The following is a 101960-nucleotide window of genomic DNA, read 5'->3' as shown; positions in this document are numbered from 1 at the left end:
CAACAACGATCTCTGTATCATTTCCAACCTTTTTTCTGATTCCCTTGCAGTAGCTGATGATGTTAGCAACAGCAGGGGAATAGGTATTTGTGTTCACAGGTGCTGCTGATCCTTCAAGATAAGTCGAGAGCGTGTAGTTTGTAGTGTGTGCATCAATTCCAACGTATGCTATCATGTAAAGGCCTTCCTTTCTTGGATGAGGCAACTTCCCCCATCTTTTTTATTAAGCCAATAACAAGTATGCGGGATGATCCTCGAACACACAAGTTAATGGAGGGCTTTTACATATTGTCTAAGTATAAGACAGAGATTACTTTTACAGAGTACAACTTTGATGTCGATGGATACAGTGTCAAGTCAACAGCAAATGGATCCGAAGGCACAAGTAACAAGCTGACAGTCACAGCAGATTCTGCAAAGAATGTCATGGCATTCAACAATGTCTATACTGCAAATACCTACGATGTCACTGTGACAAAGGGATTCACTGGTATTGATGCACTGCCGGATACCTTCAAGATTACAGGTGTTGGCAATGAAGTATTCACAACTGGAAATGCAGTCAGTGGAACAGGCACACTGGATGATCCGTATGTCTGGACAGCAAAGGCTGTATATGGAACAAAGCTGAAGATTCAGGAAAGCGGGTATCAGGTTAGTGGCTATCAGACAATTGCTGCAGTGAATGGTAAAGCAGTTGACAGAACAGAGATTACTGTTGGTACAAAGAATAATCTTGCTGCATTCACGAACAGCTATGTCATGAACTTCAGCGAAACAGATGATGTGACAAAGCCTGGATTCATCCTGCATAAAGTGGACCAGAATGGCAGAGCACTCGCCGGAGCAGGTTTCACACTGTACGATCAGAACAACAATGTTGTATGGTCTGGCACAACAGCAGCCGACGGTGTACTGAGCGTTAACTCTGACAGCTTCGACTTCGGTGAGAATGCAAAAGCAGTTCATACATTCACACTGCGTGAAACATCTGTTCCAGAAGGGTATACAGGTGCTGCAGATCTTACTCTTACTGTCAAAGAAGATGATGGCAAGGTTGACCTCGTTAAGAAAGATGGTGAGGATTACTACCACAAGGTTTATCACTGGGTCATTACGGATGGACTTGGCAAGAACTATGATGCAGCAAGCGATATTCTGACAGTTACAAATACTGCCATTGTATATCCGTTCACAATCGTCAAGACATTCTCTGGCGTAGACGCACTGCCGGACACATTCGTGATCACCGATCAAAATGGCAGGCGGTACACTTTGAAAGATGCTGCAAAGCAGGGTAATACCTACACCTGGACTGGTAATGCAGACTATGGTACTGAATTCCGGCTTACAGAAAGCGGCATGGCTGTTCATGGCTATTATCTTGCTTCAACAGTCAATGGTCAGATTGAAACATCTGGAACTCTGAAGGTAACAGCCGAGGAAAAGAATAACGTCATTACCTTCAGCAATACCTATACAGCACAGCCACGTACCATCACTGTCACAAAGCAGTTCAATGGTCTGACAGATGAAGAAGTTCCGACAGGCTTTGCAATCACAGGTCTGGGTGAAAATCTCACACTGGCCAATGCTAAAAAGACTGGTGACTTCACATACCAGTGGACAAGAGATGTTGCTTACGGAACAAATCTGACACTGAGTGAAACAGGATATGCAGTATCCGGTTATCAGGTGGCTGCAGCAGTCAATGGAAATCCTGGAACTGGCATCGAACTGACAGTGGGTGATGACAACAACATCAGCTTCGTCAACAGCTATTCCAAGAAGTATTCCGAAGATGATGATGTTAATAGACCTTCCTTCACAATCCACAAGGTTGATCAGGATGGCAAGCTGCTGGCAGGTGCAGTATTCACACTGACAGACAGCAATAACAAAGTTGTTTGGACCAGAACCACAGATGGTGAAAATGATCTGACTGCAGACTTTGCAAACTTCGACTTTGGCACAGATCCAAGTGCTAAGTTCAGCTTCACGCTGCATGAAGCTGCACCAATTGGCTATACAGGTGCAGAAGACTGGACAATCACAGTCAGTGAAGATGATGGTGTTGTTTCTCTGAGAAAAGAATCAGATGAAGACTTCTTCCACAAGATCTTCAACTGGCTGATTAAGGACAACTTCGATAAAGCCTATGATCAGACAAGCAAAGTTCTGACTGTTACCAATACGGTTAACAGCTATGAATTCACAGTTACCAAGAGCTTCACTGGTGTTGAAGCACTGCCGGAGGACTTCCAGATTACAGATTCTCTTGGCAATGTCTACACACTGGATGATGCAAAGAGTACAAATGGAACCTACACATGGACAGGCAAGGCGGATTATGGCACAAAGGTAACCTTCACAGAGAACGGCTATCAGGTCAACGGATATGATGTAACAACATCCGTTAATGGCAAGGATGGCACATCTGCTGAGATTACAATCGGAACGTCTAATAACAATGTCGACTTTGTTAACAGCTATGAGGCAGGCACTTACATGGTAAGAGTCACAAAGAGCTTCACAGGCGTTGATGAACTGCCGGATACCTTTGCAATCACTGGTGCTGGTGAAAATGTACTGACTGCTGCGGATGCTGTATCTGGTACAGGTACTGCTGATGATCCGTATGTCTGGAATGTTGAAGCAAAGTTTGGAACGATCCTGAACATTGCTGAAACAGGCTATGAGACAGAAGGGTATGATGTGACAGCCACAGTCAATGGAAATGCAGGCACAAGCATGCAGATCCAGGTAGGCACTGGCAGTAACAATGTCACATTCAACAATGCCTACAGTCTGAAGAAGACAGATGTTGTTCTGAGTGCTGAGAAGAACCTGATTGGCCGTGATCTGAAAGCAGGCGAGTTCAACTTTGAAGCTTATGAAGGTGATCAGCTTGCTGCAACAGGAACCAATGATGCAGATGGAAACATCACATTCAGTACGATTCACGATGTCACCTATGGCACACACACCTATACTCTGAAAGAAGTTGATCAGGGTCTTGGCGGTATGACATATGATGACAACGCATATGAAGTAACCGTTGAAGTGATTGATCAGGATGGTACTGCAAAGGCTGTGCTGCCTGAAACGAAGCCTGTGTTCACAAATACTTACAGTGCTCAGGATGGCTCCGCTGTCATTGAAGCACGTAAGAATCTGACGGGACGTGATGCTCAGAATGGTGAGTTCAGCTTCGAGCTTGTGCAGGATGGCAGGACCATTGCTACTGCTGTCAATGAAGATGGCAAAGTTGTCTTCGGCCCGATCAGCTGGACGATGGATGAAATTGGAACCTACACTTACACAATCCGTGAAGTTGCCGGTACTGATGCAAACATCGTATACGACTCTCATGAAGAGACAGTGACGGTAACAGTAAGCGACAATGGTGATGGCACACTTCATATAGAAGTGGCTTATGATGAAGATAGCGCTGTGTTCAACAACACATATGAACCAACAGTTCCGCATACCGATGACGACAATCCGAAACCGTCACCGACACCTTCATCTGATCCAACACCGCTTCCAGCTGTTCCAAGCACAAGCGACAACGGCAAGCCAACATCCAACTCTTCGAAGACACCACAGACTGGAGTGAATTCGGATGTTACTACATGGGTATGGCTTGGTTCATCCAGTCTCCTGGCACTGTTCATTGCGCTGATTCTTCGCCGCAGAAAAGAAGAATCAAAGTGATGATATCCCAAACTGCAATACCCGGCAGTAAGGGCTTCCCACAAAAAATGTTCCCCTGGGAAGTGAAGAGGCAGAGCGAAATGCTCTGCCTTTTTTTGGCAGTGCTGTCTGCAAGGTGCAGTCCGAGCATTTGCCCTGTGATATAATTTGAGTGGGTGAGATTCAATGGCAGACACTGAAAAACTTTTTCTTGGTATCTGTGAGAATGAAAAACCGGAGTATGACGCATTGGCTGCATTGCTTCATAACAGCAAGATCGAATGCGATATCTCCGCTTTTCAGGATGGCGTATCTTTTCTGCAGTCTTATTGGCCTGGCAAATATGATTTGATCCTGATGGATATTTACATGAACGGTATGACCGGTGTGGATGTCCTGAAGAAGGTCCGACAGAAAGACCCTGATACGCCTGCTGCCTTTATCACTACATCTCTTGATCATGCCCTGGATGGTTACCAGCTTCATGTGGGACGCTATCTGCATAAACCATTACAGCAGAAAGATATTGATGAAGTGCTGGACTTTGCCTTGAAACAAAAACAGCTGCGTCCAGCCATTGATGTCAAAGGCCGCAATGGTACAGAACATGTGTTTCTCAATGAAATTCTGTATATCGAACATCAAAACCGTATGACGGTCATTTATCTGACATCTGGCAATACCATTGAAACCTCTTCAAAACTGGATGATCTGATGACATCTTTGCCAACATCACTTTTCCTGCGCTGCCACCAGAGCTATATCGTGAATCTTTCACAGGTAAAGCGCATTGATGAAGAAATGAATGTATTCATCATGGCCAATGACGCTACCGTATATATCCGCCGTACAAGCATGAAACAGGCAAAAACTGCCTGGAAAAACTTCATGTTTGGCAGTCTGGAGAATTGATTATGAAATCTCTTGGCAGAATTGTTTCCCTGGTCCTTGCCGTTTTGCTTATTCTTGGGCTGGCATCAGAAATCGTTGTCTGGAATATCACGGACAGCTTCTCTGATCATACGGCACAGAGTATCGAAATCTCTTCTGTGCAGATGGAGAGAAATGGAGAACTTCTGGAAATCAAACTGCCGGAAGCCCTCCAGAAGCTGAAAGCAGGGGAACAGGTGGTATTGTATTTTGATGTACCTGTTGCTCAGAATCAGTATCTGTATGTCAGTCTGGATGGCGCATTTATGGATGTGTATGCGGACGGTCAGCTGGTTTATGATAGTTCTGAAGATACATCCCTCCATAATATTCCATGTACTTCCTTTTCCCTGGCGCTTCCTGAATCGGAAAATGACTCTATTCATATTGAAATGGTTTATACTGTCGGCTCATCTGCCCAGCCAATGCAGATCCGGCCATTTCTTGTCGGCAGTCAGAATACAATTCTTCATGCACTCCTGCACCGCTATCTTTTATCTGCGCTTCTGTCTTTTGCGTTTGTTACCATTGGTCTTTTCCTGCTGAATATTTCCTTCTTCTTTCTCAAGGTGGCAGAACAGGGAAAAATGGTCAGATGGCCAGGCATTCTGCTTATTCTGAGCGGTTTGTTCTGCCTTGCGGCAAATCCCATGGTTTGTTATGTGGCTTCTCAGCCATCCTTTATGTATATTCTGAAAATAAGCTGCTTTTATCTGATCATTGTGCCGATTCTGATCATCAGTACATTCATGGTTAAAACGGAAAGACAGAAATGGATTCAGCTGCTGGTTATTGTGTCAGAAGCCTGGATCATTGGCTGTGCCTGCCTTTCTGCTTCAGGCAGGATAGAGCTGTCCGCGGTGATGATTCCGTGTCAATGGCTGTATATTGCCCTTCTTAGCATTGATGTGTGTTTTCTGGTGGAGACTGCATGTACCGAAAAGAGAACTGAACAGATTCTGTTTTCAACTGCATTGTTGGTGCTGGTTGGCGCAGAGATTGCCCAGGCAGTACTTTATATCGATGGCAAAACGGATCTGTCCCGCACTTTTTTTGAAATTGCCATTTCAATCTTTGGCATTGCGATCTCTTTGATCACTCTGATGCGCACAAGAAATGCCTTTTTCATGCAGACAAAAGCAGGCGAGCTTGCCGATGAGGTAACACTTGTCAACAATGCCATCGCGGCGCAGAAAGAGAAGGCAGATCTGATGCTGAAGAATCAGGAAGAACTGCGCCGGCAGCGCCATGATCTACGCCATCATGTCACCGTCATGCAGCAGATGATGCAGGTGAAGGATTATGATGCTTTGGAAAACTATCTGCAGAAAATCTCTAATGAGCTTCCTTCTCCCCAGATCTCACATTATTGCGACAACCATGCTGTTAGTGCACTGCTGCTGCATTATGACTCTCTGTGTCAGCAGGAACGTATCGCGTTGGATATTCAGGGAAATATTCCTGCATCTTGCGGGGAGATTGCGGATTCTGATCTGATTGTCGTTGTTGGCAACATGCTGGAAAATGCCGTTGAGGCCTGCCGCCATGTAAAAGGAAAGAAAGAGATTTCCCTGCATGCTGGCATTCATGGCAGTATGTTAATGATGAAATGCACCAATACTTACAATCAGTCACTTGTTCATCTGCGCAACGGGCAGTTCCTTTCCAGCAAGCATGCGTCCTACGGCATCGGCACACGCTCCATCCGTTCAATGGCAGAGAAGTACCATGGCGATGTGGACTTTTCACCTGTGCAGAAATTCTCTGTTCGCATCTATCTGGATATGGAACAGAAATAAAGAGCAGCTTTCGCTGCTCATGCGTGCGGTTCAATACCGCATTCCTTCAGATAACTGTCAGGATAATACTGCAGATACGGGTAACTGCTAGGCACATAGAACTCTTTCATATCATCCAGGCGGAGGCATCCCAGGGTCCTGCCGTAGACACAGCCGCAGTCAATGTGGATGGTGCGGTTATCATCACTGTGGATGATTTTGCCATCATATTTAGGATGATACATGAAGGTTGGCACATGGCCCAGTATCATGGTGCAGTCCGGGAATGGATTGGCATCAATCTCTGCATGCGTCCAGACCAGGATCTGCGCAGGAACTTCTGAGAGTCTTGTGTCCGGGTGCATGTATTCTTCCGAAAGACCGGCATGCAACAGCAGAAACTTTCTGCCATGAACATCAAGATACTTGTACAGCAGTCTGTCTTCCAGATACAGCTTGATGTCATAGCATTCTGGAAAAGACAGATCCATGAATTCATCTGCCGTGCGGTAGCCGCCATTATAGTGCAGCCAGCACAGCAGATCATTGGTCATATCTACGGATGCTGAATCCTTTTTGGCATCAATGAGCTCCTGGGTATAGCGTGCCAGCCACACATCATGATTGCCAAAAATCATGTGCATGTTGTCATGATGCATGATTTCCTGCAGCAGGGCAATGGAATGCCTGCCGCGGTCACATACATCGCCATCAATCCACAGCTCATCATATTCTGTGAAGTCAATGATCTTCAGCATCTGATCAAATTCATCCTTACAGCCATGAAGATCACTCATTACATATACTGACATACAATTCGTGTCCTCTATGTCTGTATTGTAGCACAAAGGAATCAGGAAGCCGGATTGATGACTGCAATGACGGTCAGCTCACCATCTGTATACGTACACAGCAGCACATCGTTCATTTGGATCTGGGAAGGCGGGATGGTGTCATCATTTTCATAAATCACAACAGAACTGTCCAGAGACACTGTGAAGTCCTGTCCGTTCTGCGTGTTCTGCAGGGTCAGGTCATTGCCACTGATAGATGTCACCGTGCCATAGACACTTTTGGTCGTATAGCGTTCCTGTACATCAGCCGCCTGTGCAGAGGCACAGCCTGCCAGCAGAATCACTGCCAGAGCGGCAGACAGTTTATATGACATAGGCTTCTCCTTTCCAGGTAACTGTTACTATGATAGAAGAAAAGATGAGAAGATATGTGGATACAGGCTGAACATTGGGTGAACAAGCAATTATACTTCCCATATAAAAAGTGCGTGATATAATGGTTCGGTAAAAAATAACAGGAGGAAAGTATACATGGGAAGAGCACATGAAGTACGCGCTGCCTCAATGGCTAAAACGGCAGCGATCAAGTCCAAGCTGTATTCCAGGTTTGGCAAAGAGCTGTATATTGCAGCTAAGAGTGGTGTTCCTGACCCGGATATGAACCTCACACTGAAAAGAAAGATTGCTGAAGCAAAGTCCAATCAGGTTCCGGCTGACGTTATCAAGAGAGCCATTGAAAAGGCAAAGGGCGGCAGTGATGAGAACTATGATGAGGCACGCTATGAAGGATTTGGCCCTGGTGGAAGCACGGTGATCATTGATTGCCTGACTGACAACACAAACCGTTCCTACACCAACGTCAAGACATGTTTCAACAGATGCCGCGGTGCCAAGCTTGTCAATGCCGGCGGCGTATCTTACAACTATGAGAACGACGGTATCTTCGAGTTTCCTTATACCGATGAGGATAAGATGCTGGAAGCACTGATGGAAGCAGATGTTGATGTTCAGGATGTGAGCGTAAATGACGGCGTCATGACAGTCAAGACAACATTCGCAGATTTCGGCAAAGCACAGGATGCAATTGAAAAACTGATCCCGGGTGTGGAATTCTCCAGATGCGAGACAGCAATGCTGCCGAATGAGTATGTGGATCTGACTGATCCGGAAGACATTGAGTCTTATCATAAGCTGATGGATATGCTCAATGATGTTGAGGATGTCAACAAGGTTTATTCCAACGTCAGAATTCCAAGTGAGGAAGAGTAAGCAGGGTGAAAGCTCTGCTTTTTCTTATGTCAAGAAATGTAAACGCTTAAATGTAAGAAATGTAAATAGTTTCTGAAGACGATGAAAATAATTCAAAAAGTTACTGAAAATCAGTTGACTTAAATGACTTGCAAAGCTAATATCTTCGCATAGGAAATGAGATGCAGTGATCAGAACATACTGCAGACTCAACGAGTACCTACAGCGAGCTGCCGTTGGTGGAAGGGCAGCAGGGAAAGCGTCTGTCAGCCTCATCTGTGAGCAGCCCCCTGAAAGCGAAAGTGAGTAGGCAAGGGTCGGCACCCGCCGTTATCCGGGGGTCCAATGGTAGTTGGACACGAAGAGCAGCCGCACAAGTGCGGAACGCAAAGTGGTACCGCGGAAGTTCAGACTTTCGTCTTTGCTTAATATGCTGAGGCGAAAGTCTTTTTTGCGCCTTCTCATTTTCTAGTGCAGAAAGGGGAGATCCGTAACACACACGGATCACGTAGAGGGTATGAACAGTTTATTCATTTTGTTGTTTGCAGTTGTCGTACTTGCCTGTGGCTATTTGGTTTATGGCCGATGGCTTGCCAAAACATGGGGTGTTGATCCCAAAGCGGACACACCTGCCGTTGTTCACAATGATGGTGAAGACTATGTCCCATCCAGCAGACTGACAGTATTTGCGCACCAGTTCTCATCTATTGCCGGTGCAGGACCGGTACAGGGACCCATTCTGGCAGCCGTCTTCGGCTGGGTTCCGGTACTGCTGTGGCTGTTGATCGGCGGCGTCTTCTTCGGTGCTGTACAGGACTTCGGTGCCCTGTATGCCTCCGTCAAGAATGATGGCAAATCCATTGGCATGGTCATTGAAAAGTACATTGGACGCAAAGGCCGTCAGTTCTTCACACTGTTCTGCTGGCTGTTCAGCTGCCTGGTTATCGCTGCCTTCACTTCTATGACATCGTCAACCTTCAATGGCTACGTGACAGGATCTGACGGCGCTGTGACAAAGAACTTCAACGGTGCAGCTGCCGCTACCATCTCCATTCTGTTCGTTGTCTGCGCAATTGTCTTCGGCCTGATTGAAAAAGCAGCCGGAAGCAGGATGAAGGAATGGCACAGATTCGTACTTGCCATTGCCCTTATTGTCTTCATGTTTGCAGCAGGCATGAAAATGCCAGCTTATCTCACTGCGCATCAGTGGAATCTTGTGATTATGGTCTATCTGTTCATTGCAGCTGTCATGCCGATGTGGATTCTCATGCAGCCGCGTGATTATATGACAACCTTCATGCTGCTGGGTATGATCCTTGGCGGTGTCCTTGGTGTCATCGTTGGTCATCCGACCATGAAGCTCAATGCCTTCAATGGTTTTGTCCTCACAACATCCACCGGTGCAAAGTCCTATATGTTCCCGACTCTGTTTGTCACCATTGCCTGCGGCGCTGTCTCTGGATTCCATTCCCTGGTTTCCTCCGGAACAAGCTCCAAGACCATCAGTAATGAAAAGGATATGCTCCCGGTTGGCTATGGCGCCATGGTCACAGAAACACTGCTTGGTGTTGTTTCCCTGATCGTTGTTGGTGCTGTTGCTGTCAACGGCACTGTACCTGCTGACATGACACCATTCCAGATCTTCTCTGCTGGTGTTGCCGGATTCCTCGAAAAGTTCGGTATCCCGACAAGCGTTGCCAACGTCTTTATGACTATGTGCATCTCGGCACTGGCTCTGTCCACATTGGACTCCGTCGGCAGAATCGGCCGTCTCAGCTTCCAGGAACTCTTCTCTGGCGATGAAGAAAAGATGCCGGCATGGCGCAAGCTGCTTACCAACCGCTATGTTGCCACAACAGTCACACTTGTCCTTGGCTACGTTCTCTGCCTGGGCGGCTATCAGAATATCTGGGCACTGTTCGGTGCTGCCAACCAGATGCTCGCTGCACTTGTGCTGATCGGTATCGCTGTCTTCCTGAAGGCAACCAACCGCAAAGGCTGGATGCTCTATGCACCGATGGCAACGATGCTTGCTGTTACATTTACTGCGATCGTTCTTAACGTCATCAACAACGTCAAGGCATACATGGTTGGCACCGCTGTATTCCTTGTCAATGGCATGCAGCTGATCATGGCCGTATTCCTGATTGTACTTGGCCTTGTTGTCGCGGTAACATGTATCAAGACGCTTGTTGAAACAGGCCGCAGACCTGCAGAGCGTAAATATCCTGACAGCAATAAAGAGGCTGCCTGATAGAAAGAAGGAATATGCATGGCAAAGAAAGATCTTGACTGGAAAAACATTGGTTTCAATTACCGGGTGACAGATGCCCGCTATGTATCCAACTGGAAAGATGGCAAATGGGATGATGGCGCTCTGACAAGCGACCCCAATGTTGTCCTGAATGAATCCGCTGGCATGCTGCAGTACTGCCAGCAGGTATTCGAAGGACTGAAGGCATACACATGGAAAGATGGATCCGTCGTATGCTTCCGTCCGGATCTCAATGCCGAGCGTATTTACAACTCGGCAAAGCGGATTGAAATGCCGCCATTCCCCAAGGATAGATTCCTGGATGCTATTGATCAGGTTGTAAAGGCAAATGCTGACTGGGTACCGCCTTATGGCTCCGGTGCATCTCTGTATATCCGTCCTTATGAATTCGCTACTGGTGTTGTCATTGGCGTCAAACCTGCTGATACCTATCAATTCAGAATCTTTACCACACCAGTAGGACCGTACTATAAAGGCGGTGCAACACCGATTGCCCTGCAGGTATCTGACTTTGACAGAGCTGCGCCAAGAGGCACCGGTGCTGTCAAGGCAGGCCTGAACTACGCCATGAGTCTGCATGCAAGCGTCATGGCACACGCAGCCGGCTTTGCTGAGAACCTCTACCTGGATCCGGCAACCCGCACCTATGTTGAAGAAACCGGCGGCTCCAACGTGATCTTCGTTGACAAAGACGGCAAGCTTGTCGTACCAAAGTCTGACTCCATCCTGCCTTCCATCACCAGAAGATCTGTTGTCTATATCGCAGAGCATTATCTGCATATGCAGGTCGATGAAAGACCGGTCAAATTCGAGGAAGTCAAGGGCTTTGCTGAATGCGGCCTGTGCGGCACAGCAGCCGTCATCTCTCCGGTCGGCAGAATCGTCGATCATGATGACGTCATTGAATTCCCGTCCGGCATGGAACATGCAGGCAAGCATATCGCAGCTCTGTATGACACCATCACCGGCATCCAGAATGGTACCGTTGAAGCACCTGAGGGATGGATTCACAAAGTCATGTAAGCAAAGAAAAACCAACTTCATTGAAGTTGGTCTTTTTTATGCGCTGGTTTTCACATAATGCGCACCACGGATCTCATTGTCCAGAATTTCTTTCCGTTTTTCCTTGGAAAGCACACTGGTATACAGCAGGGAGGTGCGGTATTCAATCACCCGCCATGGATATGGCACATCCGCAAAGCGGGATGCCACACGCACATCTTTTTTGCGCATATCATGCAGCCACTGCCTGCCATTGTCATTAAAGCCAAGAATGCGCAGAGTATCCATCTTTGGCAGTCTCTTTACTTCCTCTTTGGTTACCTGATTCACAGCCTGTAAGCAAGATCTTCTGATTCGGCCGCTTGTATACCGATAATTTGTGCACGCATCCAGGAAGTCATCGTAATTTTCACAATCCTTGGCATGGCTGACAAGATGATTCTCAATGCCTTCGGAAAACAGAAACAGCCGTTCCAGATCTTCTTTGTGGCTGGTCAAAAGGAATGTACGCAGATAAGGATAATATTTCTCAGGCCAGGGGATCTCTGCGTCCAGAAGCGTTTGTTCCATCGGCGTGGAATCGGAAAGATCTTTATGATCATGCAGGGCTTTGCGGATTGCATAAGCACTGGCGATGTGTCCCATGGCATCATCCAGATAACCGGTTGTGCGCTGTACAGGAATCGGTTTGATGCCAGTATCTTTCAATGCTTTCAGATAGGAAACAGCAAGAATATCATTGGGTGCCATGGAACTGGTTAACAAAGAATATGCCCGCGGGAAGGAGAGACCATTTCCCATAGCTGCATGAAGATGGTCCGGATTGACAGGGGTATCGGCTATTTCCTGCAGATTTTCCAGATTGCCGCACTCACTGCCAAAGCAGATGGCATCTGCACCTGCCAGCTTCAGCAGTTCTACGGCACCGCGGGCAAAGTGAGAAGCACTCTGGGTGGCATATATATAGGGCAGCTCGATGACAACATCCACACCATTGCGCAGTGCGCATTCTGCCCGCTTCCACTTATCCAGTACCGCTGGTTCTCCACGCTGCACAAAGTTGCCGCTCATCACGGCAATGATCAGATCTGCCCCAGACAGTTTCCTTGCCTGTTCAATCTGCCACTTGTGGCCATAATGAAACGGATTGTACTCCGCCACGATCCCGCATGTTTTCATCTTCGCTGCTCCTTTTTGTAGAATTTGATCCTGATGTGATGATACCGTCTTTTGACAATTGTGCAACTGGTTCCCGATTCAGACAAACATGCCTGAATGACAATTGTAACCGGTTACATCATTACTACAATAATATCTAAGAAGTGATTTCTGAGGTGAAAAATAATGGCGCAAGAATTGGATTCAACAATGTACCGGCCGCAGGGACCGGTGAAAGGAACCGTGCTGGTAGTGCATGGCATGCAGGAGCATCACGGCCGCTACGATGGCTTTGCCCGTTATCTGCAGCAGGGCGGCTATGCCGTACTGACCTATGATCTGCCGGGCCATGGCCCAAAGGCACGTCAGAATGGAACATATGGCTACTTTGGTGATGATCATGGCTGGGATACGCTGATTAACAGCAGCGTGGAAGGCATCCGCAGACTGAAACAGGAATATCCGGATGTACCGGTGTATTACTTTGGCCATTCCATGGGAACAATGATCGGCAGATGCTTTTTGATTGATCATGATGACATGATTGATGGAATGGTGCTGACCGGTGTGCCTAACTATAACAGTGCAGTCGGTGTGGCAAAGGCCATTGGTGCGATCATCCGGCTGAACAAAGGAAAGAAGGGCCATTCGAAGACCTTGGATAAACTGATGACCGGCGGCTTTAACAAAGGCATTGAAAATCCAAAGACACCAGTGGACTGGCTCAGCCGGAACCAGGACAATGTACAGGCATATGTCAATGATCCTGACTGCGGCAAACCGTTTACCATCCAGGGCTATATGGACCTGATGGATGGCATGCAGCGGATGGGCAATGCGAAAAACTATCATGTCAGGAATCAGGATCTGCCGATTTTCCTGTTTGCAGGTGAGGATGACCCGTGCATTGGCGGCAAAGAGGGATTTGCATCTACGGTAAGCACATTGAAGCAGGCGGGGTATACGCAGATCAGCACAAAGCTCTATCCGCATATGCGCCATGAAATCCTGCACGAAACAGATGCCGGAAAAGTCTATGCAGATATTCTTGCGGCGCTGGATTCCATGCATTCCAAGGGCATTTCTGGTGTCAAGTAAATTCCGTTGACATTGAAAAACGCTTTGCTATAATGGATGAGCGTTAACGATAGAGGAGAACTGCCGTGAAGTGGACAAGGGAAGAACTGGAACGGAATGATAGTCCTGTTTCGTTTGATGAAGATGTAGAAATAGATGATTCTGCATTTGCTGAGAACAAGCTGATCAATGCCGTCCGCAATGTTCACATTGGCGGGACTGGCTGGCTGGATGATGAAACAGGATTGTTTGAATGCGATATTCATCTGACTGGCGAAATGCTTCTGCCGGATGCCATTACCGGTGCACAGATTGCGGTTCCCCTGGAGACAGACAGTCATGAAGTCTACTCCTTCGAGGAGACTGATGAAGAAGATGTCCGGGTCGTTACGGATGAAGTCATAGATCTTCTTCCGGCAGTGATTGATGCAATCATGCTGGAAGTGCCGATTTCTGTGACGGAAGTGGAAGAGGATGCCTACCCATCTGGTGATGGCTGGCGGGTAATCTCGGAAGCCGAGTATCAGGAAAGCCGGAAGAATCGGATCGATCCGCGTCTGGCCAAACTGAAAGAATTCAAGAGTGAATAAACAGGAGGTAACGGACGATGGCTGTACAGCAGAGAAGAAATTCCAAGACAAGAAAAAATAAGAGAAGAACTCACTATGTACTGAACAGACCGACACTGGTAAAGTGCCCGGTATGCGGTGCCATGAAGCGTCCTCATCATGCCTGCCCGTCCTGCGGCAAGGTTGGCAAGGATGAAGAGACAGCTTCTGCTGCTGAGTAAATCATTCTGAAAACAGGAAGAGCAATCTTCCTTTTTTTGCGCTCTGTACAGGGCGCGCTTTTTTTCTTTCCTGAGCAGATGTATTGACAATTTTCAGTCAAAACAGTGTGAAATTTCCCTGTCTGTCTTGTTGCAAAGGGTAAAAGTGGTATACTGGTGTCAGAAAGTGGAGCGAAGTGGATGAAAGTGGGGAGAAAGGCATCGTTCCTCGGTGAATACAGGCACTGTCTCGATGCCAAAAACAGATTGATTATTCCCGCAAAGTTCAGGGATTCACTAAGCGACACTTTTTATGTTACGAAGGGATTAGATGGCTGTCTGGCGGTTTATACGCAGGAAAGCTGGGACGATCAGATCGCCCAGCTTTCAAAGCTTCCCCGGACAAACCTGAAAGCCCGCCGCTACATCCGGAGTATTACCTCCCAGGCGATTGAAGGCAGTCTTGACAGTCAGGGAAGACTGCAGCTGCCGCAGTATCTGATCGACGGTGCAGGCATTGAAAAGGCCTGCGTCATCGTTGGCGTTTCAGACTACTTTGAGATCTGGTCTGAAGAAAACTGGGACAAGCAGAATGCTGAGGCATCCGCTTCCTTCGAGGAAGATGCCGAAGAACTGACCCAGTTCCTGGAGAAAGACGCATGAAACACGTATCCGTACTTCTTCATGAGACCGTTGATCTTCTCAATGTGAAACCAGATGGCATCTATGTTGACGGTACATTGGGAAGGGGCGGCCATGCCGGTCTTCTGATCTCAAAACTGACAACCGGACACCTGTATGCATTTGACAAGGATGAGCAGGCCATTGCTGAATCCAGAGAAAACCTGAAAGATTCTCTGGATAAAGTGACATTCATCCACAATGATTTCCGCTATATGCAGGAAGAACTTTCCAGATATGGCGTTGAACATGTGGACGGGGTCATGATGGATCTTGGTGTCAGCTCACCGCAGTTCGATGATCCCAAGCGTGGATTCAGCTACCGCTATGATGCAAGGCTGGATATGCGGATGGACCAGGAACAGTCCAAAGATGCATGGCAGGTTGTCAACACATATCCATACCAGGATCTTGTCCGTATTCTGCGTGAATATGGCGAGGATCGGTATGCCGTACAGATTGCCCGTGCGATTGAGCATCGCCGGCAGGAAGGCCCGATTGATACAACCTTCCAGCTGGTGGATGTCATCCGCAGTGCACTTCCTGAAAAAGAACTGCACAAGAAGGGCCATCCCGCCAAGCAGACATTCCAGGCGCTGCGGATTGAAGTCAATGACGAACTGGATTCCCTGGAAAGGGGCCTGCGCGAAGCATGCGGTCTGCTGGACCTGCATGGCCGCTGCGCTGTCATTACCTTCCACTCCCTGGAAGACCGGCTGGTGAAAACGACCTTTAAAGATTTGTCCTCTGCTCCATTTGTGGCACCGAAAATTCCACTGAAGGCTGATCAAATGGAGCAGGCCTCCTTCCTTCTGGTAAACAAAAAACCAGTGATGGCAGATGAACAGGAACTAGCAGAAAATCATCGCAGCCACAGTGCAAAGCTGCGGGTGATTGAAAGAATACGAGGTGTTTGAGAGATGCAGAAGATCAGAAAGACAAGAAAAACCGCAAGACGCAGAAGAAAGCTGAACCTGTTCAACTTTTCAATGGTACTATTGGTGGCGGCCGGTCTTGCATATCTGTGTTCCTCTCTGTTTCTGCGTTCATATAACAACGAACTGAGCACGCGAATCCAGCAGCGGAATTCTGAAACTGCTGTTCTGCAGACACAGAATGATGCCGTGGCAGTAGATATCCAGACACTGGAAAAGAAAGAGCGGGTCGATCAGATTGCGTCCAGCGATGGCATGACCAGCGATTCCAACAGTGTCATTACCATTTCTGCCAGCACGGATCAGGCAGCGTCTGGAGATTAGTTGTACATGGCAAGAAGGAAAAGAAACAGACATAACAGAAGAATCCCCAATACGATCGGGCATATTGCCGCAGTGACATCGGTAGCATTTGCAGTGCTTGTTTCCGATGTTTTTTTGGTATCTGTGCGCAAAGTCCATTTTCGTTCCGGCACCGACCTTTCTGTATACTCTGATACAAGCAACGTCGTCACAGAGACCGTAATGGCCACCCGCGGCGATATCTATGACAAGGACGGTGTTACGCTGGCAGAAGACAACCATACCTACAACATCGTCTGTATTCTTGACTCATCCCGTCCATCCACAGACGAGGATCATCCCGCCTATGTCAAAGACAAAGAGGGCACGGCAAAGCAGCTCTCTGAAATTCTTGGCATGGATTATGACAAGGTACTGGGGTATCTGAGCCAGGATGGTGTCTATCAGACAGAACTTGGCAATGATGGCAGAAACCTGTCCAAGGATACAAAGGATGCTATTGAAGCATTGAATCTTCCCGGCATTGAATTTACCGACTCCATCCAGCGTGTTTATCCGATGGGGGCGTTTGCACCATATATCATCGGCTATGTCACTCAGGATGATGACGGCACCTACAGCGGCAAGATGGGTTTTGAGCAGATTCTCAATTCTTACCTCGCCGGCCATGATGGATCCCGCACCTATCAGACTGACCAGTATGGCTATGTTCTGCCGGGCATGAAAGAAAGCATTGTTTCCGCAACCAATGGTGATAATGTCACGCTGACACTTGATGCAGATATCCAGCAGACCTTGGAACAATCCTTCCAGATCACCAAGAGTGAATTCAATCCGGATCAGATCTGGGGTGCGGTCATGGAAGCAGATACCGGCCGTATCGTGGCGTGGGGGCAGTATCCGGAATTTGATCCCAATACACTGGATATCACCGAATATCAGAACTACGGTTCCCAGGTTGCCTATGAACCGGGTTCTACTTTAAAGACATTCACATGGGCAGCCGCCGTTAATGAAGGTACCTACAACAGTGACAATACTGCCGAGGGTTATAAGTACTGCTATGTCTCCAATGAGAACAATGATCCGGTGCGCACCTATGATGAAGCCAGTGCCAAAGCCGCAGGATATAGCTGCGTCATGAACTATCATGATGAAAGCTACTCCAATCCAACACTGGATGACGGCCTGAAATATTCATTGAACACAGTTGCGGCAACTATTCAGAATGAGTACATTACACCGGAAATACATCTGCAGTACCTCAAGAACTTCGGTTTCTTTGATAACGTGAATACAGATGGCATTCCGGAAGTCTCCGGAACTCTGAACTTCACGTGGCCGGCGGACAAGATCAACCTGTCATTCGGACAGGGTTCTACCGTGACCATGCTGCAGCTGTTACAGGCCTACAGTGCGATTATGACCGATGGCACTATGAAGAAGCCATACTTCATTGACTCGATCCGTGATCCCTATGATGCAAGCAAGGTCCTGTATCAAGGAGAAACAACCGTGGCCGGCACACCGATTACTGCCGATACGGCTGCCAAAGTCAGAAGTATCCTCTATAAGGTCGTCAACGAAGAAGGCGGTACGGGTTATTACTATCAGATCCCGGAATGCAAGGTCATTGGCAAAACCGGTACAACCGAAGTTGCAAAGAACAATTCCTACGATACCGACTATGTGATTTCTTCCATCATGCTTGGCCTGCCGGCTGACAATCCCAAGTACATCATCTACTATGCCTTTGCGATGGATTTCCAGACGATCGGTACCAAGACCGAAGCTGTGACAAATCTGGAACGCAAGGTTGCCCAGGTATATGGACTGTCAGATAACAGTGACAGCAGTGATACCACCCAGGAGAGTACATCTGCTGCTGTGGCCAGCAGTGATCAGATTGTTACCAGCAGTATGCCATCGCTGATCAATCATTCTCTGGATTATGCAGACAATGCACTGTCATCTCTTGGCGTGGATACCATTGTGCTTGGCAGCGGCGATACGGTCATTGACCAATATCCAAGTGCCGCCAGCAGTGTTGATACCGGCCAGCGGGTATTCCTGCTGACCGATACGCAGAGCTTTACCATGCCAGATCTGACCGGATGGACAAGAAAGGATGTGGCTGCCTTGTGGGCAGTAACCGGCTTTGGCTTCCAGCTGAGTGGTGATGGGGTTGTTACCTCACAGTCGGTGCCGGCTGGTACAACCGTCAGTAAGGGGACCGAAATCCAGGTTGTCTTCGGATAGGGCGGCCCATATAATAAAAAGAACAAAAGCATTGTGAAAAAGGAGATTTCATCATGATGAAACTGATATTGTGCTATTTGATCAGCCTGATTGCCGTGCTGATCCTGATGCCATGGTTTATCGATTTTATGAAGAAACAAAGTATCAGGCAGAGTATATCCCAATACAGCACAAAGGAAGATCAGGCCAAGGCTGGCACACCAATCATGGGAGGCATTCTGTTCATTGTTGTACCGATTGTCATGACATTGCTTTCTTCAGGACAGGCATTGAAAGACATGGACACATGGATTGCCATTCTTGCCTTTGCCGGCTATGGACTGATCGGCTTCATCGATGATTTCCTGATTGCTGTGAAAAAGAACAACGACGGTTTGAAGCCGTGGCAGAAGCTGCTGATGCAGCTGGTGCTGGCTATTGCGTTCTATCTGCTGTACCGCTCCCATGCAAGACTGGAAATCATCTGGCCGTTCACACATCATGTATGGTATCTGGGCTGGGGATATTTCATTCTGATTCTGCTGATGTTTACCGGCAGCTCAAATGCAGTCAACCTGACCGACGGCATGGATGGCCTCGCTGCAGGCTGCTCCATCATTGCATTATGCGCATTCCTGGTGGTTGCCCTTGTTCAACACAGAATCGGCCTGTCAGTTTTGATCTGCTCACTGCTTGGCGCCCTGTGCGGGTATCTGTATTACAACAAAAAACCTGCAAGAGTCTTTATGGGAGATACCGGCTCCCTGGCTTTGGGCGGCATCATGGCAGCTATGGCGATGACCATGAAGATCGAAGTGGCGTTTATTGTCATCGCCGGCATCTTTGTCATGGATACACTCAGTGTCATCATTCAGATCACATCAGTCAAAACACGCCACAAGAAAGTCTTCGTCTATACACCGATCCATTTTGCCTTCCGGATCAAGGGCATGCCTGAAAATTCAGTTGTCCATATGTTCTGGCTCATTGAAGCCTGCTTTGCAGCACTTGGATTGTTCATTGCCCTGCATTGATATAACAGAATCCATGGGATGTTCTTGCATTGCACAGTTTGAATCGCTACACTTTTCTCGTGCATTGGAAGGAGAAGTTCCATGTTGTTTGGAAAAGTAAAAAAGCTGACGGAGAAACGTGATGGCAGGCCAGGCACAATATCTTTGTATCTGCAGGATGCCTCACAGAAACAATTGCGGAAATGGAGCCTGTCACTGCTTTCCAGAAGAGAGCCGAAAAATCTGCTGGAAATCGGACTGGGTGCCGGTGCTTCGCTGCAGGCGATGATGAAAGAATGGCCTGCAAGCCGTGCCATTGCCATTGATCACACATCGCAGACTGTTACCATGGCTGCCCGCAGCAATGCGGATGCCATCAAGCAGGGCAGGTGTATTGTCATGGAAGGCGAGGCATGCCATCTGCCATTCCCGGATGATACATTTGATCTGATCGTTGCCTTTGATTCCATCTCTTCCTGGAAAAACCTGAATGACAGTGTCCTGGATATCTATGCAGAACTTGTTACGGGCGGCTGTTTTGCCATCATCAATGCGGATGACAAAGGACCTGGATTTGATGAGAGCAGCCTGCGTCCCCTGTTGTATGATGCCGGCTTTTCCAGAGTCAAGGCATACCGTCATGAAGCAGATCCATGGCTGATGCTGGTTGCCGAGAAAGAAAGATAATTGAGAAATATGATTGCTGAACAGGCCTGGCTGACAGACCTGTTTTTTCTTTTTTTGTACCTGTATACGATTCTGGTTTCATCTGTTTGCCATGTTTTGGTATAATACTGTAATCGTCGGGAGGAAAGTTCATGCATCAGGAGACTTTTGATGTGCATAATACATCGGTGCAGATGCTGATGGTTGTGCATATTCAGCAGCTGCAGCGGACCAGTCTTTCCAGCCTTACTTATACAGACCTTGAGGACTACCTCAATGATTTTCTCTGGAAGAGAGACTGTCCGCATACACTGCATGAAGCGGCTGACGATGTACTTCATGTAACAGCCAATGATCTGGTTCGTTTTATGTCTAAGCAGGCTGTAACGCAGGGGGCAAGCGGAAATCTTGCTGACTTTGCAGATTTGATAGGAGGATTGAAATAAACCAATGGAAAAGACTAAAAAGGTAAGAAAAGGGCCACTGGCGGCCATCGTCGTGGTGATTGTTCTTCTGGGGGTGCTGGTTGCCTCTACCTTCAGTCTGATCAAGAGTCATCTGAATCTTGGCCTTGATCTGAAAGGAGGTTTTGAAATCCTGTATCAGGTCGACCCTCTGAATGATGGCGATACGGTTGATATGAATGCGGTTGTCAACAGCATCTCCAAGCGTGTCAATGTACTTGGCGTATCAGAACCTTCCATTACGGTTGAAGGCAATGACCGCATCCGTGTACAGCTGGCAGGCGTAACGGATCAGGAAAGTGCCCGTGAGATGCTGGGTACAACTGCCAATCTGACATTCCGCGATGTGGATGACAATGAACTGGCAGATGCCAGCATTCTGACCCAGGGCGGTGCATCGCTTGGCTATCAGGATGGCAAGCCGGTTGTATCCCTCAAGATTGCGGACACAAGTAAGTTTGCTGAGATTACAAGCACGATTGCAGCCAAGAGCAGCGGTGAAAATATTCTGGTCATCTGGCTGGATTATGAAGATGGTGATTCCTACAAGACCGAAGCTGCCAAGGAAGCCAAAGGGGAAGAGCCGAAGTATATCAGTGCTGCCACTGTTTCTTCATCCATCAGCGGTGACTGCATCATTTCCGGCAATTTCACTGAAACACAGGCTAAGACACTGGCCAACCTGATCAACTCCGGTTCTCTGCCAGTCAAGCTGACAGAAATATCTTCCAATGTTGTCTCTGCACAATACGGAGAAGATGCTCTGCATGTCACAGCTATTGCCGGAGCCGTTGGCATTGCCCTGGTCATGCTGTTCATGATCATCGCTTACCGTCTGCCTGGTATTCTTTCCAGCATCATGCTGGTGCTCTATATCTGGGCAGTATTCGGTATTTATGCGCTGATGGGGGCAACCTTCACACTTTCCGGCATCGGTGCACTGGTGCTTGGTGTTGGTATGACCGTCGATGTCAATATCATCAACTATGAACGCATTCGTCAGGAACTGTATAAAGGACACAGTATCCGCAACTCGATTGCCAGAGGCCAGCAGCTTTCCTTCAGTGCCATCTTTGACTCTCAGTTCACAACGCTGATCTCTGCATTGATCATGTATATCTGGGGCAATGGTGCCGTTAAGGGATTTGCAACAATGCTGATTATTACCGTCATCATGACCCTGGCGATAAACGTCGGCTTCTCCAAGTGGCTGCTGGATTCCGTATCAAAGAGCGGTATCGCAGATGGCCATCCGGAATGGTTCCATGTCAAAAAGAACCAGATCCCCGATGTCTCCAAGGGTGAAAAACAGTTCTATACAGGTGTTAAGAAATTCGATTATGTCGGCAAAGGCAAGTATATCATCCGCACAGCGATTGTGCTGCTGCTGATCGGTCTGTGCTTCGGCATTGGCCATACGGCAAAAGGTGATGGCTTCATGAACCTCGGTATTGACTTCTCTTCCGGAACAAAGCTGACCGTTACGAGTGACAATCCGATCACTGTCGATGAAGTTTCCAGTGCTATGGAAAAGCTTGGCTATACGGACTTCAGCTATCAGGCAGCAGGTGATACAACCGTCTATGCCACAACCAAGCAGTCCATTGCTTCTGATGAACTGATCACCCTGAAAGAGAATCTGGCAGATGAATTCGGCCAGGAACCGGGCGACAATGTCGTCACGCCGGTCGTCGGCAGAGAACTTGTACGCAATGCTGTTATTCTGACTGTGGTCGCATGGATTGCCATGATGGCATACATCACCATCCGCTATGAATGGGAATACGCGCTGGGCTGTATCATTGCCCTGATGCACGATGTATGCATGGTGCTGGCAGTATTTGCCGTCTTCCGCATGGAAGTCAATACAGAAGTCATTTCTGTGCTGCTGACCATCATCGGTTATTCCATCAATAACTCCATCATCGTCTTCGACCGGATCCGTGAACATGTGCGTGATCTCAAGACAAAGCCGGATCAGGATACGCTGACAAAGATTGTCAATGAGTCTGAAAGCGAAACAATCAAGATGTCTCTGTATGGTTCCATTACAACCATCATTCCGGTTGTCGTGATCATCGGCTTTGGTGCAAAGTCCATCTTCACCTTCATGTTTGCCATGCTGGTTGGTCTGATTGCCGGTACATTCTCTTCAATCTTCATTGCACCTGCGGTCTGGAAGCACTTCTATATTAAGTTCGGAGGCCGTCATAAGAAGGCAAAAAAGAAGAAGGAATACAAAGAAGAGCTGGATGAGTATACATTCAAAGGCATAAACGCATAAAATAAAAGCGGCTCAGCAGAGCCGCTTTTTCTCACAAAACGGAAAGGACATACTTCATGCAATACGAAGAACTGAGACAGAAATATACAGACTTTTACTATCACAGCTTTTCCATCGAAGAAGATGAAAAGCAACTGAGGGTGACATACGATTTTGAGATCAACAATCTATCCCATTTCCATCCAACCTTTACACTTGCAAAACCGGATGCGGAATCGATTGCTCATGATCCCCTCATCCGCGGCTGTGCATTTTCACTCGGCATGGTGGAATTGATCAGCTATTGGAAAATCTCCTGCCCGCCGCATGTGCATGTGTGCTGTGCCCTAGACGAAGATCAGGTCAGATGGTGGAAGAAACTGTACTTCAATGGCCTTGGTGAGTTCTTCTATAAAAACGGCATTCAGACAAATGAAGATGATTTCATGGATCTTGCCGGCGGTAAGGAAGTGCTGCCTGCCATCACTGCGCAAAAACAGACCACTGGCAATCTGATTGCTGTCGGCGGCGGCAAGGATTCCTTTGTAACGATGGATCTGTTAAAAGAAGAGAAAGCGCACAACCATGCCTTTGTCATCAATAGAGTCATGAGTGCCATCCACTCTGCTCAGGCAGCAGGCTATACCGGTGAAAGATTGATCAATCCGACAAGAACCCTGGATCCAGCGATGCTTGCTTTAAACAAGCAGGGCTATCTCAACGGCCATACACCGTTCTCTGCCATGGCGGCTTTCGCCGGGTACCTGACTGCGGCTGTCTGGCACAAGAAATACATTGTGCTTTCCAATGAGAGCAGTGCCAATGAGAGCACCGTTAAAGGTTCCAAAGTCAACCACCAGTATTCCAAGACATTTGAATTCGAGCAGGATTTTAATGCCTATGTAAAGAAGTATCTGCCGGCAGATATCCATTACTTCTCCATGTTAAGACCGCTGTCAGAACTGCAGATTGCCGGCATCTTTGCAACATTGAAGCCATATCATTCCGTTTTTCGTTCCTGTAATGTCGGCCAGAAAGAAGAAAAGTGGTGCGGGCACTGTGCCAAGTGTCTGTTTGTATGCATCATGATGACTGCCTTCCTGGATGAGGAAGAAGTTGTTTCCATCTTTGGCAGAAATATGCTGGCAGATCCGGAAATGAAGGAACTGTTTGAGGAGTTGACCGGCATGCAGGATAATAAGCCGTTTGAGTGTGTTGGTACCCGTGATGAGGTAAACATTGCCGTTGCCATGGGCATCCGCAGATACAGCAGAAACGGAAAACAGCTGCCGGCATTATATGACTTCTATACAAAGACACCGTACTATCATTTCTATCAGAGCAGAAGTGTTGACTGGCACAGCTATAACGAGCAGAATTTACTGCCAGAGCATTTTGCCGCAATTGTGAAAACAAAACTGAAGGAGATGTCAGATGAGTCTGGAAAACTGGAAGACTGAATTTGAAAATAAGAAGATCGTGATCTGGGGTTTTGGCATGGAAGGCCGCTCTACGCTTGCTTTCATCCGTCGTTTACTGCCGGATCAGGATATTGTCATTGCCGAAAGCAGAAAAGCAGATCTGAAAAAGATCATGGCAGAAAACCCGCATGTCAAAGCCGTCTATGATGATGAGACAGACTTTACAAAGTTTGATCTTGTCATGAAGTCACCCGGAATCGTTGCCCCCAAATCGATTCCTTCTGACAACTTCACCGGCCAGACAGAACTGTTTTTAAAGCATTACCGCAGTCAGGTGATCGGCATTACCGGCACCAAAGGCAAAAGTACAACAACATCACTGCTGTATGCCTTACTCAAAGAGAAGAGGGCAGTCAACCTGGTCGGCAATATCGGCATTCCGGCTTTTTCTGCCATTGACCACATGGAACAGGGAGAACTGGCTGCCTATGAGCTCAGCTGTCATCAGCTGGAATACTGCCGCCAGTCACCGCATATGGCTGCTTTCCTCAACCTGTATGAAGAGCATCTGGATCACTATGGCACTTTTGAAGCCTATGGTGCTGCCAAAGCCAATATTTTCCGCCATCAGAAACCAGGCGATATCATCGTCATGGATGAGAATCTGACTGCTTTTATCAAAGAAAGCATCAATACATCGGTACTGATTGGCAAAGATATCAATGCAAAGGGACATACACTGATCATCCCCGGCCATACACTGACAATTGAAAAATGTGCCCTGATCGGAGAACACAATTACCGCAATCTTGCTGTGGCATGGTATCTGGCAAGACAGTATGGCGTTACAGATGAAATGGTGCAGGATGCCATGGCAAAGTTTCAGCCGCTGCATCACCGCCTGGAAGATCTGGGCGAGTTTGATGGCATCCGCTATGTCAACGACTCGATCAGCACGATCGGACCTGCGGCTATTCAGGCATTGAAGGCACTGCAGAATGTGGATACGGTATTAATCGGCGGAAATGACCGCGGCATTGAATATGATGAGCTGGAAGACTACCTCCATGAGCGCACTGATGTCAAAGTGATTTTCATGTACGCAACCGGTAAACGTGTTCATAAGGAAATGAAAGAAAAAGGACTGAACCGTGAGGGACTGTATGATACCGAAGATCTGGCACAGGCAGTTGCCCTGGCAAAGAAGCTGACCCGGCCGCATCATATCTGCCTGCTTTCTCCGGCAGCTTCGTCCTATGATCATTTCCGCAATTTTGAAGAAAGGGGAGACGTCTTTGCAAAACTGGCGTCGGGCAGAGAATGAACTGCCGGCTTGTTGCAGTAGATGGCTCAGCCTATGCCAGTGCCTATGGCTTAGGCCCGCTTGCGGCAAAGCTTTGTGCCCACAGCCAGCTGGATGATGCCCAGATGAAGGATCTGCTTGGAGATGATGCACTTACAACATCAAAGGCAGAATGTGTCAAAGCCGCATGTGACCGCCTGCTGAAAGCAAAAGACCAGAATGAAAAGGTATTTGTCGGTGGTGATTATGATGCCGACGGCATCTGTGCCACCACGATCATGAAAAAGACACTGGATCTTCTTGGCATCACCAACGGCTACTACATCCCAGACCGTCTCAAGGAAGGCTATGGCCTGTCTGCCCATACCGTGCAGCTTGCTAAGCAAAAGGGCTATTCCCTGATTATCACAGTTGATAATGGTGTCAAGGCACATGAAGCCATCCAGGCAGCCCATGATCTTGGCATGGAGATCATTATCACCGATCATCATACGATTGCTGAAGAGGTTGGGGCGGATATCCTTGTCCATCCAACCCTGATGGAAGAGCAGTACAGGACGCTGTCCGGAGCAGGCGTAGCCCTGGAAATTTCCCGCAATTTGATTGGCAATGATGAAAGACTGACAAGCATTGCCTGTGTCGCTGCGATTGGTGACGTGATGCCCTTATGGCATGAGACAAGACGCATCGTCAAGCGTGGAATTCACAATCTGTCCCAAGGCATTCCAGCCTCTGTCTGTGCTTTGTTCAATGGCAGGGGCAGGGTGGATGAAACCGCCATTGCGTTTCAGATTGTACCTAAGCTCAATGCCGTCGGCCGTATGAATGATGATTCCAATGTCAATACGGTAGTGCCGTTTCTGCTCAGTGAAAACAGGGCAGTGATTGCGGACTATGCCAGACAGCTCAATGATGTCAACCGGGCCAGACAGAACATCTCGGCTAGAATGCTGACAAAGGCAAAGACGATCCTGCAGGATGATGATTTCCTGCTGGTCTATGATCCCACCTTTGAAACAGGAATCAGCGGCCTTGTTGCAGGAAGGCTGGCTCATGAATACCATAAGCCGGCCCTGGTCATGGCAGACCATAACGATCTGATCACGGGCAGTGCCCGCAGCGTGGAAGGCTTCAATATCTACGATTTCTTTTCTCAGTTTGACTGCCTGAAAGCTTTTGGCGGCCATCCGATGGCAGCCGGTCTTTCCATTGCAAAGGAAGACTATGATGCCTTCTGCCATCAGCTGAAAGATCATATGGCAGCCTCTCACTTTGTCTATCATGAGCCAATCCAGGATGCCATCATTGTCAACAGTCAGGATATCGAGATTTCTGCCATTCAGGACCAGGAACGGCTGTTCCCATGGCCAAAGCAGCTCAAGGATCCACTGTTTGCCATCCGAAACCCGCAGGTTGTCAATGTCATGCACAGACCCAAGGTTGTCCGCTACCATCTTGCCAATCAGATGGAAGGTTATGATGCCATCTCATTTGATATGAATAAAGAGTATCCGGATGCACCGCAGCTGCTGATCGGCACAATCGGACTCAATGAATTCCGCTCTCACATCAGTGCGCAGATGATGCTGCAGGAGATTAAGTAATCGTCCCTGCAGCGCCGAAAGCAGTTATTGTGTTTGCGTCTTGGCTTTGCAACAAGTTTTATGATCAAGGTAAGGTTTTCTTCAATGCCTTATCTTTTTTCTTTTTTGGATCAATTCCCGCGACGATCCGTGCTCCTGTATCGTATTATTATTGAAGAATTCTTCGGGTAAAACAATGAGAGAAAAATTGGAAATGCTGGCTTCGAAATACCATAAAGATCTATTCCGTGCCGCTTTTGGTATCACACACCATATCAGTGATGCTGAGGATGCAGTACAGAATACGTATATCAAGTACCTGGAAGATCAGACGGATTTTCAAAATGAGAGACATTTGAAAGCATGGCTGTTAAGAACCGTGATGAATCAGGCAAAAGACATGGTGAAAACATTCTGGCACCGGAATCGTGTGTCTCTGGAAGATTACATGCAGTATTTTGAATTTTCAAGCAAAGAGGAATGCAATCTGGCCGAAGAGGTCCTGACGCTGCCTTCCCGATATCGTATTGCCATTTCTCTGTATTATTATGAGGATTTCAGTGTCGCGGAAATTGCGAATGCTCTGCATTTGTCAGAAAGCGCTGTGAAAAGTCGTTTATCCAGAGGAAGAGGATTATTGAAGAAAAAGCTCGATATCAGAAACCGTTCCCAAAGCAGGAAACGTTCCGAATATACATGAAAAACACAAGAAAAAAAGGAGATGAAGATGAAAAAAATTATTACTTGCTTTCTTGCATTGACGATGCTGGTATCGATCAGCACCACAAAGATTCAGGCAAAAGAAAATCCGCAGCAGGATAGTGCAATGACAGAAACAGAAAATGATGGATTCGTTACTGGTGCGGTTACAGCAGCCTTGATTTTCTTTATGACATATTACCCCACGATATATCCACAAATAGCACGCTGGATCAGTACATATGGCAGCCATCTTACCTTTTCCCAAATCATCCAGACTGTTAAAAAAATGATCAGCGAAGGAAAGTTTGGGGTGTCAATGGCATAATAAACAATGAAGCTTATATTATTTACAGCAGCACTTATTCTGGACTTTTTCATGAGTGTTATTCTCTATTCAGGATATAAATTAAAATCAAAGACTGTTTTTATCCTGTTTGTTATTGTAAATGCTTCGATATTCCTTGCAATCATATTCATGATTCTTACGAAGGAAGTTTGAAATTCTGACGGTTTCAGTAGTTCGAAGCATTTGCTGTTTTGCTTGTTTGCACAATATTATTGGCGGGATACCAATATGTTCCTTAAGAGATCGGATTTTTCTTGTCTGATCTTTTTTTGTGGTGAATTTCTAAGATGAGGTGCTATGTCTGCAGATTGCATCAAAATGAACTTTATCGTGTATAATAAATCTGTGTTTTTTCAATTCGGAGGAAAGTAAATATGGCACTTAATCTGGAAGATTATATCGCTTCCATCCGTGATTTCCCAACCAAGGGAATTCTGTTCCGTGATGTGACGCCGCTTGTACAGGATGGTCAGGCATTCCATGAAGCAATTGACCGTCTGGCTGACTTTGCCCGCTCTGTTCATACGGATGTGGTTGTAGGGCCGGAGAGCAGAGGCTTCATCTTCGGTGCACCGGTTGCCTATGCACTGGGCATTGGCTTTGTACCGGTACGCAAGCCGGGCAAGCTGCCCCGTGAAACAGTCTCTGTCAAGTATGATCTGGAATATGGATCCAATGAGCTGTTCATGCACAAGGATTCCATCAAGAAGGGGCAGAGAGTTCTGATCGTGGATGATCTGCTGGCTACCGGCGGTACAGCCGTCGCTACAGCCCGCATGATCGAGCAGCTTGGCGGTGTGGTTGCCGGAGTTGCCTTTGTCATCAATCTGACTGGCATCAAGCAGGACGAAGCTCTGAAAAAGTACGATGTCTTCAGACTGATGGATCTCAGCGATCAATAATCATACGAATCGAAGAGCTTCTCTTCGATTTTTTGCAAAAAGGGGAGGTGGACGATATGGCTGAACATCAGAATGTTGGTGTTGAGGATGTCATGAACAATGCAAAGACCTACATTACCAATCCGCAGGATCTTGCTTTGATTGCGCATGCAGCAAACTATGCCACGGAACATCATGCCGGACAGTTCCGCAAATCCGGCGAGCCGTATATTATCCATCTGATTAACGTTGCCTATATTCTGACGACACTGCATGCTGGTCCTCAGACCATCGCTGCCGGCTTTCTGCACGATACGATCGAGGATACCGGTGTCACAAAGGAAGAACTTGCAAAGGAATTTGATGAAGAAATTGCCGACCTTGTGGAAGCTGTTACCAAGGTTGGCACCCTGAAATACAAGGGAAAGGATGATCCGGAATATCAGGCAAGCAATCACCGCAAGATCTTTATTGCGATGGCAAAGGACATCCGGGTAATTATTATCAAGCTGGCTGACCGCCTTCATAATATGCGTACTCTGCAGTATCAGCCGGAGGCAGCCCAGAAGCGGATTGCGGCTGAAACGCTGGATGTCTATGCCCCAATTGCCCACCGTCTTGGCATCAGTGCCATCAAGAATGAACTGGAAGATCTTTCTTTCTATTATCTGAACCGGGAAGAGTACTACCGAATTGCAAAGCTCGTTGAGGTGAAGAAGGCAGAGCGTGATCAGGCTGTCCATCATATGATTGAGGAAATCTCGGCCATGCTGAAGGAAAAGAACCTGGAATTCCGTATTTTCGGCCGTTCGAAACACCTGTACTCCATCTATAACAAGATGATTAAGAAGCACAAGCGCTTCGATGAGATTTTAGATCTGCTGGCAATCCGTATCGTGACCAAGACCGAGCTCAACTGCTATGAGATTCTTGGCTACATCCATGCAAAATACAAGCCGATTCCCGGCCGTCTGAAAGATTATATTGCGGTTCCGAAGACCAACATGTACCAGTCTCTGCACACAACCATCATTGGCGATGATGGCAAGATCTTTGAAGTGCAGATCCGCACGGAAGAGATGGATGAAGTGGCAGAGCGTGGTGTTGCGGCACACTGGCGCTATAAGGAAGGCACCAAGTACGATGCCAAGAAGGAACAGAAGGAGATTGAGGAAAAGCTCTCCTGGTTCAAGAACTTTGCGACATATTCCGAAGAGGAAAGCAATGCGGATGCCTCAGAGTACATGGCAACTCTTCAGCATGATGTCTTTGAAGCCAGTGTTTATGTCATGACGCCAAAGGGCAGGGTCATCGATCTGCCCAATGGGGCAACCCCGATTGATTTTGCTTACCGCATTCACACAGATGTCGGCCATACAGCCGTTGGTGCCATCGTCAATGATGTCATGGTGCCGCTGAATACGCCGCTGCATACCGGTGATGTTGTCCAGATCAAAACGCTCAAGGGAACTGGTCCAAGTGAGGACTGGCTGAAGTTTGTCAAAACCAATCAGGCGAAAAACAAGATTCGTGCCTATCTGACCCGTAAGGAGACTGAGCGCAAGCAGGAGAAGGTGCCGGATGGTGAGAAACTCCTGTCTGAAGAACTGCGCAAACGCGGTTTTGATACAAAGGAATACATGGACCGCAAGAAGATTGAGGCTATCGTCAAGAGCTTCAATGTCTCCAACTATGCGGACCTGATGTATGGCATTGCCGTTCACTCCATCAATGTGACCGATGTCTGTCAGAAGCTGACCAACCAGAAACGGCCGATGATGACGGATGAAGCCATCTCCCACATGATGAACCGGGAACCTTCCAGGGAGAAGACTTCCAGCCGCACCGGTGTCTTGATTCCAGGCATTGAGTCGATGAAGATGTCACTGGCTGGATGCTGTCAGCCGGTCTATGGCGATCCGATCATCGGCTATATCACCAAAGGTGCCGGTGTCAAAGTACATCGGGCTGACTGTCCCAACATTGCCAATCTGAAGGAACGCAAGATCGATGTCCAGTGGGCCGCAAAAGATCCCGAGCGCACCTATATCTCAGATCTGCTCATTCAGGCCTATGACCGCTCCTTCCTTTTGACAGATATTGTCACGGCTGTATCTTCCTGCAAGACGCCCATGAACTCGATTAATGCGGTGGTCAACCGGGAAACGCTGATTTCTACCGTCAAGCTGCAGATCCAGGTCCATGATCTGGATCAGCTCAATCTGGTCATTGCCAATCTGCGTAAAGTTGAATCCGTGATTTCGGTGGAAAGACATACACACTGAAGTGATTTCTGCTATAATGACCCCGTAAATTCGCTGAAAGAGAAAGAATCTGTTGTTTGGCAGACCAGAGAGGGCGGCATGGTGAAAACGCCTCTGCAGGAAAACAGAAAAGACACTCTGGAGAATTCCTTCTGAATCAAGTAGGGAGGAACGTATGCCGCGTTAAGGCAAGAGCGCAGGACAGCATTTGTCCTGAACTGAGGTGGTACCGCGCATCAAGCGTCCTTGGAACAGGACGCTTTTTATGTATCAGGAGGAGAGAAATGAAATATCAGACACCCCGCGGCACATATGACATTCTGCCGGATGAGATCGGCAAATGGCATGATGTGGAACGTGTAATCCGCGAAAAGACAGAATTGTACAGATACCGGGAGATCCGGACGCCATTCTTTGAGAGCACATCGGTGTTTTCCAGAGAGAATGACAGCTCTGACATGGTCAACAAAGAGATGTATACCTTTTCGGTCGGCGGTGATTCCTACACACTGCGTCCGGAAGGCACAGCCGGTGTGATCCGTGCCTTTGACCAGCACAAGCTGTATGGCTCCATGGAACTGCCGGCCAAGTTCTATTACATGGGCGCGATGTTCCGGCATGAACGTCCCCAGAAAAACAGACAGAGACAGTTCCACCAGTTCGGCGTTGAAAACATTGGTGTGAAATCGCCGGAGATTGATGCTGAGACGATTGCCCTTGGGTATGACATCGTTAAAGCCATGGATATCAGCTCTGTCAAAGTATGCATCAACACACTTGGCGATGATGAAAGCCGGGCTGCATACCGCAAGGCACTGAAGGAATACTTCACACCGCATCTGGATGAGCTGTGCTCTGACTGCCACCGCCGTCTGGAACAGAATCCGCTGCGGATTCTGGACTGCAAAGTGGATCATGATGCACCATTCATGAAGGATGCACCAAAGCTTTCTGACTACCTTAATGAAGAAAGCAAGGCGTATTTCCAGCGTGTATTGAAGGCACTGGACTGCCTTGGCATTCCATATGAGATCGATGAGCGCCTGGTCAGAGGCCTGGATTACTATACACATACCGTCTTTGAAGTCATGTCTACAAGACCGGATTCCGGTGCCCAGGCAACCATCTTCGGCGGCGGCCGGTATGATCACTTTGTCGAGTACTATGGCGGCCCGCAGATGAGCGGCATCGGCTTTGCGATCGGTCTGGAACGGCTGATCTCTCTGGCTGAGGAAGAAGGCCATGACTTTGGAAAAGAGCGTGGCTGTGATGTGTATGTCCTTGGTCTGGGCGATGTGCAGGATCAGGTGCTGCAGGTATTGAGCGATCTGCGCCACAGTGGTTTCAGTGCGGATGGCAGCCTGTATGGCCGCAGCCTCAAGGCACAGTTCAAGAGTGCTGACCGTGCCCAGGCAAAGTATGTTGTGATCCTTGGCGAGGATGAAGTACGCCAGGGTACGGTAAATCTGAAACGCAGTGGTGAGAAAGACCAGATTTCTGTGAAGAGGGAAGAACTTGTCAGCAGACTGCGTGACATGGAAGGAAGCGAAAGGTAAGAATGAAGAGAACATGTGGATGTGGAACCCTGCGGGCAGAAAATGCCGGCAGTGAAGTGACCCTGATCGGCTGGGTCAACAAACGCCGCAATTTTGGCTCACTGGTGTTTATTGATCTGCGTGACCGCAGCGGTCTGGCCCAGATTGTCTTTGATGAAAAGATCAGTGAAAAGATCAAGGACGTACGTAATGAGTACATTCTGCAGGTGACTGGTAAAGTACAGATGCGCCAGGAAGCCAATCCGAAGATGGCAACTGGTGAGGTGGAAGTGGCTGCCAGTGATGTCAATATCGTCAATAGTGCTGAGACACTGCCGATTGATATCAGTGATGATACCCGCACCAATGAGGATACCCGCCTGAAGTACCGCTATCTGGATCTGCGCCGTCCGGTTCTGCAGAAGAATCTGATGCTGAGGCACAAGATCTGCATGATTGCCCGCAACTATCTGGATGAAAACGGCTTCGTGGAAGTGGAAACACCAATTCTGGCCCGTTCTACACCAGAGGGTGCCCGTGACTATCTGGTGCCGTCCAGAATCTACAAGGGAAACTTCTGGGCTCTGCCGCAGTCTCCGCAGATTTTCAAGCAGCTGCTGATGATTGCCGGTATGGAGAAGTATTTCCAGATTGCCAGATGTTTCCGTGATGAGGATCTGCGTGCTGACCGTCAGCCGGAATTCACCCAGATCGATATTGAGATGTCCTTCGGTGATGAAGAGACAATCTTCAAGACGGTTGAGGAACTCATGCAGAGAATCTTCAAGGGTGTTAAGAATGTGGATCTTGAGGATCATTTCATCCGGATCCCGTGGCAGGCGTGCATGCGCCGCTTTGGTTCTGATAAACCGGATCTGCGCTTTGGCAATGAAATTGTCTGCCTCAATGACCTGTTTGCCAATACATCCTTTGGCGTCTTTGCCAATGTGCTGAAAGACGGCGGTGAGATTGATGGCATCAAGTTTGAACATGCGGCGGATCAGTACAGCCGCAAGCATCTCGATCAGCTGCAGGAATTTGTCCGCCACGGCTTTGGTGCCAAGGCACTTGCCTATCTCAAGATGGGCAGGGATGGCCTGAGCGGATCGATCGTCAAGCCGCTGTCTGACGAGGAAAAGCAGGCTTTAATCAAGAAGTTTGATCTTAAGGAAGATGACCTTGTCCTGATTGTCGCGGATAAGCCGCTGACAGCTGAGACATCATTAGGTGCACTGCGTGTGCGTCTTGCGCACGAGCTTGGCCTGATTCCAGCAGAACCGGTATACCGTTTCCTGTGGGTAACAGACTTCCCGATGTTTGAATACAGTGAAGAAGAGCATCGCTGGGTCGCAGCTCACCATCCTTTCACAGCCCCGAAGGAAGAGGATGTTGACAAACTGTTCTCTGATCCAGCACATGTTTCCAGCCGTGCGTATGATCTTGTCCTGAATGGCTATGAGCTGCTGTCCGGATCGATCCGTATCCACGATCAGGATCTGCAGGAAAAGGTCTTTGAAGCGATCGGATTGAGCATGGAAGAGGCAAGAAAGAAGTTTGGCTTCTTCCTGGATGCCTTCAAGTATGGTACGCCGCCGCACGGGGGTGTCGGTATTGGTCTGGAAAGACTGACGATGGTACTGGCAGGCACTGACAATATCCGTGATGTTGTCGCATTCCCGACAACCAACAGTTCCATGGATCTGATGAGTGAATCACCGAACCAGGTTGATCCGGCCCAGCTGGAAGTACTCGGCATTGAAGTCTCTGACAAAATCAAAGAGGGCTAAAGATTCAGAGTGTCAAGACTGCATTTGCAAAAAGACACTGCTATAATGAAGTTGGCTGGAGGAATTCGTATTTTTCCTACATTTTGATATCAGGGAGTTCTGACTGGAGAGTTCTGTGTTGAATACCCGATGCGTTCGGGGATCCTGATGGATGACCAAGGACACCCACCTCTACATAAGAGGGAACATATCACCCCTTCAGCCCGTATCGTAAATTTGCTGTCCCGTTTGGGACAGCTTTTTATATACTTTAGGTATGGAAAAAACAATTGGGGAACAATTCCGCAGCTATCTGCTGAAACAGGAGGATCCGTCCTACACGATCCGTGAAGCCAGTGATGAAGAAGGCCGCCATATCTTCTTTGAAACGCAGGAAGCCAGTGCCTCTGTGACCATGCATACAATCAATGGCACAGAGATCTGTGAACTGCGCATTGTCAGCACAAAGACAGGACGCACGCCGTTTTATCTGCATTTTGAACTCAACGATCTGTCCCATGCGATTGACCTGTTTCATGAGATGACGGCGTCTTTGAAAAAGCAGTCTGAAACAAGGGTGATTCATGTGCTGCTGTGCTGTACCAGCGGCATCACGACATCATACTTCACAGCCAGAATGAAAGATGCTGCCAGGATGATGGAACTGCCATATGCATTTGAAGCAGTATCCTATGACCATCTGTTTCAAAAGGGGACAGGCGCAGATGTGATTCTGCTGGCACCGCAGATTTCATGGCGTCTGCAGCAGGTGCAGGAAGCCTTTGGCGACAAGCCGGTGGCAGCGATTCCGGTATCTGTTTTTGCAGCATATGATGTCAATGGCATGTTCCGGCTGATTGAGGCATCACTGCCTTCCATTCATTCCGATGCGGGTGCTCTGCAGGGAAATGACGAGTGGCATGGGTTGAATCATGCACTGTGTGTCTGCGTCCTGATTGAATCCCATGCCGTAAGAATTGCCTGGCGGCTGTATGAGCAAGGCAGGCTGGCTGATTTCGGACAGACCCGCAAAGATCTGTACCGTCTGCGTGATCTTGAGGATATGCTGGATTTTGTCACGACAAGACATCCGGATATTGCCCGTGTCATGGTTGTAACGCCCGGCATCATTGATCATGGCCGTCTGACATTCCGGCAGCCTGGTATCTACAACGAAGAAGTCAGCTGCCGGTTTTCATCACGCTATCAGTGCGAAGTGCTGTTTCTCAATGATGCCAATGCCATGGCTCTTGGCTATCATTACCGCCATCCGTCCCTGCATGATTTCTGTTTCTATTTCCAGCCGATGGCAGGAAGATCAGCCGGGGTCGGCATGATTGTCCATGATCATCTGATGGCTGGGACGCACAGCATCGCAGGTGAAATGCAGTTTGTCATCAAGACTGTACTTTGCGGCAGCCAGATGGAGAGCCTGGCAAAAACCGTGAGCGGCAATCTGGAAATTGCGTCTGAAATGCTGGTGAATGTCATTGCCTGCGTGGATCCGGAGGCAGTGGTGATCGCCGCCGGCATGATCAGTGATCTGTCTGCTTTGAAACAGCAGCTGTCCACGTATATTCCGGCCCAGTATCTGCCCAGATTGATCGAAGCAGACGGGAGTCTGAACTATATGTTTGACGGCGGGCTGCTGTATCTGTCTGCACGCTGAGACAGCTTGCAAAGAAGACGTACAGCAGGTAAAATGAGCAGGTATATTGATTGCAAAAGTAAGGTGGTGTCAAATATGTCAGTATTCTGGTCAAGTTTGTTGTGGTTTCTGGCCGGCGGTATCGTCGGTGCAGCGATTTCTTTTTACTTCACGAAGAGATCGTTTGAAAAACAGCTGCGTGACAATCCTCCGATCAATGAAAAGATGATCCGGGCAATGTACATGCAGATGGGAAGAAAGCCAACCGAAGCGCAGATCAATCAGGTCATGCGGGCAATGAATGCAGCGGCTGGTCCTTCCGGAAAATCCAAGTCCAAGAAATAAGCGGCAGAAATGCCGCTTTTTTGAAGGCTTTGCCGATACTGGCGAAATAATACCAGAATTGGCAGAAAAGCATGAGAAATGCCTGTCTTATGCAGTTATTCAATGGCAATATAGCAAATGAAAATTGAATGCATTTACATGTAAGCAGACAAGCGCTTTCATTTTCTCCTTGAACTCGTATTTTTTGCAAAAATATTACCAAATATAGATTTTTGGAAAGTGGAAATGCAAAAAAGCATGGAGTATAATGACTTAGAGTTTAGGAGGATATATGAGTACAGAAAACAAAAAGGTTTTCGAAGCTATGGATGGCAATACTGCTACCGCTTACAGCGCATATGCGTTTACAGAAGTAGCTGGTATCTATCCGATTACACCATCATCTCCGATGGCGGAACACATTGACGACTGGGCTACAGCCGGCAAGAAGAACATTTTCGGAGACAAGGTAAAGGTTGTTGAAATGCAGGCTGAGGGCGGCGCCGCTGGTGCTGTTCATGGTGCTCTGCAGGCTGGTGCTCTGGCTGCAACATTTACTGCTTCGCAGGGTCTGCTGCTGATGATCCCGAACCTGTACAAGTGGAAGGGTGAAATGCTGCCGGCAGTCATTCATGTTGCTGCAAGATCTCTTGCTACACATACTCTGTCTATCTTCGGTGATCACCAGGATGTTTATGCCTGCCGTCAGACAGGTGTCGTCATGATGTGCTCTCATTCCGTTCAGGACTGCATGGATCTGGCTGGCGTTGCCCACCTGATCGCAATTGATGGTTCTGTTCCGGTGATGCACTTCTTCGATGGTTTCCGTACTTCTCATGAAATCGACAAGATCGAAGTCATGGACTATGACTTCCTGAAGAGTCTGCTGCCGAAGGACAAGCTGGAAGCATTCCGCGCTCATGCTCTGAATCCGCATGGAAATGCAGTGACAAGAGGCGGTTCTCAGAATGATGATATCTACTTCCAAGCTGCCGAAGCTCAGAATCTGCATTATGATGCTGTGGCTGATATCGCTGCCAAGTACTTCAAGGCTGTCAGTGAGCATACAGGCCGCAACTATGCACCGTTCACATATGTTGGTGCTCCGGATGCTGAGAGAGTCATCGTTGCTATGGGTTCTGTGACAGATACAATCACAGAGACAATCAATACTCTGGTCAAGAGAGGCGAGAAGGTCGGCCTGATCAAGGTTTATCTGTATCGTCCGTTCTCCCAGAAGTATCTGGAAGCTGTTCTGCCTAAGACAGTTAAGAAGATTGCTGTTCTTGACAGAGCCAAGGAAGTCGGCACACGTGAGCCGCTGTTCCTGGATGTTGAGTATGCTCTGCGCAATCACAAGGACATCAAGCTGATCGGCGGCCGTTATGGTCTGTCCTCCAAGGATACCAACCCGTCTGATATCAACGCTGTTTATGAGGAACTCAAGAAGGATGATCCGAAGGAAGAGTTCACAATCGGTATCGTCGATGATGTCACACATCTGTCCCTGGATCCGGTTGACATCCATGTTGATGCAGATTATACATCCTGCCTGTTCTATGGTCTTGGTTCTGATGGTACTGTCGGTGCTAACAAGTCTACCGTTAAGATCATTGGCAACAACACAGATCTGTATTCTCAGGCATACTTCGCATACGACTCCAAGAAGTCCGGCGGTGTTACAAGATCTCATCTGCGTTTTGGCAAGAGCCCGATTCATTCTCCGTACTACATTGATAAGGCAGACTTCATTTCCTGCTCTCTGGAATCCTATGCATTCAAGTTTGATATGGTCCGTGATCTGAAGGATGGCGGCACATTCCTGCTGAATACAACAATGGATGCCAGCGAGGTTGAAGACAGACTGCCTAACAGAATGCTGAAGGGTCTGGCTGATCATCATGCCAAGTTCTACATCATCAATGCTAACAAGCTGGCTATGGAGACTCATATGGGCCGTCATACCAACACAATCCTGCAGTCTGCATTCTTCAAGCTCAATGAGCAGATCATGCCGTTCAGCAAGTCTCTCGAGCTCATGAAGGATTCTGCCCGCAAGACATATGCAAAGAAGGGCCAGGATGTTGTTAACAACAACTGTGCAGCTATTGATAAGGGTGCTTCCGGACTGGTTGAAGTCGAGGTTAAGCCTGAGTGGAGCAATCTGCCTGTCAAGAAGCAGCTGTTTGAGCTGACTGGCGATGAGCATTTCGATACAAATGTTCAGGTCATCAACGCTCTGGGCGGCTATGATATGCCGGTATCTGAATTCACAAAGCCGGATGTCATCGATGGTTCCATCCCTGAAAATGTTGCCTTCCGTGAGAAGAGAAACATTGCAGCAATGGTTCCGGTATGGGATGCACAGAAGTGCATCGAGTGCGGTCAGTGTGCATTCTCCTGCCCGCATGCAACAATCCGTCCGTTCCTGCTGACAAAGGATGAGGCTGCCAAGGCTGCTGAAATCTCTGAGAAGTGCGGCTTCAAGTTTGATACAAAGGAGCCGAGTGCTGCTTACAAGAACGCTAAGGCTGACGGCCTGGTATACAGAATCGAAGTTTCTCCGATGAACTGCGTAGGCTGCGGCGTATGTATCAATGTCTGCCCGACCAAGGCTCTGTCTGCTGTTGACATTGTTGAGGCTGAGGGTGAAGAGCCTGTTTCTGACTACCTGTACAAGGAGACAGAATACAAGCCTCAGTATGGCAACCCGAACACTGTAACAGGTGTATCTCTGATGATGCCTTACTTCGAGGTTTCCGGTTCCTGCCCTGGCTGCGGCGAGGCTCCGTACTACAGACTCGCTTCCCAGCTGTTTGGCAAGGATATGCTGGTTGCCAATGCAACAGGCTGCTCTATGATTTACTGCTCCGCTACTCCTTCTACACCGTTCGTTGTTGATAACGATGGCAATGGTGTTGCATGGGCTAACTCCCTGTTCGAGGATAACGCTGAGTATGGCTTCGGTATGGCTGTTGCACAGTCCTACAGATCTGCCAAGATCCTGAAGATCATGGAAGACAACCTGGATAAGGTTGAACCTGCTCTGAAGGCTGACTTTGACGCTTACATGGCTGCTGGTGATGACCGTGACAAGCAGAGAGCTGTTGTTGATTCTCTGGTGAAGAATGTGGAAGCTTCTGCTAACCAGGATGTCAAGGCTCTGCTTGAGATGAAGAGAGATCTTGTTTCCAAGTCTGTCTGGATCGTCGGCGGCGATGGCTGGGCATACGATATCGGTTACGGTGGACTTGATCATGTCATGGCCAACGATCTGAATGTCAATGTCCTTGTTCTGGATACTGAGGTTTACTCCAACACTGGTGGACAGTCCTCCAAGTCTTCTCAGGCTGCATCTATTGCGAAGTTTGCAGCAGGCGGCAAGAAGATGGCTAAGAAGGATCTGGGCCAGATCATCATGGAATATGGTCATGTCTATGTTGCATCCGTTGCTATGGGTGCTAATCAGGCACAGTGCATCAAGGCCTTCAAGGAAGCTGAATCCTATAATGGACCTTCTCTGATCATTGCTTACTGCCCGTGCATTGAGCAGGGTATCAAGGGCGGCCTTGGCCATATGCCTCAGGTTGAAAAGGATGCTGTAGATTGCGGCTATGTCGCTCTGTACCGCTATGATCCTAGACTTGAAAAGCCGCTGCAGCTTGACTCCAAGGAGCCGAACTGGGATAAGTTCCATGACTTCCTGATGAGTGAGGCTCGTTACTTCAACCTGCCGAAGCTGAGAGGCCAGGAAGCTGCTGAAGCTGCTTTTGCCAAGACAAAGCATGACGCTCAGATTCGTTATGAGAAGCTGGTCAAGAAGGTTAACGATCAGAACTGATCATCAATCTTAAGCGTTTGTAAAAGACGATGGGTTTCCATCGTCTTTTTTTGCGTTATGGGCAGATGTATAATATGTATGGTGATTGCATGAAGATTTTACTGTATTTCGAGAATCAGAATATGATCAAGATCTCAGGCATGGGACGGGCTTTCGAGCACCAGAAGCTTGCTCTGACATCACAGCATATTGCTTATACAACGGATCCATGGGATACGGATTACGATATTCTGCATATCAATACCTATATGGCTAACAGTGATGCCATCATCCGCAGTGCAAGAGAAAACGGCAAATGTGTCATCTACCATGCCCATTCGACAGAAGAAGATTTCAAAAACAGTTTTCTCTTCAGCAATCAGATTGCACCATATTACAAGACATGGCTTGTCAACCGGTACAGCCAGGCAGATGCCATCATCACACCGACACCATACTCACGTTCTCTGCTGATAAAGTATGGGATCACACTGCCGATTTATGCTGTGTCTAATGGTATCGTGCTGGAGCGCTATGCCTATGACTATGAGAAGGTGAAGGCATTCCGGAAATATTTTTCACTGGCTGATGATGCCAAAACGGTGATTGGTGTTGGACTGCTGTTTCAGCGCAAGGGGCTGCTTGATTTTATTGAAGTCGCAAAAATGCTGCCACAGTATCAGTTCATCTGGTTTGGTGATATCAATAAACTGATTATTCCACGTGAGATTACGGAGGCGATGGAAAATGCACCGGAGAATGTAATATTCCCGGGATATGTCAAAGGTGCAATCATAGAAGGGGCCTATGCGAGCGCCAAGTGTTTCTTCTTCCCATCTTATGAGGAGACAGAGGGGATTGTTGTATTGGAGGCACTGGCGGCCAGATGTCCGATGCTTGTGCGTGATATCGGTGCCTATGATCCGTGGCTGCAGAATGGTAAAAATTGCTGGATGGGACATAACAATGCCGAGTTTGCAGATCTGATTGCCAAAATCGTGGAACATCAGGTTCCTGATCTGACAGATGCAGGCTATGAAACGGCAAAGGAACGCAGTATTGACCGCATTGGTGTTCAGCTGAAGCAGGTCTATACCAGGGTTCTGCAGGCGGCTGGCAAACCAGTACACTGAAAGGTTAGCAGATAAGACATATGAAAACTAACTTGAAAAAGGTTCTCAAAAGTCCTGTTTTCAATTTTGCATTAATCATCGGCCTGACTGTCCTTGTCCTGTGGTTTTCTCTGAAAGACAACGGCCGTGAAATTCTCAGCATGATCCGCGGTGCCAATAAATGGCTGCTGGTTTTCATGCTTGTTCTGATGGTCCTGGAACGCTGGATTGATGGCTGGGGCCTGTCTCTTGAAGCAAGAATTTTCAAGAAGGACTACAAGGTCAGGCAGGGCTTCGTGGATGCCTATACAGCATCTTTGTTCAATAACATTACGCCAAGTGCATCCGGCGGTCAGTTTGCCCAGATCTATATCTTCCGCAAGCAGGGGCTCGATGTCTCCAGTGCCATCAGTGTGCTCTGGATGGATTTCATCAATTACCAGACAACCATGAGCGTGTTTGTCCTGGTTCTGATACTGCTGCGGTTTCCATACTTCTATGGACACTATTCCCAGTTCTTCCTTATTGTCATCTTTGGCTTTATTGTGAACAGTGCATTGATCTTTGCTCTGTGGGCATCCGTCAAATTTCCACGGTTTTACCGCTGGCTGACAACCACAGGGTTTAACATCGGCATACGCATGCATCTGATCAAAAACCGCGATAAAGCAAAGCAGAAACTGGATGAACAGCTGGAACGGTTTGAAAAGCAGATTGACATGATCAGCTGTGACAAGAAGATGATCTTTCTTGTTGCACTGAGCAATCTGATCCGTCTGCTCATGTATTACAGCATTGCTTTTATTGCGGCCAGAGCACTGCATTTCCAGCTCAGCTGGAAGCTGTATATTGATACGATTGCACTGAGTTCCTTTGTTGCCATGGTCAACGCCTTCATGCCTATGCCGGGCTCTGCCGGCGGTACTGAGGCAACCTTTGTCCTGATGTTTTCCACGATTTTCGGCACTACCAAGGCAAAGGCAATCATGATTCTCTGGCGTGTAATTACCTATTACTTTCAGACACTGGTTGGGGCTGGTATTTATCTGTGGGCAAGGATGCAGCCGGTCGTGATTCATGATAATATGCAGGAAATACCGGCGGAAACTGAAACCAATGGTAAAATAGAGCAGAAATCCAAGGAGGAAGAGCGATGAGAATCGGTCTGTTTACAGATACCTATCCGCCCGAGATCAACGGTGTTGCCAACAGTACATACATCCTGCGCACACAGCTTGAAAAGATGGGCCATGAAGTTTATGTCATCACAACCAATTCCTCTGGCAAAGTAGCATCTCACTGGGAAGATGACGGCCATACACTGCGGCTGAAAGGAGCAGAACTCAAGTTCCTCTACGGCTATGTGGCAACGTCACCTTTTCATTTTCTTGCCCTGCAGGAAATACGCAAACTGAATCTGGATATCATCCATGACCAGACCGAATTCGGGGTAGGCATCTTTGCCCATATCTGCGCCATGCAGTTAGGTATTCCGCTTGTGTCCACATACCATACAACCTATGAAGACTACACGCATTATGTCAATTTCATCCATTCCAGAACGGTAGATTCCTATGCCAAAAAAGGTGTTGCCAAAGTATCACGCCTGTATGGCGATGCTTCCATCTCCGTCATTGCGCCATCCCAGAAGACAAAGGACATGCTGATTGGGTATCATATCCGCCGTGATATTGATGTGATTCCTACCGGTCTGGATCTGGATGAATTTCATCCATCTCTCCATGATGCTCGCAAAACAGCTGAAATCCGGGCAAAATTTGGCTTTTCTGCTGATGATACCGTAATTGTATCAGTTGGCCGCATCGCCCAGGAGAAATCTCTGGATGTCGTCATTCAGGGATTTGCCAATGCAGTCAAAGCAGGATTGTCTGTCAAAATGCTGATTGCAGGGGATGGCCCTGACTTTGGCCGCATGAAACAGATGGCTGCAGATCTTGATCTGGAGAAGGATATCGTCCTGGCTGGTGCTGTACCCAGAAAAGACATTCCGTCACTGTACCGCGCCTGTGATCTGTTTGCGTCTGCTTCACTGAGTGAGACACAGGGCATGACATTTATTGAAGCCCTTGCATCTGGTCTGCCATTGCTGGTGCGCTATGATGAAGTGCTGCAGGATCTTGTCAGCGAAGGGGAAGACGGCTGGTTTTTCAAAGATCCGGATGACTTTGTGACCAAGCTGAAAGTGTTCCTTTCTTTGTCAAAAGAACAGAAAGCGAAGATGACCGTTTCTTCCCTGAAACATGTGGAGCCTTACAGTGCCCGGATTTTTGGCGAAAAAGTGTATGCTGTCTATGAAAAAGCCATTGAAATGTATCATGATGTCAGCACAATCGATGATGTACAGGTAAAAGATTCCTTTGTGCAGCTGTATCTGATCAATGGCCGCAAGGAAGAGCTGCGTCTGCAGGTGACAATGGATGACTATGCCAACCTTGGTCTGCGCAAAGGCGGTACAATTGCCAATACGACCGTAAAACACCTGCAGGAAAAAGAAGCTGGTGTCAGGGCATACCAGGGCTGTGTGCGCCGGATTGCGATCAAAGACCGCACCCGCAAGGAAGTGTATGACTGGCTGAGTCAGGAAACGCCATGTGATATTACGACGATTAATAAGATCGTTGAGAAGCTGGAGAGCAGGGGCTATATCGATGATGAGCGCTACTGCCGTGATGCGGTTCACAGCATGCGTGCTTCGTTAATGGGTACAGACCGGATTGTGCGCAGTTTGATGAATAAGGGACTGCCTGCCGCCCTGGTCCACCAGGTGATCGGGGAAGAACCGGATACATCCATGGAAGACTGCATGCTGGCAGCACAGAAAATGGCTGGCTCGATGAAACATGACTCGATCCGGAAGATGAAATATACGCTGTCTGGCAAGCTGGTCCAGCGCGGCTTTACCCGTGAGCAGGCAGAAAGAGCGATTGCATCGCTGGATCTGGGCCGTCAGGAAGAACGGGAAATGGACAATCTCAAGCACTGTGCAGCCAAAGCAAAGCGCCGCTATCAGAGCAAATACAGCGGCACAATGCTGCGCAACCGGGTATTCCGGTACTGTGCTGCCCAAGGCTATGACGGTGATGATATTTATGCCGTCATGGATGGAATGGAGTGGAATCAGGATGACTAAAATCAAGGATTTTAAACCGCAGGAGCGCTATGCAATTCCCCTGCTGATCAAAGATGTTAAAAATGGAACAACGAATAAAGGCGCAGCGTATCTTACCATTACAGTGGCAGATAATACCGGCATGATCGATGGTAAATTCTGGGATGTCAAGCCAGAGGATACAGCTGTTATCCATGTCGGTCATGTAGAAGAAATCTCCTTTGAAGTGCTGGATTACAAGAACAGCCTGCAGCTGCGTATCAATCATGTGCAGGATCTGGACCAGTCAGCAGTGGATCTGGAGTCATTTGTGGCCGCAAGTACCAGGCCGCTTGCAGACCGGCAGGCAGAGGTCAAAAAGTTTGTTTACAGTATTCAAAATGAAAACCTGCGCAAACTTGTGGTCGGTGTTCTGCGGATGACAGCAGACAAATACTTTACATACCCGGCTGCTTCTAAAATTCATCACAACTTTCTGGGCGGTCTGTCTGAGCATTCTTTGTCCATTGCCGAAATGTGCGAGGGAGTATGCAAACACTATCCCCAGCTGAATCGGGATCTTCTGATTGCCGGGGCATTGATTCATGATGTTGGCAAGACCATCGAAATGAGCGGACCGATCACAACAGAATATACACTGCAGGGACGCCTGGAAGGCCACATTTCCATTGCCAATGGGATTCTCAGTGAAGTAGCAGACTCTCTTGGCCTGGAAGGCAGTGAGGAAGCTGCGCTGCTGCACCATATGATCCTGAGCCACCACGGTCACTATGAATACGGTTCACCGGTACTGCCGATGGTGCAGGAAGCGGAAGTATTGTCTTTGATGGACAATCTCGATGCCCGTATGAACACACTGAAGCAGGCACTGGATTCTACCGCTGCAGGAAACTGGACGGGCAAACTGTTTGCCCTGGATAACAGGCAGTTCTATAAACCAACACTGAAAAAGGAGTGATGCATATGGATATGCGGCTTGCACTTGTGAAAGGTGTCTCCTCGCTGCTGAAAAAGGCAGGCAGGGGAGGTTCTTTTCCCGGCACCCTGGCACTCAGGATGGATCCGGATTTCATTGCCCGTTTCCAGATGCCGGAAATTGTCATTCTGGTAACCGGCACCAATGGTAAAACAACAACCCAGAATCTGATTGCCCAGTCACTGCGCGCAGCCGGCCTGAAGGTCATCAACAATGCCCGCGGTGACAATCTGAATGTGGGAATTGCCTCTTTGCTGGCAGCCAACAGTGATATGCATTACCGCATCAAAGCAGATGCTGCGGTCATTGAAGTCGATGAGCTGACCCTGTACCGGCAGTTTTCCCATCTGCATCCCACTGCACTTGTCGTGACTAATTTCTTCCGGGATCAGTTGGACAGAGCAGGAGAAATGGAAACGATCATCCGGAAAATCATGGCTGTCACAAAGGACTTTACCGGGGATCTCATCCTCAATGGCAATGATCCCAATGTTCTGCGAATCGGCCTGCATGCAGAAAAAGCCAGAAAACATTACTTTGCCGTAGACCGCTGCTCCATTTCACAGCAACAGACCAATGAGGCAAGTGAAGGCAAATTCTGCCCGGTCTGTGGAAATCGTCTGCACTATGAATACTATCAGTATTCCCATATTGGAAAATTCTGGTGTGAACATGATGGGTTTGGCAAAGTGCCATATGATATTGAAGTTACGGATATTGACTTCCAGCATGGCACCTTTACTGCAGACGGCAATTCCTACAAGTCGTTTGTCAATACGATTTACGGTGTGTATAACTGTGCTGCTGTATTAACGGCGCTGAAGGTGTATCATATTGATCCTGCCTGTGCCAACAAGGTTTTTGGCAGCTTTGTGATGAAAGAAGGCCGCAATGAGCTGTTCAAGCTGTCTAAGCCATGCATCATCAATCTGGCCAAGAATCCGACGGGTACCAATGAAGTACTGAAGTATATTCTCAGCCGCCCCGGTGACAAGAACATTCTGATTCTGCTCAATGACAATGACCAGGATGGACATGATGTGAGCTGGATCTGGGATGCTCATTTTGAACGGCTGAATGTGCCGGAGGTAAAGATGATTGTCTGCAGCGGTACACGTGCCTATGATATGGCTCTGCGGCTGAAGTATGAAGGTCTTGAGGACCGCATACATGTGGAAGAAAATGCCGAAAAAGCTGTGAAATGGCTGGATGATGCCAATCTGGACAGCTATGTGATCTCTACGTATACCGCTCTGCACAGTACCAGGGCACTGCTTGCAAAGGAGGCACAGAAATGGAACTGAGAATTTTGTGGATGTACCATGATCTGATGGACCTCTATGGTGATAAAGGCAATGCTGAAGTACTGCGTGTAAGAACGGAGAAAAGAGGTATTCAGTGTACGATTGATACGTGCACAATCGGTGAGAAAAGAAATATTCCGGATTATGATATCTTCTTCATGGGCGGCGGTGCTGACCATGAGCAGGAATTGATCTATCACGATCTTGTCCAGCGCAGGGATCAGATTGCCGCTGCCATGGATGCGCATACGGCATTTCTGCTGATCTGCGGCGGATATCAGCTGTTTGGAAAGTATTACCGCGATCAGGATGGCGGTATGATCCAAGGCCTTGGCTTCTTTGACTACTACACGGAGGCGAGTGACCGTGACCACCGCTGCATCGGCAACATTGCCATCCAGGCAGCGATGGATGGTGAAACCTTTGATGCCGTTGGTTTTGAAAACCATGGCGGCCAGACCATGCAGGTATCCACCCCGTTTGGAAAAGTATTAAAAGGCCATGGCAATACATATGACGGCGGCTGGGAAGGCTTTGTCAATGATGATGTCCTGGCTACATATATGCATGGGCCGCTGCTGCCAAAGAATCCTAAGATCGCGGATCATATCATTGCCAGAGGCTTAAGAAAACGGTATGGCAGCGTGAAGCTGGCTCCGCTGGATGATACACTGGAAAACAAGGCAAGAGATGTGATGCTGGAACGGCTTGGCGTCAAAGAGAAGGAAGACAAATGAAAAGAGGACGATGGTCCTCTTTTTCTATTGCAGGAATGATGGCTGCGGCAGCGTAATTTGCAGGTTCTTCTTCAGCAGGTAATATTCCAGAATCTCCTGGTGGGTAATTGCAAACTGATAATCAGGCAGATCCTGAGGATCAACCCATCGCAGCTCAATGGAGCCTTTTCCTACTGTTGTTTCTGGGATTTCATCCAGATCTGCGAAGAAGGCAAACGAAACAATACGGTAAATATTGCCATCCAGGAAGGAAACGATACGGCTCGGATCATCAAATACCTTCAGCTCATTGAGCTGATCATGGTACAGATGAATGCCGGTCTCTTTGATTGCCTGGCGGATGGCACAGTCACGGAAGGTTTCAGTGTCATGCAGATCACCGGAGACAATACCCCAGCGGAAATTGTCTGCCCGCTGTTCCAGAAGAATCTTGCCTTTGGCACAGATCACCAGAGCAGAACCAAAGCGGGTAGGGCAGTTGGGATCCGGAGCAAAGGGATCATGCAGGTAATAGAGTGCCGTTGGCATTACCCCTTGACCTCTTTGAGTACTTCATCCAGATCCTGCGGTGCACTCTTGCCGAACGTGAAATGGCACGCATCATCCTTGCCATAGCGCGGAATGATATGCACGTGCATATGATCAACCGACTGACCGGCAGCCTCACCAGTGTTATTCAGAATGTTCACACCAATAGCGCCTGTATTTTTCACAATCTGGCGGGCTAATTTTGCCGTTACAGCCATGACACTGGCAACGGTCTTGTCATCTGCCTCCAGAATATTTCTGACATGCTTTTTCGGCATGACAATTGTATGCCCTCTGGTAACCTGAGAAATATCCAGAATCGCAATCACATTCTCATCTTCGTATACAACTTTTGATGGAATCTTATGGGCAATGATATCGCAGAATACACACATAATTCATTTCCTCCTGCCTTTTATTATAACATTCTGCCTGCGTGTTGATATGCATTCATGGCATATGAATGCCATCCGCGCAACAAAAAAACAGGAAGCGAAAACACTTCCTGTTAGATCATGCTCAATTGCTGGAAGATGCGGAAGCAGAAGCACTTGCACTGGCAGAGGAGGAAGCCTCCGCAGAAGCAGTAGATTCTGCCATATCCTGAACCAGATTATCAGGGTAGGATGCCTTGATCGCATTGTACAGCGTAATGTCATAGACATGGAACTTATACTTGCGGAAGTAGTATGTGGTCGCATCAGAGCTGACATTACTGATGGAAGACAGAGCAGAGACGATGTCATCATGCATGCTGTCTGTATCATTGCTGTCTACCTTGACCAGGTAATAGGTACTTCCATCAGAGCCTGTGACTTCATTCCAGCCGTCATCCGGCGTCAGGGAAGACAGAATCGCTCTGACCATGGAATCAAGGGAAGAAGACTGGGTTGTATAAATCTCTGATGTACCATCAGAAGAACTGTTGTGGTTGGAAGCCGCAGTAGCCGCATCGGATGTACCAGCCTTGAGCTCATCCAGAGCCGCATTGGCATCATCAAGACTTGTAAAAGACAGCACCGTTGCCTTGCAAGGCTTGTACATGCTGATCAGATCGTCCCACTTGGCTTCAATGTACTTGTCAGTCAGCTGGGAAGCGAGCAGAGAAGGAATCAGATAGTCATTCAGGTAATCATCCTCGCTCATGTTGGACTGTTCCAGATAAGAAGTGAAGGTGTCACCATACATGGACTTATATGTATTCAGTGTAGACTCGGCCTGGGCTTTGATGTCATCTGTAATTTCAACTTCCTGGGATGCAATGGTATTGGTCGCATTGTTGATGGCAGTGGAAGCACCGGCCATGTTGACCATCGTCTCATACACATTGCCTTTGGTAACTTTCTTTTTGCCAACCGTAAACAGGACGGTAGAACTGTCCTTCAGCTTTGCACTTGCATCTTTGCAGCCGGCAAGTGTCAGGGCCATTGCCACAGCGGCACTGGCAAGGATTGCTTTTCTCATTTTCAGCATCAGTTTGTACCTCCTGCACTGGCAGATGCCGATGCACTCGCAGATGCAGAAGCTTCAGGGGAAGCAGTTGCACTTGCATCAGAAGAATCATCTTCTACACCATAGGCAGCCTTGATCTCTTTCTCCAGATCATCGTTGCCATTGAAATCAATGCCAAGCTCCTGTGCCTTTGCCCAGATGGCAGTATTCTGCAGGGTTGTATCGTATGTTGAAACAAGAGATTCATACGGAGAGTCAACCTTGCCATTTGACTCGAGTGTATCTGCTGTAGAAGCATCACAGTAAATCTTGAAGTAGCCAAAGCTGCTGGACTTGACCCAGTCAGATGTCTCGCCCTCGTTCAGTGCAAGGGCAGCTGACAGGAATGCAGAATCAAGCGATGTTGTGTTCTTGTCGATGACACCAAGCAGGCCGCCGTTGCTGGCAGTGGAAGTATCTTCGGAATACTGGGTTGCCGCATCAGAGAAACTTGTGCCGCTGGACAGAGCCTGATCGACTGCATCCATGCGGGATTGCTCATCATCGGTTGGCGTATCCGTGACATTGCTGGAATCCGTGAACTTGATCAGGATATAGGATACTTCCCGGATCTGCAGATCATCGAAATGATTGGCAGCATATTCACCGGATACTTTGTTCAGCTTGATCTGGGTAATCAGATAGTCAGTCAGATCAGTGTAGCCGGTGGAAGCCAGATCGCTGGCCAGCTGGGTTTCTGAACTGGAACCATAGCTGGAACTGTAATTGGACTTGATGGATTCAGCCTGCGACTCTGCCTTTTTCTTGATCTCCTTGGTTGTCTTATAGGAACTGTCTGCCACAGCCTTCTGGAACAGTGACAGGGCAGCGTTGTTGCCGCTTGACTTGTACAGATCATCATAGAACTGAGAAGCCGTCTCATCGGTATCATTTACCGAATACACAACGTCTTCACCATCGGATGTCTTTCCTTTCAGTTTTCCCTTGTTCGTATCGTAAATGTAATACACACTGATGCATGCAAAAATCACAATGATCAGTGCTACGAACCAGTTCTTTTTCAAGAATTTGCCCATAGAGCCTCCTTTAATTCATTATGAAAAAAACGCTAGATCATTATAAAATAGCGTATATCTTTTTGCAATTTTGCCTGTCTGAATTTTCTTTCACATAACACGTTGCAGAATGTATGAAAAAGCAGGACAAAATGCCTGAAAAAGGGCATAAAGCGTCTGCCAACATTTCCTAGTAAATTGATGTTATAATCATGCACGGTTGAAAACAGGAGGAATTATGAGAACTCTCGAGATAAAAGATCTTCATGTTTACGTTGAAGATAAGGAGATTCTGAAAGGAATCGATCTGACGGTAAATGAAAAAGAAGTACATGCACTGATGGGCCCGAACGGCAATGGCAAGTCCACGCTTCTTGCCGCGATCATGGGCCATCCGAAATACAAAGTGACACAGGGATCCATTACATATGATGGTAAGGATGTACTGGCAATGCCGGTGGATGAAAGATCCAAGGCAGGCCTGTTCCTGGCCATGCAGTATCCACAGGAAATCCCCGGTGTTACCAACAGCGACTTTTTGAGAGCGGCCATGAATGTACGCCGTGACAGGCCGGTCCCTCTGTTCACATTTATCAAAGAAATGGAGAAGACCATCAATGATCTGCAGATGAAGCCGGATCTTGCCCATCGTTTCCTGAATGAAGGCTTCTCCGGCGGTGAAAAGAAGCGCAATGAGATTGTCCAGATGGAAATGCTCAAGCCAAGCTTTGCCATGCTGGATGAGCTGGATTCCGGCCTGGATGTTGACGCATTGCGGATTGTTTCCGATGCCATCAACCGGATGCACAAGGAAACAGGCATGTCGCTGCTGGTTGTTTCCCACTATGAAAGATTCTATGAGCAGATTCAGCCGCATTTCACCCATGTCCTGGTGGATGGACGCATTGTCATGAATGGTGAAGGCGACCTGGCTGGAAAGATTGACCAGGAAGGCTATGACTGGATCTATGCTGAGACAGGTGCCCAGCCTGCAGCTGAGGTTGAAGAAAAGAAAGTACAGCCTGTATCACTTGGTACATGTGCGGTTCGTCAGGCCGCCGAAGGAGCTGCGCGCAAATGACGCCGATCCATGTCAATATGGATATCGCCCTGCAGCCTGGCTACAGTGCTTATGAGATTGATTCAGACCGTGATCTGCAGATTACGTTCCGCGGCAGTGAGCAGAGTGATGTCTTTGTGTCTGTGAAAAAATGCGGTGCTCTGCGCATCCGCACTTATGCTGCAGCCGGTGCAAAAATCTCCTATCTCTTCTGGAACAATACAGATCAGAAACTGAGCGTCGATGAATCACACGAAGTCATGGGCAATGGAGATCTGACGGTTGCCTATGGCGAGTGCAATCAGGCTGAAACAGACCGCAATGTGTATGTTGCCCTGCGGCAGAATCATGCCAGGGCACTGCTCTCCAGTGCAACCCTGGTCAACTGCCGCAAGAATTACAACATGCAGGTTGTCAACTATGCACCGGATACCTATGGCGATATCAAGAACTATGCGGTTGTTCTGGAAAAAGGAAATCTGATGATTGATGCCATTGGCAAGATCGTCAAGGGTGCCCATGGCGCCCAGTCCCATCAGACAAGCCGTGCCCTGGCATTTGCGCAGGGACAGCGTGCTGAGATTCTGCCGGAGCTGCTCATTGATGAAGATGATGTGCAGGCAAGCCATGCTCTGAGTATGGGAACCGTGGATGAAGACCAGATGTACTACATGATGAGCCGCGGTCTGAGCCGCTCACAGTGCACCTCTCTGATTTCTTCCGGCTACCTGATGCCGATTGCCAGAACGCTGGATAATCCGCAGCTGCAGGAGATGCTTGCTAAGGAAATGGAAAGGAAGATGAACGCATTATGTTCGATGTAGAGAAAATCAGAAGAGACTTTCCGATGATCGTGAACAATCCCGATCTGATTTATTTCGACAATGCGGCAACTTCCCTGAAACCGCAGTGTGTGATTGATGCCGTAACGGATTACTATACGAAGCATACATCCAATGTACACCGCGGCGACTATGCCATTGCGGCTGAGAACGACCGTCTGTATGATGGTGTCCGCAAGATCATTGCAAAATTGATTAACTGTGATCCGGATGAAGTTGTGTACACACACAATGTCACCCAGTCTATGAACCAGATTGCCTGGGGCCTTGCCCATGACTTTTTGAAAAAGGGTGATGTGGTGCTGATCTCGGAAGCAGAACATGCCTCCAACGTACTGCCGTGGTTCCGCCTGCAGCAGGAAGCCGGCATCCGCTTTGAATATATTCCGACTGATAAGGAAGGCCGTATTCACCTGGAAGATTATGAGAAGTGCTTCCATGAAGGAGTCAAGGCTGTCTCTCTGGCTGAAGTGACCAATGTGCTTGGCTCTGTGCAGCCGATCAAGGAAATGAGTGCCATTGCCCATAAACATGGTGCTTATATGATCGTGGATGGTGCCCAGAGCGTGCCGCATATGAAGGTGGATGTCAGGGATGCAGATATTGACTTCCTTGGCTTTTCTGCCCATAAGATGTGCGGTCCCGGCGGGGTTGGCATCCTCTATGGCAAGAAGGAACTGCTGGACAGAATGAGCCCGATGTTAATGGGCGGTGATATGAATGCACGTTTTGCCAATGATGGTTCCTGCATCCTCAAGGAAACACCGGTCAAGTTTGAAGCCGGTACACCGAATATTGAGGGTGTCATTGGCACTGGTGCAGCTGCCAATTATCTGATGGATATCGGCCTGGATCATATCCATGCCTATGAAAAAGAGCTGCGTGCCTACTTCTGTGAGAAGATGCAGAAGCTGGATAACATTATTCTCTATAATCCTGACAATGAATACGGCCCGATTGATTTCAATGCTAAGGGCGTCTTTGCCCAGGATGCGGCCGGCTATCTGGCAAGTAAGAATATTGCGGTGCGCAGCGGCAATCACTGTGCAAAGCTGCTGCACAATATCATCGGGACGGATCAGACGATTCGTGCTTCGCTGTATTTCTACAATACAAAGGATGAAGTAGACCGCTTTGTGGATGAGGCTAAGAACATCAACCTTGAAAATGCGGTTGGTATCTTCTTTTAAGAGGTGAATGTCATGAGTGATGAAAGCAGTTTGTTAAATGATCCGGAAGTTCTGCGCGAGCTGATCATGGATCACTATCAGTATCCACATAACCATGAGCTGACTAAGGATGCTGGCTATCAGTCCAGACATATGGCCAGTGACAGCTGCATTGATGATATTACCGTCCAGAGCAAGATCAAGGACGGTGTGATTCAGGATATCCGTTTTGACGGCATTGCCTGCACGATCTCAACGGCAAGCACAAGCATGATGACGGATCTGCTCAAGGGCAAGAGTGTCAAGGAAGCTGAGAAGATCATTGCCAATTACTTTGCGATGATCGAAAACAAACAGTATGATCCGGATGTTCTGGAAGAGGCGGTTGCCATGAAGAATGTTTACAAGCAGGCTAACCGCATCAAGTGTGCGACAATTGGCTGGAAAGCCATGCAGGAAATGATTGAAGAAAGTGAGGCGAAGAAATGAGCGAAGCCAATCGCAATAACGAGGCCATTTATTCGCAGGATGATTATAAATACGGATTCCATGACGATGATGTCAAGGCCGTCTTTGATACTGGCAAAGGCCTGAATGAAGATATTGTCAGAAAGATTTCTGCCTATAAGCATGAACCGGAATGGATGACAGAATTCAGAGTGAAGTCCTTCCATACTTTTGAAAAACTGCCTATGCCCAAATGGGGACCGGATCTGTCTGAGATTGACTTTCAGGATTTTACATACTTCAAGACGGTCTCCAATGAAGCTGAAAAAAGCTGGGATGAAGTACCGGAAGAAGTCAAGAATACGTTTGAAAAGCTTGGCATTCCTCAGGCAGAGCGTCAATATCTGGCTGGTGTGACCACCCAGTATGAGTCTGAGGCTGTCTATCATAACATGCTGGATGAAGTGCAGCAGAAGGGTGTCATCTTCCTTGACATCGATTCCGGCCTGCGTGAATATCCGGAACTGTTCAAAAAGTACTTTGCGACCATTGTTCCCCCGACGGATAACAAGCTGGCTGCCTTGAACAGTGCCGTCTGGTCTGGCGGTTCCTTCATCTATGTACCAAAGGGTGTCAAGCTGGAGAAGCCGCTGCAGTCCTACTTCCGGATCAATTCGGAATCCATGGGACAGTTTGAGCGTTCCATCATCATCGTGGATGATGGCGCAGAGTGCTCTTATGTAGAAGGATGCACAGCACCGCAGTATTCCAAAGATTCCATGCACGCTGCCGTTGTCGAAGTATTCGTCGGCAAGGGGGCAAAGTGCCGCTATTCCTCTGTGCAGAACTGGTCCGGCAACATCCTGAACCTTGTTACCAAGCGTGCCAAGGTAGATGCCCATGGCACCATGGAGTGGATTGACGGCAACATCGGATCACGCATTTCCATGAAATATCCTGCCTGCATTCTGGCAGGTGAGTATGCCCATGGCCTGTGCATTTCCATTGCCGTTGGTTCTCATAACCAGTTCCAGGATACCGGTGCCAAGATGATTCATCTGGCGCCGCATACATCCAGTTCCATTGTCTCCAAGTCGGTCTCCCGCAATGGCGGTGTGACCAACTTCCGTGACTGGATCCGCTTCAGTAAGAAAGCAGACTTTTCCAAGACCAAGATTGAGTGCGATACACTGATCCTGGATGAGAAGAGCCGGAGTGATACGATTCCGCTGAATATCAATGAGAATGCGACCAGCACCATTGAACATGAGGCAACCGTATCCAAGATTTCGCAGGATGAGCTGTTCTACCTGGAAAGCCGCGGTCTGAGCGAAGCGCAGGCAACGGAAATGATCGTCATGGGCTTCCTGGAGCCATTTACACGTGAGCTGCCGATGGAATATGCAGTCGAGCTGAATCAGCTTCTGAAGATCGACATGACAGACTCCATTGGATAAACAAACTGCCAGGAAAACGGGCCTGCAGGCCCGGAAAGCACTGTCATCCCGGGAAAGAAAAGCGATGAGTATGGCAATTGTTCAGAAGCTGCTGCCATATCTTGATGATATTCACTCCATCGGCGTCTATCTGCCAATGAAAGAAGAAGTGGATATCAATCCGCTGATCCAGACATGCTTTGCCAAAGGCATTCATGTCTTTGCCCCGGTCGTGCGCAAAGGCACACTGATCTTCCATCAGATCACATCGAATACGGTTTACGCAACATCCAGGTTCGGTGTTCAGGAACCAGTTGATACACCGATTCAGGATGTGGAGAACATCGATCTGTTTGTTGTGCCGCTGTCTTCTTTTGATGCAGCATGCCACCGGACAGGATACGGAAAAGGGTACTATGACAGTATTCTCAATCGTGTCAGACACAAGATTGGTGCGGCCTATTCCGTGCAGCAGGTGGATGAGATTGCCGTAGAACCGCATGATGTCACGCTGGATGGGATTGTGACAGAAAAGGGTTCCATATTTGTGAAACCATGGTAAAATAATCAGCGGAGAATTAGCTCAGCGGGAGAGCATTCGCTTCACGTGCGAGGGGTCATGGGTTCGAACCCCATATTCTCCACTGATGATGAGGATTCATGAATCGGAAAGATTGATGAATCCTTTTTTTGCTTGCAGGGACTCTTTGGGAATCATAATATATATGTCTGTTTGAGGTGAGGCTATGACACAAGCACAGAGAAAAGGACCGACATTCCGCTACGGTGTGATCCAGGCAGGTTTCTGGATTGACTATCTGATTATCAACAGTTTCGCTGCTGTCTTTCTTTCCGGCCGCGGTTTTTCTACCGCAGCCATCGGCGGCATCACATCAGCCGGCGCACTGGCAAGCTGCGTGCTGCAGCAGGTATCCGGCGATATTGCGGACCGCTCCAAACGGCCTTTGAAGCATATGATTGCAGGCTTCTTTCTTGCCTGCACCGCATGCTTTGCACTGCTGAAAGTGTTCCCTGAAGTCTATGCATCCACACTTGTTTTCTATACAGTGGCGTTTACACTGCAGTCAAGCATTGCACCATTGCTCAACTCATTATGCCTGCAGTTTACCAACCGCGGTTATGACATGAACTTTGGCTTAGCCAGGTCCATGGGATCCTTTGGCTATGCGACCGGCGCCTTGATCATGGGACAGGTGACCGAGCATTATGGTGCCGAGATTATCCTGCCGATTTACATGGCAATCTACCTGATTCTGCTGCTGGTACTGGCAAGCATTCCAGTACCTGCTGCCGCAGTAACCAAACCAATTGCCGGCAATGAAATCCTGAAAGATGAAAAGCCAAGCACCATGAAGGAATTCTTCCACAAGTACCACCGCTTTGAACTGCTGATGGCAGGATTCGTGCTGGAATGGTTTTTGAACTCTCTGCTTGGCACTTATATGATTTACTTCGTGAGATACTTTGGCGGCGGGCAGGCAGACATGGGACTTGCCTTTGCTGTCATGGCATATTCTGAAATCCCGGCTGTGATGTTTGGCACCAACCTGATGGGCCGCATCGGTGCCGATACGATGCTGCGGATCTCCGGTTTCGGCGGCATCCTCAAAGCCATTCTGTTCCTGGTTTCACCAAACATCCATTTCTTTGTCTGGTGCAACATCGCCCATCTGCTGTATTCCGGTTTCTATCAGGTCGCCGCTGTCTATTATGTGTACCGCATCGTTGGTGTCGGCGATATCGCCAAAGGGCAGGCAATCATGGGTATTGCGACCGGCGGTGTCTGCATGATGCTGGCAAACCTGATCGGCGGCTTCCTGCTGGAAAGGGTGTCGATCCCGTTTATCCTGACCATCGGCCTTGTGGCAAATATTGCAGCATTTGTTCTGATTTATCTTGCGACTGATCCAAAGCGGTTCCCGAACGAAAAGATTCGCTCTCTTTGATGAGATGCCTCCTGCCTTCATGCAGGAAAAAGAAAGGCGGCTAACCCCGCCTAGACGTCTTTTACCGCTATAGGCGGGGTATGCGCCGTAACAAAATCAAACAGAAAAAGCCGTCATTGTGATCACTTTACTTTGGATCCAATGGCGGCTTTGTGTGTATTCCCGTGATTTTCAATGGGACAGTTCTTCGGCACGTTTGACGCACTTTTCATCTGCTTCATGAATGATGGAAGCCAGGTTCAGTTCTTTGAACGTGTTGATCGCTTCAATGGTAGTGCCGCCCTTGGACGCCACTTCATTGATGAACTCTTCAATGGGCTTGCCGGCATTCTGCTTGAGAAGATTGCCGGATCCAATCACGGTCTGCACCAGCAGGGCACGGGCAGCTTCCTCATCAATGCCGCGTGATACGGCATCCTTGAGAATGCACTCAATGAAGTAATAGACGTACGCAGGCACAGAGCCATGAACAGCCACAATTGCATTCATCTGGTCCTCCGGAATGGTGCGGGCAACACCCATGCCGGCAAACATCTGGAAGATGAAGTCATACTCATCGGCCTTGCAGTTTTCTGATTTGCACAGGGCAGTGGAACCTTCACCAATCTGCAGCGGTGTATTCGGCATGGCACGGATGACCTGTGTATCCTTGCCAAGAATGGACTGGATATGGGCAATGGACAGACCGGTCACAATGGACAGCAGGCACTCCGGCTGATGTTCCTTGAGCTTTTCCAGAACAGCATCGGCCTGGGTGGGATTGACTGCCAGCAGGACGATATGGGCATTTTCAGCCACATCAGCCTCATCTTTGGCCAATCCAAAGCGCTCTCCTTTGGCTGTCTTCATATTGGTGTCATGGTGGTCATACACAACCAGCTGGTATCTTTCCAGATACTCCTTGGCAACAGCACCGCGGGCAATTGCCATACCCATGTGGCCGCAGCCGATAAAACCAAGCATGTACTTCTTCGTTGTTCTCATCTGATTTCTCCTTTCCCTTCCAGGTGATATGTATACGTCGTCAAAGCTTCCAGTCCCATAGGACCGCGGGCATGCAGTTTCTGCGTGGAAATACCGATCTCAGCACCAAGCCCAAACTCAAAGCCATCTGTAAAGCGGGTAGAGGCATTGTGATAGACACAGGCACTGTCAACGCCGGCAAAGAACAGCTCTTTTTCAGCATCACTTTCCGTAATGATGGCATCAGAATGGTGGGTGCCATGCTTTTCAATATGATTGATCGCTGCCAGCGTGTCATCCACAATCCCGACATTCATGATGAGATCATTGTATTCCGTATCAAAGCTGTCTTCCTTTGCCGGCAGAATCAGATCACTCAGTGCACAGCTTTCTGGATCACCATACATGGTCACAGCATGTTCCCGCATGATTGCGGCAATATGGGGAATGTAGGATCTGGCAATTTCTTTTTCCACCAGCAGCGTCTCCATCGCATTGCATACAGAAGGGCGCTGGCATTTGGCATTGACAATAATTCTGTCTGCCATCTCTGGCTGTGCAGTATTTTCCACATACACATGGCAGATGCCGGCACCTGTTTCAATGACCGGCACCTTTGCATTGGCAACCACTGCCTGAATCAGTCTTCTCGATCCCCGGGGAATCAGTACATCAATCGACTCACGTGCCTGCATCAGGGCATCCGTCTCTTCATGAGAAATCGGATCACACAGCATGACGCTGTCCTGACTGACGCCATTGTCCTGCAGTGCTTTCTTCATGGATGAAATGATCGCATGGGAAGAACGCCATGCCTCTTTACCGCCCTTGAGCACACAGGCATTGCCGGATTTGATGCACAGTGCCGCACAGTCAGCCGTCACATTGGGACGTGCCTCATAAATGATCGCAACGACGCCAAGCGGTACGGAAATCTTCTGCAGATGAATGCCGCTTTTCAGCGTTCTTTCTTCCAGCATCCGGTTTAACGGATCTTCCAGATCGATCAGATTTTCGATGCCGACGGCCATCTGTTCCAGCCTGGGGGCATCCAGGCTGAGCCTGTCCAGCATGGACTGGCGCATGCCGTTTGCTTTTGCATCCTGGACATCTGTTTTGTTTGCATCAAGAATCACTGACATGTCATGGCGCAGATTGATGGCAAAATCTTTGAGAATCTGATTGCGAACGTCAAGAGGAAGCTGGCGTACTTCCCGGGAAGCCTTTTTTGCCCGTGCTGCGGTTTCCAGTGCTTTCATTGTGCATCTCCTATCTCAAACAGCGTACCGCGCTGATGGCCGTCACTGATGTCATACAGAATGTGTGGATCTTCGCCAGAGGCAATGATGACCGGAATATGCTGCTTTGCGGCAATGGAAACGGCATGCAGCTTGGTCACCATGCCGCCGGTGCCGTTTTCCGTATGAGAACCGCCGGCTGCATTGATGACAGCATCCAGATCATGCACAACCGGAATCAGACGTGCTTCCGGATGGACACTTGGATCCGCTTCATAGAGGCCCTCAATATCAGAAAGAATGATTAAAAGATCTGCATTGCACAGACATGCCACAACAGCAGACAGCGTATCGTTGTCACCATAGACAATTTCTTCTGTTGCAATCGAGTCATTCTCATTGATGATCGGAATCGCATGGGTCTTGAGCAGTTCCTGGAAGGTCGCAATAACATTGCGGCGTGCTTCTTCGTTCTCCGTAACATCCTTTGTCAACAGCAGCTGTGCTGTCGTAGAACCGTACTCCATGAAATAGCGGTCATAGATGGACATCAGCTCACACTGGCCGATTGCTGCGGCAGCCTGTTTGCCAGCCATCGTTGCCGGCCGTCTGCCCCAGCCGATTTTATGGGCACCGACCATGATGGCACCGGATGTCACCAGAATCACATCATGGCCTTCATTTTTCAGATCTGTCAGAATTCTGGCAAAACGCTCAATTTTGCGCAGATTCAGCGTGCCGTCGCTGCGGCAGATTGTAGATGTACCGACTTTGACGACAATACGTTTCCATGCTTTCATGAAATACCTCTTTCCTGTCTGTCTTATTATACACACCTGCCTGAACCACCTGTGCAGAGTCTTTGCAAAAATAGTAAGATAAGGCCATGAGAATACTGGAGTGCTGGATCGAACATCCCGTTCGTTCCATCGATCGAACATTTACGTATTTATGCACAGAAGAAGTGCAGCCCCTGTGCCGGGTGATGGTTGATTTCAACCACCGCCGTACCATTGGCTTCGTGGAAAGCGTTCGGGAAACAGATGAGACACCGGATGAGATTGCAAGACGGCTGGGCTACCAGGTCAAGATGGTTTCTTCGGTACTGGACCATGAACCGCTGCTGTCAGAAGAACTGCATGATCTGGCATTTGCCATGAAGGAAATGACGCTGTCTCCTACCATATCCTGCTTCGCATGCATGCTGCCGGGGATCATCAAGCCGTCGCTGTCTTCCAGTGAGAAAAGGGCGGTCACAGAGCGCTGGGTCAGCGTTTCAGATCAGGAGACATCTTTGACGCCAAAGCAGCTGGAAGCATGGCAGTATGTGCAGGCTGCCGGCCGGATGCCATACCATCAGCTGCGCAGGAAATATCCCAATCAGGCCAGGAAACTGATTGAACTGGGCGCTCTGCGGATCGAAGAACGGCAGCGTCAGAGCGAAGAAATCGATGTGCAGTGCAAGCCTGGTCTGCAGCTGACACCTGCCCAGCAGAACGCAATGGATCAAATTCTCTCTCATCCGGAGGGCGTAACTCTGCTGCGGGGGGCCACCGGCTCAGGCAAAACCGAAATCTATCTGCATCTTGCCGCAAAACAGTTATCCTGCGGCAGACAGGTATTGATCCTTGTGCCGGAAATCTCTTTGACACCGCAGATGGTAGAGCGGGTCACATCACGCTTTGGCAATGCCGCAGCCATCTATCACAGCGGTCTCAATGCCCAGCAGAAATACGAGCAGTATCTGAAAGTCAGATCCGGCAGGGCAGGAATTGTTGTCGGTACGCGCAGTGCCGTCTTTCTGCCGTTTGCCAATCTTGGCCTCATCGTGATGGATGAAGAACATGACGGTTCCTATAAACAGGACAGCATGCCTGCCTATCACTGCCGCGATATTGCCATATGGCGGGGAAAGTATCATCACTGCATGGTCCTGCTTGGCTCAGCGACACCATCTCTGGATTCCTATGCCAGAGCACTGCGCGGGGTATATCATCTTGTTGAGCTGGATGAGCGGATTAACCAGACACCTGCCCGTGTATCCATCATTGACATGAAACAGGAAATCAGAAAGGGCGGCGATGGCATCATCTCCCGTCCTCTGCAGGAAAAGATGGCAGCCGTGCTTGCTGCAAAAAAACGGGTGATTCTGATGCTGAACAGAAGAGGCTACAGCCCGCAGTTGCGCTGCCGTTCCTGCGGGGAAGTCATCCTTTGCCCGCATTGTGAGCTGGCCATGGCATATCACCGTGATGAACGTCTTTTGAAATGCCATGCCTGCGGCACCGTGATGAAAGTGCCGCCGCGCTGTCCATCATGCAAAGCACAGGACGGGTTCATGACCTACGGCTTTGGCACAGAAAAACTGGAAGAAGAAGTGCACCGGCTGTTTCCTGATGCCCGCACCATCCGCATGGATGCAGATACGACTTCACACAAGGATGCCCATCAGAAACTGCTGGCTGCCTTTGGCAGGGGCGAGGCAGACATTCTGCTTGGCACCCAGATGATTGCCAAAGGACTGGATTATCCGGATGTGACGCTTGTTGGTGTCATTAACGGCGATGCCGGCATGGCCCGCAATGATTTCCGCAGCTGTGAGAGTGCATTTGATCTTCTGATGCAGGCTGCCGGCCGCAGCGGGAGAGGTGAAGATGCCGGCGAAGCGGTGTATCAGGTCTTTGATCCGGACCATTATGCTGTGCAGTGTGCTGCCAGGCAGGATTACCGTTCCTTCTTTCAGCATGAGATGCAGTTCCGCCATGCCGGCCAGTATCCTCCCTACACCTATCTGATTTCACTGACAGTGGCCAGTGCCAATGAACGCCAGGCGATGCAGGATGCTGTATGGCTGCGCGATCATCTGCATGGAAACTATAAAACGATCGGTGTGATATCACTCTTGAAGCTGCGGGATCAGTTCCGCTGCCGGGTGATTCTCAAGGGAAAGAATCTGGATGAAATGCGGCATGATACAGCGGCTTTGCTGCAAAGTGACGGCACGGGCCGCATCAACCGCATTAAAGTGGATGTCAATCCGCTTGTACTGGAGTAGATATGGACACAAGAAAACAAGCATATGAAATACTCTGCCGGGTAGAAAAAGACAATGCCTATGCCGGCCTGCTGTTGCGGCATGTACAGGCCGATGGAAGAGAAACAGCCCAGATCACAAACCTGGTATATGAAACACTGCGCAATCAGATTCTGCTGGAGGCACAATGGCAGCCTTATGTACAGCATAAAGTGCGCAAAGAAACAGCAGTTCTGCTGAATCTTGGTGCCTGCCAGCTGTTTTTCATGGACAGCGTACCTGCCTATGCTGCGATTAACAGCACGGTATCTCTGGCAGCCAGAAAAGAGCGCGGCTTTGTCAATGCTGTTCTGCACAAAGTGCAGCAGGCAGGCCTGGTTCTGCCTGCGGATGACTTTGATCATGCCGGCATCCGTTACAGCCATCCGCAGTGGCTGCTGGCGATGTGGAAGGCACATTATGGCAAAGAGAAGGCACTGGAAATTGCAAAGGCAGACCAGCAGGCATCCCGTGTATATGGACGGATCAATACCCTCAGGCATGGAGAAAAGCTGCGCAGTGATTCCCGCTGCCACTTTGTCAATGAGCTTTCCTTCACATCTGATTTCCCGCCCGCGGCTGATCAGATGCTGAAAGAGGGAACGTATGTGATCCAGGATGTGCACTCAGCAATGGTACCGCTGTTATTGGATGTACATCCGGGCATGAAGGTGCTGGATGTATGTGCTGCCCCTGGCACCAAGACACAGGAAATTGCGATGCTGATGAAAAACAGGGGACAGATCACGGCCTGTGATCTGTATCCTGCCCGCTGTGAACTGATTGATGAACTGATGAAACGCACCGGTGTCAGTATTGTAAAGACAGTTGTGCATGATGGCAGGACGGCATGGGATGAAAAGCAGAAATTTGACCGTATTCTGCTGGATGCCCCATGCTCGGGCCTAGGCGACCTGTCCCATAAGCCGGAGATCCGCTATCGGGTGAGTCCGCAGAGCCTGGATGAGATTGTGCAGATCCAGCAGGAAATTCTTGATGCCATGGCACCCTCCCTTGCGGATGGCGGCATTCTTGTCTATAGTACGTGTACATTGAACCGCAAGGAGAATGAAGGACAGATTCATGGCTTCCTGAAACGCCATCCGGAATATCATCTGTTGCAGGAAAAGACCTGGTTTCCGGGTGAAGGGGATGGCTTTTATGGCGCAAAGTTAATCAAAGCAGAGAAACGGAAAAGATCATAAAAAAGATGGTAAAATAACGGTGTATGCAGACAATATATGATTTTGATTTAAAAGGACTGGAAGAGATGCTTGGCACACTTGGCCAGAAGCCATATCGTGCAAAGCAGCTTTTTATGTGGCTCTATCGTAAAAGAGCAAAGACATTTGATGAAATGACGGACCTGCCGGCAGCGTTGATTGAGGAGCTGAAGAAGCGCTTTGTCATCATGCCATTGAAGGAGATTGATCGGCAGGTAGCCCATGACGGCACGATGAAGTTCCTGTTTGAAATGCAGGATGGCTCCAGTGTGGAGAGTGTCCTGATGCACTTTGCCTATGGAGAAAGTCTGTGTGTTTCTTCACAGGTTGGCTGCAATATGGCCTGCACATTCTGTGCATCAGGCCTTTTGAAAAAGCAGCGCAGCCTGACAGCAGGAGAGATGGTTGGTGAGGCGATGTTTGTACAGGAACTGCTGGATGAGGATCAGCGCAGACTGGACAACATTGTCATCATGGGGACGGGTGAACCGTTTGATAACTATGACAATGTGATGCGCTTTTGTGCCATCATTAACAGTGATCATGGCCTGGCTATTGGTGCCCGCCATATTACAATCAGCACCTGCGGCATTGTGCCCCGCATCAATGATTTCGCGGATGCACACCTGCAGTACAACCTGGCAGTTTCCCTGCATGCAAGCAATGATGCCCTGCGAAGGAAACTGATGCCGATTGACAAGGCATATCCGATGGATCAGCTGATGGCAGCTCTGAAGCGCTACAGTGAGAACAATCACCGCCGGCTGACCTTTGAGTACATTCTGCTGCGCAATGTCAATGATCGTGATGAAAATGCGATTGAACTGGCTAATCTGATCCGCGGCATGAATGCCTATGTCAATCTGATTCCCTATAATGAGGTTGACGAGAATGGCTATCGTACAACCGATGCCAGAACGGCCCTGCATTTCTATGATGTGCTGATGAAGCATGGCGTCAAAGCAACCCTGCGCACAAAGCATGGTGAAGATATTGATGCGGCATGCGGACAGCTGCGGGCAAAGCATGAAAGGGAAAAAGAAGCATAATGAAGTATTACGGCATGACCGACCGCGGCAAGATGCGGAAAACCAATCAGGACAGCTATGTCATCGCCTGCAATGAGGCAGGGGATGTTTTCGCGCTTGTGTGTGACGGCATCGGCGGCAATCTCGGAGGAGATGTTGCCAGCCGCATGGCGGTCAGCTGGTTTTCGGTTGCGTTCTCTGAGAATAAAGGCTTTGCCAGCGAGGAAGATGCCCGTGCATTCATTGCCAATGGCATCCGTATTGTGAACAAGCAGATCTATGATCTGGGCCAGGCCCGCCAGGACCTGCATGGCATGGGCACAACCCTGTGCGGCGCGATGCTGACAAGAGTGGGCCGGTTCATCGTCAATGTCGGTGATTCTCGTGCCTATGGGTTCACGAATAATGGCGAATTCCGCCAGCTGACCATGGATCATACACTGGTCAATGACATGATCATGCATGGCGAACTGACGAAGGAACAGGCCAGGACCTTTCCCCGTAAGAATGTTCTGACCAATGCGGTTGGTGTATGGGAAAGTGTGCGCAGCGATATTGATGTACACCATGAGGACCTTAATGGGATTCTATTGTGTTCTGACGGCCTGCATTCGTATGTCGATGAAAAAAAGATCCGCTCGATCGTTCTGGACAAGGAATTTGATCCTGCCCTGCGGTCACGCAAGCTTGTAAAAGCAAGCCTGGATGCGGGTGGATTTGATAATGTGACAGTGATTCTGATTGATCTGGAGGAGGGTGACATGATATGAGCGGCAAGAATATGATTGCCAACCGGTATGAAGTGATTCAGCATATTGGCCAGGGCGGCATGGCAGATGTCTTCCTTGCCATTGATACCATTCTCAACCGGCAGGTTGCCATCAAGATTCTGCGTGCCGACCTCTCCACAGATGCGGTCAGTATCCTGCGCTTTGAGCGGGAAGCACAGGCAGCAACTGCCCTTGCCCATCCCAATATTGTGGAAATCTATGATGTTGGTGATTACAAGGGACATCATTATATCGTCATGGAATATGTTCCCGGCAAGACACTGAAACAGATTATCCGGGAAAGAGGACCGCTGCTCAATGAAGAAACAGTGGACATCATGAAGCAGCTTGTCAGCGCTATTTCAGAAGCGCACAGCCGCGGCATTATCCACCGTGATATCAAACCGCAGAATGTGATCATCAAATCAGACGGAACCCTGAAGATCCTGGATTTCGGCATCGCTACTGCCAAAGGATCCATGCAGCTGACCCAGGCCAACAATGTCATGGGATCCGTGCATTATCTGGCTCCGGAGCTTGCCAAAGGCGAACCGGCAACGGTGCAGTCAGACATCTATGCCCTTGGCATCGTCATGTTTGAAATGCTCACCGGAGATGTGCCGTTCAAAGCAGACCAGGCAGTACAGATTGCATTGATGCATATGCGTGATCCGCTGCCCAATGTCCGCCAGATCAATCCGAATGTGCCGCAGCCGATGGAAAACATCATCCTCAGGGCAGTTGCCAAGAATCCGGCTGACCGCTACCAGAGTGCGGCTGATATGCTGGCAGATCTTTCGACATGTCTTGATCCGGCAAGGGCCAATGAACCAAGAATTGAAACAAGGCCTTTTGCGGATATCAAGATGGCACAGGGTAAGAGTTTTGATGAAGGCAGACCGACAGATGAAGACGATGACGATGAGGAGGAAGAGGATGATGATGCACTGTTTCCTCATTTCCATCACAAGGAGAAACAGAAAGAAGAAAAGAAGAACAAGCCTAAAAAGAAACATCGTTTTCTGCCGAAATTCCTGATTATTCTGGTGATATGTGCTATTGCGGCAGCCGGTGTATATGCGGCTGGACGCAAAGGGTATATCTCACTTGGGTCCACGATTGTTCCGGATCTTACCGGCATGAGCCTGGAAGATGCTGCCGCGGCCTGTGAAAAGAGCGGCCTTGTTCTGGACCAGGACAATGTGACTTATCAGCTGACCGAAGATACGGAAAAGGGTATCATCCTTTCCAGCGATCCTTCCTCTGGAACAAAGGTAGACCGCAAGAGCACAGTTACCGTAACCGCATCCAGCGGCATTGGTGAAAAGATGGGGGACTACACGGGACAGGATGTTGATCAGGCAGCCGAAGAATTACAGAAATACTCCCATCTGACTGTGAAAACAGAAGCCAAAGACAGTGATGAAACACCAGGCACTGTCATTTCACAGGAAGGCATTGCGGCAGGTGACCTGTTTGATCCGGATCAGGACAATACAATCACGCTTGTCTATTCCGCTTATGACAGCTTTGTCATTCCAACTTCCATCATTGGCATGGATGTCAATTCGGCAGCTTCTCTGCTAGAAAGCATGGGTGCCCAGGCATATGCCTCCGAAATTGATCCCTCTACGCTGTCTGATGATGAACTGAACGATATTTCCAAAAACAATCTGGTTGGCACAGTCAAGTATTCCAGTCCCTCTGCGGGCAGCACCTATACGCAGAAGGGAAACAATGCCATCACGCTGTATTACTATTCTTATCAGGATGTAACAACCTCTGATCAAAACCAGACAGGCAGCAGTGATGCCTCCGCTTCGCAGACAGATGGGAACTAGCATGCAGGCAAGAATCATCAAAATCGTATCCCGTGAGTATACCTTGTATACAGAAGAAGGCATGCGGGTAAAAGCAGTTCTGGCTGGCAAGATCCGCCTGCAGACAAAACCGGTTGCCGGCGATCTGGTCGAATGTGAAGAAATTTCAGGCCAGTGGACCGTGCAGAAAATTCTGCCCAGAAAAAGCTATCTGATCCGGCCGGCATGTGCCAATGTCGACCAGGCACTGATTGTCATGAGCACGCATGATCCGGAGTTCTCTTCTGCTCTTGTGGACAGGCTGTCCTTTCTGATTGTACAGGCAGGCATTACGCCGGTGCTGATTGTCACCAAGTGTGATCTTGGCATGTCGGATGACACAAAACGGGCCATTGAAGAATATGAGCAGGGCCCGATCCAGGTGATCCGCTCACAGAAGAATTATCTGGAACCGGCACTGGCTGATGTGCTTAAAGGAAAAATCTCCGTGCTGACCGGACAGAGCGGTGCCGGCAAGAGCAGTCTTCTCAACCATCTGGATCCTTCTTTCCATCTGGCAACACAGGAAATTTCCAAGGCACTGGGAAGAGGAAAACATACAACCCGTCACAACGAACTGCATGCCGTTGCCGGCGGTCTGGTCGCGGATACGCCTGGCTTTTCATCGCTGGATTTCAGCCGCATGGACAAACATGAACTTGCCCAGTGCGTCCTGGATTTCCGTCCCTATCTCGGCCAGTGCCGCTTCAATGACTGCATTCATGAAAACGAGCCCGGCTGTGCGGTGAAAGAGGCTGTGCAGGCAGGAAAAATCCCGGCCCGGCGCTATCAGAATTATCTGGATGTTCTGAAACTGATTCAGACAAGAAGGGAGTATTAATATGATTGTATCACCGTCTGTTTTATCACTTGACTACAGCCGTTTTCCCCAGCAGATTGATGAACTGAACAAATCCGGTGCACAGTGGCTTCACTTTGATGTCATGGACGGCCACTTTGTGCCAAACCTGACTTTTGGACCAGATATTCTCAAAGCTTTTGTGCGCACCTCGCCGCTGTACAAGGACGTGCATCTGATGGTCACAGATCCTGCCTTTTTTGCGGATGTCTTTCTGAAAGCAGGTGCTGATCTTGTGACGTTTCATTATGAGGCAATGGACAATAAAGCAAAGATGAAGGAACTGGCAGCACATATCCACGAAGCCGGGGGAAAAGCAGGCATTGCCATCAAGCCGGCAACCGATGCGGCTGTATTGAAGGATCTGCTGAAGGATTTTGATCTGTTCCTTGTCATGTCCGTCAATCCAGGATTCGGCGGTCAGAAGTTCATGCCCCTGGCCTTGGATAAGATCCATACCCTGCGCACATGGCTCAATGATGTTAACCCGGATGCCCTGGTGGAAGTGGATGGCGGCATCAATGCACAGACTGGTGCCCAGTGTGCCCAGGCCGGTGTGGATGTGCTGGTGGCAGGTTCCTATGTGTTCAAGAATGATATTACGACGGCTGTCAGGAGCCTTCAGAAATGAAAAAAGTACTGATTGCTTTGAAGCTGGCAGATCAGCTGCCAGCAGAAAAAGCAGATCTGATCGGATGTGACAAAGGAGCACTGACACTGGCACAGCAGCATCGTCATATGGTGTGTGCCGTTGGTGATTTTGATTCGGTCAGGGAAGAAGACATTAGTCTGATTGCACAGTGGTGCGATCAGATCATCCGCCTGAACCCGATCAAGGATGATTCGGATTCCGAGCATGCCGTCAAAACAGCCATTGACCTTGGATACGACCACATTGTGATGTGCGGTGCCTTTGGCGGCAGGGCAGACCATGCCCTGGTGAATCTGCGCCTGCTCTGGAAGTATAAAGACTGCCTGGAATTATGGGATGCAGAAAATGATGCCTATGTAATCGGGCCGGGCAGATATGAAATCAGTAAAAACGGGTATGACTACATCTCCTTTTTCACATGGGAAGATGCCGCTGTCACACTGTCAGGCTTCAAATATCCTCTGACAGACCGCACCCTGACACCATCCGATCTGTATACGGTATCCAATGAAATTCTCAAAGATGAGGGCATTGTGGAAGTGAAGAGGGGCCATGTCATGGTTCTGCAGTGCAAAGACTGACAAAGTCAAAAAAAAGAGAATCCGTCGGGATTCTTTTTCTTCTGTACACCCGACATGGGTGATAACTCGAGGGTGAAAGTCCCTTGCGCATGTATAGCGGCATGATTCAAAGCGCTAGCCAAAGGCAACGTGGACATCGTGAGGTGTCAACGGAAGGAAGCCGGATGCGGGAACATACTAACCGTGTGGCAAAATCCCGGGCCTACGTACAGAAACCGGATATAAGGCTGTCAGTCTGGACGATCTTCCAGAACAAAGAGAAGTCCAAGCCGCTGAATATGGCAAAGCAGTAAATCCGGAGGCTGGATGGGAGGAAAGTTATCACGCCTTCTTCGGGGAGGTCTCATCGACGAAAGCCGAGGTGAAGAACATCATGCAGGTAAGTAGCAGTAACAACGAACGATGAGAAGTCAGCAGAGGCCGTAGTAGTGAAGAAATCCCGCAATGGGGATGGAGCAAAGGGCCGAACGAATCACCAGCTTCATTTCATGAATGTAGTCAAATCTCTCTGAATGGTCTGTGAGCTCGGATAAAGTCCGTTAAGACCAGAGACGAGACAGCGACGGAAAGGAGAAGCAGACAAATGGCATCACAGTTACTGGAGCTGATTCTTTCAGATAGAAATCTGGAAGAAGCCAGTCGCAAGGTTATGATTAACAAGGGATCTGCAGGTATTGACCGTATGCCTGTAAGCCGATTGCCGGAATATATCGGGCTTCATAAAGATGAAGTGCGGGAACTTATCCGGCACAGACATTACAGACCACTGCCAGTCAAGCGTGTGGAAATTCCGAAGGATGATGGCTCGAAGAGAAATCTGGGTGTGCCGGCAGTCAAAGACAGGTGGATCGAACAAGCAGTAACACAGGTTCTGTCACCAATCTTTGATCGTACATTCTCAGACAGCAGCTATGGGTTCCGACCAGGAAGAAGGGCCGAGCAGGCAATCCTGAAAGCACTCGAATATATGAACGATGGCTATGACTGGATTGTCGACCTAGACCTTTCAAAGTTCTTTGATAACGTCAATCAGGATATATTGATGATTCTGGTACACAACGTTATTAAAGATCCGGACACTGAATCACTCATCAGACGATTCCTGCAGGGAGGCGTTCTGATAGAAGGCAGCTTTGAAGAGACACGGAAAGGAACCGCACAGGGATCCCCGATTTCCCCACTGCTGGCAAATGTCTATCTGAATGAATTCGACAAGGAACTTGAATCCAGAGGACTGCACTTTACCAGATACGCAGATGATTGCATCATCTGTGTCAGAAGTGAAGCAGCAGCCAACAGAGTGATGAAGTCAGTAACAAACTGGCTCGAAAAACGTCTTCGCGTACAGGTTAATGCAGCGAAAACAAAAGTAGCACGGCCTAGCCAAATCAAATATCTTGGACATTCCTTTTACTTCAAAGATGGAAAGTGGAGACCTAAGCCACATATCAAATCATTGAAGAAGCTGGAATACAAGCTGGTGCCGCTGTTAACAAGGAAATATAACATTCCGATGGACCAGAGGATAACCAGAATAAATCAGGTTGTACGGGGATGGGTCAATTACTATCGTCTGTGTAACATGAAAACGGCCCTGAAAAAGATTGACAGCTGGGTACGGCTGCATATCCGGATGATTTACTGGAAACAGTGGAAAACGGTCAGAAACCGGGCAAACCACCTGTACGCACTTGGTATGAAAACATACTGGGCATGGCGTTATGCCAATACGCGTAAAGGAATCTATGCCTCGGGACTATTCCTAAGTCGCTGGATTACCAATGACCTCTTGAAAAGAGAGGCCGGATTGATCAGCTCGGAAGAGTATTTTACCTTGGTACATGTAACAGTGTTGTAATTTGTTGGTGTTTCGAACCGCCGGACGCCGAACGGCTTCTCCGGTGGTGTGAGAGGAAAAAAAAAAAAAGATGAGAGCTCACGCTCTCATCCTCCTACTCGATTGCTTATTCAGCAGCAGCTTCAGCTGTCTTTGCCTTCCTGCCTGTTCCCTTCAGTGTCTTGAGAGCACGGGCAGAGATCTTAACGGTCACAGGCTTTCCATCTACGACCATATGAACCTTCTGAAGGTTAACGTTCCACTTGCGGCGAGTTGCGCGCAGGGAGTGTGAACGTCTGTTTCCTGACATAGCTTTCTTACCGGATACGGCACAAACTCTGGACATACCATAACCTCCTTCACATAATGCTAAAATACTTTATCATGCTTCAATTTCATTTGCAACAAAAAACAAAGTGTACGACTGGTTGACAGGGAAAAATCCTAGGACCTGTGAAGGAAGTGTGATAATATAACTTTTGTTAAGGAAGGGAGCGGCTGGCAAGTGAACGATAAACAGATTTTTGCGGCAGTTGAAGTCAGCGACCATGAGGTGCGCCTGATTGTCGGTGAATTCTTCAATACCCGTTTTAATATTATTAAAGTAGAACGCGTCGCCTGCAGCGGCTTTGATGGGGTAAAGATTACGGATCCCGCTGCCGTGACCAGTGCCGTGAAGCAGGCAGTGGATAATGCACATAAAATGATTGGCGCATCAATCAAGAGTGCCATCCTGGCAATGCCGTCGTATGGCATGAAGCGTTACAGCTTCAAATCAACGGTTGATATTACCGGTATTGACCAGACAGTGACAGTACAGGATGTGCGCAATGCAATGGCAAAAGCGCAGAACATGGATATTGGCAAAGACTATGCGTTGATCCAGACTGTCAATGTGCGCTATACCGTCAATGGTATTTCTACCCGCCGGATTCCGATTGGTGAAAAGTGCTCATCGCTGTCCGTCGATATTGATCTGCTGTGTGCAAACCGTACGCTGTCCTATGAAATGTGCAGCTGCGTAGAAAAGGCTGGCATCAAGATCATGGATATCTTCCTGGATGTCTATGCGGCCGGCAAGGAGGCAGCACTGTTTGAACAGTCAGTCAATCAGCAGATGATTGTGCTGAAGGTAGAGCGCCAGTCCACATCACTTGGCTTACTGCGCAAGGGCAGGCTGACAACTGCAATGGTGATGCCGATTGGTATTGGCACCATTGCCGGATCTTTGACAGATCAGTATGGGATCTCGCCGGAAAATGCCGTTGAACTGTTTAAATACAGTGCTGTTCTCAACAATCCGAACCCATCTGACAATCCGGTACATATCTGGTCAGCAGGCGGAAAAACACATACAATTACGGAAAAGGAACTGATTGACTGTGTGATGCCAGGCGTAAATGCATGGGCCTCCTATATCCAAAAAACGTGCGCCCCGATATTGCAAGCGGGCCAGACTGCTGTTATTATTACAGGCGAAGGCGGCGAGACACAGGGGCTTGCAGAAGTGCTTGGTACTAAGCTGCAGGTCAATGTCCGCAGCTATGTGCCTGATACTCTGGGGGGCAGAAACGCAGGGCTGACGACATGCCTTGGATTGTTCTATGCATATCAGGATCGTCTGCCGATCACCGGCTATACCGATGACAGCATTGATATGGATGCATTTATCAAGGCTGTATCCTACAGAGATAAGAAAAATGAAGGGAACGCTAAAGAGGACACTTTGACAAGTAAGCTCAAGGGCCTGTTCCTGGATAATAAAAGGTAATGTGAGGTAGAATTTATGGCAGACTTAACGTATAACCAGGTAGCAAAGATCAAGGTTTTCGGCATTGGCGGTGCCGGCGGAAATGCAGTGAACCGGATGGTGCAGGAAGGTGTTCAGGGCGTTGAATTTTATGTAGCCAACACTGATGTACAGGCTCTGGATGTTTCGCCTGTCGCCAATAAGATTCAGCTTGGCAAGGAAGGCCTGGGCGCTGGCGGCAATCCGGATAATGGACGCAAGGCAGCTGTGGAGAGTGAAGATGCAATCCGCAAGGCACTGGAAGGTGCTGATATGGTATTCCTGACAGCAGGTCTTGGCGGCGGCACTGGTACAGGTGCTTCTCCTCTGTTTGCCAAGATTGCGAAGGAACTTGGATGTCTGACAGTAGGTATTGTTACCAAGCCGTTCTCCTTTGAAGGCAAGCGCAGAATGGTACAGGCTGAGCAGGGTCTGGAACAACTGAAAGAGTATGTGGATTCCCTGATCATCATTTCCAATAACAAGGTATTGGATGTGATCGGACACATTCCGTTCGAAGATGCATTCAAGGAAGCAGACAATATTCTGCGTCAGGGTGTGCAGACCATTACTGATCTGATTGCAGTTCCGGCAATGATCAACCTCGACTTTGCGGATATCAAGAGTGTCATGCAGGGACAGGGCTCTGCACTGTTCGGCATTGGCATGGCAGATGGTGAGAACAAGGCTAAGGAAGCTGCTGAGCGTGCCATTCAGTCACCGCTGCTGGAAGCACAGATCAAGGGTGCCAAGAATGCCATCATCAACGTAACTGGCGGTGCCAGCATGTCTGCATATGATGCCAGTGAGGCAGTTGACTATATCCGTGAGGCAGCCGGCAATGATATCGATATCATCTTCGGTGTTGCCATCAACGACAAGATTGGTGATTCCATCATCGTTTCCATCATTGCGACCGGCTTCGATCTGCCGCGTCCGGAAATGATTGAGAGTGACAAACCGGCCAAGGATACGCAGCCGATTATCGGTGCCAAGCCTGCTGATCCGGGTGTTGTTCCGGAATCCAATGATGATGATAACCTGGGCTTCAATTCCTCTTTTGACAGCAATGCCAAAGAAGAGGATGACGATGACGGTATCCCGGGTTTCTTCAAGAGAAACTGACATGAACCGGCTGCGGCCGGTTTTCTTTTTCTCTGTGCTATGGGCAGGAAGAAGCCAGTGTCATTGCCGGAGCAGGAAGGCTGAACAAGTTGGAAGAACTTGCCTAGGATGCTGAAAAGCGCGGCTTTGCCGGAAAGATGACACCGGTGAAGTGAGACGTGGATACAGGTGCGATCTGGACCGTATTCTGGATGCGGCTGTATCCGCTTATGGAACGGTTGACATTCTTGGCTTCCTTGCCAGTGAACAGGGATCCTGCATCAATGGTCAGATCATTGAGATCGACGGCGGCATAGGCCAGGTCAGCCCAGCCACAATCAATGAGATCAAGAGGATCTTCCGCAATGCAGGCAGATCCTTTTCTTATGCTTCTGTATCCGCACTGGCTGGTTTGCCTGTCAACAGCCATAATGCTATAATTGCACCACTGAAAGGTGATGCAGAAAATATGGATGATTCTTCCTGTTGTCCGCTTTGTTGGAAGCTGAAAATGAAAGGGTGGCAGAAATGAGCAGAACAAGTGAGTATCTACTGACACTGATTGTACTGATTGCCTTGTCAGGTTTGTTTTCTGCCATTGAGACTGCTTATTCCAGCGTGAACCGGATCCGTCTGAAAAATATGGAAAATGACGGCAATGCCGAGGCTGGTGTTGTTCTGGAAATTCTGGATCATTTTGACCGTTTTCTGACAACGATTCTGATTGGCAATAATATTGTCAATATCGCCTCTGCAACCATCGGTACACTTCTGTTTACCAGCTGGCTGGGATCTGGAAACGGACCGACGGTCTCAACGATTGTGATCACAATTGTGGTGCTGGTATTTGGCGAGATTATGCCAAAGACACTGGCAAGCCGCATTCCTGAGCGGATTGCCGTACATACGGTAGGATTCGTTCATTTCTGCGAATTTATCTTCACACCGCTGTCATTTCTCTTCAACCTGTTGCAGAAACTGATGTCGCACTTTATCAAAGTCAAAGATGATGATTCTGACTTCCAGGATGAACTGATCACGATGGTGGATGAAGCTGAAAAAGACGGCGATCTGGAAGAGCATGAGAGTGATCTGATCTCAGCGGCTATTGAATTCAATGATCTGGATGTCAAAGATGTTCTCACACCGCGGGTAGATGTGCTTGCCATTGACATCACCACACCGCCCAATGAGATTGAAAAGACATTCCGCTACAGTTCCTTTTCACGCCTGCCGGTCTATGAGAATTCCATTGACAACATTGTCGGCGTGATCCATGAAAAGGACTTCTATGCCCAGATGAAGTATGAGCACTGCCCGATCCGCAAGATCATCAAACCGGTGATTTATACAAGTACCAATGTCAAGATTTCCACTCTGCTGAAACAATTGCAGGGTGCCAAGCTGCATCTTGCCGTCGTGCTGGATGAATACGGCGGCACCCAGGGCATCATCACACTGGAAGATATCATTGAGGAGCTTGTTGGTGAGATCTGGGATGAGCATGATACCGTCAAGGAATATTACCAGAAGATCGATGAGACAACATATCTGGTCAAGGCAGACGCAGATGCGGATGATATGTTTGAGCGCTTTGGCGTCGACGTGGATGACGATGAAGACGATGATGACTATATCACGGTATCTGGGTGGGCCATTCACGAACTGGAACATATTCCCCGGGTTGGCGAGCAGTTTGATTTCAAGAATCTGCATGTCACCATCACCAAAGCTGATCAGCGAAAAGTCATTGAGCTGAAGGTTGAAATCAAAAATCCACAGAAGAAACAGGAGGAACAGGAAAAGGAATAATCCTTTTCTTTTCAGTCAGTATGCAGCAGTATTTTGCCAATGTGCCGCTTGCCGCAGGAAAGCCGTATTTCTTTACAAAAGAACAGGCTCATCATGCCAGTGATGTTGTCCGCCTGCATGAAGAGACAGTGCGTCTTGTCTATGAAGGAAAGGCCTGGTTTGCCCGCACTGCCAGGGTGGATGGAAAGTTTGCGGCCATCGTGGAAAAGGAAGATCCGCAGATACATGAATGTGCCTGTGAAATGACTTTATGTATGGCTTTGATACGCCGGGAGAAATTTGAACTTGTTTTGCAGAAAGCAAGTGAAATCGGCTTTTCCAGAGTGGTGCCGTTTGTATCAAGCCGCTGTGTTGTCAGGGAAAAACAGGATAAAAAGGAGCGTGTCGCTGCCCGCTGGCAGACGATTCTGCTGGAAGGGGCACAGCAGTGCAAACGCAACATCGTTCCTGAACTTGCAGAGACGATTCCCTTTGATCATCTGGATCAGGTGCAGGCAGAATTAAAAGCAGCTGCCTATGAAAATGCCTATGGCACATCGGCACGGCTTTCCCATCTGTACCATGGCCAGAAAAGCGCTGCTGTTGTCATCGGCCCGGAGGGCGGTTTCAGCCCTGATGAGGTACAATGGCTCATGGACCATGGCTATCAGGCCGTGACACTTGGATCCAGAATACTGCGGGCAGAGACGGCTGCGATCTATGCCGGCAGTGTGCTGAGTGAGGCAGCAGGAGATCAGAATGAAGTTTTCAGTATGTAATTTAGGCTGCAAAGTGAATGCATTTGAAGCAGAAAGTATTGCCCACACGCTGGAAGAAGAAGGCTGGCAGAGAGTACCTTTTGAACAGAGTGCCGATGCTGTGCTGATCTTCACCTGTGCAGTGACCAACATGGCTGCACAGAAAAGCAGAAAGATGATGCACCGGGCAAGGCGGATCAGCCCCAATGGTGCCATTGCCATGATCGGCTGTTATGCCGAAGTGGCAGATGAAGCTCTCCAGGATGCGGATCTTGTCATTGGCACCCGTGAAAAGAAGAATGTGCCGCAGTATTTGAAGGAATTCATGGAAAAACACCGGCGCATTTCCCTGCGCGGCGGTCTGGATCATCTGACGTTTGACAACCTGCAGACAACTCAGTTTGAAAACCACACCCGGGCCTATCTGAAAGTGCAGGATGGCTGCTGTCAGTTCTGCTCCTACTGCATTATTCCCTATGCCCGCGGCAAAGAAAGATCCATGGCACCAGATGCGGTGACCGCCGAGGCAAAGCGTCTCAGTATCCATTATCCTGAGATTGTGCTGGCTGGCATTCATACCGGCCGCTATGGCAGAGAATATGGCGTGACGCTTGCCCAGTTGATGAAGCGTATTCTGCAGGAAGCACCGGATCTGAAACGGCTGCGGATTTCTTCCATTGAACAAAATGAAGTCACAGATGAACTGATTGAACTGATCAGGGAAGAACCGCGCATTGCCCGCCATCTGCATATTCCTCTGCAGAGCGGCAGTGATCCTGTTTTGAAACGGATGAGAAGACCCTATGACACAGCTGCCTATCTTGCCAAACTGGAAAAGATCCGCAGCGAGATCCCGGACATTGCCATCTCCTGTGATTTGATTGCCGGCTTCCCGGGAGAAACAGAACAGGAGTTTGACGAAACACTGGCATTCCTGCAGAAGTGCCGGTTCTCATTCATCCATGCCTTTCCGTACTCCATGCGCCAGGGCACGGTGGCAGCCGGGATGAGGGATCAGATCGATCCGCGCATTAAAAAAGAGCGTACCCGCAGAGTCCTGGAACTTTCCCAGAAACTCAGTGACGCGTATCAGCAGCAGTGGATTGACAAAGATGTACAGGTGATTGTGGAAACGCATAAAGACGGATATTCTGTTGGCCATGCGTCTCAGTATTTTCCTGTCAGTATCAGAGGGAGCCTGCCAAGAGGCATGTATGATGTACATGTGCAGGCATATGAATCGCATGCCTTGTATGGCTGCGTGAAGGAGACCATATGAAACTTTCAGCATTATTTGAGAATGTACCGGATATTGAGATCAAGAGCCTGATGGCAGATTCCCGTACCAAACGGCCGGATTCCATCTTTTTCTGTGTCAAAGGCATTATGAGCGACGGTCATAACTTTGTAGACCAGGCCATTGCCAATGGCGCAAAAGCAATTGTCTACAGTGAACCGCTGGACCACATGCGTGATGATATTGTCTATATCAAAGTCAAGGATGTCACTGCTGCTTTCAATGCCGTGGCAGATGCCTTCTATGGCTACCCGAGTCATGATCTGCTGATGTTTGGCGTGACCGGCACCAATGGCAAGTCATCCATTTCCTGCATCATCCGCGATATCATGAATGAGATTGAGCCAACCGGCTATATCGGCACCATCTCGATTGAATACGGCAATGTCAAACTGCCGCCGCTGCTGACAACACCGAACATCGATGACCTGCATGGCATTCTGCGCGACATGGTAGATGCCGGCATGAAGTCATGTGCTCTTGAAGCAAGCTCCATCGGCATTGAACAGGGCAGGGTAGATGCCATTGACTTCGATGTCGCGGTCTTTACCAACCTGACCCATGACCATCTTGATTATCATGGCACCATGGAAAAATATTTCCTGGCCAAGAAGAAACTGTTTGACCATCTCAAACCAGATGCCATTGCCATCACCAACGTGGATGATCCCTATGGCATGCGTATTGTCAAAGACTGCCCGGCCAGAGTGATTACCTATGGCGTCAACCATAAGGCAGACTACCAGGTAACCAAGTACCAGCTGCTTGCGGACAAGACAAGAATCACACTGAAAATCGGCGACATGGAATATGAAATTGAGACAAATCTTGTCGCAAAGTTCAATGTCTACAACCTGGTTGCGGCTATTGCAGCATGCCACAGCAAAGGCATTTCAATCGAAATGATGTTGCCGCAGATCCGCCATCTCAAGCAGATTGAAGGCAGAATGGAACGTATCGATGAAGGCCAGCCCTTCAACATCATCGTTGACTTTGCCCATACACCGGACGGCATTGAGCAGGTATGCCAGTTTGCCAGTGCCATCACGCCAAAAGGAAAGCGTATCATTGCCATTACCGGCAGTGCCGGCAAGCGTGATACGGAGAAGCGCCCTCAGTTTGGCGAGATTCTGGATCGCTATACGGACATGATTATTCTGACGGAAGATGATCCCCGTGATGAAGATCCGATCGAAATTGCGCATGAAATTGCGGCTGGTATCAAGAAAACGAATTATATTATCATTGAAGACAGATATGATGCGATTCGTCAGGCAGTTGAACTTGCGGATCCCAACGATACGATCATTATCTTAGGCAAGGGAGATGAAAAGTTCATCTACCGTGAATTCGGCCGTGAACCTTATGAGGGAGATGACGCCATCGCCCGGGAGGTTCTCCATAAATACTATTTCACTCAGGAGGGAGAAGAAAATGAAGAGAAGTAAGTATATCGATCACACTCTGCTCAAGCCGGACACAACCAAAGAACAGATCATTCAGCTGTGCAAAGAGGCAAAAGAATACGATTTTGCGTCTGTATGCGTCAATCCATGCTGGATTGAAACAGCCAGAAAAGAACTTGCAGGCAGTGATGTCAACGTCTGTGTGGTGATTGGATTCCCGCTTGGTGCCATGACCAGTGCTTCCAAGGTATTTGAAGCAAAGGATGCCATTGAAAGAGGCGCAGATGAAGTCGATATGGTACTCAATGTCGGCTGGCTGAAAGACGGGGATGATGCAGCTGTCACCAACGAGATCAAAGCTGTCAAGGAAGCAGTTGGCAGCCATGTTCTCAAAGTGATCATCGAAGCATGCCTGCTTACCAATGATGAGAAGGTCAGGGCATGTCAGGATGCAGAAAAAGCTGGTGCAGACTTTGTCAAGACAAGCACAGGCTTCTCAACAGGCGGTGCTACAGTGGAAGATGTTGCACTGATGAAGAAGACGGTTGGTGACCGTCTGAAGGTAAAGGCAGCAGGTGGTATCCGTACAAAGGAAGCCATGGATGCCATGATCGCAGCAGGTGCTGAAAGAATCGGCACAAGCAATGGCACCAAACTGATGTAAAAATCATTTGCTTTCAAAATGAAGCTTTGCTATAATCGGAACGTTGAAACAGAGAGGGGGTTTGGAAGATGGCTAGAGTTGTCGTAAAAGAAAACGAGAACCTTGATGATGCGCTGCGCCGTTTCAAGCGTCAGGTATCCCGCAATGGAACCCTCGCTGAAGCTCGCAAGAGAGAGTATTATGTCAAGCCGGGCGTCAAGAGGAAGCTGAAGTCTGAAGCTGCACGCAAGGCACGCAGAAGAGGTAAGTAAAAGATGAAGCGAAAGCTTCTCTTTTTTTATACAATTGAAGCAGGTGAATTGACAGGAGGCATACAGCTTTGAAAGAAAAGAGAACACTGGCAGTTGAGGATCTGGGCGCGGATGAAGCAGCAGCTCTGCTTGGGGCTAATGACCGCAATCTGCAGATCATCAGTGATGCATTTGATACAAGAGTGAGTTTCCGGGATCATATCTTCATGCTTGATGCATGTGAACAGGATACCCTTTCGCAGATTGAAAAGGTGCTGCAGGCTCTGCGGCAGATCAGCAGCTCCGGCAGGGAGGTCAGTGAGCAGAATGTGCGCTATGCCATCCGCCGCATCCAGTCACACCAGGATGTCCAATTTTCCAACTTTGAAATCGTGACCGTATGCCGTACATTTTCCGGCCGTCCCATCTATCCAAAGACTCAGGGACAGTATGATTTTGTCAGAGCTATGGCAGAAAAACCGGTTGTTTTTGCCATCGGACCTGCCGGTACCGGCAAAACGTTCCTGGCAGTCAGTGCTGCCGTTGCAGCTTTGAAGAAAGAAGAAGTGCGCCGCATTGTCCTGACCCGTCCGGCTGTGGAAGCAGGAGAAAGCCTTGGCTTTCTTCCTGGTGATCTGAAAGAAAAAGTCGATCCGTATCTGACTCCTTTATATGATGGTCTGCATGAAATGCTTGGCAATGAGCAGACAGAAAGACTGATGGAAAAGGGAACCATTGAAATTGCTCCGCTGGCCTATATGCGCGGCAGAACATTGAACGATGCCTTTGTCATCCTGGATGAGGCGCAGAATACAACAAGTTCTCAGATGAAGATGTTCCTGACAAGACTAGGCTTTCATTCTCATATGGTCATCACAGGAGATGTCACCCAGATTGACCTGAATGAAAGAGTGGAAAGCGGTCTTCTTTCAGCGCGGAGGATTTTGTCAGGCATGGATGATATCGCCATCCTTGAACTCAGTGCTGATGATGTTGTCCGGCATCCACTGGTTCAGAAAATCATTGAAAGGTACAGCCGCTTTGAAAGGCATTAAGTCAAGCTGAAAAGAATTGATATCTCATCATTCATTTGTACCAGCAGGAAAACAAATGTATTCCCCCATGATTCCTGTTCTTGCAGCATTGAAGATGCATATACTGAAATAATTTAATGGCGAACAAAAAAACGATCTTACATTGTTGAATGTATCCGGTTACATTACTATACTAATTAGTAAATCAAGGATTTCTGTAAAAATGTAAAGGAGATTATATGATGGGGCGATACAAGAATGGAGACAGGGGTTATTGGCGCATATAACATTACAAGAACCAGGATGGCTTTTTCAATTTTTTATCAAACAGATAGTGCAGGTTTACCCACAATCATGCCAGAAGCCTCAAAAGAAAACGGTTATTCTACTGCTGGAGTTTATGTTTATCATCAATCTTCTGCAGGCACTGCATCTGGTTACTGGAGTCCTGACAGTGTTTATGAATCTGGCGTATTACCAGCATCTGACTATCTGAAGTAAGAATATAAGGGCGGTGTTTTCATTGCCCTTGTTTTTGCAAAGGAGTCTGTGATGAAAAAGAAAAACAATGTCATATTTATTATGGCTGGGATCTTTCTGCTTTGCGCCTTTGCCTATGTAAACCGCTCCTTTCTCAAAAACAGTCTTTTATCATTAATTCCATCGAAGACTGCCAAAGCCATGGAGCCTACTCCGTTTCCCGAAGATCATCTGTTAGAAGCGATTCATAATGAATATCTTGAAACGATGAAAAATCCCAAAGCGGGGAACAGCCAATATGAAAACAAGGCGATTCAGCGCATCTATGAAAGAGACAAGGATCTTAATGAATACGAGGGCAAAGATTTTTCGGATGAGCAGGCAGGTAATCTGCAGCTGAAAATCATCGATTATTTTGTGAGTGACAGCATGGAAGAAGCCAGTGATGGAAAAGCAACGGGTGAGGGGCTAAATAAAAATGCCTGGTATTATAACAAAGCGTTTGATGACAATGGCAATCTGAAACCGCAATATACATTACTGACGGTAGATATGGACATAACAAATACAGGCGATGTCATTCATTATTTATCGACATATCAATCTTTCTTACAGGTATATATTCTGGATGACCAGGGAGAATGGTACTATTGGAATCAGAAAAACCTATGTCTTAGAAAAGATGGAGACAGCTTTGTGGAAATGGGACCAAATAATTATGTGATCTATGATTTGCAGAATGGCGAAACGAAAACGGTACGCTACATATTTGCTATTCCCAAAGAAGTGTTTGATACCGATCTCCATATTGGCGTATTAGCAACAATAGGGTCTTCTCTGATGGAAACCCATAATGAGGATGCATATACGATGTGGATGCTTAGAGGAATTCAATGAGAGTTTTGATTCTTCAGCCAAGGAGTATAATCATGAAAAAGCTATTGAAAATTGACTTGAAACGGATTCTTCACAGCAGGCGTTTCTGCATTTTGATATTGGTTGAGATTGCAGTTGTTGTGCTCTCATATGTTTGGAACACATATCCCTATGGACAAACGCTTTGGAATGTGGCGAAACAGCCTTTTGCGGCGGCACCGGAATTTCATGTGAGCTGGCTTGAAGCTTATTATCCTTTTACCTGGTATGATAAATGGATTGGCGCTGGTATGGGGGATTCGATTTTGGATCATTTCTATTTCATTGCGATGCCGCTGTGCGCGGCTTTTGCCATGGGAGACTATGTGACAAAAGACCATACGACAGGATATGTGAAACAAGTGTTCCTGCACGTTGGCAGAAAACAATACTATGCGGAAAAGGGAGTCTGCAGTTTCCTTGTTGGTGGAATTACCATTCTGATACCGCTGATTGTTAACATTTTCCTGAATGCTGCTCAGTTTTCTTCTCTTGTACCAATGGTGGAAGCGGGATTTGGGGTTGTCGTCCATGGGCATGTATTCAGCAGGCTGTACTATTCCCATCCGTTCATTTATATTCTGATTTATCTTTTCAACAGTTTTATGTATGGCGGTGCATTCTCGGTGCTTGCCTGTGCGGTTGGAATATTTGTTTCCAATGCATTTATTCCTCTTCTGTTTCCGTTTCTGGTCTATTTATTTCAGAATTCTCTGATGACAGCCCTGCAGCATCCTGAATTTGCGTTTGATGCATTGATCACAATGAATCGCGCCTATATCAGTTCTTATCTGTTTTGTCTGCTGGGGGCATTGTGTATTCTGGTACCTGGAATTCTGGGACTTGTTTATGCAGGCAGAAATGATGAGACGATCGGATAGGAGGCAGAACAAATGCTGAAGAAAATCATTATTGGTGTTGTGACAGTATTTTTTGCCTTTTGTTCCATTCTGATTGTGAAGCAGCATATTCGTTATCCCCGGGGCACGCAGGTGGTGTATGCAATGCAGGAACCATTTACGATCGGACCTTTTCAATTGGAAGTGACTGATGTTGAGGGACTTTCATTGACGGAATTTTGTGATTTGTATGACCTGCATATGAAGGAAGAGGACTTTGAGGCTTCTTATAATATACAGGTGATCCTGGTCAGACTGCGGGTGACAAATCAATCCGAGAATGAACAGAATGTTCCTTTTTCAGGCGTGATGATCAGCTCACCGGATTATGCCAACAGTATAGAATTATTTTCGGCTATGGATATTAACGATATTGGGCAGGAGGGACTTGTTTTGCAGCCGCAGGAAACAAGGGAAATCCTGCTGCCCTATATTGAATATGGTGATAGTTATGGCGTAGCTGAGGGGAGTCTTCTGGATCAGGTTCCTCTGCGTCTGAGTTTCAGGCTCTATCCTGAAAAGACGGTGGTAAAGCTGAATGACCTGTGGTGAAATTATGCATAAAGGAAAAAGTTTTGGGCAGGAAATTTTGAAATTATCATCGCGTGACATACGCACCGGCATCTATCAGAACAGATGGAAATATCTTTGGGCAATTCCCTTGATTCTCATTTTCTTCTTTAATTTCCGTGAGCATGTCAATGGTTTCTTTAGCTATGGTCCGCATCAGTTCGAACCCAGTTATATGGATTTCTGCCTGTACCTGTTCAAAGGAAAAGTATTTACACTGCCGGATCCACATGTAAAGTATGAAATACCGATCATGTGGCTGACGACACAGATGTATGCCCTGTATATCATTGGCAGCTATCCAAGCGATGACAGAACCAGGCTGGGACAGCAGTATCTTCTGCGGTGCACCCATTCGACAAGTTGGTATCTGGCGAAGATGATTTACGGCATTGTTGCGGTCGGTTTATTTTATCTGGAAATTCTTGTCATCGCGTTTTTAGTGACAGTTCCAATCTCAAAAGAAGTATTTACAGCACATCCTGAGCTTGTGCGGATGTGCTCCAATATCCATCTGGAAAGACATACAGCTTTGGATCTGTACCGGAGCGTCTTTGTGATGCCGTGGCTGACGGCGGAAACGATGGGACAGGCATATATCTTCCTGCAGTTGTTAATCCGGCCCGCCTATGCATTTCTGGCATCACTGTTATATATCCTTTGCTCGGATTTCTATATGTCAAAATTTCTGATCGGGAACTATTCCATGATTGTAAGAAATGTGCAGGAAAACACCTTTGACGGTATGACAATGGATAGTGTGGATCCGGCTGCCGGCATATGGATTGAACTATTGTGTATAGCAGTTTTCTGGGCTGCAGGTAAGTTGATACTGAAGAAATACGACTATCTGGAAAGAGAGTGAGAGAGATGACGCGGATCAATGTAGTAAACTATAGCAAAATCATCAAAGGCAGAGTCATTCTGGAGGATGTGTCATTATCCCTGGAAAGCGGCAGAATCTATGGCCTGAAGGGAGTAAATGGCAGCGGCAAGACGATGCTGCTGAGAGCTCTTTGCGGACTGATCTATCCAACCAGCGGTTATGTGGAAGTAGATGGCGAAAAGCTGAGGAAAAATATCTCTTTCCCGCGGTCTGTAGGTGCCCTGATTGAATCGCCTGCTTTTCTTGACAACTTTACCGGATATAAAAATCTGGAAATGATCGCCTCTCTCAAGGAAATTGCTTCCCGACAGGACATTGAAGAGGCTTTGGCAGAGACAGGGCTTGATCCGCATGATGCAAGAACATACAAAAAGTATTCACTTGGCATGAAGCAGAAGCTCGGTCTGGCGTGCTGCTTCATGGAGAAACCGGATATCATCCTGCTGGATGAACCTTTCAATGCTCTGGATGAGGAAAGTGTTGAGAAAATCAAGCAAATCATGATCAGGCATAAGGAAAGAGGGGCTCTGATTGTTCTTGCCTGCCATGATGGCCAGTCTTTACTGTCATTGTCGGATGAGATCTACAATGTCGTGGAAGGAAGGGTAACCAAAGCAGACAAGGATACTTCTGGTCAGGACTGATTGCAGGAAGGATGCGGGCATGATCCTGTACCTTCCTGTTTTCTTTTGGAGAAGATGCACGCTTTGAGCCAAATTGACTACAATGAAGAAGAAAAAGCGATGAAAGTTGCACGGTGTCATGTATCTGCCTGCATGTTTGCATCGCTGAAGGAGTTATGAATTCTATGGAACAGCAGTCTCTCTTTGATGATACGAGTTCCTCCAGACCGCTTGCCGACCGTATGCGGCCATCGGATTTATCAGAATATATAGGCCAGCAGCAGCTGCTTGGCAAAGGGAAAATCCTGCGCAGGATGATTGAGACTGACGAAGTTCAGTCCATGATTTTCTGGGGACCTCCCGGCACCGGCAAAACAACGCTTGCCCGTATTATTGCCCATTCCACCCGATCAGATTTTGTCAATTTTTCGGCTGTTACTTCCGGTATCAAGGAAATCCGCCAGGTGATGGACAAGGCAGAGCAAAGCAGGAAAATGGGCAGAAAGACGATCCTGTTTGTGGATGAGATTCATCGTTTTAATAAGGCTCAGCAGGATGCGTTTCTTCCCTATGTAGAGCGCGGTTCTGTCATTCTGATCGGAGCTACCACGGAAAATCCTTCTTTTGAGCTGAATAACGCTCTGCTGTCCCGCTGCAGGGTATTTGTGCTGGAACCATTGTCAAAGGAAAGTTTGGTGCAGATTGAAAAGCATGCCCTGATGGATGAAAGGGGATTTGGCACATGGCAGGTGACGATCGATGACAGCCTTCTTGAATTGATTGCCTCCTATGCAAACGGAGATGCCAGAACCGCTTTGAATACCCTGGAACTTTCTGTCATGAACGGTGCCGGTTCAGGCAGAGAATCCGTTGTGACTAAAGAGATTGTCGATCAGTGCATTCAGGAAAAGACACTGCTGTATGACCGCAATGGCGAGGAACACTATAATCTGATTTCTGCACTTCATAAATCCATGCGGAATTCGGATGCGGATGCAGCCGTCTACTGGCTGGCAAGAATGCTGGAGGCAGGCGAAGATCCCTTGTACATTGCCAGACGAGTTGTACGTTTTGCCTCGGAAGACATCGGCATGGCAGATTCAGGAGCACTCACCGTTGCGATCAATGCCTATCATGCCTGCCAGTTTCTTGGCATGCCGGAATGCTCTGTCCATCTGACCCATGCTGTGGTGTATTGTGCCATTGCCCCCAAATCAAATGCCTTATACCTTGCGTATACAAAAGCTGCCCAGGATGCCCGGCACATGGAAGCAGAACCGGTTCCTCTGGCTTTGCGCAATGCCGAAACAAATCTGATGAAGAATCTTGGCTATGGGCGTGATTACCAGTATGCCCATGACTACAAGGAACATATTACCGGTCTGCAGTGTCTGCCGGATTCTCTGGAGGGGACCCACTATTATGTTCCGACAGACCAGGGACTTGAAAAGCGTGTGCAGGCACGCAAGCAGGAACTTGACCGTCTTCGCATGGAGATGCGGAATAACCAGCAGCAGAAGCCGCATTGAAGCATCTGAGGAAAACAGCTTTATACCAGAAATTGATACGCTGCCATGCCAAAAGTGATTGACAATCTGGCAGCGCTTTCATAGAATAATAACTGTAAACGTTTCCGGTAATGTTTACAACGGTTAGACAGGAGGCCCGGATGACAACAATCAAGGATATTGCAAGGCTTTCCGGGTACAGTATCGGGACAATCTCAAGAGTGCTGAACAATCATCCTGATGTATCGGAAGAAACACGTAAAAAGGTACAGGAGGTCATCGAACGCGAAGGCTATCAGCCAAACAGCAATGCCAAGCTGCTCAAGCAGAGAACGTATTCCAGCATTACGATTCTGGTCAAAGGACGCATGAATGTCTTCTTTGGATCCATTGTTGAAAACATTCAGACACTGCTGAGAGAGAATGGCGAAGAAGCAGTGGTGGAGTACATTGATGACTTTGCCAACGAAGTGCTTGCGGCAGTGCAGATCTGTCTGGAAAGAAGGCCGAAAGGGCTGATCTTCCTTGGCGGCAACATCGAGTATTTTCGCCATGATTTTGGCAAGATTGAGGTGCCGTCGGTACTGCTGACTAACAGTGCGGCAGGTCTTGGCTTCGATAACCTCTCATCCTTCACAACGGATGATACGGCTGCTTCTCAGGAAGCCATCGATTATCTGATCCGGGCAGGACATACACGGATCGGCATCATCGGTGGTTCCGCCAATGAAACAGATGAAGGCCACATCGACTTCCAGAGACTGGCAGGCTGTGAAAAAATCTTTGCCCGCCACAAGATCCCGTTTGATCCAGCACTGCAGTATCAGCCATGCAGATTCTCTCTGCGCGACGGCTATGAGGCTGCTGATATTCTTCTGCACCGTGATCCGTCTTTGACGGCAATCTTTGCCATGGGCGATATCATTGCCCTTGGTGCCATGCGGGCTGCTGTTGACAGCGGCCGGCGTATACCGGATGATCTGTCACTGATCGGCTATGATGGCATTCCCTATGCCAGGTATTCCATTCCGCGTCTTTCGACCATTCGCCAGGATGCGCAGAACATTGCCCGCAGGGGCGTGGAAGACCTGCTGCTGAGAATCAATTACGACCGCAGACCTGTTCATGAAACGGTTGGGTTCAGGGTCATCGCCGGTGAGACAGTCAAGCCATTGAAAAAGGCTTACTGAGGGAAGGAAGAACCCTCTGCCAGCAAACGGAAAGCAGGGCATTTGTCGCGGACCGTTTCAAAATTCTTTCACTGTTTGAAAGGGGCAAAAAAACATGTCAACAGTAGAGTTAAAGCACATCGAAAAAATCTATCCAAACACCGAAGGCAAGAAGAAACATCATCATGAGAAAAAGACAAATCTCAAGGTGACAGAAGAAGGCGTTGTTGCCGTTGAAGACTTCAACCTTTCGATCGCGGATCATGAGTTCATTGTTCTGGTCGGTCCTTCCGGATGCGGCAAGTCCACAACCCTGCGTATGGTTGCCGGCCTTGAGGAAATCACCAAGGGTGATCTTCTGATTGACGGCAAGAGAATGAATGATGTTCAGCCTAAGGACCGTGATATCGCCATGGTCTTCCAGAACTATGCACTGTATCCGCATATGACGGTGCGTCAGAATCTGGAATTCCCGCTGAAACTGCGCAAACTGCCGAAGGATGAAATTGATAAGAAAGTCAATCAGGCTGCTGAAACTCTGGGCATCACCCAGTATCTGGACAGAAAGCCAAAGGCTTTGTCCGGCGGCCAGAGACAGAGAGTTGCCATCGGACGTGCGATTGTCCGTGATCCGAAAGTACTGCTGATGGATGAGCCGCTGTCCAACCTCGACGCCAAACTGAGAAACCAGATGCGTGCTGAGATCATCAAGCTGCGTCAGAGAATCGATTCCACCTTCATGTATGTCACCCATGACCAGACCGAAGCCATGACCCTTGGCGACCGCATCGTCGTCATGAAAGATGGCCGCATCCAGCAGGTTGGCACACCGCAGGAAGTCTATGATCATCCGCGCAACCTGTTCGTTGCAGGCTTCATCGGCATGCCGCAGATGAACTTCTATGATGGCCGTCTTGTCAAGGACGCCAATGGCAAATATGCTGTAACGGTTGGTGCTGCCAAGGTTGTTCTTTCTGAAGACAAGCAGAAGAACCTGGCTGCTCACAATGTGGCAGAACAGGATGTCACCGTCGGTGTCAGACCGGATCATATCTCTCTTGAAAATGTACCGGGTGCCATGATTGAAGGCAAGGTAGATGTTTCGGAAATGATGGGTTCTGCTTACCATCTGCATATCAATGCAGAGGGCCATGACAGCATCATCATTGTGCCGACGCTGGATCTCGATGGCAGACACTATCAGCTTGGCGATACCGTTGCCTTTACATTCTCCGGCAACGTTGTCCATGTCTTTGGCAAAGAATCCGGACTGAATCTGGAATTCGCTGACTGAAAGCACTATACTGACAATCACAAAGTCAGGGGAGCACGTTGATGGCGTGCTCCCTTTTCAAACAAGAGGTGTTTTATGCGGCAGTACGACAATTATATTTTTGATTTCTACGGCACCCTGGTGGATATCCTGACAGATGAAGAGAGCCAGGACCTGTGGCGGCGCATGGCTGAATTCTACAGCTGCTATGGCGCTGACTACAAGCCAAAGATCCTGCATGAAGAATATCTGATGATGGTTCATGATGAAGAAAACATCCTGCGCAGAAAGAAACAGTGCAATGATGTCGAGATCAATCTTGGCCGCGTTTTTGCAAGACTGCTGCTGGAATCCCCGTTTAATCATTACGTATCGCTGTCTGTGTGCGGTAGAAACGTCTATGATCTGCGCCGCCGGGCACACTCAGAAACGATTGATGAAATTGCAGGCAGCGAGTGGGCCATTGCGGTCGGCAACTTCTTCCGCATCCTTTCACGCAAACATCTGCGCGTATATCCCCATACATCTGCCGTATTGCGCAATCTGAAACGGCGTGGAGCCAGAGTCATCCTGTTTACCAATGCCCAGTCTTTGTTTACAATGCCTGAGATCGATGCCTCCGGCCTGAAGCGCTATTTTGACGCCATTTATATCTCATCTGACTATGGCCTGCGCAAACCAGCAGCTTCCTTCCTGCAGCAGATGGTCAAAGAACAGGAACTTGAGACTGCCAATACGCTGCTGATCGGCAATGAAGTGGATACGGATATCCGCTGTGCCTTGTCAGAAGGCATAGATGCTGTCCTGCTTCATGGCTCTCATGAGGATGAAAAAAAGCTGCGCAGTCTTCTGGGGCAGATGACAGGTACAGTGCCCATGGTGAAAACGGCAGCCGATATCAGAATTCTTGAAACAGAAAAATCAGAACAGTGATTACTGTTCGATAACAGCAGTGCTTTCAGCGGATCCGCCGGGCACTGCTTTTTTCATGATGAGCCAGGAAATGACAGCACTGAGTGCTTCACTCACCCAGAAGGCATGGAAGACACCTGCCGCGCCAAACAGATGTGACAGAAGGAAGGCGAGCGGCACAATCAGAATCACATACCGGAATAAAGAAATCCACAATGACTGGGTGCCCTTGGATAAACCTTCCAGAGCACCAGAGGCGGTCACGGAAACAGCCGATACAATGAAGCCTGCGGCAATGATGCGCAATGCCTGGCTGCCAGCCCGGATGGTTTCTGTATTGGATGTAAACAGGCCCATCAGCCAGTCAGGATATGCCATGAAAAGGAACGTGCCGGCACCCATCAGAATCAATATCATGACAAGCACAATCGAGATGATCTTCTTCACACGGTCATATTCTTGGGCACCATAGTTAAAGCCAAGCAGGGGCCGCATACCCTGAATGATGCCGGAGGAAGGCAGATAAAGGAATGTCTGCAGTTTGTAATAAATGCCAAGCACCAGAATATAGACCGGCGCAAACCGGGCAAGAATGCCATTGAGGCACGTGATCAGAAGGGATGGAAGCGCCAGATTCAACGTGGCCGGAATACCCACAGCATAGATTCTTCCAGCCATCCTGGCATCGTCTTTGCAGCGGTGCATGCCAACATGTACAGGCAGCGGGCGGCGGTGATTGCGGATGATGTAGATCAGCAGGCTTACCATCTGGCCAAGACCGGTTGCCAGAGCTGCACCTTCCATGCCCATTCTGGGAAAGAAGCCAATGCCAAAGATCAGGACAGGATCCATGACGATATTAAACAGACATCCTGCTGCCAGGGATACCACTGTCACATTCATCTGTCCCACAGCCTGGAACACTTTTTCAAAGGCAATGCCGCTGTTACTGACAAAGCTGAAAGCAAACGCCACAACGGCATAGCGCACACCATAGGAAATAATCTGCGCATTGTCTGTAAACATGGCCAGAAACCCTGGCATGACAAGAGTTCCCAGTATGCCAAGTACAAGGCCGTGCACAACAGAAAGCCGCATGCCAAGTGAAGCAGCCTGATCTGCCTTCTTCTGCTTTCCGGCACCAAGATAAAACGAAATGACGGCATTGATGCCGACACCATAGCCAATCGCAGCAGCCCCGATCAGGTTCTGGATGGGATATACCAGTGATAATGCGCTCATTGCATCCTCACCCATCTTCGCCACAAAAAAACTGTCGACAATGTTATAAAGACTGTTAACCAGCATTGACAGCATCATCGGAATGGTCATGGTCAGTATCAGCGGTACCAAAGGCCGCTCTTTCATTGTATTTCCCTGCATCATATCCCTCCTTTTGGCCAAAAAAAATCCACATGGCCTGATGTCGTGTGGCGAAAAGGTGATTGTTCATCCGGAAAAATCCACTCGTGTTTTTTCGGCTGTATTATACAAAATGAAGCTGGTGTGTCAAGGCATGCTTGCACCGCACATCAGGAAAGCATACCATACATGCAAAGGAGAGCAGTGTATGCACAAGATTGAACTCAAAGAAGAAGACAGCTCCATGGCAGTCGGCGTACTGACCGCCGGTATTTTTACGGTTATTTTGGTCATGTACCTGTTCAGTTCAAAGGAAACCAAAGAGGCAGCAGGCGCCATGATCTGGCTGGTACTGATTGTTGCCCTCATCGGCTGGGGACTGATTTATGATCATTATAAATCCGGCATGATCTTTGAAGAGGATGGGATCCGCCTGGTACAGGCATTTGGCAGAAATCACTACTGGGCATATTCTGATGTCAGTGAAGTGATTGCCAGAAAAAAGATGTTCATGATCTATGATGCCAGCGGCAGGCGGGCAGCCGTTTTCGGTGCCCGTCTGGACAAACATCCAGAAATTGTGGATCTACTGGAAGAAAAACATGTGCCGCTGCAGATGCTGGATGTGCATACGAAAAATCAATAAATCCTGTTTTGCATCCGGGTTGATGGGCAACAGTGTGCAGGAAGGAAACAGGCAGCTGTGCTATCATTAAGAAAAGCAGATATCTGCATGGGGAGAAGGAGAGAATATGGAAGAAAGCAGAATTGCAATGCTTGCCATTGTCGTAGAAGACACCAACCAGGTCAGCAGCCTGAATGAAATCCTGCATGAATACAGCCAGTATATTATCGGCCGGATGGGACTGCCTTATTCCAAACGGAATATTTCACTGATCTCAATTGCCATGGATGCGCCGGGTGATGTCATTTCCGCACTGTGCGGCAGACTGGGCAATCTCAGCGGTATTACCGTCAAAGCAGCATATTCCCGTTTGTAAGCATAGAAGGAAAAATCATGGAAATTACGATTTATAACCGTACCAATGAGGATGTGCAGGGATACCAGGCACTGTTTGAAAAGATTGGTGCAGCAGCTGAGAAACAGCTTCATCTGTCCCAGACATGCGAGATCAGTGTGACTTTTGTACGCTCTGCCGCGATTCATAAGATCAACCGGGATTACCGCGGCATTGACAGGCCGACAGATGTCATCAGCTTTGCCATCAATGACAGTCCGGATCTGATTGATGATGGTGAAAAAGATCTGGGCGATCTGTTCATCAATATCAACTATGCCCGCCGCCAGGCAAAGGAATACGGCCACAGCTTGAAGCGGGAAGTCTGTTTCCTGTTCACGCATGGCCTGCTGCACTGCCTTGGCTATGACCACATGAAGCCGGAAGATGAAAAGGTCATGTTTGCCCTGCAGGAAAAGATTCTGGATCCGATTGTGCCGCGCGATGATCAATAAGTTTAAAGCTGCCTTTGCCGGCATCGCAGACGGCCTTGGCCACCGTTCTGTCCGTATCCAGTATGAACTTGCGGCATGTGCAATTGCGGCAGGCTGCATCATGAAGCTGACTGCCGGGGAATGGGTGGCTGTCATCATCTGTATCGGCATGGTGATCACAGCTGAAATGCTCAACACATGCATCGAAAAAATCTGCGATATGTACAGCACGGAAATTGATGCCCGCATCAAGGTAATTAAAGATATTGCGGCAGGTGCAGTGCTTGCGGCATCTGCGGCAGCCCTTGTGACGGCGATGGTCATTCTGGCAGTACATTTGAAAGGAAACATATGAGAAGTGGATTTGTTGCCCTGGCTGGCAGGCCGAATGCCGGCAAAAGTACTTTGATCAATGCCCTGGTTAAAGAAAAAGTAGCGATTGTTTCACCCAAGGCACAGACAACACGCTCTGAGATCAGAGGCATCTATACAGACTCTGACTGCCAGATTGTTTTCACGGATACACCCGGTATTCATAAGGCCAAGGACAGACTTGGCGCCAGAATGAACCGCGAATCCGCTGATGTCATCCAGGGCGTCGACCTGATTTATCTGGTCGTGGATGGCAGTGCACCATTCTCTTCCGGAGATGCCTATGTTCTCAACATGGTAAAGCAGGCAGGCGTACCTGTCTTTCTGATCCTGAACAAGGTAGATATGATGTCAAAGGAACAGATACTGCAGATTCTTGGCCAATGGCAGCAGCGCTATGACTTTGCCCAGTATTTTCCACTCAGTGCGAAATTTTCTTCCTCCTTTGAGGATCTGATCAAGACAACGGCATCCTATCTGCCTGAGGGCGGTCTGCTGTATGATGCCAAAGAAGTCACGGATGAACCTGAGAACTTCCGCATTGCGGAAATCATCCGTGAGAAGGTGCTGGAATGCACGGAAAAAGAAGTTCCGCATGCCTCTGCTGTCATTGTTGAAAGCAAGAAATTCACAAAAAAAGGCTGTGAGATTCAGGCTATGATCCTGGTGGAAAGAGAAGGCCAGAAGGGCATCATGATCGGCAAGGGCGGATCGATGCTCAAAAAGATCGGCTCCATGGCCAGAGTGGATCTGGAGAAGCTGCTGGGTGTCCATGTCTATCTGACACTGTTTGTCAGAGTAGAAAGCGAGTGGCGCTCCAAGGACGCCCGTATTTCTGAATACGGCTATGGCGGTGCCTTCCGCGATGAATGACCGTTTGGACGTCATCATTCTCAAACAGAGTGATTACCGGGAAAAAGATGTGCTTCTCAGCGTGCTGAGCAGAGAATATGGCAAGATCAGTTTTTCGGCGCCCGGGGCCCGGAAAATCACCAGCCGCAACGGTGCTTCACTGCTGCCATATACCTCCGCCAGCTTTCTTTTTGACTACCATCCCGGCAGGACCATGTTCCGGCTGCGCACAGCGGAAACCATTGCCCTGCGCCGCCATCTGCATGAAGACCTGGATGCTTCAGCAGGGGCTGCCGTGCTGTGTGAATGTGCGGATGCCTTACTGCTGCCAGGCGAGCAGAGCCTTTCTTCACAGATGTATGATCTGCTGAAACAAAGCCTGGACATGCTGGATCACGGTGATGACATGACAGCTGTGCTTGCTTTATATCTGGGTGATGTGCTGCGCATTTCCGGCATGGCACCGGACGTCGATGAATGCACGGTATGCGCAAAGAAAGAAGTCAGTGCCCTGTCCGTGCAGGCAGGGGGCTTTTTATGCCGCGATGATGCCGCCAAGCTTGGCGTGCCGCTTTCTCCTGCAGCTGATTTAAAGCGTTTCCGCCTCATCTGCAAAGCTGGTCTGCATCACTATGATGCCGTGATGCAGGCAGGGGGTGCCAGCTGGGATGATGTCACCGCCCTGGTGGACTTTCTGCACCAGTACGGCGGCATCACGCTGCGCTCTTTTGCGTTCCTGCAGGAGCTTTATGCACATTGAAAGGTAAAGAGGGAAGTGTTAAACTGTTAGCGTTTAACAAAATTTCAGGAGGATAGCATGGAAAAGGAAAAAACGTTTGATCTCATTGTCTCACATGCAAAAAATACAGGATTTGTATTTCAGGGATCCGAGATCTACGGCGGTCTGAGCAACACATGGGACTTTGGCCCCTATGGCGTCATGCTCAAGGATAATATCAAGCGCGCATGGCAGAAGAAGTTCATTCAGGAAGATCCCAACAATGTTGAGATTCAGGCAGCGATTCTGATGAATCCGAAGGTCTGGGAAGCATCCGGCCATCTCAAGGGATTCTCTGATCCGCTGATGGACTGCCGCGAGTGCCATACAAGACACCGCGCCGACCAGCTGATTGAAGAATGGTCCAATGGCAAGGTCAGCTGTGAAGGCTGGACCAATGAACAGATGGAAAAGTTCATTGAAGACAACAAGATTCCATGCCCTGACTGCGGCAAGCATAATTTCACACCGATCCGTCAGTTCAATCTGATGTTCAAGACATTCCAGGGCACTGTCGAAGATGCCAAGAGCACCGTTTATCTGCGTCCGGAAACAGCCCAGGGCATGTTTGTTGATTTCAAGAACGTACAGCGTGCCTACCGCAAGAAGCTGCCGTTTGGCATCGGCCAGATCGGCAAGTCTTTCCGCAATGAGATTACACCTGGCAACTTTATTTTCCGTACCCGTGAATTTGAGCAGATGGAAATGGAATTCTTCTGCCATCCGGGAGAGGATGACAAGTGGTTCCCTTACTGGCGGCAGTTCTGCATGGACTGGATCCTGTCTCTGGGCGGAACGAAGGAAATGCTGCGGTTCCGTGATCATGCCAAGGAAGAGCTGAGCTTCTATTCCAAGGCCACAACCGATATTGAGTATAAGTTCCCGTGGGGCTGGGGTGAGCTTTGGGGCATCGCTGACCGTACAGATTACGATCTGGGACGTCATCAGGAAGCTTCCGGCAAGGATCTGACCTATCTTGATCCGACCACCAATGAGAAGTTTTTGCCGTATGTCGTGGAACCGGCTGTCGGTGTGGAAAGACTGTTCTTCATGTTCTTCACTGATGCATATGATGAAGAAAAGCTGGAAAATGGCGATACCAGAATCGTCATGCATTTCCATCCGGTTCTGGCACCGGTCAAGGCAGCTATTCTGCCGCTGAAGAAGAAAGCACACAGTGAGAAGGCACAGGAGATTTACCGCTCTTTGTCCTATGATTTTGCTGTTGCATATGATGATGCCGGTTCAATCGGCAAACGCTACCGCCGTATGGATGAAGTAGGAACGCCTTACTGCATCACGGTGGATGATCAGACGATGGAAGACGGTACGGTAACCATTCGTGACCGTGATACCATGGCACAGGAAAGACTGAGCGTAGAGGAGGTCCGTTCCCGCATCAACAAGGCCATTCGTTTCTGATACTGATTAACAAAGGGGGCCCATGGCATATCTTTCTGAAGATGAAATCAATGCTGTTCGCGCCAAAGCAGATATCGTAGATGTCATTTCCCATTATCTGCAGGTACACAAACAGGGCAGGATGTATAAAGCAGTCTGCCCTTTTCATGATGATCATGATCCTTCCCTGAACATCAATCCTGACATGCAGATCTATAAATGCTTTGTCTGCGGCGCTGGCGGCAATGTCTTCTCCTTTGTACAGCGCTATGAGCATGTCTCCTTTCCAGAAGCTGTTGGAAAAGTGGCCGACATGATCGGCTTCCCACTGTCTTCATCACCGGTAAAGAAAAAAAGGGAGGTTGATCCGCATCGTCAGAAGCTGTATGATGCCCTGCAGGAAACCATTAACTACACGATGTATGAACTCAACAGCACCGATGGTGCTGCTGCCCGCAGCTATCTGAAAGGACGCGGCATGGATGACCATACACTGGAGCGGTTTCAGATCGGCTGGAATCCGGAAGGGGATTCCCTGACCCGTTTTCTGCATGCCAAGCACTATGAAGATCAGACTCTGACGGCAGTCAATGTCTCACGGATTACTTCACAGGGTATGCAGGATGTCTTTGCCAGCCGTATCACCTTTCCCATACACGATGCCTATGGCAATCCGGTTGGCTTCAGTGCACGTACGATGGACCCTGACAATCCAGCCAAATATATCAATACGACGCAGACCGAGATCTATGTCAAAGGCCAGCTTGTCTACAATGCCCATCGGGCAAAGGAAGAAGCACGCCGGGCAGGCAGAATCTATATCTGTGAAGGCGTGACAGATGTCATTGCCTTTGACAGAGCAGGCATTGCCAATGCAGTCTGTACACTGGGCACTGCCTGTACCCAGGAACAGATCCGTCTGATCCGCCATCTGGCACCGCTCCTTGTGTTCTGCTATGATGGCGATCAGGCAGGCCAGAATGCGACCTGGCGCGCTGTCCAGATGGCCAGAAAAGAAAACTGTGAGGTTGCGGTCATCGACAACCGCACCGGCAAGGATCCGGATGAAATCCTGCGGCAGGACGGGAAAGAAGCACTTCAGAATCTGGCTGCGAAGGAAATTTCCTGGATGGACTTCTATCTTTCCTACATGGAAAAGCGCACCAATCTGAATTCCTATCTGGAGAAAAAAGAATTCATCACCCAGGCCAGCCAGATTGCGGAAACCATCACCGATGAAATGGACCGGAAATATCTGCTGGATCAGGCATCCAGAATCACCGGAATCCAGGCGGTCTATACCCCCAGGCAGGAAGAGATCAGCGTACCGATGCCATCATCGCAGCTTCATGTTTCCCATGTGGCGCCGGCCGCAGGCAACGACAAGGCTGAGGAGCAGATTCTGATGATGATGCTCAAATATCCCGGGGCATCCAGAATCTTTGAAGATGAACTTGGCTATCTGCTCAATCCGCAGCGCCAGACCCTGGCTGTGATGATTCTGGAAATGGTGCACCAGCAGGGCAAAGCCGATCCGCAGGTATTGATGGACCGCACCCAGGATCAGCAGATTCGTGATCTGATCAGTGCGCTTGTGTGCAGCGAGGCCTATGAGATGGACTTTGATGCAAGCATGTTGTCAGGCGCGATCCGCCGCGTGAAAATTACCTATCTGCAGAATGAAGCAGATGCCTATAAACAGCAGCTGCTGACGGATCTGAATCCGCAGAGCAGAGCGCTGCTGATGAAGCAGTATACAGAATGTGTCAGCCAACTAAGGAGGTACCTGGATGAAGAAAACAAGCAGTGAGAAAAAAACGGACAGTGCAGCCCGCCATGGCGCTGCTTATGGAGGGGCATCTTCTGCAAAGAAGAGCGGCGTCATTGATCCCTATGTGCATGAAGCAGGCGGCAGCCGGATCAAAACACTTGATGAACTGAAGCAGGATTATGCCGCCGTCTACCAGCATGACGGCGTGCTGTATCAGAAAGATGTCATGGCCTCTTTGGAAAATCTGGATCTGGACGATGATGAGATTGACAGCCTGTGGACATGGTTTGCGGACAATGACATTGATGTCGCTGAAGACGATGATATTGCCGATGAACTTGCTGAAGAAGAGGAAGATGCGCCTGACTCTCTTGGCAATGATGAGGAAGAAGGAGATGTTGAGGACCGCGATCAGATCGGAGAACTTCTGAAAAAGAAATATGCTCCGGAAGAGCTCGTCAATGCCAGTGCGGCAACGCAGCTGAATGATCCTGTCAAAATGTATCTGAAAGAAATCGGCAGAGTGCCGCTGCTGAAGCCGGAAGATGAGCGCGAAATTGCCAGGCGTGTGGAAGAAGGCGATGAAGAAGCACGCAATATTCTGATCTCCAGCAACCTGCGCCTTGTTGTTTCCATTGCAAAAAAGTATGTTGGCAGAGGCATGCTGTTTCTGGATCTGATCCAGGAAGGCAACATGGGACTGGTCAAGGCAGTAGAAAAGTTTGACTACCGCAAAGGTTTCAAGTTTTCAACGTATGCTACCTGGTGGATTCGGCAGGCAATCACCCGTGCCATTGCGGATCAGGCCAGAACCATCCGTATTCCTGTCCATATGGTAGAAACCATCAATAAGCTGACCAGAGTGCAGAGACAGCTCGTGCAGGAACTGGGCCGGGAGCCAACTGCTGAAGAAATCTCTGCCAAGATGGACGGCATCTCACCAGCCAAAGTCCGGGAAATCCAGAAGATCGCTCTGGAACCTGTTTCGCTGGAAACACCAATCGGTGAGGAGGATGACAGCCACCTTGGTGATTTCATTGAAGACAAGGATGCCATGAGCCCGGATGAATATGCCAACAATCAGCTGTTGAAAGATGAGATCGACAATGTCCTTTCCGGCCTGACTGACCGTGAAGAGAAAGTGCTGCGGATGCGGTTCGGCCTGTATGACGGCAAGCCAAGAACACTGGAAGAAGTTGGCAAGGAATTCAATGTGACAAGGGAGAGAATCCGCCAGATTGAAGCAAAGGCACTGCGCAAGCTGAAGCATCCGAACCGTTCCCGCAAACTCAAGGACTTCATGGAATGATGAAGCGCCTGCAGGTACTGACAGATATGGTGCCTTCCGGGCTGGTCACTGCCGATATTGGCACAGATCATGCCTGGCTGCCCGTTATGCTTGTCGAACAGCACAAAGCCGCACGTGTCTATGCATGTGATGTCCGCAAAGGCCCCCTGCATCAGGCAGCTGCCAACATTGTCGCAAACCACATGGAGAAAGAAATCACGCTTGTTTTGAGCAACGGGTTTGCCAACGTGCCGCAGGATGCACAATGTGCGGTCATTGCCGGCATGGGGGTGCATACGATCATTTCCATTCTGGATGCAGACGCAGACAGGACAGCGCAGTTTGCTGCGATTATCACAGAAGCCAATGATGATCCTATCACCATGCGCAGGTGGATTGCTGCAAAGCAATACAAAATCACGGATGAACGGGTGATCAGTGAAAACAGGCATGACTATACAGCCATTGCTTTTGTGCCAAAGAAGACAGATGTGCCGTATACAGAAGAAGATCTGATTCTTGGCCCCATCTTGTCAAAGCATCCGGAAGAAGGCTATATCAGCTTTCTCAAGCGGCGTACACAGAAGCTGCATCACATCCTGTCATTGCGCAAAGATGAAAGCAGCGATACAAAAAAGCTGCGCGCAGAAGCATCGATCATGGATGCCTTCCTGCAGGATGCAGACAATATATGAAATATGAAAAAACGGCTGGGGGTTATTCCTCAGCCGTTTCATAATACAAAAAAGAAGACCGCAGTCTTCTTAATTATCAGGCGATGTTATTAACAGCTTTCTGCAGTCTGGACTTCTGACGGGCAACATAATTCTTCTTCTTGAAACCACTGACGATTGCCTTATCAAGAAGTTTATTTGCCTGGTTCATAGCTGTCACGGCTGCATCCTTGTCATTTGCAGCAGCTGCAGTCTTGACTGCCTTGATTGCTGTTTTCAGAGCACTCTTTTCACCAGCGAGGGCATTCTGTCTCTTCAGATTTGTGAGTGCACGCTTTTTCTGCGACTTAATATTTGCCATTTATAACACCTCCGTTTCTTCAAGCAGATGGAATTATAACAAAGCGGTTTTCAAATTGCAATGAAAACAGCAGCCATGCTGTATTTTGTGAATAAGATGTGCTTTAATGGCAAATTTAGTATAATTGGCGGGACAAAGGAGGACATCCTCATGTTTAAC

Annotated in this window: 95 protein-coding genes, 1 tRNA gene and 1 other annotated feature; of the genes, 82 read left to right on the top strand and 14 right to left on the bottom strand. The window is 48.5% G+C overall.

Features of this window, described 5'->3' with window-relative positions:
* Positions 1-288 precede the first annotated feature (288 nt).
* The 3 genes from MOZ60_RS03585 (at position 289) to MOZ60_RS03575 (ending at position 6425) form a co-directional block, all read left to right on the top strand.
* On the top strand, positions 289-3717 hold the full coding sequence (locus tag MOZ60_RS03585; RefSeq protein WP_370595665.1) for a Spy0128 family protein: 3429 nt from the start codon (positions 289-291) through the stop codon (positions 3715-3717).
* Between the two features lie 165 nt (positions 3718-3882).
* Positions 3883-4608: a LytR/AlgR family response regulator transcription factor gene (locus tag MOZ60_RS03580; protein ID WP_370595664.1), complete on the top strand. Its 726-nt coding sequence runs from the start codon at positions 3883-3885 to the stop codon at positions 4606-4608.
* Between the two features lie 2 nt (positions 4609-4610).
* A complete protein-coding gene (locus MOZ60_RS03575; RefSeq protein WP_370595663.1) occupies positions 4611-6425 on the top strand; it encodes a sensor histidine kinase in 1815 nt (604 codons plus the stop codon).
* 17 nt (positions 6426-6442) lie between these two features.
* Here MOZ60_RS03575 and MOZ60_RS03570 read toward each other — a convergent pair whose 3' ends face one another.
* Both MOZ60_RS03570 and MOZ60_RS03565 read right to left on the bottom strand, forming a co-directional pair.
* Positions 6443-7216: a metallophosphoesterase gene (locus tag MOZ60_RS03570; protein ID WP_108774100.1), complete on the bottom strand. Its 774-nt coding sequence runs from the start codon at positions 7214-7216 to the stop codon at positions 6443-6445.
* A gap of 41 nt (positions 7217-7257) precedes the next feature.
* Positions 7258-7572 carry a hypothetical protein gene (locus MOZ60_RS03565; RefSeq protein WP_277010175.1) on the bottom strand — a complete coding sequence of 105 codons (315 nt, stop codon included), beginning with the start codon at positions 7570-7572 and terminating at the stop codon, positions 7258-7260.
* A gap of 157 nt (positions 7573-7729) precedes the next feature.
* Between MOZ60_RS03565 and MOZ60_RS03560 the strand changes: the two genes are divergently transcribed.
* The 3 genes from MOZ60_RS03560 to MOZ60_RS03550 all read left to right on the top strand — a co-directional run bounded on the left by MOZ60_RS03560 (position 7730) and on the right by MOZ60_RS03550 (position 11744).
* Positions 7730-8467: a YebC/PmpR family DNA-binding transcriptional regulator gene (locus tag MOZ60_RS03560; protein WP_108774098.1), complete on the top strand. Its 738-nt coding sequence runs from the start codon at positions 7730-7732 to the stop codon at positions 8465-8467.
* A 496-nt stretch (positions 8468-8963) separates the two neighbouring features.
* On the top strand, positions 8964-10700 hold the full coding sequence (locus MOZ60_RS03555) for a carbon starvation CstA family protein (RefSeq protein ID WP_370595662.1): 1737 nt from the start codon (positions 8964-8966) through the stop codon (positions 10698-10700).
* A gap of 18 nt (positions 10701-10718) precedes the next feature.
* Positions 10719-11744 carry a branched-chain amino acid aminotransferase gene (locus MOZ60_RS03550; RefSeq protein ID WP_108774096.1) on the top strand — a complete coding sequence of 342 codons (1026 nt, stop codon included), beginning with the start codon at positions 10719-10721 and terminating at the stop codon, positions 11742-11744.
* Between the two features lie 36 nt (positions 11745-11780).
* Here MOZ60_RS03550 and MOZ60_RS03545 read toward each other — a convergent pair whose 3' ends face one another.
* On the bottom strand, positions 11781-12902 hold the full coding sequence (locus tag MOZ60_RS03545) for a tRNA(Met) cytidine acetate ligase (RefSeq protein ID WP_370595661.1): 1122 nt from the start codon (positions 12900-12902) through the stop codon (positions 11781-11783).
* A 165-nt stretch (positions 12903-13067) separates the two neighbouring features.
* Between MOZ60_RS03545 and MOZ60_RS03540 the strand changes: the two genes are divergently transcribed.
* From MOZ60_RS03540 to MOZ60_RS03400, 29 genes are all read left to right on the top strand, one after another.
* Positions 13068-13979 (top strand): alpha/beta fold hydrolase, encoded by a 912-nt coding sequence (locus tag MOZ60_RS03540; protein ID WP_370595660.1) that lies wholly within the window; start codon positions 13068-13070, stop codon positions 13977-13979.
* 65 nt (positions 13980-14044) lie between these two features.
* Complete coding sequence (locus MOZ60_RS03535; RefSeq protein ID WP_108774093.1) at positions 14045-14548, top strand: YceD family protein; 504 nt, start codon at positions 14045-14047, stop codon at positions 14546-14548.
* A 17-nt stretch (positions 14549-14565) separates the two neighbouring features.
* Positions 14566-14748: a 50S ribosomal protein L32 gene (gene rpmF / locus MOZ60_RS03530; protein ID WP_108774092.1), complete on the top strand. Its 183-nt coding sequence runs from the start codon at positions 14566-14568 to the stop codon at positions 14746-14748.
* 180 nt (positions 14749-14928) lie between these two features.
* The gene (gene mraZ, locus MOZ60_RS03525) at positions 14929-15390 is read left to right on the top strand and encodes a division/cell wall cluster transcriptional repressor MraZ (RefSeq protein WP_108774091.1); all 462 of its coding nucleotides are present in this window, start codon (positions 14929-14931) and stop codon (positions 15388-15390) included.
* The gene (rsmH, locus tag MOZ60_RS03520; RefSeq protein ID WP_370595659.1) at positions 15387-16325 is read left to right on the top strand and encodes a 16S rRNA (cytosine(1402)-N(4))-methyltransferase RsmH; all 939 of its coding nucleotides are present in this window, start codon (positions 15387-15389) and stop codon (positions 16323-16325) included. The genes mraZ and rsmH overlap by 4 nt, the downstream gene beginning before the upstream one ends.
* 3 nt (positions 16326-16328) lie before the next feature.
* On the top strand, positions 16329-16667 hold the full coding sequence (locus MOZ60_RS03515; protein ID WP_108774089.1) for a hypothetical protein: 339 nt from the start codon (positions 16329-16331) through the stop codon (positions 16665-16667).
* 6 nt (positions 16668-16673) lie between these two features.
* Positions 16674-18905, top strand: a complete 2232-nt coding sequence (locus MOZ60_RS03510; RefSeq protein WP_370595658.1) for a penicillin-binding protein — start codon at positions 16674-16676, stop codon at positions 18903-18905.
* 53 nt (positions 18906-18958) lie between these two features.
* The gene (mraY, locus tag MOZ60_RS03505) at positions 18959-19918 is read left to right on the top strand and encodes a phospho-N-acetylmuramoyl-pentapeptide-transferase (protein ID WP_277010157.1); all 960 of its coding nucleotides are present in this window, start codon (positions 18959-18961) and stop codon (positions 19916-19918) included.
* Between the two features lie 81 nt (positions 19919-19999).
* Positions 20000-20584 carry a class I SAM-dependent methyltransferase gene (locus MOZ60_RS03500; protein WP_277652856.1) on the top strand — a complete coding sequence of 195 codons (585 nt, stop codon included), beginning with the start codon at positions 20000-20002 and terminating at the stop codon, positions 20582-20584.
* Between the two features lie 131 nt (positions 20585-20715).
* Entirely contained in the window at positions 20716-21009 is a 294-nt protein-coding gene (locus tag MOZ60_RS03495) for a post-transcriptional regulator (protein ID WP_108774085.1), read from the top strand.
* A 4-nt stretch (positions 21010-21013) separates the two neighbouring features.
* On the top strand, positions 21014-23311 hold the full coding sequence (gene secD, locus MOZ60_RS03490) for a protein translocase subunit SecD (RefSeq protein WP_370595657.1): 2298 nt from the start codon (positions 21014-21016) through the stop codon (positions 23309-23311).
* Between the two features lie 56 nt (positions 23312-23367).
* Positions 23368-24750, top strand: coding sequence for a MurL-like N-terminal domain-containing (locus MOZ60_RS03485; protein WP_370595656.1), 1383 nt, complete (start codon positions 23368-23370; stop codon positions 24748-24750).
* Entirely contained in the window at positions 24725-26035 is a 1311-nt protein-coding gene (murD, locus tag MOZ60_RS03480; RefSeq protein WP_370595655.1) for a UDP-N-acetylmuramoyl-L-alanine--D-glutamate ligase, read from the top strand. Before MOZ60_RS03485 ends, murD begins: the two co-directional genes overlap by 26 nt.
* Positions 26032-27618, top strand: a complete 1587-nt coding sequence (locus MOZ60_RS03475; RefSeq protein WP_370595654.1) for a single-stranded-DNA-specific exonuclease RecJ — start codon at positions 26032-26034, stop codon at positions 27616-27618. The genes murD and MOZ60_RS03475 overlap by 4 nt, the downstream gene beginning before the upstream one ends.
* Positions 27619-27793: 175 nt before the next feature.
* Positions 27794-28297, top strand: coding sequence for an RNA polymerase sigma factor (locus MOZ60_RS03470; protein WP_277007876.1), 504 nt, complete (start codon positions 27794-27796; stop codon positions 28295-28297).
* Between the two features lie 27 nt (positions 28298-28324).
* Positions 28325-28624 carry a hypothetical protein gene (locus MOZ60_RS03465; protein ID WP_108774079.1) on the top strand — a complete coding sequence of 100 codons (300 nt, stop codon included), beginning with the start codon at positions 28325-28327 and terminating at the stop codon, positions 28622-28624.
* A gap of 395 nt (positions 28625-29019) precedes the next feature.
* Entirely contained in the window at positions 29020-29547 is a 528-nt protein-coding gene (locus MOZ60_RS03460; RefSeq protein ID WP_370595653.1) for an adenine phosphoribosyltransferase, read from the top strand.
* Positions 29548-29603: 56 nt separating this feature from the next.
* Positions 29604-31811, top strand: a complete 2208-nt coding sequence (locus MOZ60_RS03455; protein ID WP_277644656.1) for a RelA/SpoT family protein — start codon at positions 29604-29606, stop codon at positions 31809-31811.
* A gap of 24 nt (positions 31812-31835) precedes the next feature.
* Positions 31836-32041, top strand: a binding site (T-box leader).
* 33 nt (positions 32042-32074) lie between these two features.
* Complete coding sequence (hisS, locus tag MOZ60_RS03450; RefSeq protein WP_370595652.1) at positions 32075-33346, top strand: histidine--tRNA ligase; 1272 nt, start codon at positions 32075-32077, stop codon at positions 33344-33346.
* 2 nt (positions 33347-33348) lie between these two features.
* Positions 33349-35112 (top strand): aspartate--tRNA ligase, encoded by a 1764-nt coding sequence (gene aspS, locus MOZ60_RS03445; RefSeq protein ID WP_370595651.1) that lies wholly within the window; start codon positions 33349-33351, stop codon positions 35110-35112.
* A 256-nt stretch (positions 35113-35368) separates the two neighbouring features.
* Positions 35369-36760 carry an ROK family protein gene (locus MOZ60_RS03440; protein WP_370595650.1) on the top strand — a complete coding sequence of 464 codons (1392 nt, stop codon included), beginning with the start codon at positions 35369-35371 and terminating at the stop codon, positions 36758-36760.
* 75 nt (positions 36761-36835) lie between these two features.
* Positions 36836-37084, top strand: coding sequence for a YneF family protein (locus MOZ60_RS03435; RefSeq protein ID WP_108774477.1), 249 nt, complete (start codon positions 36836-36838; stop codon positions 37082-37084).
* Between the two features lie 271 nt (positions 37085-37355).
* On the top strand, positions 37356-40904 hold the full coding sequence (gene nifJ, locus MOZ60_RS03430; protein WP_370595649.1) for a pyruvate:ferredoxin (flavodoxin) oxidoreductase: 3549 nt from the start codon (positions 37356-37358) through the stop codon (positions 40902-40904).
* 89 nt (positions 40905-40993) lie between these two features.
* Positions 40994-42016: an LTA glycolipid anchor biosynthesis glycosyltransferase, IagA/BgsA family gene (locus MOZ60_RS03425; protein WP_370595648.1), complete on the top strand. Its 1023-nt coding sequence runs from the start codon at positions 40994-40996 to the stop codon at positions 42014-42016.
* Between the two features lie 20 nt (positions 42017-42036).
* Positions 42037-43152, top strand: coding sequence for a lysylphosphatidylglycerol synthase transmembrane domain-containing protein (locus MOZ60_RS03420; RefSeq protein ID WP_277009324.1), 1116 nt, complete (start codon positions 42037-42039; stop codon positions 43150-43152).
* A complete protein-coding gene (locus tag MOZ60_RS03415) occupies positions 43149-45146 on the top strand; it encodes a glycosyltransferase (RefSeq protein WP_370595647.1) in 1998 nt (665 codons plus the stop codon). Before MOZ60_RS03420 ends, MOZ60_RS03415 begins: the two co-directional genes overlap by 4 nt.
* On the top strand, positions 45139-46083 hold the full coding sequence (locus MOZ60_RS03410) for a 3'-5' exoribonuclease YhaM family protein (protein WP_370595646.1): 945 nt from the start codon (positions 45139-45141) through the stop codon (positions 46081-46083). Before MOZ60_RS03415 ends, MOZ60_RS03410 begins: the two co-directional genes overlap by 8 nt.
* Positions 46084-46088: 5 nt before the next feature.
* The gene (locus MOZ60_RS03405; protein ID WP_277009321.1) at positions 46089-47405 is read left to right on the top strand and encodes a Mur ligase family protein; all 1317 of its coding nucleotides are present in this window, start codon (positions 46089-46091) and stop codon (positions 47403-47405) included.
* On the top strand, positions 47396-48142 hold the full coding sequence (locus MOZ60_RS03400) for a type 1 glutamine amidotransferase (RefSeq protein ID WP_108774068.1): 747 nt from the start codon (positions 47396-47398) through the stop codon (positions 48140-48142). The genes MOZ60_RS03405 and MOZ60_RS03400 overlap by 10 nt, the downstream gene beginning before the upstream one ends.
* A gap of 24 nt (positions 48143-48166) precedes the next feature.
* On the opposite strand, the gene MOZ60_RS03395 is transcribed toward MOZ60_RS03400, so the two are convergent.
* The 4 genes from MOZ60_RS03395 to MOZ60_RS03380 all read right to left on the bottom strand — a co-directional run bounded on the left by MOZ60_RS03395 (position 48167) and on the right by MOZ60_RS03380 (position 51198).
* On the bottom strand, positions 48167-48670 hold the full coding sequence (locus MOZ60_RS03395) for an NUDIX hydrolase (RefSeq protein WP_277654938.1): 504 nt from the start codon (positions 48668-48670) through the stop codon (positions 48167-48169).
* Positions 48670-49065: an HIT family protein gene (locus MOZ60_RS03390; RefSeq protein WP_370595645.1), complete on the bottom strand. Its 396-nt coding sequence runs from the start codon at positions 49063-49065 to the stop codon at positions 48670-48672. Before MOZ60_RS03390 ends, MOZ60_RS03395 begins: the two co-directional genes overlap by 1 nt.
* A gap of 124 nt (positions 49066-49189) precedes the next feature.
* A complete protein-coding gene (locus tag MOZ60_RS03385) occupies positions 49190-50143 on the bottom strand; it encodes a peptidylprolyl isomerase (protein WP_277008393.1) in 954 nt (317 codons plus the stop codon).
* Complete coding sequence (locus MOZ60_RS03380) at positions 50143-51198, bottom strand: peptidylprolyl isomerase (protein ID WP_108774064.1); 1056 nt, start codon at positions 51196-51198, stop codon at positions 50143-50145. Before MOZ60_RS03380 ends, MOZ60_RS03385 begins: the two co-directional genes overlap by 1 nt.
* 217 nt (positions 51199-51415) lie before the next feature.
* On the opposite strand from MOZ60_RS03380, the gene sufC reads away from it, so the two are divergent.
* From sufC to MOZ60_RS03340, 8 genes are all read left to right on the top strand, one after another.
* Complete coding sequence (gene sufC, locus MOZ60_RS03375; RefSeq protein ID WP_370595644.1) at positions 51416-52258, top strand: Fe-S cluster assembly ATPase SufC; 843 nt, start codon at positions 51416-51418, stop codon at positions 52256-52258.
* Entirely contained in the window at positions 52255-53061 is an 807-nt protein-coding gene (locus MOZ60_RS03370) for a SufD family Fe-S cluster assembly protein (protein ID WP_277008397.1), read from the top strand. Before sufC ends, MOZ60_RS03370 begins: the two co-directional genes overlap by 4 nt.
* On the top strand, positions 53049-54269 hold the full coding sequence (locus tag MOZ60_RS03365; RefSeq protein WP_370595643.1) for an aminotransferase class V-fold PLP-dependent enzyme: 1221 nt from the start codon (positions 53049-53051) through the stop codon (positions 54267-54269). The genes MOZ60_RS03370 and MOZ60_RS03365 overlap by 13 nt, the downstream gene beginning before the upstream one ends.
* A 12-nt stretch (positions 54270-54281) precedes the next feature.
* Positions 54282-54737: a Fe-S cluster assembly sulfur transfer protein SufU gene (gene sufU, locus MOZ60_RS03360; protein ID WP_108774060.1), complete on the top strand. Its 456-nt coding sequence runs from the start codon at positions 54282-54284 to the stop codon at positions 54735-54737.
* Entirely contained in the window at positions 54734-56152 is a 1419-nt protein-coding gene (gene sufB / locus MOZ60_RS03355; RefSeq protein ID WP_370595642.1) for a Fe-S cluster assembly protein SufB, read from the top strand. The genes sufU and sufB overlap by 4 nt, the downstream gene beginning before the upstream one ends.
* Positions 56145-56693, top strand: a complete 549-nt coding sequence (locus MOZ60_RS03350) for a 5-formyltetrahydrofolate cyclo-ligase (protein WP_277008400.1) — start codon at positions 56145-56147, stop codon at positions 56691-56693. Before sufB ends, MOZ60_RS03350 begins: the two co-directional genes overlap by 8 nt.
* 10 nt (positions 56694-56703) lie before the next feature.
* Positions 56704-56775, top strand: a tRNA-Val gene (locus tag MOZ60_RS03345).
* Positions 56776-56877: 102 nt separating this feature from the next.
* Positions 56878-58098, top strand: coding sequence for an MFS transporter (locus MOZ60_RS03340; RefSeq protein ID WP_370595641.1), 1221 nt, complete (start codon positions 56878-56880; stop codon positions 58096-58098).
* A gap of 171 nt (positions 58099-58269) precedes the next feature.
* Here MOZ60_RS03340 and proC read toward each other — a convergent pair whose 3' ends face one another.
* The 3 genes from proC to proB are packed head-to-tail and all read right to left on the bottom strand — an operon-like array spanning position 58270 to position 61099.
* On the bottom strand, positions 58270-59082 hold the full coding sequence (gene proC / locus MOZ60_RS03335; protein WP_108774056.1) for a pyrroline-5-carboxylate reductase: 813 nt from the start codon (positions 59080-59082) through the stop codon (positions 58270-58272).
* On the bottom strand, positions 59079-60320 hold the full coding sequence (locus tag MOZ60_RS03330; RefSeq protein WP_370595640.1) for a glutamate-5-semialdehyde dehydrogenase: 1242 nt from the start codon (positions 60318-60320) through the stop codon (positions 59079-59081). The genes proC and MOZ60_RS03330 overlap by 4 nt, the downstream gene beginning before the upstream one ends.
* Positions 60317-61099 (bottom strand): glutamate 5-kinase, encoded by a 783-nt coding sequence (gene proB / locus MOZ60_RS03325; protein WP_370595639.1) that lies wholly within the window; start codon positions 61097-61099, stop codon positions 60317-60319. The genes MOZ60_RS03330 and proB overlap by 4 nt, the downstream gene beginning before the upstream one ends.
* Positions 61100-61185: 86 nt before the next feature.
* Here proB and priA point away from each other — a divergent pair, with 86 nt between their 5' ends.
* The 10 genes from priA (at position 61186) to ltrA (ending at position 72202) form a co-directional block, all read left to right on the top strand.
* A complete protein-coding gene (gene priA, locus MOZ60_RS03320; protein WP_370595638.1) occupies positions 61186-63354 on the top strand; it encodes a replication restart helicase PriA in 2169 nt (722 codons plus the stop codon).
* A 2-nt stretch (positions 63355-63356) separates the two neighbouring features.
* On the top strand, positions 63357-64577 hold the full coding sequence (gene rsmB, locus MOZ60_RS03315; protein ID WP_370595637.1) for a 16S rRNA (cytosine(967)-C(5))-methyltransferase RsmB: 1221 nt from the start codon (positions 63357-63359) through the stop codon (positions 64575-64577).
* A gap of 23 nt (positions 64578-64600) precedes the next feature.
* Positions 64601-65644, top strand: a complete 1044-nt coding sequence (gene rlmN, locus MOZ60_RS03310; protein WP_370595636.1) for a dual-specificity RNA methyltransferase RlmN — start codon at positions 64601-64603, stop codon at positions 65642-65644.
* The gene (locus MOZ60_RS03305) at positions 65644-66393 is read left to right on the top strand and encodes a Stp1/IreP family PP2C-type Ser/Thr phosphatase (protein WP_277635627.1); all 750 of its coding nucleotides are present in this window, start codon (positions 65644-65646) and stop codon (positions 66391-66393) included. The genes rlmN and MOZ60_RS03305 overlap by 1 nt, the downstream gene beginning before the upstream one ends.
* Positions 66390-68234 (top strand): Stk1 family PASTA domain-containing Ser/Thr kinase, encoded by a 1845-nt coding sequence (gene pknB, locus MOZ60_RS03300; RefSeq protein ID WP_370595635.1) that lies wholly within the window; start codon positions 66390-66392, stop codon positions 68232-68234. The genes MOZ60_RS03305 and pknB overlap by 4 nt, the downstream gene beginning before the upstream one ends.
* A gap of 1 nt (position 68235) precedes the next feature.
* The gene (rsgA, locus tag MOZ60_RS03295) at positions 68236-69093 is read left to right on the top strand and encodes a ribosome small subunit-dependent GTPase A (RefSeq protein WP_370595634.1); all 858 of its coding nucleotides are present in this window, start codon (positions 68236-68238) and stop codon (positions 69091-69093) included.
* Position 69094: 1 nt separating this feature from the next.
* Positions 69095-69742 (top strand): ribulose-phosphate 3-epimerase, encoded by a 648-nt coding sequence (gene rpe, locus MOZ60_RS03290; protein ID WP_370595633.1) that lies wholly within the window; start codon positions 69095-69097, stop codon positions 69740-69742.
* The gene (locus tag MOZ60_RS03285; protein ID WP_370595632.1) at positions 69739-70344 is read left to right on the top strand and encodes a thiamine diphosphokinase; all 606 of its coding nucleotides are present in this window, start codon (positions 69739-69741) and stop codon (positions 70342-70344) included. The genes rpe and MOZ60_RS03285 overlap by 4 nt, the downstream gene beginning before the upstream one ends.
* Positions 70345-70508: 164 nt before the next feature.
* Complete coding sequence (locus MOZ60_RS03280; protein ID WP_277634875.1) at positions 70509-70637, top strand: hypothetical protein; 129 nt, start codon at positions 70509-70511, stop codon at positions 70635-70637.
* A 290-nt stretch (positions 70638-70927) separates the two neighbouring features.
* Entirely contained in the window at positions 70928-72202 is a 1275-nt protein-coding gene (gene ltrA, locus MOZ60_RS03275; RefSeq protein ID WP_370595631.1) for a group II intron reverse transcriptase/maturase, read from the top strand.
* A gap of 106 nt (positions 72203-72308) precedes the next feature.
* On the opposite strand, the gene rpmB is transcribed toward ltrA, so the two are convergent.
* The gene (gene rpmB / locus MOZ60_RS03270; RefSeq protein ID WP_108774045.1) at positions 72309-72527 is read right to left on the bottom strand and encodes a 50S ribosomal protein L28; all 219 of its coding nucleotides are present in this window, start codon (positions 72525-72527) and stop codon (positions 72309-72311) included.
* A 159-nt stretch (positions 72528-72686) separates the two neighbouring features.
* Between rpmB and MOZ60_RS03265 the strand changes: the two genes are divergently transcribed.
* Together MOZ60_RS03265 and ftsZ are read left to right on the top strand one after the other, a co-directional pair.
* The gene (locus tag MOZ60_RS03265) at positions 72687-73952 is read left to right on the top strand and encodes a cell division protein FtsA (RefSeq protein WP_277644880.1); all 1266 of its coding nucleotides are present in this window, start codon (positions 72687-72689) and stop codon (positions 73950-73952) included.
* Positions 73953-73967: 15 nt separating this feature from the next.
* Positions 73968-75095: a cell division protein FtsZ gene (ftsZ, locus tag MOZ60_RS03260; RefSeq protein WP_108774043.1), complete on the top strand. Its 1128-nt coding sequence runs from the start codon at positions 73968-73970 to the stop codon at positions 75093-75095.
* Between the two features lie 103 nt (positions 75096-75198).
* Here the strand turns inward: ftsZ and MOZ60_RS03255 are convergent, their stop codons facing one another.
* Positions 75199-75504 carry a hypothetical protein gene (locus tag MOZ60_RS03255; RefSeq protein WP_370595630.1) on the bottom strand — a complete coding sequence of 102 codons (306 nt, stop codon included), beginning with the start codon at positions 75502-75504 and terminating at the stop codon, positions 75199-75201.
* 98 nt (positions 75505-75602) lie between these two features.
* On the opposite strand from MOZ60_RS03255, the gene MOZ60_RS03250 reads away from it, so the two are divergent.
* The 17 genes from MOZ60_RS03250 (at position 75603) to MOZ60_RS03170 (ending at position 91510) form a co-directional block, all read left to right on the top strand.
* Positions 75603-76886 carry a hemolysin family protein gene (locus MOZ60_RS03250; protein ID WP_277010194.1) on the top strand — a complete coding sequence of 428 codons (1284 nt, stop codon included), beginning with the start codon at positions 75603-75605 and terminating at the stop codon, positions 76884-76886.
* Positions 76887-76906: 20 nt separating this feature from the next.
* Entirely contained in the window at positions 76907-77644 is a 738-nt protein-coding gene (locus tag MOZ60_RS03245; protein ID WP_370595629.1) for an RsmE family RNA methyltransferase, read from the top strand.
* Entirely contained in the window at positions 77625-78902 is a 1278-nt protein-coding gene (gene mtaB / locus MOZ60_RS03240; RefSeq protein ID WP_370595628.1) for a tRNA (N(6)-L-threonylcarbamoyladenosine(37)-C(2))-methylthiotransferase MtaB, read from the top strand. Before MOZ60_RS03245 ends, mtaB begins: the two co-directional genes overlap by 20 nt.
* A complete protein-coding gene (locus tag MOZ60_RS03235; protein WP_108774037.1) occupies positions 78899-80368 on the top strand; it encodes a UDP-N-acetylmuramoyl-L-alanyl-D-glutamate--2,6-diaminopimelate ligase in 1470 nt (489 codons plus the stop codon). Before mtaB ends, MOZ60_RS03235 begins: the two co-directional genes overlap by 4 nt.
* Entirely contained in the window at positions 80355-80990 is a 636-nt protein-coding gene (gene deoC / locus MOZ60_RS03230; RefSeq protein WP_108774036.1) for a deoxyribose-phosphate aldolase, read from the top strand. The genes MOZ60_RS03235 and deoC overlap by 14 nt, the downstream gene beginning before the upstream one ends.
* A 68-nt stretch (positions 80991-81058) precedes the next feature.
* The gene (gene rpsU, locus MOZ60_RS03225; protein WP_108774035.1) at positions 81059-81241 is read left to right on the top strand and encodes a 30S ribosomal protein S21; all 183 of its coding nucleotides are present in this window, start codon (positions 81059-81061) and stop codon (positions 81239-81241) included.
* 68 nt (positions 81242-81309) lie between these two features.
* Positions 81310-82275, top strand: coding sequence for a PhoH family protein (locus tag MOZ60_RS03220; protein WP_370595627.1), 966 nt, complete (start codon positions 81310-81312; stop codon positions 82273-82275).
* A 237-nt stretch (positions 82276-82512) separates the two neighbouring features.
* Positions 82513-82755 carry a hypothetical protein gene (locus tag MOZ60_RS03215; RefSeq protein WP_370595626.1) on the top strand — a complete coding sequence of 81 codons (243 nt, stop codon included), beginning with the start codon at positions 82513-82515 and terminating at the stop codon, positions 82753-82755.
* A gap of 51 nt (positions 82756-82806) precedes the next feature.
* Positions 82807-83631: a hypothetical protein gene (locus MOZ60_RS03210; RefSeq protein WP_370595625.1), complete on the top strand. Its 825-nt coding sequence runs from the start codon at positions 82807-82809 to the stop codon at positions 83629-83631.
* Between the two features lie 32 nt (positions 83632-83663).
* Complete coding sequence (locus MOZ60_RS03205) at positions 83664-84530, top strand: hypothetical protein (RefSeq protein WP_370595624.1); 867 nt, start codon at positions 83664-83666, stop codon at positions 84528-84530.
* Between the two features lie 12 nt (positions 84531-84542).
* Positions 84543-85100, top strand: a complete 558-nt coding sequence (locus MOZ60_RS03200) for a DUF5028 domain-containing protein (protein WP_370595623.1) — start codon at positions 84543-84545, stop codon at positions 85098-85100.
* Between the two features lie 37 nt (positions 85101-85137).
* Positions 85138-85983 carry a hypothetical protein gene (locus tag MOZ60_RS03195; protein ID WP_370595622.1) on the top strand — a complete coding sequence of 282 codons (846 nt, stop codon included), beginning with the start codon at positions 85138-85140 and terminating at the stop codon, positions 85981-85983.
* Positions 85984-85988: 5 nt separating this feature from the next.
* Complete coding sequence (locus MOZ60_RS03190; protein ID WP_370595621.1) at positions 85989-86648, top strand: ABC transporter ATP-binding protein; 660 nt, start codon at positions 85989-85991, stop codon at positions 86646-86648.
* Positions 86649-86812: 164 nt separating this feature from the next.
* Positions 86813-88156: a replication-associated recombination protein A gene (locus tag MOZ60_RS03185; RefSeq protein WP_370595666.1), complete on the top strand. Its 1344-nt coding sequence runs from the start codon at positions 86813-86815 to the stop codon at positions 88154-88156.
* 140 nt (positions 88157-88296) lie between these two features.
* Complete coding sequence (locus tag MOZ60_RS03180) at positions 88297-89325, top strand: LacI family DNA-binding transcriptional regulator (RefSeq protein WP_277635181.1); 1029 nt, start codon at positions 88297-88299, stop codon at positions 89323-89325.
* A gap of 94 nt (positions 89326-89419) precedes the next feature.
* Complete coding sequence (locus MOZ60_RS03175; protein ID WP_108774026.1) at positions 89420-90598, top strand: ABC transporter ATP-binding protein; 1179 nt, start codon at positions 89420-89422, stop codon at positions 90596-90598.
* A gap of 75 nt (positions 90599-90673) precedes the next feature.
* On the top strand, positions 90674-91510 hold the full coding sequence (locus tag MOZ60_RS03170; RefSeq protein ID WP_370595620.1) for an HAD family hydrolase: 837 nt from the start codon (positions 90674-90676) through the stop codon (positions 91508-91510).
* On the opposite strand, the gene MOZ60_RS03165 is transcribed toward MOZ60_RS03170, so the two are convergent.
* The gene (locus tag MOZ60_RS03165) at positions 91511-92875 is read right to left on the bottom strand and encodes an MATE family efflux transporter (protein ID WP_370595619.1); all 1365 of its coding nucleotides are present in this window, start codon (positions 92873-92875) and stop codon (positions 91511-91513) included.
* A 184-nt stretch (positions 92876-93059) separates the two neighbouring features.
* On the opposite strand from MOZ60_RS03165, the gene MOZ60_RS03160 reads away from it, so the two are divergent.
* From MOZ60_RS03160 to MOZ60_RS03115, 10 genes are all read left to right on the top strand, one after another.
* Positions 93060-93497 carry a hypothetical protein gene (locus MOZ60_RS03160; RefSeq protein ID WP_370595618.1) on the top strand — a complete coding sequence of 146 codons (438 nt, stop codon included), beginning with the start codon at positions 93060-93062 and terminating at the stop codon, positions 93495-93497.
* Between the two features lie 106 nt (positions 93498-93603).
* Positions 93604-93852, top strand: coding sequence for a TM1266 family iron-only hydrogenase system putative regulator (locus MOZ60_RS03155; RefSeq protein WP_277653344.1), 249 nt, complete (start codon positions 93604-93606; stop codon positions 93850-93852).
* A 17-nt stretch (positions 93853-93869) separates the two neighbouring features.
* Positions 93870-94325: an rRNA maturation RNase YbeY gene (ybeY, locus tag MOZ60_RS03150; RefSeq protein WP_277635178.1), complete on the top strand. Its 456-nt coding sequence runs from the start codon at positions 93870-93872 to the stop codon at positions 94323-94325.
* Positions 94315-94659, top strand: a complete 345-nt coding sequence (locus tag MOZ60_RS03145; RefSeq protein WP_370595617.1) for a diacylglycerol kinase family protein — start codon at positions 94315-94317, stop codon at positions 94657-94659. The genes ybeY and MOZ60_RS03145 overlap by 11 nt, the downstream gene beginning before the upstream one ends.
* Positions 94656-95549, top strand: coding sequence for a GTPase Era (gene era / locus MOZ60_RS03140; protein WP_108774019.1), 894 nt, complete (start codon positions 94656-94658; stop codon positions 95547-95549). The genes MOZ60_RS03145 and era overlap by 4 nt, the downstream gene beginning before the upstream one ends.
* Positions 95542-96288 (top strand): DNA repair protein RecO, encoded by a 747-nt coding sequence (gene recO, locus MOZ60_RS03135; RefSeq protein ID WP_370595616.1) that lies wholly within the window; start codon positions 95542-95544, stop codon positions 96286-96288. Before era ends, recO begins: the two co-directional genes overlap by 8 nt.
* Positions 96289-96345: 57 nt before the next feature.
* Positions 96346-97728, top strand: a complete 1383-nt coding sequence (locus tag MOZ60_RS03130; protein ID WP_277008696.1) for a glycine--tRNA ligase — start codon at positions 96346-96348, stop codon at positions 97726-97728.
* A gap of 22 nt (positions 97729-97750) precedes the next feature.
* Positions 97751-99517 carry a DNA primase gene (gene dnaG, locus MOZ60_RS03125; protein ID WP_277655494.1) on the top strand — a complete coding sequence of 589 codons (1767 nt, stop codon included), beginning with the start codon at positions 97751-97753 and terminating at the stop codon, positions 99515-99517.
* On the top strand, positions 99498-100787 hold the full coding sequence (rpoD, locus tag MOZ60_RS03120; RefSeq protein WP_370595615.1) for an RNA polymerase sigma factor RpoD: 1290 nt from the start codon (positions 99498-99500) through the stop codon (positions 100785-100787). Before dnaG ends, rpoD begins: the two co-directional genes overlap by 20 nt.
* On the top strand, positions 100784-101461 hold the full coding sequence (locus MOZ60_RS03115) for a tRNA (adenine(22)-N(1))-methyltransferase (protein WP_370595614.1): 678 nt from the start codon (positions 100784-100786) through the stop codon (positions 101459-101461). Before rpoD ends, MOZ60_RS03115 begins: the two co-directional genes overlap by 4 nt.
* Before the next feature lie 76 nt (positions 101462-101537).
* Here MOZ60_RS03115 and rpsT read toward each other — a convergent pair whose 3' ends face one another.
* Positions 101538-101801 (bottom strand): 30S ribosomal protein S20, encoded by a 264-nt coding sequence (gene rpsT, locus MOZ60_RS03110; protein ID WP_108774012.1) that lies wholly within the window; start codon positions 101799-101801, stop codon positions 101538-101540.
* Positions 101802-101960 lie beyond the last annotated feature (159 nt).

The organism is Grylomicrobium aquisgranense (assembly GCF_033971865.1).
In the GTDB taxonomy this organism is placed as follows: Bacteria; Bacillota_I; Bacilli_A; order Erysipelotrichales; family Erysipelotrichaceae; genus Bulleidia; species Bulleidia massiliensis.
The sequence above is the reverse complement of the archived record's forward strand: the minus strand, read 5'-3'. Positions and strand labels throughout refer to the sequence as shown.

Excerpts from the sequence above, each read along its gene's own strand:
- MOZ60_RS03580 (WP_370595664.1), top strand. The coding sequence starts at position 3,883 with ATGGCAGACACTGAAAAACTTTTTCTTGGTATCTGTGAGAATGAAAAA.
- MOZ60_RS03575 (WP_370595663.1), top strand. The coding sequence starts at position 4,611 with ATGAAATCTCTTGGCAGAATTGTTTCCCTGGTCCTTGCCGTTTTGCTT.
- MOZ60_RS03570 (WP_108774100.1), bottom strand. The coding sequence starts at position 7,216 with ATGTCAGTATATGTAATGAGTGATCTTCATGGCTGTAAGGATGAATTT.
- MOZ60_RS03565 (WP_277010175.1), bottom strand. The coding sequence starts at position 7,572 with ATGTCATATAAACTGTCTGCCGCTCTGGCAGTGATTCTGCTGGCAGGC.
- MOZ60_RS03560 (WP_108774098.1), top strand. The coding sequence starts at position 7,730 with ATGGGAAGAGCACATGAAGTACGCGCTGCCTCAATGGCTAAAACGGCA.
- MOZ60_RS03555 (WP_370595662.1), top strand. The coding sequence starts at position 8,964 with ATGAACAGTTTATTCATTTTGTTGTTTGCAGTTGTCGTACTTGCCTGT.
- MOZ60_RS03550 (WP_108774096.1), top strand. The coding sequence starts at position 10,719 with ATGGCAAAGAAAGATCTTGACTGGAAAAACATTGGTTTCAATTACCGG.
- MOZ60_RS03545 (WP_370595661.1), bottom strand. The coding sequence starts at position 12,902 with ATGAAAACATGCGGGATCGTGGCGGAGTACAATCCGTTTCATTATGGC.
- MOZ60_RS03540 (WP_370595660.1), top strand. The coding sequence starts at position 13,068 with ATGGCGCAAGAATTGGATTCAACAATGTACCGGCCGCAGGGACCGGTG.
- rpmF (WP_108774092.1), top strand. The coding sequence starts at position 14,566 with ATGGCTGTACAGCAGAGAAGAAATTCCAAGACAAGAAAAAATAAGAGA.
- mraZ (WP_108774091.1), top strand. The coding sequence starts at position 14,929 with ATGAAAGTGGGGAGAAAGGCATCGTTCCTCGGTGAATACAGGCACTGT.
- rsmH (WP_370595659.1), top strand. The coding sequence starts at position 15,387 with ATGAAACACGTATCCGTACTTCTTCATGAGACCGTTGATCTTCTCAAT.
- MOZ60_RS03515 (WP_108774089.1), top strand. The coding sequence starts at position 16,329 with ATGCAGAAGATCAGAAAGACAAGAAAAACCGCAAGACGCAGAAGAAAG.
- MOZ60_RS03510 (WP_370595658.1), top strand. The coding sequence starts at position 16,674 with ATGGCAAGAAGGAAAAGAAACAGACATAACAGAAGAATCCCCAATACG.
- mraY (WP_277010157.1), top strand. The coding sequence starts at position 18,959 with ATGATGAAACTGATATTGTGCTATTTGATCAGCCTGATTGCCGTGCTG.
- MOZ60_RS03500 (WP_277652856.1), top strand. The coding sequence starts at position 20,000 with ATGTTGTTTGGAAAAGTAAAAAAGCTGACGGAGAAACGTGATGGCAGG.
- MOZ60_RS03495 (WP_108774085.1), top strand. The coding sequence starts at position 20,716 with ATGCATCAGGAGACTTTTGATGTGCATAATACATCGGTGCAGATGCTG.
- secD (WP_370595657.1), top strand. The coding sequence starts at position 21,014 with ATGGAAAAGACTAAAAAGGTAAGAAAAGGGCCACTGGCGGCCATCGTC.
- MOZ60_RS03485 (WP_370595656.1), top strand. The coding sequence starts at position 23,368 with ATGCAATACGAAGAACTGAGACAGAAATATACAGACTTTTACTATCAC.
- murD (WP_370595655.1), top strand. The coding sequence starts at position 24,725 with ATGAGTCTGGAAAACTGGAAGACTGAATTTGAAAATAAGAAGATCGTG.
- MOZ60_RS03475 (WP_370595654.1), top strand. The coding sequence starts at position 26,032 with ATGAACTGCCGGCTTGTTGCAGTAGATGGCTCAGCCTATGCCAGTGCC.
- MOZ60_RS03470 (WP_277007876.1), top strand. The coding sequence starts at position 27,794 with ATGAGAGAAAAATTGGAAATGCTGGCTTCGAAATACCATAAAGATCTA.
- MOZ60_RS03465 (WP_108774079.1), top strand. The coding sequence starts at position 28,325 with ATGAAAAAAATTATTACTTGCTTTCTTGCATTGACGATGCTGGTATCG.
- MOZ60_RS03460 (WP_370595653.1), top strand. The coding sequence starts at position 29,020 with ATGGCACTTAATCTGGAAGATTATATCGCTTCCATCCGTGATTTCCCA.
- MOZ60_RS03455 (WP_277644656.1), top strand. The coding sequence starts at position 29,604 with ATGGCTGAACATCAGAATGTTGGTGTTGAGGATGTCATGAACAATGCA.
- hisS (WP_370595652.1), top strand. The coding sequence starts at position 32,075 with ATGAAATATCAGACACCCCGCGGCACATATGACATTCTGCCGGATGAG.
- aspS (WP_370595651.1), top strand. The coding sequence starts at position 33,349 with ATGAAGAGAACATGTGGATGTGGAACCCTGCGGGCAGAAAATGCCGGC.
- MOZ60_RS03440 (WP_370595650.1), top strand. The coding sequence starts at position 35,369 with ATGGAAAAAACAATTGGGGAACAATTCCGCAGCTATCTGCTGAAACAG.
- MOZ60_RS03435 (WP_108774477.1), top strand. The coding sequence starts at position 36,836 with ATGTCAGTATTCTGGTCAAGTTTGTTGTGGTTTCTGGCCGGCGGTATC.
- nifJ (WP_370595649.1), top strand. The coding sequence starts at position 37,356 with ATGAGTACAGAAAACAAAAAGGTTTTCGAAGCTATGGATGGCAATACT.
- MOZ60_RS03425 (WP_370595648.1), top strand. The coding sequence starts at position 40,994 with ATGAAGATTTTACTGTATTTCGAGAATCAGAATATGATCAAGATCTCA.
- MOZ60_RS03420 (WP_277009324.1), top strand. The coding sequence starts at position 42,037 with ATGAAAACTAACTTGAAAAAGGTTCTCAAAAGTCCTGTTTTCAATTTT.
- MOZ60_RS03415 (WP_370595647.1), top strand. The coding sequence starts at position 43,149 with ATGAGAATCGGTCTGTTTACAGATACCTATCCGCCCGAGATCAACGGT.
- MOZ60_RS03410 (WP_370595646.1), top strand. The coding sequence starts at position 45,139 with ATGACTAAAATCAAGGATTTTAAACCGCAGGAGCGCTATGCAATTCCC.
- MOZ60_RS03405 (WP_277009321.1), top strand. The coding sequence starts at position 46,089 with ATGGATATGCGGCTTGCACTTGTGAAAGGTGTCTCCTCGCTGCTGAAA.
- MOZ60_RS03400 (WP_108774068.1), top strand. The coding sequence starts at position 47,396 with ATGGAACTGAGAATTTTGTGGATGTACCATGATCTGATGGACCTCTAT.
- MOZ60_RS03395 (WP_277654938.1), bottom strand. The coding sequence starts at position 48,670 with ATGCCAACGGCACTCTATTACCTGCATGATCCCTTTGCTCCGGATCCC.
- MOZ60_RS03390 (WP_370595645.1), bottom strand. The coding sequence starts at position 49,065 with ATGTGTGTATTCTGCGATATCATTGCCCATAAGATTCCATCAAAAGTT.
- MOZ60_RS03385 (WP_277008393.1), bottom strand. The coding sequence starts at position 50,143 with ATGCTGAAAATGAGAAAAGCAATCCTTGCCAGTGCCGCTGTGGCAATG.
- MOZ60_RS03380 (WP_108774064.1), bottom strand. The coding sequence starts at position 51,198 with ATGGGCAAATTCTTGAAAAAGAACTGGTTCGTAGCACTGATCATTGTG.
- sufC (WP_370595644.1), top strand. The coding sequence starts at position 51,416 with ATGAGAACTCTCGAGATAAAAGATCTTCATGTTTACGTTGAAGATAAG.
- MOZ60_RS03370 (WP_277008397.1), top strand. The coding sequence starts at position 52,255 with ATGACGCCGATCCATGTCAATATGGATATCGCCCTGCAGCCTGGCTAC.
- MOZ60_RS03365 (WP_370595643.1), top strand. The coding sequence starts at position 53,049 with ATGTTCGATGTAGAGAAAATCAGAAGAGACTTTCCGATGATCGTGAAC.
- sufU (WP_108774060.1), top strand. The coding sequence starts at position 54,282 with ATGAGTGATGAAAGCAGTTTGTTAAATGATCCGGAAGTTCTGCGCGAG.
- sufB (WP_370595642.1), top strand. The coding sequence starts at position 54,734 with ATGAGCGAAGCCAATCGCAATAACGAGGCCATTTATTCGCAGGATGAT.
- MOZ60_RS03340 (WP_370595641.1), top strand. The coding sequence starts at position 56,878 with ATGACACAAGCACAGAGAAAAGGACCGACATTCCGCTACGGTGTGATC.
- proC (WP_108774056.1), bottom strand. The coding sequence starts at position 59,082 with ATGAGAACAACGAAGAAGTACATGCTTGGTTTTATCGGCTGCGGCCAC.
- MOZ60_RS03330 (WP_370595640.1), bottom strand. The coding sequence starts at position 60,320 with ATGAAAGCACTGGAAACCGCAGCACGGGCAAAAAAGGCTTCCCGGGAA.
- proB (WP_370595639.1), bottom strand. The coding sequence starts at position 61,099 with ATGAAAGCATGGAAACGTATTGTCGTCAAAGTCGGTACATCTACAATC.
- priA (WP_370595638.1), top strand. The coding sequence starts at position 61,186 with ATGAGAATACTGGAGTGCTGGATCGAACATCCCGTTCGTTCCATCGAT.
- rsmB (WP_370595637.1), top strand. The coding sequence starts at position 63,357 with ATGGACACAAGAAAACAAGCATATGAAATACTCTGCCGGGTAGAAAAA.
- rlmN (WP_370595636.1), top strand. The coding sequence starts at position 64,601 with ATGCAGACAATATATGATTTTGATTTAAAAGGACTGGAAGAGATGCTT.
- MOZ60_RS03305 (WP_277635627.1), top strand. The coding sequence starts at position 65,644 with ATGAAGTATTACGGCATGACCGACCGCGGCAAGATGCGGAAAACCAAT.
- pknB (WP_370595635.1), top strand. The coding sequence starts at position 66,390 with ATGAGCGGCAAGAATATGATTGCCAACCGGTATGAAGTGATTCAGCAT.
- rsgA (WP_370595634.1), top strand. The coding sequence starts at position 68,236 with ATGCAGGCAAGAATCATCAAAATCGTATCCCGTGAGTATACCTTGTAT.
- rpe (WP_370595633.1), top strand. The coding sequence starts at position 69,095 with ATGATTGTATCACCGTCTGTTTTATCACTTGACTACAGCCGTTTTCCC.
- MOZ60_RS03285 (WP_370595632.1), top strand. The coding sequence starts at position 69,739 with ATGAAAAAAGTACTGATTGCTTTGAAGCTGGCAGATCAGCTGCCAGCA.
- MOZ60_RS03280 (WP_277634875.1), top strand. The coding sequence starts at position 70,509 with ATGCGGGAACATACTAACCGTGTGGCAAAATCCCGGGCCTACGTACAG.
- ltrA (WP_370595631.1), top strand. The coding sequence starts at position 70,928 with ATGGCATCACAGTTACTGGAGCTGATTCTTTCAGATAGAAATCTGGAA.
- rpmB (WP_108774045.1), bottom strand. The coding sequence starts at position 72,527 with ATGTCCAGAGTTTGTGCCGTATCCGGTAAGAAAGCTATGTCAGGAAAC.
- ftsZ (WP_108774043.1), top strand. The coding sequence starts at position 73,968 with ATGGCAGACTTAACGTATAACCAGGTAGCAAAGATCAAGGTTTTCGGC.
- MOZ60_RS03255 (WP_370595630.1), bottom strand. The coding sequence starts at position 75,504 with ATGGCTGTTGACAGGCAAACCAGCCAGTGCGGATACAGAAGCATAAGA.
- MOZ60_RS03250 (WP_277010194.1), top strand. The coding sequence starts at position 75,603 with ATGAGCAGAACAAGTGAGTATCTACTGACACTGATTGTACTGATTGCC.
- MOZ60_RS03245 (WP_370595629.1), top strand. The coding sequence starts at position 76,907 with ATGCAGCAGTATTTTGCCAATGTGCCGCTTGCCGCAGGAAAGCCGTAT.
- mtaB (WP_370595628.1), top strand. The coding sequence starts at position 77,625 with ATGAAGTTTTCAGTATGTAATTTAGGCTGCAAAGTGAATGCATTTGAA.
- MOZ60_RS03235 (WP_108774037.1), top strand. The coding sequence starts at position 78,899 with ATGAAACTTTCAGCATTATTTGAGAATGTACCGGATATTGAGATCAAG.
- deoC (WP_108774036.1), top strand. The coding sequence starts at position 80,355 with ATGAAGAGAAGTAAGTATATCGATCACACTCTGCTCAAGCCGGACACA.
- rpsU (WP_108774035.1), top strand. The coding sequence starts at position 81,059 with ATGGCTAGAGTTGTCGTAAAAGAAAACGAGAACCTTGATGATGCGCTG.
- MOZ60_RS03215 (WP_370595626.1), top strand. The coding sequence starts at position 82,513 with ATGGAGACAGGGGTTATTGGCGCATATAACATTACAAGAACCAGGATG.
- MOZ60_RS03210 (WP_370595625.1), top strand. The coding sequence starts at position 82,807 with ATGAAAAAGAAAAACAATGTCATATTTATTATGGCTGGGATCTTTCTG.
- MOZ60_RS03205 (WP_370595624.1), top strand. The coding sequence starts at position 83,664 with ATGAAAAAGCTATTGAAAATTGACTTGAAACGGATTCTTCACAGCAGG.
- MOZ60_RS03200 (WP_370595623.1), top strand. The coding sequence starts at position 84,543 with ATGCTGAAGAAAATCATTATTGGTGTTGTGACAGTATTTTTTGCCTTT.
- MOZ60_RS03190 (WP_370595621.1), top strand. The coding sequence starts at position 85,989 with ATGACGCGGATCAATGTAGTAAACTATAGCAAAATCATCAAAGGCAGA.
- MOZ60_RS03185 (WP_370595666.1), top strand. The coding sequence starts at position 86,813 with ATGGAACAGCAGTCTCTCTTTGATGATACGAGTTCCTCCAGACCGCTT.
- MOZ60_RS03180 (WP_277635181.1), top strand. The coding sequence starts at position 88,297 with ATGACAACAATCAAGGATATTGCAAGGCTTTCCGGGTACAGTATCGGG.
- MOZ60_RS03175 (WP_108774026.1), top strand. The coding sequence starts at position 89,420 with ATGTCAACAGTAGAGTTAAAGCACATCGAAAAAATCTATCCAAACACC.
- MOZ60_RS03170 (WP_370595620.1), top strand. The coding sequence starts at position 90,674 with ATGCGGCAGTACGACAATTATATTTTTGATTTCTACGGCACCCTGGTG.
- MOZ60_RS03165 (WP_370595619.1), bottom strand. The coding sequence starts at position 92,875 with ATGATGCAGGGAAATACAATGAAAGAGCGGCCTTTGGTACCGCTGATA.
- MOZ60_RS03160 (WP_370595618.1), top strand. The coding sequence starts at position 93,060 with ATGCACAAGATTGAACTCAAAGAAGAAGACAGCTCCATGGCAGTCGGC.
- MOZ60_RS03155 (WP_277653344.1), top strand. The coding sequence starts at position 93,604 with ATGGAAGAAAGCAGAATTGCAATGCTTGCCATTGTCGTAGAAGACACC.
- ybeY (WP_277635178.1), top strand. The coding sequence starts at position 93,870 with ATGGAAATTACGATTTATAACCGTACCAATGAGGATGTGCAGGGATAC.
- MOZ60_RS03145 (WP_370595617.1), top strand. The coding sequence starts at position 94,315 with ATGATCAATAAGTTTAAAGCTGCCTTTGCCGGCATCGCAGACGGCCTT.
- era (WP_108774019.1), top strand. The coding sequence starts at position 94,656 with ATGAGAAGTGGATTTGTTGCCCTGGCTGGCAGGCCGAATGCCGGCAAA.
- recO (WP_370595616.1), top strand. The coding sequence starts at position 95,542 with ATGAATGACCGTTTGGACGTCATCATTCTCAAACAGAGTGATTACCGG.
- MOZ60_RS03130 (WP_277008696.1), top strand. The coding sequence starts at position 96,346 with ATGGAAAAGGAAAAAACGTTTGATCTCATTGTCTCACATGCAAAAAAT.
- dnaG (WP_277655494.1), top strand. The coding sequence starts at position 97,751 with ATGGCATATCTTTCTGAAGATGAAATCAATGCTGTTCGCGCCAAAGCA.
- rpoD (WP_370595615.1), top strand. The coding sequence starts at position 99,498 with ATGAAGAAAACAAGCAGTGAGAAAAAAACGGACAGTGCAGCCCGCCAT.
- MOZ60_RS03115 (WP_370595614.1), top strand. The coding sequence starts at position 100,784 with ATGATGAAGCGCCTGCAGGTACTGACAGATATGGTGCCTTCCGGGCTG.
- rpsT (WP_108774012.1), bottom strand. The coding sequence starts at position 101,801 with ATGGCAAATATTAAGTCGCAGAAAAAGCGTGCACTCACAAATCTGAAG.